We start from the raw sequence: 113,361 nt of genomic DNA, 5'->3' as shown, positions 1-113,361 counted from the left end.
TGGAAGGAGCACCGGGAGCTGCTCGCCCCGGACCACTGGGACCCCGACAGCGACCGGGTGATGCTGGCGCTGCAGACCTGGGTCGTGCGCAGTGCCGGCCGGACGGTTCTCGTCGACACCGGCGTCGGCAACGGGCGGGAGCGGCCCGGCTTCCCGCACTTCCACCGGCGGCAGGGAGACCTGCCGGGGCGGCTGGAGCGGGCCGGCGTGCGCCCGCAGGACGTCGACGTCGTGGTCAACACCCATATCCACGCGGACCACGTCGGCTGGAACACCCTCGACGTCGAGGGGGAGTGGGTGCCCACCTTCCCTCGCGCCTCCTACCTCCTCCCGGCCGCCGACGACGCCTACTTCGGTCCCGCGGGCGGCTACGGCGGCGGCGTGCGGGAGGACGACCGCCTGGTCTACGAGGACAGCGTCGCTCCCGTGCACCGGGCCGGGCAGGCGGTGCTCTGGGACGGGGAGCACCGCGTCGACGAGCACCTCACCCTGGAGTCGACCCCCGGCCACACCCCGGGCTCGGCCGTCCTGCGGGTCGCCTCGCGCGGCGAACGGGCCGTGTTCGTCGGGGACCTGCTGCACAACCCGGTGCAGGTGCTGCGGCCCGAGTGCAGCAGCTGCTTCTGCCTCGATCCCGCACTCGCGGCTGCTCAGCGTGCCCGGATCCTCGAACGCGCCTCAGAGGAGGGGGAGTTGGTGATACCCGCGCACTTCGCCGGGCCGGGTGCGGTGGAGGTGCGGCGGCTGGAAACGGGACGGTTCGCCGTGGGCAGGTGAGGGCGCCGGAGATCGTGGTAGTCATGGAGGCATGAGCAACGACGGGGATCCCGGCGGCGCCGAGAGCCGGACGGTGGGCGGGCGCTACCGGCTGCTGGAACGTATCGGCTCCGGCGGTATGGGCACCGTCTGGCGGGCCCGCGACGAGCTCATGGAACGCGAGGTGGCCGTCAAGCAGCCCCGGCTGCCCGGCGATCCCGAGGACGACTTCCACCGCCGGGCCGCCCACCGCCTGCACCGCGAGGCCAGGGCCGCCGCCCGGGTCGACCACCCCTCCGCCGTGGCCATCCACGACGTCGTGGTCGAGGAGGGTGGGGGAGTCGACCCGGAGGGCGGACTCCCCTGGATCGTCATGGAGTTGGTCCGCGGCGAATCCCTGCACGAGGTGCTGAAGCGCGGCCCCCTCGACCCGGCCGAGGCCGCCCGGATCGGCCTCGCCGTCCTCGGCGCCCTGCGTGCCGCGCACGCCGTCGGCATCGTCCACCGGGACGTGAAACCCGCCAACGTCCTGCTCGGCCCTCCCGCACTCTCGACTTCGGCCGAGCGGGAGCACCCCCATGGCCGGGTCGTTCTCACCGACTTCGGCATCGCCCACATCCAGGGCGAGGAATCCCTCACCGTCAGCGGCGAGTTCATCGGCTCGCTGGAGTTCGTCGCGCCCGAGCGGATGGCCGGACGGGGCGGCGGCCCCGCCTCCGACCTCTGGTCCCTGGGCGTCCTGCTGTACGCGGCCGTGGAGGGCTGGTCCCCGTTCCGCCGTACGACCGTGGAGTCCACGCTCGCCGCGGTCATCGCCGCGGACCCACCGGAGCCGAAACAGGCCGGCCCGCTCGGCCCGCTCGTCGTACGGCTCCTGGTGCGCGACCCGGTACGGCGGCCCGACCCGGCGGAGGTCGCCGAGATCCTCGCGGCGATCACGGAGGGCCGACCGGTCCCGGCCGGGGAGCGCGGGGAGCGCGGGGAGCGCGGGACAAGGGAGTCGGAGGAAGCGGAGAAGGCGGAGGAAGCGGAGAAGGCGGAGGAAGCGGAGAGGGAGAAGGCGGAGGGGGGCGCGCCTCAGGACATGCGGGCGTTGCGGGAGTTCGGTGAGGACGCGGGAACGGTGCGCGTGGGGGCGGCGCGGCCGGACCCGGCGCGGCCGAGCGCGCAGCCCGCGGCGAACGACCACCCCGGACCGCAGCCGCAGCCCGCCTCGGACACCGAGCCAGGGTCGGCCGGTGCGGGCCGCTTCCGCCGCCCGCTGACGCGTCGCTCGCTGACTCTGGCCGTGCTCGTCGGGCTGCTCGCCGGCGGGACCTGGTGGGGGAGCTCCTGGCTCGGCGGTGCCGACAGCGGGGCGGCCGAGCGGCCGGTGACCTACGCCGGTTCGGCGCCGACGGAACCGTCCGCCTCTGCCCCTGCCTCCGCATCCGCCCCTGCCTCCGCCGGCGCGGGCGCACGGTGGGTCGCTCACCGCGAGGCCGGGCTGGCCGCCGTCCTCTCCCTCCCGAGCCGGTACCGGCAGTCGGCCCGGCAGGCCGACGCGGATCGGCAGCCGCGGCTGGTGGTCTATTCGGCGGGCGCGGTCGACGTACGCCTCACCCTCTGGGACAAGGCGCCCGCCGCCCCGATGGCCAGGGCGGCCCAGGCGCACGAGACCTGGACCGGCCACGCCCCGGACGCGCGCACCCAGACCACCCGCACCAGCTTCCACGGCGCCCAGGCCGCCCTCGCCGACACCACCTACGGTCTGGACGCCACCCCGACCCGTGTCATGGAGCTGTTCGTCCTCACCGCCGACGCCCGCATGTACGAACTGCGCGTCGACATGCCCAAGGGGACGCCGGAGGAGAAGCAGGGCACGGCGGTGTTCAAGGAGGCGCGCGACCGGCTGGAGATCGGTAAACGACCGGGCATGACGTCCTGATCAGCAGGTTTGTTGCCAGTGAACGCTGGCGCCATGTGTGCGGTCGGTGAAACCGTATTACCGGCGGGTACCCAAAGTCTTCCCCACGTCATACTCTGCGCCTCATGACGGACTCGCAGGCCCCGGAAAAGACCGGCACCGAGATCAGTGGGACGACCACGACCGGTACCAACCCCCTCGCCCCCTCCCCCACCGGCGTCCGTACCGCCGCAGACGTGGTCACGCCGGAGCTGGTCGCCCAGCTCACGAAGGGGGTGACCGGCTCCGGCCGTACCGCCAACCACACGCCGTTCACCGGCGGGAAACTGGCCGACCTGCCCGAGTCCACACCCGACGACGTACTGAAGGCCTTCGAGGCGGCCCGCAAGGCGCAGGCGGTCTGGGAGCGGACGCCCGTGCGGGAACGCGCCGCCGTGCTGCTCCGCTTCCACGACCTGGTGCTGGAGCGCCAGGCCGAGGTGCTCGACCTCATCCAGCTGGAGACGGGCAAGGCCCGTCTGCACGCCCACGAGGAGGTGCAGGCGGTGGTCGTCGCCGCCCGGCACTACGGCCGCAAGGCTCCCGCCTACCTCCGCCCCAAGCGGCACGCGGGCGCCATGCCGACGCTGACGAAGGTGACCGAACTGCGCCACCCGCGCGGTGTCGTGGGCCAGATCGCCCCCTGGAACTACCCGCTGGAGCTGTCGGTCGGCGACGCCCTGCCGGCGTTCGTCGCGGGCAACGCGGTCGTGATGAAGCCGGACACCGAGACCTGCCTGACCGCCCTGTGGGCCCGTGACCTGCTCGTCGAGGCGGGTCTGCCCGCCGAGGTCTTCCAGGTCGTCCTCGGTGAGGGTCCCGTCGTCGGCCCGGAGGTCGTCCGGCACGCCGACTACGTCTCCTTCACCGGCTCCACCCGTACCGGCCGCGAGGTCGCCCAGGGCGCCGCCGCCCGTCTCGTCGGTGTCTCCCTCGAACTCGGCGGCAAGAACGCCATGCTGGTCCTCGATGACGCCGACATCGAGAAGGCCGCGGCCGGCGCCGTCCGCGCCTGCTTCTCCTCGGCGGGCCAGCTCTGCATCTCCATCGAGCGGCTGTACGTCCACGAGTCGATCGCGGACGCCTTCGTCGAGCGCTTCGCCACCCGCACCAAGGCCATGCGCCTGGGCACCTCCCTGGCCTACGGCGCCGACATGGGCTCCCTGGTGGGCGAGCGCCAGCTGGAGACGGTGACCCGGCACGTGGAGGAGGCCGTCGCCAAGGGCGCCAAGGTCGTCGCCGGCGGGGTCGCCCGCCCGGACATCGGCCCGTACTTCTTCGAGCCGACGATCCTCGACGGGGTGACGGAACCCATGTCCGTCTGCACCGAGGAGACCTTCGGCCCGGTCGTCTCGATCTACCGCTTCAAGACCGACGACGAGGCCGTCGAGCAGGCCAACTCCACGCCGTACGGGCTGAACTCGTCGGTCTGGACGAAGGACGGCCGCCGTGGCCGGGACGTCGCCTCCCGCCTGCGCACCGGCACGGTGAACGTCAACGAGGGCTACGCCCCGGCCTACGGCAGCGTCCAGTCCCCGATGGGCGGCATGAAGGACTCCGGTCTCGGCCGCCGCCACGGCTCCGAGGGCATCCTCAAGTACACCGAGGCCCAGACGGTGGCCCAGCAGCGCCTCCTTCCGATGGCCCCGGCACTGGGCATGAACGACGAGAAGTACGCGGAGTTCATGAGCCGGAGTCTGCGGCTGATGAAAGCGTTCCGCTTCCGCTAGGGCGCCCGCGCCGGCGCGCACCCCCTCACACCCGTTCTCAAAGAGGAGAGCATGTGTCCCAGGACACCTACGACTACGACGTCCTCGTCGTCGGATCCGGCTTCGGCGGCTCGGTGACCGCCCTGCGCCTGACGGAGAAGGGCTACCGAGTCGGTGTCCTGGAGGCGGGCCGCCGTTTCACCCGGGAGTCGCTGCCCAAGAACTCCTGGGATCTGAAGAACTACCTCTGGGCCCCCAGGCTCGGCATGTACGGCATCCAGCGGATCCATCTGCTGGGCAACGTCATGGTGCTGGCCGGCGCGGGCGTGGGCGGCGGCTCCCTCAACTACGCCAACACCCTCTACGTACCGCCGAAGCCCTTCTTCGACGATCCCCAGTGGCGTGACATCACCGACTGGCAGGAGGAGCTGAAGCCGTACTACGACCAGGCGCGGCGCATGCTGGGCGTACGGCTCAACCCGACGACGACCCCCTCCGACGTGCATCTGAAGGCGGCCGCGGAGCGGATGGGCGTCGGCGACACCTTCCACATGGCGCCCGTCGGTGTGTTCTTCGGCGACGGCGAGGACGCCGACGGGACGGCGAAGGCCGCGCCGGGGGAGCAGGTCGCCGACCCCTACTTCGGGGGCGTCGGCCCGGCCCGCAAGGCCTGCACCGAGTGCGGCGAGTGCATGACCGGCTGCCGGCACGGCGCGAAGAACACCCTGAACGAGAACTACCTCCACCTCGCCGAGAAGGCGGGCGCGGTCGTGCACCCCCTGACGACGGTCGTCTCGGTCACGGACGACTCGCAGGGCGGCTACGCGGTCGCCACACTCCCGACCGATGACCGCCGCAAGGCGAAGGGCAGGGTCTTCAAGGCCCGCCGCGTGGTGATCGCCGCGGGCACCTACGGCACCCAGACGCTGCTGCACCGCATGAAGGCGGGCGGTCAACTCCCTTACCTGTCAGAGCGGTTGGGTGAGCTGACCCGTACCAACTCGGAGGCGCTGGTCGGTGCGCAGACCGACGACCGCCGCTACCGCAAGGCGACGGGCGCGGCGAAGGTGGACTTCACCCGCGGAGTCGCCATCACCTCCTCCGTCCACCCGGACGACAGCACCCACATCGAGCCCGTCCGCTACGGCAAGGGCTCCAACTCGATGGGCGGCCTGTCGATCCTGCAAGTGCCGTATGCGGAGGGTTCGTCGAGGGTCGCCGGCTGGCTCGCCAACGCGGCCCGCCACCCGCTCCTCGTCCTGCGCTCGCTCTCCAACCGCCGCTGGTCGGAGCGGACCATCATCGGCCTGGTGATGCAGTCCCTGGACAACTCGCTGACGACGTATCTGAAGCCGACGGGTGTGGGCCGCGGCCTGCTGACGGCACGCCAGGGACATGGCGCACCCAACCCCAAGCAGATCAGGGCCGCTTCCGAGGCCGCCTCCGCGATCGCCGCCGACATCAACGGCTTCGCCGGCTCCAACGTGGGCGAGCTGATGGGCACCCCGCTCACCGCGCACTTCCTCGGCGGCTGCCCGATCGGCGACTCGCGCGAGACGGGTGTCATCGACCCGTACCACCGCCTCTACGGCCACCCCGGCATCTCGGTCGTCGACGGCGCCGCGGTCTCGGCGAACCTGGGCGTGAACCCGTCGCTCACCATCACCGCCCAGGCCGAGCGCGCGATGTCGTACTGGCCGAACAAGGGCGAGACGGACCCGCGTCCGGCGCAGGGTGCGGCCTACGAACGGCTGAAGCCGGTGGAGCCGGTCAGCCCGGCGGTACCGGCGGAGGCGTTCGGCGCGCTGCGCCTGCCGTTCCTGGGAATCCCGGCCGTCCCGCCCAAGCAGTAGCAGTAGCGGATCCGCCCGGACACACGGCGAAGGGACCTGCGCCCCCCTCCGAGCGCAGGTCCCTTCGCTGGTCTGTACGCGCGTTACGCGTGCGTGCCGGCCTTGCGGCGACGGACCGCGAACACCGCACCGGCGCCCGCCACCACGGCGACCCCGCCGACCAGTCCGATCATCGGCAGAGCGGAGTTCGAACCGGTCGAGGCGAGGCTGCCGCTGATCGGCTTGGCGCCGCCCTGGGGCTTGGCGCCGTCGGTGGGCTTGTCACCGTTCGGCTCGGCGTCGTCGACACCGTCCGCGGAGCTGCCGGCGGCGAGGATCTCGACGTCGTAGTAGTCACCGTTGCCGTAGCAGGTGGCGTTCTTGCCCGCGTAGACGGCCTCGCTCAGCGCGAACGAGGAGCCCGCCGGCGCGGACGCCTTGACCTTCACCCGCAGGTCGAGCGTGGCGGTCGAGCCCTGCTCCAGCGAGTCGAGCAGACCCACGAACGACCCGGTGACGTTGACCTTCTTGCCGTCCTCGTCCTCGTAGTAGTCCTGGAACCCGTCGGTCCACTTGCCGTCCTCCTTGACCTGGATGACGGCGAGGCCCTCGGACAGCCACGCGTCCGTGTCGTCGCCGTACTCCATGAAGGAGTCGATGTACACGTTCTTCAGGTCCTGGTCGGAGCCGTTCTTGACGACGAACTCGAAGTCGTGCCAGCCGGAACCGGCGACGATCTTGCTCGGCAGACCCTTGATCTGGGCGGTGAGCTTCTCGTCGAGTTCGAAGGACTTGCAGTCCGTGTACGGGTCGAACCCGTCCTCGCTCTCGCTCGCCGACGGGCTCGCGGAGGCCTTGCCCGAGCCGGACGGCGACGAGCTGCCGGACGGGGAGCTGGAGGCGCTGCCGCTCTGTGATCCGGACGCCGACGGGGACGAGGTGTCGGACTCGGAGGCGGAGGCGGACGGGCTCGACTCGCTCGAACCCGACGGCGAGGCGGAGGTGCCGTCGGACGCGCTCGCGGACGGCGAGCCGCTCTCCTCCGCGAAGGCGGCGGGCGCGGACAGCAGGGCGAGCGGCGCGATGACGGCCGTCGCGGCCATGGTGACGAGCGTACGGCGAAGCTTCATGAAGACCTCGGTCGATCCGGTGGGAGGCCTTCCGCATGGGGGTTCGGGATGTGGCCTTTGGTTCGGTAGGTGTGACAGGCCAAAGCTGTGAACAGTTGTACTGGGCTCACAGGATCTTTATATGGCGCGCGTCACACCTGCCCGGCGAGGCCTCCCGCTCAGCCCTTCCCTGTATCCGTCTCGGTGTCCGTCGGGAGGAGCTCTCCCACCTCGGTCCCGCACTCCTGCTCGATCCTGGCGACCGAGGCCTTGCGGGCGGTGTCGTCGACCGGCGCGGAGGTACCGGCACCGGCTTGCAGCGACCTCGCGTACTGACGCAGCGCCGAGGCGTCCTTCCCGGCCGGTCCGGCGAGGTCGGCGAGGTCGGTGAGGACGGAGGCCAGCTCGTCCGGCGTGTGACGGCTGTCCTCGGACACCGATAGCGGTGCGGCTACGGAGCAGAAGGTGTCGGCCGGCTCACTCGCTCCCGCGACCTTCTGGTGGCGGGCGGCCGGGTCGAGACCGAAGTACCGGGCGGCCGTGGCGTCGGGAGTCGCGCTCCGCAGGATCCCCTGGACACTGGTGGCAGGCTTCCCCACGGTCCGGAACGCCATCGGTTGCTCGTCGCCGGCGACCAGCCGCTCCTCCCACGTCGAGCGGTAGGCGTCGGCGGTGCCCGTCTCTCCCTGGAACTCCCCCTCGCCGATCCGGCCGTGGTCGTAGGGCGGTACACCGTTCGAGCCCAGCGGTGACCATGCTCCGTCGGAGAAGCGGGCGAACGTGATCACGTAGTCGTGGCCGACCTCGAACCGCGAGGAGTCGGGCGACCCCAGTTCCTTCTTCGTACCGTCCTTCAGCTGCCATCCGTCGGCGGTGACCGACACCGTCGGCGGCAGGGCGGGTGCGTCGGACCGGGCCCAGACGAGCTCCTCGACCCGGAGGTCGACCGTCCGCGACAGATAGTCCTCCTGGGTCCTTTGTTGCCTCTTCCGATAGAGGCCGCTCGGGCCGCGCATTTCTGGCGGGGGCATCTTGCCGGGACATGACGAAGGGCCCCGCGGGACGGATCCGCGAGGCCCTTCTTTATCGTCAGCACCGGCGTCAGGGCAGCGCCGGTGCCTGGGAGCGGCGCCGGGGGGTCGCGCCGCTGGCCTGGACCTGTGGCAGTGCGGGCAACACATGGAAGAGGGTTGCCCGGAGGGGGATTTGGGGCTGGTCGGGGCTTTCTACGCATCGTGCTGGATGCGCGCGGCGCCCGCAACCGTTTGACCCAGCCCTTGTGCATTTTTGCATTTTTCGCCGGTCGGCTCGGCCCCGGGCGTCCCCGAGGCCGGCCGTTCTCTTGGGTGACCGGGCTGCTGTCCCCTGCCGTCCGGTCACTTGTCCGGAGCGAGGTCCCACGGCGCACGGCACGATCCGTACGCCTCATCGCTCCAGCGAGCCACGCGTGGTTATTCCGGGCCCGCCCCTGGCTGGAACGGACACCGGGACCAACGAAGCCGTCCGGGAGGCGGTCACGCGCCCGTACGGGTGAGAAGGGGGCTGACGGGGCCGAACTGACGCCCGACCTCAGACCCGGCCACGGCACAGTTCGAGCAGCGTCATCGCCAGGGACGTGCCGGACTTGCCGAGGGCGTCCCTGTAGTGGCCGAGGATCTCCATCTCGCGGGAGAGGTTCACGCGCCGGCCGCCGGAGGTGATCCGGGCATCCTGGATGACGGCGGAGACGGCCATCCGTTCCTGGATCAGACCGATGATCCGGTCGTCGAGCGAGTCGATGCGCTCACGGGCGCCGGTGATCACGTCGGCCGCCTCGGGGGTGCGGGCGCCGGTCAGGTCGATGGTGGTCATGGGGGCTCCTGTGGTGGATACGGGTGCCCCGGAGCGGCAGGACCCGGGAGAAACGACAGGCGCCCCGGGCCTTGTCGGCCCGGGGCGCCTGGGAAGTCGCTCGTCAGTTGCTCAAGCAGCACGACCATGGCAGCCGGTGGGCCGGTTGCCATAGGTAAAGACGAAGGTCGGGTGCGTGAGCATGCGGCCAGTATGCAGGGTCGCCGGGTGAGGTCCAAGGCGGTTCACGAGGCGGTTCGCATCCTGAGACGCGGTGGTGGTTCCGATGCCGGGACCGGTCCCACGTCCACCTCGGTAGAATCGGGTTACACAGAGACCCCGCCCCACCGCCGGAAGGCCCCCGTGTCATCAGCGACTCCTACTGCCGCCGCCCCCGACACCGTCCTGGTCGTCGACTTCGGCGCGCAGTACGCCCAGCTCATCGCCCGTCGAGTCCGCGAGGCGCGGGTCTACAGCGAGATCGTGCCGAGCACCATGCCGGTCCAGGAGATGCTCGCCAAGAACCCGGCGGCGATCATCCTCTCCGGCGGCCCCTCGTCCGTGTACGAGGAGGGCGCCCCCCGCCTCGACCGCGAGATCTTCGAGGCCGGCGTTCCCGTCTTCGGCATGTGCTACGGCTTCCAGCTGATGGCGCAGACCCTCGGCGGCACGGTCGACAACACCGGCGCCCGGGAGTACGGCCGCACCGAACTGCACGTCTCCCGCTCGTCCTCCACCCTCTTCGAGGGCACCCCGGCCGAGCAGGCCGTGTGGATGTCGCACGGCGACGCCTGCTCCGCCGCCCCCGAGGGCTTCAGCGTCAGCGCGTCCACGGACGTCGTCCCCGTCGCCGCCTTCGAGAACGACGAGAAGAAGCTGTACGGCGTCCAGTACCACCCCGAGGTCATGCACTCCACGCACGGCCAGCAGGTGCTGGAGCACTTCCTCTACCGCGGCGCGGGCCTCACCCCGGACTGGACCACCGGCAACGTCATCGAGGAGCAGGTCGCGGCCATCCGTGAGCAGGTCGGCGACAAGCGCGCCATCTGCGGCCTCTCCGGCGGCGTGGACTCGGCGGTGGCCGCGGCCCTCGTCCAGAAGGCCATCGGCTCTCAGCTGACCTGCGTGTACGTCGACCACGGTCTGATGCGCAAGGGCGAGACCGAGCAGGTCGAGAAGGACTTCGTGGCCGCGACCGGCGTCCAGCTGAAGGTCGTGGACGCGGAGGAGCGCTTCCTCACCGCCCTCAAGGGCGTCTCGGACCCCGAGGAGAAGCGGAAGATCATCGGCCGCGAGTTCATCCGGGTCTTCGAGCAGGCCCAGGCGGAGATCATCGCGGACGCGGGTCCGGCGGTGGAGTTCCTGGTCCAGGGCACCCTGTACCCGGACGTCGTCGAGTCCGGCGGCGGCACCGGCACCGCGAACATCAAGTCCCACCACAATGTGGGCGGCCTGCCGGAGGACCTCGAGTTCCAGCTGATCGAGCCGCTGCGCAAGCTGTTCAAGGACGAGGTCCGCATGGTCGGCCAGGAGCTCGGCCTGCCGGAGGAGATCGTCCAGCGCCAGCCCTTCCCGGGCCCCGGCCTCGGTATCCGGATCGTCGGCGAGGTCACCAAGGACCGCCTGGATCTGCTCCGCGACGCCGACGCGATCGCCCGCGAGGAGCTGACGGCCGCCGGTCTCGACCGTGAGATCTGGCAGTGCCCGGTGGTCCTCCTCGCGGACGTCCGCAGCGTCGGCGTGCAGGGCGACGGCCGCACCTACGGCCACCCGATCGTCCTGCGCCCGGTCTCCTCCGAGGACGCGATGACCGCCGACTGGTCGCGCCTCCCGTACGACGTCCTGGCGAAGATCTCCACCCGGATCACCAACGAGGTGCGCGACGTCAACCGGGTCGTCGTCGACGTGACCTCGAAGCCGCCGGGCACCATCGAGTGGGAGTAGGTCCTTCCGAGGCTCCGAGGCTCCCCGAGTCCTCCGGGGCTCTCTGAGGCCTTGTGAGGTCAGGTCCGTTTGAGCGTGCGCACCGGCGCCCCGGGCTGCCAGACCTGGGCGACCAGATACGTGTCGTCCTCGACGTAGGTCCGTACGACCTCCGTCAGCTCGGTGCGGAAGAGGTGGAACGGCTGCGGCGGTTCCACCTCTTTCACGTACGCCGCCCTCGCCTCCCCGTCCGCCACCTCGACCGCCCGACCCGCGACCCGTACGTCGCCCCCGCCCATCCCGGTGCCCTCGCCGGGGTTGGCCTGGAGGCAGAAGCGTGCGTCACGGCGCAGGTCGAGGGCCTTGAGCGAGTCCGGCATCATGCCGAGCCACAGCTCACCGCCGAGGAAGCGGACCTCGATGCCGGTGGTGCGGGGGGAACCGTCCTTGCGGAGCGTCGCGAGAACGTGATGCGTGAAGGCTCCGAAGCGCTGCTCGGTGATCTTCGCGAGTGCGGGTTCGGCTGCGGCGAAGGCCGCCCAGTTCGCTGTCATACGGCGAGTGTGGCCCCCATACCCGACATCCGCTGTCGGGTATGGCCGGACTGTGGGCCGCAAGCGCTGCCGCGGGTCAGAAACCCTGCGGCACCGGCCGTACGTACCGCTCCAGCCCCGCCGCGTCCCGCACCGGCGTGCAGCCGGCCGCCATGAGCCGCTGCGCCAGCTTCGCGCGCCGGGTCGTGTTGACCTTGAGGGAGCCCAGCATGAACAGCGGCATCAGCACGGCGAGCGGGAGCAGGACGGCGTACTTGCCGGTCAGCACCGCCATCAGCAGGAACAGCACCGCCGAGCCCCAGCCGATGGCCAGCAGCTGCTTGCGGTTGGCGGCCGCGCCGAGGGCGTCGTGGCGGATGAGCGCCGTGATCACGTCGACCTCCGGCTGCACCTCGGGGACCGGGGTGAGCGAGCCCAGGTACATGCCAGGCACCGGGCGGCCGGGGCCAGGGTCGGGGAAGGCCGCCGAGTTCGCCGCGGCCCGCTGCCGCGCCCAGGGGCTGGAGTCGCGCACCAGCTGGACGTGCATGATGCGGTGTTTGCCGACCAGGCGCACGCTCTCGTACCGGAAGCCGTAGCACTCGGCGAGGTAGACCAGCGAGCCGAACGTCTCCAGCTCCGCGAAGGGGTGGACCAGCTCGATGTCGTTGCGCGTCGCGATCTGACGCATGAGGGCGGTGATGTGGCGGTCGGTGAGACTCACGGTGTGCTCCGAAGGTGACGGAAATCGTCATCTTTACATAACGGCTCTGCCCTTTTGCACTGACCGACGGTAACTTCCGCGTCGTAAAGCAACCAGTGCTGGAGGACCGATGCACGGGCCCACGCCGCCTGCCCCCCTGCCCACCGACCGGCTTCAGTTCGCGATGCCGCCGATGCACGACTCGGTGGAGGACGAGCGCCGCCACCGCAAGGAACGCCTGGCGGGCGCGGTACGCATCTTCGGGCGGCTCGGCTTCGAGGACGGGGTCTCGGGGCACATCACCGCCCGCGACCCGGAGTTCGACGACTGCTTCTGGGTCAACCCGTTCGGGATGCCCTTCAAGCACGTCACCGTCGGCGACCTGGTGCTGGCCAACGCCGACGGACAGGTCGTCGAGGGCCGCTACCACGTCAACCAGGCGGCCTTCACCGTGCACGCCCAGGTGCACGCCGCCCGCCCGGACGTCGTCGCGGTCGCCCACTGCCACTCGGTGCACGGCCGTGCCCTCGCCGCGCTCGGCGAACTGCTCGACCCCATCACCCAGGAGAGTTGCGCGTTCTACGAGGACCACGCGCTCTACGACGCCTACACCGGCGTGGCCGTCGACGCGGAGGAAGGACGGCGGATCGCGTCCGCGCTCGGCTCCCGCAAGGCGCTCGTGCTGCGCAACCACGGGCTGCTGACGGTCGGCGACTCGGTGGACGCGGCCGCCTGGTGGTTCCTGTCGATGGAACGCTCCAGCCAGGTCCAGCTGACCGCGCGGGCGGCGGGCCGGCCCGTCCTGATCGACCACCGGGCGGCGGTCGCGACCAGGGAACAGCTCGGCGGCGACCTCGTGGCGTGGATCAACTACCAGCCGCTGTGGCAGGACATCAGCCGGGGCGAGCCGGACCTGCTGAGCTGAGACCCGCCCCGGCGGTCGTGTCCGCAGCCCGTGTCCGCAGCCCGTGTCCGCATGCCGTGTGCCGGTGCGCGTTCTAGAAGCCGCGCAGGACGACCGCCTTCGTACGGGCGAACTCCTCGTCCGTGAGTACCCCGTCCCGGTGCAGCTCGCCCAACTCGCGCAGTCGGCGCAGCAGGACGTCGTGGTGGTCGGACGGGGGCGGGACGGACGCCGCGAGCCCGCGCCCGCGGGCCAGGTTTCCGTACTCGCGTACCTGCTCACGCTCCTGGTCGCTCTCGTGCTCCCGCTCCGTACCCGTGTGGGTGGAGGGGTGCGGCAGACGGGCGGTGACCGCGGTCGCGACCAGGGCCGTCAGCAGGTCGCGGCTCACGTTCCCCCACAGGTCCAGGGCGTACGGGTCCTTCTCCGACGGCAGTTTCGAGAACACCGTCTCGCGGGTCACGAACCGCAGGAAGCCGTCCTCCAGGCCGGAGTTGGGCAGCCACTCGACCCGCACGACATCGCCGACGTTGATCACGCGCGGGCCCGTCGCCCGCTTCACCCGGTCCGAGGTGTCCGCCCAGTCGACCCGCACCTGGGTGCCGTCGAAGGAGACCGTGCCGTCGGAGGAACGCACGGAGACCGGAACCGGGGGACCCGGCAGGAGGTAGGCCTTGGTCGGCTCGCCCGGGACCTGGTCGAGGAGCAGCGCGTGCCGGATCTCCTCGGCGAGGTACTCGGCGACCCCGGAACGGTCCACGTCCACGGTGAGCCGGTAGGGATCGGCACGGTCGGGGAGCCGGCCGCCGGTCGCGTGCAGCAGCGGATCCGCCCCTTCGCGCAGCCGCATCCGCAGCCGTCCGCGCTTGCGTTCTGGCTCGTAGACGATCCCGGCGACCGCCTCCAGGGGCACGGTGATCTCCCCGTACGTCTGCCGGAACAGCGGTACGGAGCGGTGGAGTCCCGGGGTGATCCTGACCGATGTGCCGTCGAAGGCCCAGGTCCCGTCACGCTGGATGATCTCGGCCATACGGAAATTCTCGCAGTCGGGTCAACACGGCCCTGCCCGCTTCACCCGCGCTGACCAGACCTGCCGGGAACAAGGGGTGTGCCGTAGGGCACAATTCGCTGTCATTGCGGGGGAGTTGTTCACAGTGCGGCGGCCGGGATCCGGGCAGGGTCCTGCGAGGGTCGCCATCCGATCGGGTCGTGGGGAAGGCGGGCGTCGGACATGGCGGTACAGGAGGCGAGACAGGGCACCGAGTCGAGCAGGGGGCCGGGCACGCACGACGGGGGCTGTACCTGCGGGGACTGCCCGCACGGGGCCCGCGCGGGACACCGGCGAGCGGTGGCGGAGTTCCTGGTCCAGCGGGACGGGTTCGCGGCCGGGCACGGCCTGCCGGCCGCCGTCGCCCACTCCGTCTCGGCCTCCCGCCAGTGGGTCTCCGAGGAGCTCACCCAGTCCGCGGAACTCGTCGCCGAACGCGGCCGCGCCGAGGGCGAGGCCTGGCTGTCACGCCTGTGGCTCCGCACGGCGGTCACCGTGTGGGTGTCGGTCGTGGCGCTGTTGCTGGGGCAGTCCCTGACCGCCATCGGCGCGGGCTGGACCGACGCCCGCACCGCCGGACTCGTCGCCGCGCTGGTCGTGGCCGGCGCGCTGACCGCCGCCTCCTGGTTCCACCGGGCGCGCGGCGGGGTCCTCGCCCCCGTGATCGGTGAGGACAACCGCCTCTCCACCTCCCGCGCGGTCGCCGTCGGCTGGGTGCTGCTCGTGTCCTACGCGGTGCTGGTCCTGGTGGGCCGGCTCGCCGCCGCCTCCGGCCATGCCGAACGGGACGCGCTGCTCGCCGGGCTCGATCTCTCCCGCGGCGCCGGCGTGGTGACCGTCCTCGCCGTTGTCTGCGGGATCGCCGTGCTGGTGCGCCGGGTGGTCGGCCTGCGGGTCCTCGGCCAGCGGCTGCAGAAGGTCCGCGCCCATCGCCCCCGGGCCGCCGACCTGCTGACCGACGACGCCGGCCGCGGTACCTTCGCCGACATCCAGTACGTCGTGATCTGCGCCGTCGCCCTGGCCTTCGCCGCGGTCCGGCTGGCCCGCCGCCCCGACCAACTGCCCGACCTCCCCTGGGGCCTGGCGGGCGTCGTCCTGGTCTCGGCCGCGACCTACCTCGCCGGCAAGTACGCGGAGGGCGGCCGCCCCGTCATCCTCTCCGTCGTCCGCTCCCGCGAGGCCGGCGACCTCGACGCCCCGATCCGCACCGGCGACGACATCGAGATCCGTGGTGCCGGATTCGTCCCGCCCGGTGCCCAGACCGCCGACCGGCTCTCCCGCATGGTCGTCCGTATCGGCCCGGTCCATGTGCATGTTCCCCTCGTGCCGGTCACCGGTGGCTTCAGCAACCCCACCGACGCCGTTCTCACCGTCCCCGTCCCGGCGGACGTGGAACCGGGCCGGGTGGACGTCCAGGTCGTCACGGCCGCGGGTGCGGAGACCAACCGGTACGCGATCGACGTCACGGACTGAACCGAACCGGATCGGACTGAACCGGACCGGACTGAACCGGACCGGACTGAACCGGACCGGACTGAACCGGACCGGACCGTGGGGTGGAGGGGACCCTTCGGGCTCGGGTGGGCCGACGGGCCGGAGTGAATCGGTCGGGCGAAGTGAACCAGTGGTGCCGAGAGCTCGTGCAAACAGTTGAGCGCACCCCCCATTTCGTACGTATGGTCTGTTGAGGGGTCCCACCCCCTCCGGGCGAGAGGCGGCTACGGGCGATGACTCATGGCATGCGGACGGATACCTACCCCCCCTATCTCGACGGCGGCGGCCGCGACTGGCGGGACACCGCCACCCGGTACGCCCTCCTTCCCTTGCGCATCTTCCTCGGCGTCACCTTCATCTACGCCGGCCTCGACAAACTCACCGACGGTGCCTTCCTCAAGGCCGGCGGCGCAGGCTCGATCGGCGACACCATGCGCGCCGTCCGTGATTCCTCGGCCATCCCGGCCCTGGTCGACATGGCCCTGAAGAGCCCCGTCGGCTTCGGCTACGCGATGGCCTTCGGTGAACTCGCCGTCGGTATCGGCACCCTGCTGGGCGTCCTCACCCGGCTCGCCGCGCTCGGCGGCGCCCTGATCTCGCTCAGCCTGTGGCTGACGGTGAGCTGGGCCTCGGACCCGTACTACTACGGCAACGACCTCGCCTACCTGATGGCCTGGCTGCCCCTGGTTCTCGCCGGTGCCCCCGTCCTCTCCCTCGACGCCGCCTGGCGCTCCAGGCGGCGCCAGCGAGCGGGAACCCGAGCCAGGTAGGGCCTGCGCCCGGACGGCCCACCGACGTGTGGATCGTGCGGCCGGCCGGTCTGCCCGTCTGCCCCTCTGCCCGTCTGTCCCTCCGCCGGTGGGCCGGTCAGCCCGTCTGCTCCTCGGCCGGTGGGCCGGTCCGTCGGTCAGGCGGCCGGGTCCGGGCCGGTCCCGGCCGGGGTGGTCCGGCGGGACGGGCTTCGTCGTCTGCGTATGCTCCTCGCCACGACGCCCGTCGCGCCCGCCAGACAGAGTCCGGCCGTGACCACCGGGATCACCACGAACCACGGCGTCTCCCAGAGGCCGCCCGCGTCACCTGCGTAGATGACGCCCGCGAGGGTGAAGAAGGCGCCGGCGACCAGCCTGCCGGGCCGGAACTCATGACGCAGCACGGGACACCTCCGCCTGTCCCACGCCGACCTGGAGGTCGAGGTCGATGGTCCCGGCGTCCTTGGCGCCCGAGACCGGCGACAGGGTCACCTCCTTGTGCTTGCCCGGCTGCACGTCCACATCCTTCTCGTCGTCGCCCGGCAGCTGGATGTCTCCCAGCCCCACGTCGATCCTCACCTTCACGGTCACGTCCGGCGGGACGATCACCCGCAGTCGGCCCGCCCCCACCTCGGCATTGGTGCTCACCGTCTGTCCCTTCGCGAGTTCCAGCCGGGACAGGTCCAGGGTGCCGTCCCCGGTGCCCAGGTCGTAGCCCGTCCGTACGTCCGCCACCGCGGCGGGCTGCCACACCGTGTCGATCCAGTGCGTCCCGATGTCCTTGGGCAGGACGGTCGTACCGGCCAGCAGACCCGCCGTGACGATCGCCAGGAACACCGACCCCGCTCCGGTCCGCCCCAGGAACGAGCTGACCGCGATCCCCACGCCGAGCACGATGAGCGCGGCCGCGAGCCCCGCCTGCAGGCTGGTGCCGAGCGGGTGGTCGTCCCAGGTGAGCCGGGTGACGAGGGCTGCCGCGAGCGCGGCGAGCAGGAAGAGCCAGCCACCGATCCAGCGCGGGCCGCGCGGTCCGGCGTACGGCCTGTGCAGGGTGCGTATGTCCTCGGGGCGGCGCTTGTGGCCGACGAGGTCGACGTCGATGGTCTCCGTGATGTCCCGGGCCCGAGCGTCCCACGGGCCCCACAGATAGCCCGTGCCGCCGTCGTGGGTGCCGTCCTTGACGATGGGGTCGCGCCACCAGGAGGGGTAGGCGGAGGGGGCGGGCGGTGCCTGGGCCTCCGGCGGGGCGTCGGCCACGGCCTGTGCGGCCAGCGGGTCGGGGTCCGAGGCGTCCCGGTGCCGTGACCAGTAGCCGGCGCCCGCGAGGAGGAAGGAGACGACGACGGCGAAGGTCAGCACGCTGCCGTTGTTCAGCATCGACAGAAACACCCCGCAGCCGACCAGCGCGAACAGCACGGCCGCGAGAGCCTGGCCGTCGACCCGGCCGGTCAGGAGCTTGCGCACCTCGTTCTGCTCGTCGTCGGAATAGGGGACGAAGAGCCAGGCGAAGCCGTAGAAGATGAGGCCGATGCCGCCGGTCGCGGAGAGCACGGCGAGCGTGATCCGGAAGATCACCGGATCCATGTCGCACTGCCGCCCGAGGCCCGCGCACACCCCGGCGAGCACCTTGTGCTCCCGGTCCCGCCGGAACCTGGGCGGAGGCCCGACCGCTTCGGCCGCTCGCGGTGCCCGGGGACCACCCGGTCCCTGGCTTCCCCCCGGGCCAGGGCCCGGGGCTTCTCCCGGCCCTCGGTCGCCGTCCGGCGAACCGTCGTCGGATTCCGTCCCGCCGTTGGTTGCCGCGCCGGTGCGGGCCGCCGCCGCGGCGGCGGTCGCGGCCTCGGTGGCCGCCTCGACCACTGTCCTGTCGTCGGCGTCCGTGCCCGCGCCCGTATGCGTGCCCGCGTCCGGGCCGGAGCCCTCCGACGGGCCGTGTCCTGCGCCTTCTCCCTGTTTCCCGTGCGCGCCCGCCCGCTCGTGCGCGCGAGGTTCCTCACCCGCGGCGCCCCGGGCGCCGGAGGACGGGGCGGCCGCGTCGGGCGCGGCGCCCCCGTCGGGCACGGCGTCCGCGGCGTGCTGGTGATCTGTCATGAGTCCATGGTGGCGGGCGAGCCGCTCCAGCGGCAGTCGGAACGACCCTGGTCGGACCCTGATATCGGCCCTGATCCGGGGCGGGGGAGGCGTTCGACGGGCGAGAACCCCGGAGATCAGGGGAGTCTCGGGGGCGAACCCTGATGCCCGGGACCGGCGACCGTGTGACCATCGTTGGCATGCCGGAAGCCGCAACAGTGCCACTCGTCGAACCGCGGCCGCCGCGCAAGCTCTACCGCAGCAGTGACGGACGCTGGCTCGGGGGCGTGGCGCGGGGGCTCGCCGGGCATCTCGGGCTGCCCGTGGTGTGGGTGCGGCTCGTCTTCGCCGGCCTGTTCATGGCGGACGGTCTCGGCGCCCTGCTCTACGCGGCCTTCTGGTTCTTCGTGCCGCTCGGGGTCGGCGGGGTCGGCGGGCAGAAGCCCCCGGCGCTCGTCGGCACCGAGACCGCGCCCGACGGCCGTCGCAGGCTCGTCGCCCGCAAACCGGACAAGGGGCAGATCGTCGCGCTGCTCCTCATGGTCGTCATCGCCATGGTCTTCGTGGGCAATGTGAATCTGGGCAGTGGCGCCAAGGCGTATCTGCTGCCCGCCGTACTCGTCGGCGCGGGCGTCGCCCTCGTCTGGCGCCAGGCGGACAACGCGCGCCGGGCCCGCTGGGTCGAGGTCGGCCGCAGACGCCGTACGCTCACGCTCCTGCGCGCGGGCGCCGGCGTCCTGCTCGTCACGGCCGGCGTCTCCGGCATCTTCGTCCTCCAGGGCTCCGCCGCCCACCTCGGCTCCGTGCTCCAGGCGGCCCTCGCCGTCCTCGTCGGCATCACGCTCCTCGCCGGTCCCTACCTGGTCCGTATGACCCAGGACCTCTCCGAGGAGCGCCTGATGCGCATCCGGGCCCAGGAGCGCGCGGAGGTCGCCGCACACGTCCACGACTCGGTGCTGCACACCCTGACCCTGATCCAGCGCAACGCGGAGAACGCCGGGGAGGTGCGCCGCCTCGCCCGCGCCCAGGAGCGCGACCTGCGCACCTGGCTCTACAAGCCCGAGGGCACGGGCAAGGAGGAGGCCGACGAGCCGACCACGGTCGCCGACGCGGTGCGGCGCAACGCCGCCGAGGTCGAGGACAAGCACGGCGTCCCCATCGAGGTCGTGGTCGTCGGCGACTGCCCGCTCGACGAACGGGTCGGGGCACAGATGCAGGCCGCGCGTGAGGCGATGGTGAACGCGGCCAAGTACGGTGGCGAGGGCGGCGCCGTGCAGGTCTACGCCGAAGTCGAGGGCAGGACGGTCTTCGTGTCCGTCCGCGACCGCGGACCCGGCTTCGACCTCGACTCGATACCCGCCGACCGCATGGGCGTCAGAGAATCGATCATCGGCCGCATGGAGCGCCACGGGGGCACGGCGCGACTGCGGGCCGTCCCGGACGGCGGCACGGAGGTCGAACTGGAGATGGAGAGGGCGGAGAAGACGTCATGAGCGACCCGACCGACACGAACAGCACAGGGGGAGCGGCGGAGGCGGCCGAGCCGGCGCAGTCCTTCGGCGGCACGGGCGGGCGCCATGTGCGCGTGGTCCTCGTCGACGACCACCGCATGTTCCGTACGGGAGTACAGGCCGAGATCGGCCAGACCGAACAGACCGGCGTCGAGGTCGTCGGCGAGGCGGCGGACGTCGACCAGGCCGTCACGGTGATCACCGCGACCCGGCCCGAGGTGGTCCTCCTCGACGTCCATCTGCCGGGCGGCGGCGGGGTCGAAGTGCTGCGCCGTTGCGCTCCGTTGATGGCCGACGCCGAGCGGCCAGTGCGCTTCCTCGCCCTGTCCGTCTCGGACGCCGCGGAGGACGTGATCGGGGTGATCAGGGGCGGCGCCCGCGGCTATGTCACCAAGACGATCACCGGCACCGACCTCGTGAACTCCATCTTCCGGGTGCAGGAGGGCGACGCCGTGTTCTCGCCGCGGCTCGCGGGGTTCGTGCTCGACGCCTTCGCCTCGACGGACGCTCCGCCGGTCGACGAGGACCTGGACCGTCTCACCCAGCGTGAGCGCGAGGTGCTGCGGCTCATCGCCCGGGGCTATGCCTACAAGGAGATCGCCAAGCAGCTCTTCATCTCCGTCAAGACGGTCGAGTCGCATGTCTCGGCGGTGCTGCGCAAGCTCCAGCTGTCCAACCGGCACGAGCTGACCCGCTGGGCGACGGCACGACGGCTGGTATGAGGGACGGCCTGCCTGACCGGGCGGACTCACACGACGCGCGTCGCGCCCGCGAACGGCATCTCGTCGATGGACGCCACGCGCACCGGAGCCGACGGGTTCGGTGCGTGGATCATCTGGCCGTTGCCGATGTAGAGGCCGACGTGGGTGATGCCGGAGTAGAAGAACACCATGTCGCCCGGGAGGAGTTCGGAGCGGGAGACGCGCTGTCCGGCGCCGATCTGGGCGTAGGTGGTGCGGGGCAGGGAGACGCCGGCGGAGCGGTACGCGGCGAGGACCAGGCCAGAGCAGTCGAAGGCGTTCGGCCCGGTCGCGCCCCACACGTAGGGGCTGCCGAGCTTGGAGTAGGCGTAGGAAACGGCATCCGCGGCACGGGAGTCGGGGGCTCGGTCGGTTGTTGTGCCGGGGGCCTGGAGGCCGTCGCGCCCGTCTGCCGAGGTGCGTGAGGCGCGGCCGCTCGCGGTGCCGCCGCTCGTTTCCTCGCCGATCCGGGACCGATCCGCCGCCGTCAGGCGGCCCAGCAGGCGGCGCGCCGCGTCGAGTTTGCCGGTGATCGTCTTCTTGTGGGTCTTCAGCTCGGCCTGGCGCGTCTGGAGCGAGGTCAGTTCGACACGCGCGGCGCCGCGCAGCTGCTCGATCTCCCGCAGCTGTCTGCGTACTCGGGTGACGGCGGCCGACTGGCGGTCCCCGGCCCGTTCGGCGAAGGCGGCGCCGTCGAGGTAGCGGTCGGGGTCGTCGGAGAGGGCCAGTTGCACGGCCGGGTCGAGCCCGGTGCTGCGGTACTGCGCCGCCGCCATCGAACCCAGCGTCTCCCGTGCCGTGTTGAGTTTCTCCTCCTTGCGCGCAGCCTCGTCCCGCAGGCTCTCCAGTCGCTGCTCGGCCGCCGTCGCCTTCTCCCGGGCGCCGTTGTACTTCTCGGTGGCTTCCTCCGCCTCCTGGTAGAGCTTCGCCACCTTCGCCTTGACCTGGACCGGAGTCAGGTTCGGTTCGGCCTGTCCGGTTCCGTCGAAGGCCGTCGCCGTCGCGGCGCCCGCGAGAGCGAGGGTGAACGCCGTGCGGGCCGTCTGGCCGCCGAGCGAGCGCTGTCGGGGCTTGCGGTGCGCTGCCACGTGGGACTGCACGTCCTTTCGTACGACCGCCTCATGCGTCCGTACAGCCGCCGGAGAGCCGTCGGGGGAGCGGACGGACGGCCCCGGAGGGCGGTTGACGCGTCCGGCGACGGCCCGCACAGGGGGAGCGGGACGCCGCCGGACCTTCTCGGCGGTGGTGGCCGACTGCCGCCCCTGGCCCGGGCGGCGGTGGGGAGCCGGCCACCTGGGGGAGGACGCTAGGCCCGGCTGTGACAGTCCGGTAACGCGAAGTGCGGAAGTGACACGAGTGGACCGCGTCATGATCAAAAATGCCCGGAACCCCGGACCCGGGCTGTCGGGTTCGCGCGGCGCGCTGACCGAAACGGCGATTTCGAGACACGCGAAAGGTGCTGGGTGCTATGGGACGCATATATGCGGCTTGAGGCATGGTGGAGAGCTGCTGCCGTGAGACCTCCACGGCGGAATAGCATCCGGCCTCATGGACTTACTCATTCATCTTTTCGTCGGCCTGCACATCATCGGAATCGCCGCACTCCTGGGGGGCTATCTCACGCAGTTGAAGGCAATGGGCGGCCAGGGCACGGCCCGCTTCGTCCCACTGATGCTCCGCGGCGCCGCGGCGATGCTGGGCACCGGTGTGGTCCTGGTCGGCCTCAACCGGGCGGACGACCAGAACGTCGACAACGCCAAGATCGGCGTGAAGCTGGCTCTGCTGATCGTGATCCTCGCCCTCGTCTACGTGAAACGGGACGAAGAGGTGGTGAAGAAACCCCTGTTCGCCCTGGTCGGGCTGCTTACCCTGGCGAACATCTTCATCGCGGTGCTCTGGACATGAGGGAAGCGCGGGCCGTGGCCAGGGCCGCCACGGCGACGGCCAGCCAGGCCGCCACCGCGATCCACAGCAGCACCTGCCCGGGCCCCCTCAGCGACGGCACGTCGACAGCGGCGGCGACGGACAAGGTCGCCGCCGCCGTCATGCCCATCGGGAACACGGTCGCCCAGCGGCACATGTCGTAGCGCGGACGCGGCCACCGCACCTCGGCGACCAGCAGGACGGCGTACCAGGCCAGGGCGAGCACCAGCAGCGCCACGGTCACCGTGCGCAGGACGCCGGTGTCGTCGGCGTTCCACAGATACAGGCCCCCGTCGTCGGCCGCGAGGAGACCCGCCCCCGCCAGCGCCGAGATGGCGAGCGCGCCGCCCGCCACCCACTGGTCCCCGGCGCCCTCGGCCACCTCCCGCAGGTCGAAGAGGGCCAGGGCGACGCCGTAGAGCACGAGCCCGAGCCAGAACAGCACGAGCGCGGTGTGTGCGAGCCAGGCCACCGCCTCCGCCTCGGCGAGGACCGCTCCCTGCACGGCGAGCCCCTGGGTGGCCACACAGCTCAGGAACACCACCCCCGTCATGCCCCGCCTCCACCGCCGTACGACGGTCACGAGCAGCACGGGCCACAGCACCGCCGCCACCGCCAGCAGCGCCTCGGCGAGGGTGTGCCGGCCGAGCGTGGAGACCCGCGTGCCGAGCACGGTCGTCGCCGCCACCGCGTTGAGCGCCCCGGGCGTGCCCGCCTCCGTCAGCCACCGCTCGCGCTTGCGCACCAGCCGCACGACGAAGTCCGCCGCCAGCGCCACCCACGCGACTCCCGCCATCGCCAGGGTGACGCGCGACAGGACGTCGTATCCCGTCAGGTGCAGTCCGATCGACAGGACGCCGGTCGCCATGACCGCGGCCCCCGCCGCCGGTGGCCGCCGCGCCCACCAGACGCGGAGCGGGGAGCCGGGGGAGGGGGCCGGCGACGGGAGGTCGGGGGAGCCTGGCATGCGGCCGATGCTAAGGAGCACGGCGCGCCGCGGAAGCGGGGCACGCGCGCGGGCGCGCAGAAATACGCGCGGCAGGGCGAGGGGTGTGCGCGCAGGGGCGGGAACGGGTGTGCCGGGGGTGTGCGCAGGCCCGGGGTGGGCGTGCCCTTCGTCCTCAGGCCGGGCGTACGACGCTGTGGATGCTCGACTCGCCGTCGTAGAAGACGGACTCCTCGCGGACGTACGCGCCCGGCTTCGGGGCGTGGATCATCATGCCGTTGCCGATGTAGACGCCGACGTGGCTGACGTCGTCGTAGAAGAAGATCAGGTCGCCGGGCCGGGCGTCGGCGAGAGAGACCGTGGTGCCCGCGTTCACCTGGTCGTAGGTGGTGCGCGGGAGGGTGACGCCGGCCGCCTTCCACACGGCCTGGGTGAGGCCCGAGCAGTCGTAGGAGTCGGGGCCCGTGGCACCCCAGACGTACGGCTTGCCGATCTGCGCGCGGGCGAAGGCGAGTGCCTTCTCGGCCTTGGTGGCGTACGAGGGGTCCTCGGAGCCGGCGGAGGGGGCGGTCGAGGACGACCCCGTGTCCGCCGACGCGCCGCCGCTCTCCTGCTGATCCGCGGCCTGCTCCGCCGCCTGCTGCCGGACGAGTTCCGCCGCCTTGCGCGCGGCCTCCTCCTGCCGCTGCTTCTCGATCGCCGCGAGGCGCGCCTTCTCCTGGGCCGTCAGCCGGGACAGCAGCTCGCGCGCCTCGCCGAGCTTCTTCTGGACGGCGGCCTTGGCGATCTTCAGGTCGTTCTGCGCGTCGGTGAGCGTCGCGAGGCTCTCGGTGGCCTCCCGGCGCTGCTTCATCGTCGCGGACTGCTCGGTGACGTAGTCGTCGACCGCACCCTTCTGGCGGCCGGTCAGCCGGCTCATCAGCTGGTTCTGGTCGAAGTAGTCCTGCGGGGTGTCCGCGAGCAGGAAGGCCGCCGTGTCGGGCGCGGAGGCGCCGGTGCGGTACTGGGCCGCCGCGTAGGAACCCAGCTCCTCCCGTGCCTCGTTGAGCTTCTGGGTGCGCTGGGCGACGTCGTCCATGAGGCCGTCGGTGCGCTTGCGCTGCTTGGTCGTCTTCTCCTTGGCGGCGTTGTACTTCTCGGTCGCCGACTCCGCCTGGCGGTAGAGGTCGTCGACCTTCTTCTCGACCTCCTCCAGGCTCGGCTTGCCGTCGTCCGACGGAGCGGCGTTCGCCGTCTGGGAGAGCAGGGCCACGGACGTGAGGGCGGCGGTGGCGAGGGCGGGGGTGCGTATCCCCGCCACGCGCGCGCCCGCGGAGCGCGGCTTGCGGTGCTGCGACGCCAAGGGGGGCGACTCCTTCCAGTGCTCCGCCTGCCGGGTCAGCGGTGGGGTCTCTCCCAGGCCGGTAGGGCACTGGGGGAGGGTTCGGGCAGGTATGTCGGAAGGGTTGCCCTACGGCCCGCCCCGGAAGGGCGTTGGGCCGATTCACCCCGAGGTCTCGGTGACTCCCCGGTTCCGTCGGCGTGAGCGGACGCGTCGGACTCGGCGGAGGCCGTGCGGTCCGGCGGGGTTCGCCGGTGGGGGTCGTACGGCCTTTCGGCACGGTAGCCAACTCGTGTGGTCCGTGTGAAGGTTGGTGGGCGATATGCCCGATACATTTTCGTGACCTTCGGCCGGAAGTTCGCGTCGCGGTCGTGCGGGTCGCGGATCGTGACAGGAGTGTCCCGGAGGGTGAGGGCGGGAGATGTTCCCGGGACGGCGCCGGGTTGTCAGTGGCGCCCCCTAGACTCGGAGAGCGATGAGCAGCCTCTTTGACGACAGCTTCCTGGCGAACCTCCAGGGCCCCCGCGCCCATGAGGAGGAACCCCCGCCACCGCCCGAGGACGATCACGGACCGGAGTCGGTTCCGGACGATCTGTTCGGCGGGAAGTTCGACGTGCCCCCGGACCGGGACACCCACTACCGCGACGGCGCCCCGCGCCCCGTCCTGGACGCGGCCGCGCTCCTGGAGGGGCTGAACGAGAACCAGCGCGCGGCCGTCACCCACGCGGGCTCGCCGCTGCTCATCGTGGCAGGCGCCGGCTCCGGCAAGACGCGCGTGCTCACCCACCGCATCGCCCACCTCCTGGCCGAGCGGCATGTGCACCCGGGGCAGATCCTCGCGATCACCTTCACCAACAAGGCCGCGGGCGAGATGAAGGAGCGCGTCGAAGCGCTCGTCGGCCCGCGCGCGCACGCGATGTGGGTGATGACCTTCCACAGCTCGTGCGTGCGCATCCTGCGCCGCGAGAGCAAGCGGCTCGGCTTCACGTCGTCGTTCTCGATCTACGACGCCGCCGACTCCAAGCGTCTGATGGCCCTGGTCTGCCGCGACCTGGACCTCGATCCCAAGCGCTACCCGCCCAAGTCCTTCAGCGCCAAGATCAGCAACCTGAAGAACGAGCTGATCGACGAGGAGGACTTCGCCGCCCAGGCCGCCGACGGGTTCGAGAAGACCCTCGCCCAGGCCTACGCCATGTACCAGTCCCGGCTGCGCGAGGCGAACGCCCTCGACTTCGACGACCTGATCATGACGACGGTCAATCTGCTGCGCGCCTTCCCGGACGTCGCCGAGCACTACCGCCGCCGGTTCCGTCACGTCCTGGTCGACGAGTACCAGGACACCAACCACGCCCAGTACGCCCTCGTGCGCGAACTGGTCGGCACCTCCGAGCACCCCGTCGACGTACCCCCGGGCGAGTACGACGTACCACCGGCCGAGCTCTGCGTCGTCGGTGACGCCGACCAGTCGATCTACGCATTCCGCGGCGCGACGATCCGCAACATCCTCCAGTTCGAGGAGGACTACCCGGACGCGACGACGATCCTGCTGGAGCAGAACTACCGCTCCACGCAGACGATCCTGTCCGCCGCCAACGCCGTCATCGAGCGCAACGAGTCCCGCCGCCCCAAGAACCTGTGGACCAACGCGGGCGCGGGCGCGCGCATCACCGGCTATGTCGCCGACACCGAGCACGACGAGGCGCAGTTCGTCGCCGACGAGATAGACCGACTGACGGACGCGGGCGACGCGAAGGCGGGCGATGTCGCCGTCTTCTACCGCACCAACGCCCAGTCCCGTGTCTTCGAGGAGATCTTCATCCGCGTCGGCCTGCCCTACAAGGTCGTCGGCGGGGTCCGCTTCTACGAGCGCAAGGAGGTCCGGGACGTCCTGGCCTACCTGCGCGTGCTGGCCAATCCGGAGGACTCGGTGCCGCTGCGCCGGATCCTCAACGTGCCGAAGCGGGGCATCGGCGACCGCGCCGAGGCGATGATCGACGCCCTCTCCCAGCGCGAGAAGATCAGCTTCCCGCAGGCCCTGAAGCGGGTCGACGAGGCGTACGGCATGGCCTCGCGGTCGACGAACGCCGTGAAGCGGTTCAACGCGCTGATGGAGGAGCTGCGCACGATCGTCGAGTCGGGCGCCGGTCCTGCGACGGTCCTGGAGGCCGTGCTCGAACGCACCGGCTACCTCGCCGAGTTGCAGGCCTCCACCGACCCGCAGGACGAGACCCGGATCGAGAACCTCCAGGAACTCGCCGCCGTCGCGCTGGAGTTCGAGCAGGAGACCGGCGAGGCGGAGGGCGAAGGCACGACACCGGCCGGGCTCTCCGCATTCCTGGAGCGGGTCGCCCTGGTCGCCGACTCCGACCAGATCCCCGACGAGGACGACGGCTCGGGCGTCATCACCCTGATGACCCTGCACACCGCCAAGGGCCTCGAGTTCCCGGTCGTCTTCCTCACCGGCATGGAGGACGGCGTCTTCCCGCACATGCGCGCCCTCGGCCAGACCAAGGAGCTCGAGGAGGAGCGCCGCCTGGCGTACGTCGGTATCACCCGCGCGCGGGAGCGGCTCTACCTGACGCGGTCCGCGCTGCGCAGCGCGTGGGGGCAGCCGTCGTACAACCCGCCCTCCCGGTTCCTGGAGGAGATCCCGCCGACGCATGTGGACTGGAAGCGGACGGGGGCGACCGCGCCCGTGTCCTCCGGTCCCGTCTCCGGTGTGGCGGCCTCGCTGTCCTCGTCCCGCTCGCGTTCCTCGGCCGCGGGCGCGTCCGGCTTCGCGACGCGCCGGTCCGCCGCGGACAAGCCTGTGGTCACGCTGGCCGTCGGCGACCGCGTCACCCACGACCAGTTCGGTCTCGGCACGGTCGTCGGCGTGAAGGGCACGGGCGCGAACGCGGAGGCGACGGTCGACTTCGGCGACGTCAAGCCGAAGCGTCTGCTGCTGCGGTACGCGCCGGTGGAGAAGCTGTAGCGGCCGGGGTCGCGCCCGTGCTTGTGGCTGTGCGCGTGAGTTGAGCCCCCGCTTCGGGGGCGGGGGCTCAACTCACGCGCTTACGGCGAGCGGTCGCAGTCACGCTCGGGTGCACCTCGGGTCGAGCGCCTACGTCGGGTCGAGCGCCTACGTCGGGTTGAGATCGTGGCTGCGCAGCCACGGCAGCGGGTCGATCGCGGAGCCTCCCGCGGGCCGGACCTCGAAGTGCAGGTGCGGGCCGGTGGAGTTGCCGGAGTTGCCGGAGTACGCGATCGGGTCGCCGGCCTTGACCGTCGTACCGGAGGAGACGCGGTAGCTGGAGAGGTGGCAGTACCAGGTCTCCGTGCCGTCCTTCGCCGTCACGATCATCATGTTGCCGTAGGCGCTGTTCCACTGCGTCCGCACGGTGCCGTCGGTCGCCGCCATCACGGTGGTGCCGTAGGAGACGGGGAAGTCGATACCGGTGTGCTGGGACATCCAGTTGATGCCGGCCTGGCCGAAGTAGGCGCTGAGTCCGTGCTGCGCGACCGGGAGGGCGTACTTGGGGCGCAGCCGCTCCTTGCGGGCCGCCTCGGCCGCCGCCTTCTTCTTCTCGGCTTCCTGCTGCGTCTTGAGGTCGATACGTTCCTGCGTCCGGCTGGCCCGGTCGGCGAAGTCGTCGGCCCCGGCGCTGAGGGTCTCGAGCTGGGCGTCCAGCTTGTTGTTGGCTGCGGACGGTTTCACCGGCTGCGCGTCCGAGGCGGAGGCCGTGGTGTCCTTGTCGTCGCCGCCGGTCAGCGTGCCGACCGAGGCCGCGGCGATCCCGGCGACCCCCATCACGCAGGCCGAGGGCACGGCCACGGTCAGCAGCGCGGAGCGCTTCGCGGGCATCCGGCGCCGGGAACGGTTCGCGTTGCGGGCTGCCGCCCGCCCGCCCGGCGCGGGGGCCGGGGCCGCCTCCTCCTGGTCGTCGAGGAGGAGCAGCGGGGTGTCGCCCTCGGACAACTCGCCTTCGGTCAGGGCGTGTTCGTCGAGCCCCACCTGTTCGAATGTGGCGGTGGCCTGCTGGTCGAACGGGACCTCGGCCTGCTGCTCGTGCTCGTCGGAGGCCTGCTGGGCGCCCTCGCCGCCGTCGGAGTTCCACTGCGTGGCGTCGTAGGCGCCGGTGTCGAAGGCCTGCGTGCCCCATTCCCACTGCTGGGTCCGGTCGGCGGGGCTGACGGACTGGTCGGGCTGGAGCCAGGTGCTCGCGTCCCACTGTCCGCTGACGTCCGGTGCCGTTCCCTGCTGCGGAACGGCGTTCAGCTGTTGGTGGTGATCCGTGGACCAGGCGTTGGCGTCGTACGCGCCCGTGTCGTAGGCGGCGTGGTGCTGGGCCGCGTACCCGTCGTAGTTCAGGGTCTGGTGACTGCCCGTGTCCGGGACGTGGTGGCCGCCGGTGCCCCACTGGGTGTTGTCGTACGTGCCGGTCGCGGGGGCCGTGCCGTCGCCCGGAAGCTCACCGAAGAGCGGATCGGCCGGCGTGAAGTGGCCGGTGGCGTGGGCGCCGGCGTCGAAGGCGCCGGTCTCGTAACCGTGGTACGTGGTGAAGCCGTCGTGCTGGGCTTCCTGGGTGCCGTACGACGCGTAGTGCGCCGAAGCGGCGTCGGAAGCCGGGGTCGGGGTGGTCATGATCCCCGACGGGTGACGGTCGTTCACCAACTTCTCTTTCGCCGACAACAGGGGCTGCCAGAGCAGTGCGGCGACTGTACCCGGCAGTACGCGGGCACGACAATCTTCCGCAGGTTTCATGCCTGCGGGAAAGGGGCATTCGGCCGTGTTTCGGGGGACGGCGGGCGCGGGTTTGGCCCTACGTTCGAATAACGTTCGATATCGGACGGCGGGCGGACGGCGGCCGGGGTGACAGTCGGAGGGCGCTCGGAGGGCGGTCGAAGGGCGCTTGAAGGGCAGTGAAGGGGGTTCGGCGGAGGTCGGACGGTCGTGAGGGGTGCCGGCGCAGGTGCCGGCGGGGCCGCTGTCAGGCCACGGTGAGGCCGCCGGCCTGGGCGTCTGCGCGGCTGCCGGCGGACGCTCCCGTGGGTGCCGTGTCGAGGGCCTGCCGTATGCCGGTGGCGACAGCCGGGTGGACAGGCAGGGCGAGGTGGCCGATCCCGGTCACCCGGACGTTCTGCACCAGCAGGTCGGGATGCTCGACGCAGGCGGACTCCAGCGGGTCCATGAGGTGGTCGAGGTCGCTCCAGAAGCTGACGAACTGCGTACGGCAGCCCGGCGCCGGCCGGGAGAGCTCCTCGATCAGCTCGGAGCCCGGGCGCATCTGGCGCACGATCGGGTGCGCGTTCGCCAGCGGAGCCACCCGGGTGCCGGAGTGCGGGGTGCCCAGCGTGACCAGCGTCCTGACCCGGCCGTCACCGCCCAGTCGCTGCACGTAGTAGCGGGCGATGAGGCCGCCCAGGCTGTGTCCGACCACGTCGACCTGCGAGCTGCCGGTGCGCTCGCAGATCTCCTCTATGTGCCGGCCGAGCAGCTCGGCGGCCGTGCGGATGTCGCAGGTCAGGGGGGAGTAGTTGAGCGACTCCACCCGGTGCCTGCCGTGCTGGGCGAGGCTGCGGCGCAGCAGGACGAAGACCGAACGGTTGTCGATGAACCCGTGCAGCAGGACGACCGGGAGCGGGGCCTTGGTCGGCAGCTGTGCCGGGTCCTCGACGCCGGCCGCCCTGGGCAGCGCGGGGCAGGTCGTGGCGCGGCGCTCCTGGGCGATGCCGGAGGGGTAGAGGAGCAGGTGGCCCGCGAGGATCGCGAGATCCAGAGCGGTCGCCTTGAGGAGCGTCAGGGACAGCCCTGCCAGTCTGCTGGGCAGGCCTGGCAGGCCGGGGAATCCTGGGAGGTTCGGCAGGCTCGGGAGGCTTGAGAGGTGCAGGATGCCCGGAAGGGTCCGCATGTCCGGCAGCAGACGCTGGCACAGCGGAAGAAAGGGCTGAAGTGCCCGGGTGACCTTCATGGCCGACCTCCTGTCGGCACGCTGAGGACTTCTCTGTCCCCCGTGTGCCCTCGTGGAAGTCGCGGTGGAGGAGGTCGATCGGGCACGGCAGGGAGTGGGGCGGGTGCGGCCTGGCGTGCGGGGCGTGTACGGCTTGTGTGACACCCGTTACACCGATGACGACAAGGAACCCTGCCGGTCTGGCGACGAGGCTCCCCGCTGTCGTGCCTTACCTGTCCTACCTGCCCATCGTGCCTTCCGATGCGCCGTACCGCCACGCCAGCGGCCTGTGGCGTGACGGTACGGCGACCTCTTTGCGGCTCCCGGTGCGACTGGTCCCCCGTGGCGCGGGGGATCGGTGCGCGGTGAAAGTGTCCCTTCGTGTGATTTCCCCCTCGGTCCACACCGTGAAACTGCCGGTTGCGGGATGCTGGCGATAACGTTCGTTCACTTCCCCGGGCGGTCTGGCACGGGGTGTCCGTGCCGTTGAGGATGGACGTAGTCGCTTCATGGAGGCAGTGATGGGTGTGGCAGCCGGTCCGATCCGCGTGGTGGTGGCCAAGCCGGGGCTCGACGGCCACGATCGCGGGGCCAAGGTGATCGCGCGGGCGCTGCGTGACGCCGGTATGGAGGTCATCTACACCGGGCTCCACCAGACGCCCGAGCAGATCGTCGGCACGGCGATCCAGGAGGACGCCGACGCGATCGGTCTGTCCATCCTGTCCGGGGCCCACAACACGCTCTTCGCCGCGGTGATCGAGCTGCTGAAGGAGCGGGACGCGGCGGACATCCTGGTGTTCGGCGGGGGCATCATCCCGGAGGCGGACATCGCGCCGTTGAAGGAGAAGGGGGTCGCGGAGATCTTCACGCCGGGGGCGACCACCGCTTCGATCGTCGACTGGGTCCGGGCGAACGTGCGGCAGCCTGCCGGCGCCTGAGCGGGTTGTTGTACGGGTGGCTTTGTACGGGTGGCTTTGTACGGGCCTTCCCCGGGGGCGCTGCCCCCAGACCCCCGGTCGGCCCTGAACGGGCCTCGTCCTCAATCGCCGGACGGGCTGGATTGCCCGGGGTGCCGCTTCCAGGGGTTGAGTTCCGCCGCCATCACCGCCCGCAGGCGCAGTGTCCTGCCCAGTCGTTGGAATGCCTCCGCCCAGTAGCCGCCGGCGCCCGGGGAGGCGTCCTCCGGTTCGTCCGGTACTGCCAGGAGGGCGTCCAGGCGGGTTGCCTCCTCGGGGTCGAGGCAGCGTTCGGCCAGGCCCATGACGCCGCTGAAGCTCCAGGGGTAACTGCCGGCGTCCCGTGCGATGTTGAGCGCGTCCACGACGGCGCGGCCGAGCGGCGTGGCCCACGGCACGGGGCACACGCCGAGCAGTTGGAACGCCTCCGAGAGGCCGTGGGCGGCGATGAAACCGGCGACCCACTCGGCCCGTTCGGCCGCCGGGAGCGTGCCCAGCAGCTTGGCCCGTTCGGCGAGGGAGACCGCGCCCGGCCCGCCCGCGCCCGGCGCCGACGGCACCCCGAGCAGCGCCCGCGACCAGTCGGCGTCGCGCTGCCGGACGGCGGCCCGGCACCATGCCGCGTGCAGTTCGCCCAGCCAGTCGTCGGCCACCGGCAACGCCACGATCTGCTCCGGCGTACGGCCGCCCAGGCGCGCCGGCCAGGTGGCGAGCGGGGCCGCCTCCACGAGTTGGCCGAACCACCAGGACCGCTCACCCCGGCCGGGCGGCGCCTTCGCCGACACACCGTCGCGTTCCATCGCCGCGTCGCACTCGTGCGGGGCCTCGACGAGGAGCGTCGGGGCGTCCAGGGTGTGGTCGACGGCCACGCACGCGCCGGCCCGGACCGCCATCCGCGCGGCGAGCGCCGAACCCGGCAGCGCCGAGAGCAGTTCCGCGGCGGTGGCCCGCACGTTGCGGCTCCGGTCCGTCAGGGCCTGTTCCAGGAAGGGCTCGTCCCGGGTGCCGAGGCCGGTGCGCAGTGAGTCGAGGAACATCAGCCGGTCCTCGGCACGCTCCGTCGACCAGGACGCGGCCAGCAGTTCGCGCGCCGCGTCGGGGTCGCGGAAGCGGATCGACGCCAGGAGGGCGACCCGCTCGGCGAACAGGCCTTCCTGCCACAGCTTTTCGGCGCGTTCGGTCTCCGTGGGTCCCGGCAGCGAGGTGCCGCCGCCCGGTGTCGCGCGCAGTGCGAACCGCCAGTCGGGGTTCAGCCGGGCCAGCCACAGGGCACGTGGTCCGGCGAACTCCAGCGCCGCCGGGCGCAGGTCCGTACGTCCGCGCGCCGCGTCGAGCAATGCGGGCAGGGACTCGGCGGGGGCTGCGAACCCCCGGGCGTTCACCGCCGTCAGCCACTGGGGCAGCAGCTCCATGAGATCCGGTGCGGTGCCTCTGCGGCCACCGGGGCCGGTGCCGGGGCGGTCGGCCAGCAGGAAGGCGAGCCGGCGCGCCGCCGCGACGGGCAGTGCCGGACGGGGATCCTCGGCGGCCGGCGCGGGCCGAGGGGCCGCCCGGCCCGGGCGCAGGCCGGCCCGTCGGCGTACGGTCTCCGCGGCCGCCGCGTCCAGGAGCGCGGCCGGCGCGGTCCGGCCGGGGGGCGCACCCGGGGGCGTACGGCGATTCGTGCCGAGCAGGGCGGCGGTGACCAGGTCCTCCCAGACGGTCTGTGGGGGGAGGGGCGGGGTGGCGTTCATGCGACTCCCTTCTGCTGCCGTCGTCGTGGTGGTTGTTGCGCCTGAGGTGCCTGGGGTGCCTGGTACGGCTGTCGTTGCTGATGCGGGGCGTTGGTTCAGCACAGGCGTACCGCCTCCCCCGGGGTCGTCGGCCAGGCCGTCAGCGGAGTGAAGCCACGATGGCCGCACTCACCGAAGACCTTGACGGGGGCGCCGCCCGAGAGGGCGACCAGGCGCCACAGGCCGGGGCGCGAGACCGCCGCGGAGGTGAGCGGCAGTGCCGTGTCGCCGTCGGCGTCCGCCAGTTGCCAGGAGTCGCCGTCCGGGGCCGGTATGACGTTGTCCAGCGTCACCGGGACGGAGTCCTGCCAGGGGTCGTGGCGCAGGGTCTCGCCGTAGCGGGCGGTCGCCTCGGCCGTCGTCATGCCGGGGGGACGGGTTCCGGTGAGGACGGGTGGGGCGAACTGCTCGCCGAGGGAGACCCGTTCTCCCGCACCCGGGTGCGCCGACACTTCGGCGTCCAGGGCGAGGCCGACGGGCAGCGTGAGCTCCGGTGCGCGGCCCGCGGCGCCGTAGGAGAGGAGGAGAGCCGTGCGGCCCGAGGCGGTGCCGTACAGCCAGATACGGCGGGTCGTCAGTTTCGGGTCCGGCGTGTCGTACTGGGCGAGCACCAGCCAGTGGTCGCGGACGGGCGGGCCCGTCGGGGGGGTCGGCAGACCCACGCGGGCGCGGACCGTCGCCGCCAGGGCCTCCGGCAGTCGCGCCCGGTGCAGCCAGCCCTGGTCGAGGAGATGGAGCAGCGCGCACTCCTCCAGCAACCGCGCCGGCCAGCCGGGCCCGGACCCCGGAACCGCCCCCAACTCCCTTGCACGGGAGGCAAGTCCGGGTGCCTGCGCGTCGACCATGCGGGCCGCCGTCTCCTCCCACAGCGTGTACCCCGACTGCTCGGCGGTGGCCAGGCCCGAGCGCAGGAGATCGGCGAGCCGCTCCTCCAGTTCCGTCGCCCCCGAGGTGATCCGCTCGGCGCGTCGCTCGGCCCTGCGGCGCGCCCCCTCCGGATCGGCGGGGCCGGATCCGGAACCCGTGGGGTCGGCCTCCCGTTTCTCCTGTGTACGCCTGCGTCCCGCGATCCACTGCTCGGCCCAGTCCGGTGCCCGCCCCGCCGGCGTCGCCCCCTCGCCGCCCGACCAGAGCAGCAGCAGCCCGAGCGCGTGCTTGCACGGGAACTTACGGCTCGGACAGCTGCACCTGTACGCCGGACCGGTCCCGTCCGCGGTGTCGACGACCGTCCGGTACGGCGTGCCCCCGCCTCCCTCGCACAAGCCCCATACCGCCCCCTCCCGCGAACTGCCCGTGCCCGACCACGGATCGGCCGTGCCGAGTTTGCTTCCCGCTTTGCGTGACGTGGAGTCAGGCGCCAGTGCCAGCACCTGGTCCGCCGTCCAGCGCACCCCCTGCTGAGTCATGTCATCGAAGGTAGATCCCCCCACTGACAATCGGTCCGGCGAGCGTCCGCCGACCGTCGGCAGGCCGTCCGTCGCGGGTGGCCGGGAGGACGTTTTCGCAGGTCGGATCGCATTGTCAGTGGCGTGGTGCACGGTGGACACCAGATGCCGAACCGGCCGAGCTGGAGGGGGCCTCAGCCATGTCCGTGTCCGTAGATCCCACGACAGATCCGACGTCCGTGGAACCGAGTGGGAACGAGCCGGCGGAAGCATTGCGTCCGCACGCCGAGGACGCCTTCGCCGACGAACTCACCGCGCTGGCCGCGCAGGACGACCGCCCGCGCCCGGCCCGCTGGAAGCTGTCGCCGTGGGCCGTCGCCACCTATCTCCTCGGCGGCGTCCTGCCGGACGGCACGGTGATCTCGCCGAAGTACGTGGGCCCGCGCCGCCTCGTCGAGGTCGCCGTGTCCACCCTCGCCACCGACCGCGCCCTGCTGCTGCTCGGCGTCCCGGGCACCGCCAAGACCTGGGTCTCCGAACACCTGGCGGCGGCGGTCAGCGGTGACTCGACACTGCTGGTGCAGGGCACCGCGGGCACGCCGGAGGAAGCGATCCGCTACGGCTGGAACTACGCGCAGCTGCTCGCGCACGGGCCCAGCCGGGACGCGCTGGTGCCCAGTCCCGTCATGCGGGCCATGGCGGAGGGGGCGACGGTGCGGGTGGAGGAACTGACCCGGATCCCGGCCGATGTACAGGACACCCTCATCACCATCCTGTCCGAGAAGACACTGCCGATACCGGAGTTGGGGCAGGAGGTGCAGGCGGTCCGCGGCTTCAGCCTCATCGCCACGGCCAACGACCGCGACCGCGGGGTCAACGAGCTGTCCAGCGCCCTGCGCCGCCGCTTCAACACGGTGGTGCTGCCGTTGCCCGAGAGCGTCGAGGCGGAGGTGGACATCGTCGCCCGGCGTGTCGACCAGATCGGCCGCTCCCTCGATCTGCCGGCCGCTCCCGACGGCATCGACGAGATCCGCCGGGTGGTGACGGTCTTCCGGGAACTGCGCGCGGGCGTCACCTCCGACGGGCGCACGAAGGTGAAGTCGCCGAGCGGCACGCTGTCCACCGCCGAGGCCATCTCCGTCGTCACCGGCGGTCTCGCGCTGGCCGCGCACTTCGGCGACGGCGTGCTGCGGGCGGGGGACGTGGCCGCGGGCGTCCTCGGCGCCGTCGTCCGCGATCCGGCGGCCGACCGGGTCGTCTGGCAGGAGTACCTGGAGGCGGTCGTCCGGGAACGGGCCGGCTGGACGGACTTCTACCGGGCCTGCCGGGAGGTGAGCGCGTGAACGGGAGCGACGCAAGCAACGGAAACGAGGAGATTCGGGCGTGGGCCCGCGGAGCGTGGAGGGCGGCTGTGAACGACGACACGAGGTGGCCCCGCAGGTGTGAGGGCAGGGGATGACGGGGGTCGCGGAGGGCAGTGGCCAGGGCCCGGAGGCGGGCCGGCCGTTGCTGCTCGGGGTGCGCCACCACGGGCCGGGGTCGGCGCGGGCGGTACGGGCGGCGCTGGACGCCGCCCGGCCCCGGACCGTACTGGTCGAGGGGCCGCCCGAGGCCGACGCGTTGATCCCGCTCGCCGCCGACGAGGACATGCGGCCGCCGGTCGCGCTGCTCGCCCACGCCGTCGACGAACCCGGCCGTTCGGTCTTCTGGCCGCTGGCCGAGTTCTCCCCGGAATGGGTCGCCCTCCGCTGGGCCCTGGAGCACGGCGTCCCCGCCCGCTTCATCGACCTCCCGGCCACCCACACCCTGGCCTGGGAGAAGGAGGGGCATGGGCATGACGAGGGACCGGAGAGGGGGCCGCGACCAGAGGGACAGCATCAGGGCGAGGGCGAGGGCGAGAACGGGAACGGCGACGAAAACGGGGGTGCGAGCGGGGGTGCCGACGCGCCCGGTGTCTGGGAGGGGGTGCGAGGGGACCCGCTCGGGCGGCTCGCCGCGGTCGCCGGATACGACGATCCCGAGCGGTGGTGGGAGGACGTCGTCGAGCACCGGTCGACGGGGGCGAAGGACCCGTTCGCGCCGTTCGCCGCGATCGAGGAGGCCATGGGGGCGCTGAGGGAGGCGTGCGCAACCGCAGCAGGGGAGCACGGCGGCGGCCGGGATCTCGTGCGGGAGGCGTACATGCGCATCCAGGTGCGGGCGGCACAGAGGGAGTTCGGGCCGGACGGAGTGGCGGTGGTGTGCGGGGCGTGGCACGTGCCCGCGTTGCGGCGGAAGGTCGCCGTCGCCGCCGACCGGGCGCTGGTCAAGGGGTTGCCCAAGGTCAAGGCCGACCTCACCTGGGTGCCGTGGACCCACCGCAGACTGGCCCGGGCCGGGGGGTACGGGGCGGGTATCGACTCGCCGGGCTGGTACGCCCACCTGTTCGGTGCGCCGGACCGGCCGGTCGAGCGCTGGCTGACGAAGGTGGCGGTCCTGCTCCGTGCGGAGGACCGGATGGTGTCCTCGGCGCATGTCATCGAGGCGGTCCGGCTGGCCGAGACGCTCGCCGCCCTGCGCGGCCGGCCGCTGCCCGGCCTGAGCGAGACGTCCGACGCCGTGCGCGCGGTGCTGTGCGAGGGCTCGGACGTGCCATTGGCGCTGGTGCGCGACCGGCTGGTGGTCGGGGACGTCCTGGGGGAGGTGCCGGCCGGTGCGCCCGCCGTGCCGTTGCAGCGCGACCTCGACCGGCTTCAGCGCCGGCTGCGGCTCAAACCGGAGGCGGACGCACGCGAGTTGGCGCTCGACCTGCGCAAGGACAACGACGCCGAGCGCAGCAGGCTCCTGCACCGGCTGCGGCTGCTGCGCATCGACTGGGGCGATCCGACCGCCTCGCCCGGCAGTACGGGAACCTTCCGTGAGGCGTGGCGGCTGCGGTGGGAGCCGGAGCTGTCGGTGCGGACCGCCGAGGCCGGGGTGTGGGGGACGACCGTGCTCGCCGCGGCGACCGCCAAGGCGGAAGCGGACGCCGTCGCCGCGCGGGGCCTCGCCGAGGTGACCGGGCTCGCCGAGCGCTGCCTCCTGGCCGGGTTGCCGGAGGCGCTCCCTACGGTGATGCGGGTCCTCGCCGACCGGGCGGCACTCGACACGGACGTCGGCCATCTGGCCCAGGCCCTGCCCGCGCTGGTGCGTTCGCTGCGCTACGGCGACGTACGGGGCACCGACACCCGAGCACTGGCGGAGGTGGCCGCCGGCCTCGCCGAACGGGTCTTCGTCGGCCTCCCCCCGGCCTGTGCCTCGCTGGACGCGGACGCGGCGGACGAGATGCGGCGCCATGTGGACGCGGTGCACGCAGCGGTGGGGATGCTGGAGGAGACGTCGACGACCCCGGGACGGGCCGACGCACCGACCGGGACGGCGGCCGAGTCAGCGGGGGGTCGCTCCCGAGCGGTGGAGACGGACGGGGACGGGGGGCCGCCGGGTGCATCGAGGGGAGACGACCGGGATCTCGGCGGTGAGTCCCGGGCGGCTCGCGGTGGTCTGCGGGAGCGCTGGCGGGGGGTGCTGCGGGTGCTGTCCGGGAGGGACACCGTGCCCGGGGTGATCCGGGGGCGGACCGTGCGGCTGCTTCTGGACGAGGGGGAGTTGGACCAGAACGAGGCCGCGCGGCTGATGGGGCTCGCCCTGTCACCGGGGACACCGCCGTCGGACGCGGCCGCCTGGATCGAGGGCTTCGTCGGAGGCGGCTCCGGGGGCGGACTGCTCCTCATGCACGACGAACGGCTGCTCGGCCTGGTCGACGGATGGCTCACGGCGGTACCGGCGGACGCGTTCACGGACGTACTGCCGTTGCTGCGGCGGACGTTCTCGGCGTACGAACCGGGGGTGCGCAGAACGCTCGGCGAACTGGTCCGGCGCGGCCCGGGGCAGCGGGGCAGCGGGCCGGGCACGGGCTCCGGGACACCCGGATTCGCGGCCGGGCTGGACGAGGGACGCGCGGACGCCGTCCTGCCGGTGGTGCGGCTGCTGCTGGGGCCGGCACCGGGACCAGGGCCGGGACCGGATCCCGGCCCGGCCGACGACGACGAGCTTGCGGGGGTGGGCACATGACGACGGCCGACGCGGCGACGACCGAGGCCGGACAGGAGCGGCTGCGGCGCTGGCGGCTGGTGCTCGGGGGCGACACGGCGGACGGCACCGGCCACGGGCTCTCCGGGCGGGACGCCGAGATGGACGGGGCGCTCACCGCGCTCTACGGAAAGGAGAACGAAGCGCGGACGGGGCGGGACCGCTCGGCGGGGCTCGGGGCCTCGGCGCCGTCGGTGGCCCGCTGGCTCGGGGACATCCGCACGTACTTCCCCTCCTCCGTCGTACAGGTCATGCAGCGCGACGCCATCGACCGGCTGGGGCTGTCCGCGCTGCTGCTCGAACCGGAGATGCTGGAGGCGGTGGAGGCCGACGTGCACCTCGTGGGCACGCTGCTGTCACTGAACAAGGCGATGCCGGAGACGACGAAGGAGACGGCCCGGGCCGTGGTCCGCAAGGTCGTCGACGACCTGGAGAAGCGGCTCGCCACCCGCACCCGGGCCGCGCTCACCGGCGCCCTCGACCGCGGCACGCGCGTCCACCGCCCGCGCCATCACGACATCGACTGGAACCGCACGATCGCCGTCAACCTCAAGCACTACCTGCCCGAGTACGGGACGGTCGTGCCGGAGCGGCTCGTCGGGTACGGGCGGGCGTCGCGGTCCGTGAAGAAGGAGGTGATCCTCTGCATCGACCAGTCGGGTTCGATGGCGTCGTCGGTCGTGTACGCGTCGGTCTTCGGGGCGGTACTGGCGTCGATGCGGTCGATCAGCACCCGGCTCGTCGTCTTCGACACCGCGGTCGCCGATCTCACCGACCTGCTCGACGACCCGGTGGACGTCCTGTTCGGCACCCGGCTCGGCGGCGGTACGGACATCAACCGGGCGCTCGCGTACTGCCAGGCGCAGATCACCCGGCCCGCCGAGACGGTGGTGGTGCTCATCAGCGACCTGTACGAGGGAGGCATCCGGGACGAGATGCTCAAGCGCGTCGCGGCGATGAAGGCGTCCGGCGTGCAGTTCGTCGCGCTGCTCGCGCTGTCCGACGAAGGGACGCCCGCGTACGACCGGGAGCACGCGGCGGCACTCGCGGCGCTGGGCGCACCGGCGTTCGCCTGCACGCCCGATCTGTTCCCGGACGTCATGGCGGCGGCGATCGAGAAGCGCCCGCTGCCCGTGCCGGACACCGCCTGACGCGACGCGGGGGGCACATGCAAGGATCGGGGGCACGTAGTCGCCGCACGGGAGGAACTTCCCCCCTTGACCTGGCTCACCACCCCGCCCGGTGCCGCTCTGCGGATCCTGCGCGTCCTGCGCGGTGCGGCCGGTCGGCGCGTGGTGCAACTGGCGCTCCTGGTGGGCGGGTTGTTCGCGCTCGGGTTTCTCTGCGGGGAACAGGCACACGCGGCGGAGGGCCTGACCGCACCGGCACTGTCGGCACCGGCCCTGCCGGCACCTGCACGGTCCGCACCGGCCCTCTCGGCTCCCGGCCTGTCGCCGGTCCTGTCCGTGCCGGCCGCGGTGACCGACCAGGTCGAGGGCCCGAGTTCGGTTCCGGCGGTCGGCGATGTCGTGGTGGCGGCCGTGGGTGAACAGCGTGAACGGCTCTCGGTGCAGGTGTCGCCGCCGTCCGTCTCGTCGTCGCCGAGGCAGCCGATCGAGCAGACCCTTTCCGAGGTCCCTGACCTTCCCGCGCTCCCCAAGCTCCCCAAGCTCGCCGCCCTCGCCACCCTTCCCGAGCTTCCCGAGCTTGCGGATCTTCCCGAGCTCCCCGAGGTCTCCGGCCCGACCGACCTCCCGAGACTTCCCGCCCTCCCAGCCCTGCCCGCCCTCCCCGACCTGCCGGCCCTTCCGGCTCTCCCCGTATTCCCCGCTCTCCCGGCCCTTCCGGCCCTTCCGGATCCTCCGTCGGCTCCGGTGAGCGCGAAGGTGACGGTGGCGGACACGGCGGTGGATGCGGATACGGCGTCGTACGGCCCGGTGAGCACCGGCGTCGGCGGTTGGGTCGACGTCGGTCACCGCGTCGAGTCGCTCCGCACCGGCCAAGCTTCCGTCAACGCTCCTGCTCACGCTCCCGGGCCGGTGCGCCGCGGGCCCGCCGGTGACCGGGACGGCGTGCTGGGCGGCGGTGTGTCGGTGTTCGACGGCGGCGCGTCCCGGCACGGCGACACCTACGCCGTCACGCCGCGGCACCGGATCCCGCTTCGGCTGGTGCCCGGCGGTGTCGCGCGCTCCGAGGCGGCCGACACGCGGGACGGGCACCGGAACATCCCGGTCTTCCCCGGCTAGGGACAGGCGCCACTCCTTCCCCGAGCCCCCGAGCCCCGAGCATTCGGAGCCTCCGGCGCTCGGGGCTCCGCGCAGATCGCGCGAACCACGATCCACGGCAGCGCGTCACGCGTCTGACCGATTGACTCCGTGAGGCGGCAGGCCCCCGGACGGCCGAAAGCCACCGGTTCGTCCGACCGAAACCTCACGGGTGGGGTCGAGTGTTCCTCATTGGGGTGAGGATCGACCGACCTGAGCCCTCAAAGGGCTGTTCAGGGGGCCTCACCGGGTCAACCCCAACCCGGTGAGGCCCTTCCCGTCTCCTCCCGATCTCCTCACACCCGGCACCGGGTGCCAGTGATCCCGGCATCATGTGACAGGTATCACCGCTCAGGTGTGACCCTCGATTTAGGGGCCTCCTGCAAGCAGCGATAACCTGCGAGACGGACATGCCGCGCGCTCGGACACCGTGTGCGCCTCCCTTGTGACTGACAGACGGCGGACGTCACGTTGCCCTCGCGGCACGCCCACGCAGACAACGAACCGCGAGATCACTGATAGGGACGGAAGCGCGTGGACCTGTTCGAGTACCAGGCGAGGGACCTCTTCGCCAAGCACGATGTACCGGTGCTGGCCGGTGAAGTCATCGACACGCCTGAGGCGGCCCGCGCAGCCACCGAGCGTCTCGGTGGCAAGTCCGTCGTCAAGGCCCAGGTGAAGGTCGGCGGGCGTGGCAAGGCCGGCGGCGTGAAGCTGGCCGCGACCGCCGACGAGGCGGTCGAGCACGCGACCAACATCCTCGGCATGGACATCAAGGGCCACACGGTCCACAAGGTGATGATCGCCGAGACGGCCCCGGAGATCCTGGAGGAGTACTACGTCTCCTTCCTCCTGGACCGTGCCAACCGCACCTTCCTCTCCATCGCGTCCGTCGAGGGCGGCATGGAGATCGAGGAGGTGGCGGAGACCCGCCCCGAGGCCGTCGCCAAGACGCCGATCGACGCCAACGTGGGTGTGACCCCCGAGGTCGCGCGCCAGATCGTCGAGGCCGCGAACTTCCCGGCCGAGGTCGCCGACAAGGTCGCCAACGTCCTCGTGACGCTGTGGAAGACCTTCATCGAGGAGGACGCCCTCCTCGTCGAGGTCAACCCGCTGGCGAAGGTCGCCTCCGGCGACGTCATCGCCCTCGACGGCAAGGTCTCGCTGGACGAGAACGCCGAGTTCCGTCAGCCGGGCCACGAGGAGTTCGTCGACCACGCGTCGGCCAACCCGCTCGAGGCCGCCGCGAAGGCGAAGAACCTCAACTACGTCAAGCTCGACGGCGAGGTCGGCATCATCGGCAACGGCGCGGGTCTCGTCATGAGCACCCTGGACGTCGTCGCGTACGCCGGTGAGGCGCACGGTGGGGTCAAGCCCGCCAACTTCCTCGACATCGGTGGTGGCGCCTCCGCCGCCGTCATGGCGAACGGCCTGGAGATCATCCTCGGCGACCCGGACGTCAAGTCCGTCTTCGTCAACGTCTTCGGTGGCATCACCGCCTGTGACGAGGTCGCCAACGGCATCGTCCAGGCGCTTCAGCTGCTCGCGGACAGGGGTGAGGAAGTCACCAAGCCGCTGGTCGTGCGTCTCGACGGCAACAACGCCGAGCTGGGTCGCAAGATCCTCTCCGACGCCAACCACCCGCTGGTGCAGCGTGTGGACACCATGGACGGCGCGGCCGACAAGGCCGCCGAGCTCGCGGCTGCGAAGTAAGGGAAGAGGGACAGAACAGCCATGGCTATCTTCCTGAACAAGGACAGCAAGGTCATCGTCCAGGGCATGACCGGTGCCACGGGCATGAAGCACACCAAGCTCATGCTGGCGGACGGCACCAACATCGTCGGTGGCGTGAACCCCCGCAAGGCGGGCACGTCCGTCGACATCGACGGTACCGAGATCCCGGTCTTCGGCACGGTCGCCGAGGCGATCGAGAAGACGGGCGCCAACGTGTCCGTCCTCTTCGTGCCGCCGGCCTTCGCGAAGGCCGCCGTCGTCGAGGCGATCGACGCGGAGATCCCGCTGGCCGTCGTCATCACCGAGGGCATCGCCGTCCACGACTCGGCCGCGTTCTACGCGTACGCCGTGTCGCAGGGCAACAAGACTCGGATCATCGGCCCGAACTGCCCCGGTCTCATCTCCCCGGGCCAGTCGAACGCCGGCATCATCCCGGGCGACATCACGAAGCCGGGCCGTATCGGTCTGGTCTCGAAGTCCGGCACGCTGACCTACCAGATGATGTACGAGCTGCGTGACATCGGCTTCTCGTCCGCCGTCGGCATCGGTGGCGACCCGATCATCGGTACGACGCACATCGACGCGCTCGCCGCGTTCGAGGCGGACCCCGACACCGACCTGATCGTCATGATCGGTGAGATCGGCGGCGACGCCGAGGAGCGGGCCGCGGCCTTCATCAAGGACAACGTGAAGAAGCCGGTCGTCGGTTACGTGGCGGGCTTCACCGCGCCGGAGGGCAAGACCATGGGCCACGCCGGCGCCATCGTCTCCGGTTCCTCCGGCACCGCCCAGGCGAAGCAGGAGGCCCTCGAGGCCGCCGGCGTCAAGGTCGGCAAGACGCCGACCGAGACGGCGAAGCTGGCCCGCGAGATCCTCGCGGCCGGCTGAGTTCCAGGCCGGTACCGGTGGGCCCGTTCCCTTTGTGGGGAGCGGGCCCACCGGCGTTTCCGGGGCGTGGGCGCCGGGCCTGGCGGTCCGGGCGGGCCGGGTTCATTCGGCCAGCGGGATCAGCCGTTGCGGGCCGTGCTGGATCCCGGACCTCAGCTTGGCGCGCAGGTCCATTTCCGCGTCCGAGAGTGTGCCGGGGGCGGATCGCGGGGGGACGCCCTGCACCGTCTCACCGGGGGGTACCGCGGGCTCGTAGCGGGTGGGGGCCGTCCGTACGGTCAGTGCGGTCGCGCCGATGATCGCGACCGTGAACGCGATCGCCGCCCTGGTCCAGAAGCGGGCTCGCTGTTCGCTGCCCGCACGCACGGTGGTCGGCTCGGCCGCGCGCAGCCGTTCGGCGGACGCCACCTCCGCCAGCCGCCGGTGCAGTGCCGAGGGGCTCGCCAGTTCGGGCAGCCGCGCGGCCACCGCCTCACGGGCGTGCAGCAGCCGGTTCGCCGCCGCGGGGGTGCTCGCCTCCGTCTCCGCCGCCGTCTCGGGGAGGTCGAGGCCGACACCGTCGTAGAGGAGGAGCGTGCGGCGGTAGGGCGTGGGGAGGGTCAGCAGGACGTCCAGCAGGGCGCGGTCGGCGGCGTCGGAGGGGGGCGGCTCCGGGTGGCGGTAGCGGGGGCGGAACCGGTGCCAGGGCGAGAGCGCGTACTCGTAAGCCGTCGCCCGCACCCAACCGGCCGGGTCCCGGTCCACGGCCACCTCGGGCCAGCGCTCCCAGGCCACTTGGAACGCCCGCTCGACCGATTCGCGTGCGAGCTCGCGGCGGCCGGAGAGCAGGTATGCCTGCCGTACGAGGGCGGGGGCGCAGAAGGCGTAGAGGGCGTCGAAGGCCTGAGCGGGCGTCAGAGTGGTCCCGGTGGGCCGGCCTCCAGGAGCTCCGGGGACTTCTGGCACTTCTGGAACTTCTGGAACTGTCGAGACTTCTGGGGCTTCTGGGACTTCCAGGGTTTCGGGGTGGTGAGGGTCGTTGTCCAGGTACACCGTCACCTGGGGCGGGCGCGCTGTCTCCTGGGTGTTCGTCACCATGGCCGCCTCGGTCAGCGATGCCAGCAGTTTCGCGTACGCCTCCCGCCTGCGGCCGCGCGGCGTCGTGCGGCCGGACTCCCACGCGCGCACCGTCTCCCGGGCGACGCCCACCCGCTCGGCGACCTGATCATGTGTCAGCGAGGCCGCCTCGCGCAGGTGTCGGCGCAGCTTGGGCGGGGGGAGCGGGGCAGGGCTCTGTGTCACAGGGGAACCCTTCGCACGAAAATGTACATAAACGTATATTGAGCGACACAACGGGACTTCGCCTGTTACGACGGGAAAGCGCGTGTCGTTGGGAGCATGACGGGCGTGACCCAGATGACCGCTCGCCGACTGTCGTTGTCGCCCCTGCTCAGCCGGATGCGTGACCGATCCTCCGGGCTGGCCGCCGGCCTCCTGGGCGGTGCGCTCGCGGCCGGGCTCGGGCTCGGTTCGTTCGCCGTCCTCGTGATGGTGCTGTGGATCAGCTCGCCGTATCCCGACAGCGGGCCGGACGGCGCGCTGCATGTCGCCGCCGCGCTGTGGCTGCTGGCCCATGGCGCGGAGCTGGTACGCGTCGACACGCTGTCCGGGGTCCCGGCGCCGGTCGGCGTCACCCCGCTGCTGCTGCTCGCGTTGCCGGTGTGGCTGGTGCGGCGCGCCGCACGGGACGCGGTGGACGGCGGCGGTGACGACGAGGGCGCGGTGCTCGGGAGTGCCCGTACGGCGTGGGCGGGTGTCGTGCTCGGCTATCTCGCCGTCGGGACGGGCGCCGCCTGCTACGCCGCCACCGGTGGCGCGCTGCGGCCCTCGTGGGCGTGGACGGCCGTGTGCGTGCCGGCGGTCGCGGTGCTGGCCGCCGGGGCGGGGGTGTGGTCGGCCCACGGCTGTCCCCGCGGGCCCGTCGACAGCGCGCTGCTGCTACTGCCCCGCGGTGTGCGGCGGCTGCTGCTCGAGCCGGACGGGCGGGAGCGGCTGGCGGTCGCCGGGCGGGCGGCGGGGGCCGGGGCGGCGGTGCTCTTCGGGGGCGGGGCGGCGCTGGTGGCGGTGTCCTCGGTGTGGCACCTGGGTGCGGCCCGTGAGGCGTTTCTCCAGCTGACGGAGGGCTGGTCGGGGCGGTTCGCGGTGCTGTTGCTGTGCGTGGCGCTGGTTCCGAACGCGGCGGTGTGGGGGGCGGCGTACGCCCTCGGGCCGGGGTACGTCCTCGGTGCCGGACATGTGGTGGCGCCGTTGTCCTCCGACCCGGCGCCCCTGCTGCCCCAGTTTCCGCTGCTGGCGGCGGTGCCGGACGCGGGCGGCGGGACGCCGTGGAACTGGGCGGTCGGAGCGGTGCCGGTGATCGCCGGAGTGACGGTGGGGGTGTTCGTGGCTCGGGGGGCGGGGGCCGGAGGCGCCTGGTCGCGCGGGCGGACCGCGGGCGGTGTGGTGCTGGCGGGCGTGTTGTGCGGGCTGTTGATGGGAGGACTCGCGGGGTTGGCCGGTGGGCCGTTGGGGGTTTCCGCGTTGGCTCGGTTCGGGCCGGTGTGGTGGCAGGTGGGGGGTGCGGTGCTGATGTGGACCGTGGGGGTGGGGGTGCCGGTGGCCTTGGTGGTGCGGGGGTGGCGGCGCTGGGGGGCCGCGAGGGTGGGGAAGGAGGGGGCTGGGGGCTCCGCGGGTTCGGTGGGGTCTGCTGCCGCCGGCTCGGGGCTGGGGGCAGCGCTGTATGACTTCACGTCGGTGGGGCGCGGTGGTGCGGGTCCTCAGGCGCACGACGGTGCGGTGACGTATGACGACCTTGTCGAGACTGTCGCGCCCGGGTCGCCTGTGCCGCCTGTGCCGACCGGGCAGGTCGTGCCGCCTGTGCCTGGTGTTGCGCCCGCGCCTGTCGAGCTGGTGGACCCCATCGGCCCGCTGGGCGTGCACCGCCGAGACCCCCTGCACCCCCGGGACCCGATGCACCCCCTGGACCTCTTCGACCCCCTGGAGCCCAGCGACCCCAGGGACCCCGTGGGTTACGTGGAGCCGGTGTGGCATGGGGATGTGGCTCGGGAGGCTCGGTGGGCGGCGTTGCGGGAGGCGGGGGAGGACGAGGGAGTGGACGGTCCGGCGGGGAGCGAGGGCGGTGGGGTGGGGCGGTGACCGCCCAGGGGTTTTTCGCCCCCGCCGCCCCTTCTCTTCCCGTCCCCGGGGGCTGCCGCCCCCGGACCTCCGCTTCGGCCCCTGAAGGGCCTCGTCCTCAAGCGCCGGACGGGCTGAATGCACGCCAGGTCGGGCTGAATGCACGCCGGGACGGGCCGAGAGTCACGCGTTGGCGCCCAGGATGTTTTTCAGTTCCTTGGGGAGCAGGTCGTCGCAGGACTGTTTGGCCTCGTTGGTGAGGGCGTCGTTCGTGCAGGTGTAGTAGTCGCTGTAGACCAGCTGCGCGGTGAAGCTCGCGGCGACCAGCGCCAGGGCCAGGGACGCGGTGACCAGGCCGCTGACGGCGGCGGTCTTCTGGGGGCGGCCGGTGGGCTCCGGGGCGGGCGGGGCATCGGGGTCGGGGGTGCGGGGCTTGGCGCGCAGGGCGCTGATTCCCCAGTTCAAGGCCAGCGCGCCGAGCAGCAGGGCCACGTACGGCCAGCCGAAGAGCGCGAAGAAGAAGGCCCACATCCCGCAGAGCAGGGCATAGCGCGCGTGGCGCTGGGCGGGGTCGGTGGGGTCCCAGCGCTTGGCGGGGTCGGTGCCGGGTCCGCCGCCCTCGGGGGCGCCGCCGGGGCGCTCGCCGAAGCCGCCGGGGGAGCGGCCGGGCTGCTGGTCGCTCCACTGGCCGCCCCAGGGGGTGCGCCCGCCCTCGGGGGCGCCGCCCGCCGGGCGCCGGGGCTGCCAGGGACGGTCCGGGGTGCCCTCGGGGGGCGGGGCGAAGGGGTTGTCGTCCTCGGGGGGCGGGTTGTCGCCCGAACTGTCGCCCGAGGGGGCGTCGGGGGGAGAGGTTGGGCGCTCTCGCAGCAGCACGGCGCCGCGCTCCCCTCCCTGCCGTGACTGCGGAGGGAGCGTGAGGAGTCGCAGACTGCGGTCCGGCATCAAGTGGGCGTCTTCCCCTAGTGATCGGCCAGTGATCGGCTTTGGCTGATAATGAACGGTTTTGGGCTGGTACTGCCTGGCTGGGCCGTCACTTGCAGAACGCACCGCGTCGCCACCGCGTTCCCGAGCCCGCTCGCCCCAGACGCTACCTTCCGGCCACGCCCCCGTCCCGTGGGGGCCGCCCGGTGTGCCGGTATCGTTGCTGACGGTCGGCCGCTTCGTAGACTTCCCCGTATCCCGGGGCGCGAAGCATTCGTACGAATGTATAAACCGGCCGTGCAAACGCTTCCCCGAGAAAGGGCCCCCATCGTGGCCGCCAAGCCCGTGGCCAAGCGCCTCGTCGTGCTGGTCTCCGGATCCGGTACGAACCTCCAGGCTCTCCTCGACGCCATCGCGGCCACCGGCGCCGATGCCTACGGCGCCGAGATCGTCGCCGTCGGAGCCGACCGGGAGGGCGTCGAGGGGCTCGCCCGCGCCGAGCGCGCCGGGATTCCCACCTTCGTGCGCAAGGTCAAGGACTTCGGGAGCCGCGAGGAGTGGGACGCCGCGCTCGCCGAGGCGGTGGCCGCCCACGAGCCGGATCTCGTCGTCTCCGCCGGGTTCATGAAGATCGTGGGGAAGGAATTCCTGGCGAGGTTCGGGGGGCGGTTCGTCAACACGCACCCGGCCCTGCTGCCCAGTTTTCCCGGGGCCCACGGTGTGCGGGACGCGCTCGCGTACGGCGCCAGGGTCACCGGCTGCACCGTCCACTTCGTCGACGACGGCGTCGACACCGGACCGATCATCGCCCAGGGCGTGGTCGAGGTCCGGGACGAGGACGACGAGAGCGCTCTGCACGAGCGCATCAAGGAAGTCGAGCGAAGGCTGCTCGTCGAGGTCGTGGGGCGGCTCGCCCGCAACGGCTATCGCATTGAGGGACGAAAGGTAGTTATCCAGTGACCGCCGACAGCACTGTCACGGCAGAGAGCAGCAAGCGGGGCATCCGTCGCGCGCTCGTCAGCGTCTACGACAAGACCGGTCTGGAAGAGCTCGCGCGCGGGCTGCACGAGAACGGCGTCGAGCTCGTCTCCACCGGGTCCACCGCCTCCCGTATCGCCGCCGCCGGCGTCCCCGTCACCAAGGTCGAGGAGCTCACCGGCTTCCCCGAGTGCCTGGACGGCCGGGTCAAGACCCTGCACCCCAAGGTGCACGCCGGCATCCTCGCCGACCTGCGACTCGACAGCCACCGGCAGCAGCTGGACGAGCTGGGCGTCGCGCCGTTCGACCTCGTCGTGGTGAACCTCTACCCCTTCCGGGAGACCGTCGCCTCGGGCGCCTCCGAGGACGAGTGCGTCGAGCAGATCGACATCGGCGGGCCGTCCATGGTGCGCGCCGCCGCCAAGAACCACCCGTCGGTGGCCGTGGTCACCAGCCCGGCGCGGTACGCCGACGTTCTCTCGGCCGTGCAGTCCGGCGGCTTCGACCTGGCCGCCCGCAAGCGGCTCGCCGCCGAGGCCTTCCAGCACACCGCCGCCTACGACGTTGCGGTCGCCTCCTGGTTCGCGTCGTCCTACGCGCCCGTGGACGAGTCGCGGTTCCCCGACTTCCTCGGCGCCACCTGGGAGCGCAAGAGCACCCTGCGCTACGGCGAGAACCCGCACCAGCCCGCCGCGCTCTACGTGGACGGCAGCGGTGGCGGCCTCGCCGAGGCCGAGCAGCTGCACGGCAAGGAGATGTCGTACAACAACTACACGGACACGGACGCCGCGCACCGTGCCGCGTACGACCACGCCGAGCCGGCCGTCGCGATCATCAAGCACGCCAACCCGTGCGGCATCGCCGTCGGCGCGGACGTCGCGGAGGCGCACCGCAAGGCGCACGCCTGCGACCCGCTGTCGGCCTTCGGTGGCGTCATCGCCGTCAACCGGCCGGTCAGCAAGGAGCTGGCGGAGCAGGTCGCCGAGATCTTCACCGAGGTCATCGTCGCGCCCGACTACGAGGAGGGGGCGCTCGAGGCCCTCACCAAGAAGAAGAACATCCGGGTGCTCAGGGCGCCGCAGGGCCCCGCGGGCGCCGTCGAGCTCAAGCCCGTCGGCGGCGGCGCGCTGCTCCAGGTCACCGACCGGCTCCAGGCCGACGGCGACGACCCGGCGAACTGGACCCTGGCGACCGGCGAGGCGCTCGGCGCGTCCGAGCTGGCCGAGCTGGCGTTCGCCTGGCGGGCCTGCCGGGCCGTCAAGTCCAACGCCATCCTGCTCGCCAAGGACGGCGCCTCGGTCGGCGTCGGCATGGGGCAGGTCAACCGGGTCGACTCGGCGAAGCTGGCCGTCGAGCGGGCCGGTGAGGAGCGGGCGCGCGGTTCGTACGCCGCCTCCGACGCGTTCTTCCCCTTCCCCGACGGGCTGGAGGTGCTGGTCGAGGCGGGCGTCAAGGCCGTGGTGCAGCCCGGTGGTTCGGTCCGTGACGAGCTGGTCGTCGAGGCCGCGAAGAAGGCGGGCGTGACGATGTACTTCACGGGGACGCGTCACTTCTTCCACTGATCTTCCCCGATCGACGCGGCGGCCCCGGTCGTCTCTCCTGGAACCAGGAGGGGGACCGGGGCCGATGTGCGTTCATCCGCGGCGCAACGCGTGCGTCAGGGCGTGTGTCAGGTCGTGCGTGCGTCAGTGCGTGCGGATCACGATCGAGCTGCACACCTTGTCGGCGAACGTCTGCTTCTTGGCGTCCCAGGCCGGCCACAGCCAGCCCAGGTAGCACGCCAGGCTGTCCAGGAAGTGGGCCAGGCGGCGGACGAACGCCATGCCGACCCCGAGCGGCTGCCCGTCGATCTCCCGCACCAGGCGGATGCCCAGTGCCTTCTTGCCGACCGTCTGGCCGGTGCGGCCTTCCTGGATCAGCTGCCAGATCGCGAGGCCGAGCAGGGCGACGGCGCCGAGGGCCATCAGTGCCGGAGTGTCCTTGCCGATGATGACGAGGGCGTAGGGCACCGCGAACACCAGCATGTCGACCAGGGTGCCCAGGAACCGCTGGCCCCAGTTCGCGTACGGCGGCTGACCGCCGTAGCCGGGCTGCTGCGGGTAGCCGTAACCCTGCTGCGGATAACCGGGCTGCTGCGGGTAGCCGGGCTGCTGGGGGTAGCCGGGCTGCTGCGGCTGGCCGTACCCCTGCGGGGGGACGCCCTGCGGCGCCTGCTGGCCGTAACCGGGCTGGCCCTGCTGGGGGTAGCCGTAACCGGGCTGCCCCGGCTGGGGGTTCTGCGGCTGACCGTAGGGGTCGTTGGGCGGGCCGAAGCTCATGGCGATTTTCCTCCGTTGCACAAGCGGGGACGACGCGGAGTGCGCGGAGGAACATCTTCAGATGAGCGGTTTGCCCCCCAACACCGACCGCATACTGCGGAGACCCATCGTTCTTGGACAGGTGTGCTCCTGTCCAGCCGCATTCCGCAGGCTTTGTGCAAGTGCAACCTTCCCGATCATGGCCGAAACGGCACCGGGCGGACCCGTCGAGGGGGGTGGCCGGAGCCGGGTTCGCCGGTGCACGGGTTCATCCGGATTGGAACCGGGGGCCCGTCATCCGGGAGGATGGGTCCATGACCGCCCAGATTCTCGATGGCAAGGCCACCGCAGCCGCGATCAAGTCCGATCTGACCGCCCGGGTGGCGGCGCTCAGGGAGAAGGGCGTGACGCCCGGACTCGGCACGATCCTCGTCGGCACCGACCCCGGCAGCCAGAAGTACGTCGCCGGCAAGCACCGTGACTGCGCCGAGGTCGGCATCGCCTCCATCCAGCGCGAGCTGCCCGGCACGGCCACCCAGGAGGAGATCGAGGCGGTCGTCCGCGAGCTGAACGACGACCCCGCCTGCACCGGTTACATCGTCCAGCTCCCGCTGCCCAAGGGCATCGACGAGAACCGGATCCTGGAACTCATGGACCCGGCCAAGGACGCCGACGGCCTGCACCCGATGAACCTCGGCCGGCTGGTCCTCAACGAGCCCGCCCCGCTGCCCTGCACCCCCAACGGCGTGCTCACGCTGCTGCGCCGGTACGGCGTCGAGATCAAGGGCGCCGAGGTCGTGGTCGTCGGCCGCGGTGTCACCATCGGCCGCTCGATGCCGCTGTTGCTGACGCGGCGCAGCGAGAACGCGACGGTGACCCAGTGCCACACCGGCACCCGGGATCTCTCGGCGCACCTGAAGGGGGCCGACATCATCGTCGCCGCGGCCGGTTCCGCGCACCTGATCCGGGCCGAGGACGTCAAGCCGGGCGCGGCCGTGCTGGACGTCGGTGTCTCCCGCAACGCGGAGGGCAAGATCGTGGGCGACGTCCACCCGGACGTCCGTGAGGTGGCCGGCTGGGTCTCCCCGAACCCCGGTGGCGTGGGCCCGATGACCCGCGCTCAGCTGCTGGTCAACGTGGTGGAGGCGGCGGAGCGCAGTGTCGGCTGACGGAACGACCGGCAAGGCCGGGAACATCGACGAGAGCGACAGCGCCGACGGTGGCGGCACCACCGACACCGTCGGCACCACCAGCGCCGACGTCACCGAGGGCGTCGACGGCATCGAGGTGCGGGACCCGGTCAGCGCGCCCGACGCCGACGGGGTGCCGCGTCGCACCACCCGCCGCTTCCCGCTGTTCACCCGGGACACCGCACGCCCCGAGGGCGGCGGCCGGGCAGCGCCCGGTGACGCGCTGGCCGCCCGGCAGTGGCCGATCATCGTCGTCCTGGGCATCGTCGCGCTCGGTCTGCTGGTGACCGCACTCGACGTGTTCCGGATCGGCACGATCCTGATCGGCGTCGGGCTGCTGGTCGGCGCGGCGCTGCGCTGGCTGCTGCCCGGCGTCGGCATGCTCGCCGTACGCTCCCGCTTCACCGACATCGTGACGTACACCGTGCTGGGCACGGCGATCGTCCTGCTGTCGCTGATGGCGCAGCCCGAGCCGTGGCTCCAGATCCCCTTCCTGAAGGACACCCTGCACTTCACGGTCAGCAGCTGAGCCGGGCTCGGCCAGGCCGAACCGAGCGCAGCGCAACGCGTCGGCGGCCCGTCCCCATCCCCCGAGGAGGACGGGCCGTCGACGCGTTCCACGTTCCACCCTCCTGAACTGCCTGTTCAACAGTCGGCCGGTCGCTGTGGCACGGAAGTGACCGTTCCGCCACGGTGTGCGCGCCCCGCCACAGCCGCCCCCGCTCCGGGAACCGTCCGGCCGTCCCGCGTCGTCCCCCCAACGGATCGAAGGAAAGGTGGGCGGGATGGGCGCCTGGCAGCCGCTGCCGGACGGGCTGCCGTCCGAGGTACGGCACTTCGTGGAGCAGATGCGGCAGCTCAAGGACGGTACGGGTCTCAGCCTGGCCTCGCTCGGCGCGCGCACCGCGTACAGCAAGTCCTCCTGGCAGCGCTATCTCAACGCCGTCCAGCCGCCGCCCCGGCAGGCCGTCGCCGCGCTGTGCCGGGTGGCGGGTCTGGCCGGCGCGGACGCCGAACGGCACGTCGTGCGCTGGGAGCTGGCCGTCGAGGTCTGGCCGCGGCCGGTCTCGGCGAACCCGGCCGAGGAGTACCGGGACGACCCGACGATCCCCTGGTGGGACCGCCTGGAGGAGCCCGCTCCGCAGGCCCCGCCCCGGCCCGCCGGACGCCTGCTGCTGTATGCGGCCCTGCTTCTGCTGGCCCTGCTGTGCACCGCCGTCGGGGGAGCGGTCGTCTTCGGCTGATGTGCGTTCGTCGTGCGGATGTGCGTTCGTCGTGTCGATACGTTGACAGTTCGGGTATGTGTCCCGAATCGTCTCGTCATCGGGTCTAACGTGGCCAATGGGGGACTTGGCGGAGGGAGGGGGTTCGATGGCTCGCTGGAGGGCATTGCCCGGTGAACTCGACCCGCAGGTAAGGGAGTTCGCCGAGCAGTTGCGGCGGGTCGTGGACCGCACGGGACTGAGTGTCGCGGCGGTGGCCGACCGTACGGGCTACAGCAAGACGTCCTGGGAGCGGTATCTCAACGGCCGGCTGCTCGCCCCCAAGGGCGCGATCGTCGCGCTGGCCGAGGTCACCGGCACGCCCCCCATCCATCTCACCACCATGTGGGAACTGGCCGAGCGGGCCTGGAGCCGCTCGGAGGCGCGGCACGACCGGACCATGGAGGCCGTCCGGATCTCCCAGGCGCGGGCCGCGCCGGGGGAGTTCGGGCCGGCGCCCGATGTGCGCGAGTTCGACGCGGGCCGGATGGCGTTGACCCCGGGCGTCGCGGGACCGGCGGGCGTGTCACCGACCATGCCGGTGTCGCGGGAGACGCGCAGTTCGGCGGGGGGTGCCCCGGGCGGTTCCGGCCCGCGGCGCACGACACTGTTCCTCGCGGGGGTCGTGGGGGTGGTGACGATCGCCGTCGGCGCGTTCCTGCTGACCGACGGAGGGGACCCGCAGCAGGCGGTGGGCACCACCGGGTCGCCGTCGCCCGCCTCGGCCGCGCCGAGCACCGCCCTGCCCTCCGGGGTGCTGTGCGCCGGCGCCGACTGCACGGGCCGGGACGCGGAGGAGATGGGGTGCAGCGGCGACCTCGTGACGACGGCGAAGAGCGCGACGGTCGGGACGACCCTGGTCGAGGTCCGCTACAGCAGGACCTGCGGGGCGGCCTGGGGCCGGATCACCGGGGCCGCGCAGGGCGACGAGGTGCGGGTGACCGTGGGTCCGGTACGGCAGACCGGCGCCGTCAAGGTCGTCGGCGACGCGATCGCGTACACCCCGATGGTGGCGGTGAGGAGCGCTGCGGAGGCGACGGCGTGCGCGGTGCTGGCGTCGGGGCAGCAGGGGTGCACGCCCTGAGACGGCCGGACGCCGGGCCCGGTGCTGGGCCGAACGGGTGAGGGGAGCGGTGTCCGTGGGACCTGGCGCAAAAAAGTCGGAGCGGGCAGGAATACCGGCCCTCCGCCCCGGGCACGCGAACCGTACCCCCACGGGAGTCCGGCGCGACCCGGTACCCCCTCCACGGCGGCCGCTCGGTTCCACCTCTCCCGGACCGGCGGCCGCCGCCTTCCGTCCGGCCGGGGCCGCTCCGGCCGGGCAGCCGGGACCACTCTGTGGGACGGGCCACACAACCCCGGCCGCCCGGGATCCCGGCGGCGCGATAGCCTGACCGCTGGTTGGATCTCTTGATACCAAGAGATCGATCATTTGTACGTCCCACCAGGGGCAGGGACGCCCCACCGACAGCTGTCATACGGAGAACGCCATGACCCGCACTCCCGTGAACGTCACCGTCACCGGCGCGGCCGGCCAGATCGGTTACGCCCTGCTCTTCCGCATCGCCTCCGGCCAGCTGCTCGGCGCGGACGTGCCGGTCAAGCTGCGCCTGCTGGAGATCACCCCCGCGCTGAAGGCCGCCGAGGGCACCGCCATGGAGCTCGACGACTGCGCGTTCCCGCTGCTCCAGGGCATCGACATCAGCGACGACCCGAACGTCGCCTTCGACGGCGCCAACGTCGCCCTCCTCGTCGGCGCCCGCCCGCGCACCAAGGGCATGGAGCGCGGTGACCTCCTCGAGGCCAACGGCGGCATCTTCAAGCCGCAGGGCAAGGCCATCAACGACCACGCCGCGGACGACATCAAGGTCCTGGTCGTCGGCAACCCGGCCAACACCAACGCCCTGATCGCCCAGGCCGCCGCCCCGGACGTACCGGCCGAGCGCTTCACCGCGATGACCCGCCTCGACCACAACCGCGCGCTGACCCAGCTCGCGAAGAAGACGGGCTCGACGGTCGCGGACATCAAGCGGCTGACCATCTGGGGCAACCACTCCGCGACCCAGTACCCGGACATCTTCCACGCCACGATCGCCGGCAAGAACGCGGCCGAGACCGTGAACGACGAGAAGTGGCTTGCCGAGGACTTCATCCCGACCGTCGCCAAGCGCGGCGCGGCCATCATCGAGGCGCGTGGCGCGTCCTCCGCCGCCTCCGCCGCCAACGCGGCCATCGACCACGTGTACACCTGGGTCAACGGCACGGCGGACGGCGACTGGGCCTCCATGGGCATCCCGTCGGACGGCTCCTACGGCGTCCCGGAGGGCCTCATCTCCTCCTTCCCGGTCACCACCAAGGACGGCTCGTACGAGATCGTCCAGGGCCTGGACATCAACGAGTTCTCCCGGGCCCGTATCGACGCGTCGGTGCAGGAGCTGGCGGAGGAGCGCGAGGCGGTCCGCGCGCTCGGCCTCATCTGAGTCCTGCCGGCCGGTCCCTGACCGCTGCCGACTGTTTCTGATCCCCGGGTGGCTTCGGCTGCCCGGGGATCAGTGCGTTCCGGGGTCCGTGACGAGTTCCGCCAGCTTCAGGTACGCCCGGGTGGTCGCCGGGCGCAGCCGGCCGAGGCCGTCGAAGCCGGAGTAGCGCAGCGCCGGGTCGAACGGGATGCGGACTACCCGTTCGGCGTCCACGCCCAGGCGTTGCGGGAAGTCGGCGGGCAGCTGGCGGCCGGTGTTCCCCGGGCCGCCGACCACCACGACGGCGTTCCTCAACAGGACCCGTGACCGGTCCTCGGGCAACCGACGGAGCAGGTGTCTCGCGTCGCCGAGGGACGCTTCGGACGCGGTGCAGCACACGATCAGCTGGTCCGTCGGATCCAGGACCGCTTCGGCGGGCCGGTCCGAGCGCGACGGCAGGCAGTTGGTGAGCACGAACGCGTAGTAGGGATCGGCCAGGGTCAGCACCCGGGCGTACTCCTGCGCGTGTGCGGGATTGAGGTCGGCCCTGGCGCCGTACCCGGCGATCTCCAGACCGGAGTCCAGGCGCGTGGTCAGGGCCCGGATCCCCGCGTACGGGGTGTCGGGCGGCAGCAGCGCGATGTCCCGCGTCGTGGCCGTCACCGGGCCCCTCACGTAGATGTCCAGGGCCCGTTCGGTGGGCGGTCCGTCGAGGGCGAGGACGGGCTCGCCGCGCACGGTGGCCAGCAGGGAGCCGAGCACCACCGTCGTGACGGTCCGCCCGGTGCCCGCGTGGGTGCCGAGCACGGTCAGCCGCCGGCCCTGGTCCAGCGGGACGCGCAGCCGCTCCAGCAGCGCTTCGCTGTCCCGGCGGGCGGCGCCGAAGCGGGGCAGCCGCAGCGGGCTCACGGTCTCGGCCCGCACGGGCTCGGCGGGCGGCGGGCGCAGCGGCACCCGGGGGGCGAGGCGGATCGGCACCCGTGCCGGCGAGGAGTCCCGCACCGCGCGCGCCAGGCTGATGTACCGGGCGAGGACGTCCGCGATCTCCCCCGCCGCCGGGCGCACGGCGGGGAGCGGGTCGAGGCAGCGCAGGACCAGCAGGCGCAGGCTCTCCCAGCCGTCGCCCTGCCACAGGTGCATGCCGTCCGGCAGGCCCGGGGTGTTCACCCCGACCCGGCTGCTGATCAACTGGAGCAGCTCGCCCAGCGAGCGCATGTTGTCCTTGACGGTGGGGGCCGAGCCGGTGCCCTCGTAGCGGCCGTCCACCACGCAGTCCGACAGGTTGCCGAGCACCACCGTGCGCCGCAGTACGAACACCCCGTCGGCGCTCAGGTCGGAGAGCACGAGGCCGTTGAGATGGCACACGCTCAGCGCGCTCGACAGATGCCAGCCGACGAGGAGTCCGGTCAGCAGGTCGAAGGGGGCGCTGCCGTCCTCGGCGGCCACGGTCAGCAGTTCGGCGAGGCGCGGCGGCTGCTGCCGGAGGGAGCCCTCGTCGGCGATCGGGGCCATCGCCAGCCACGGCGGGCTGTCGTCGAGACCGGTGCCGAGCAGCTTGGGCGCGTACTGGCCGCCCAGCCGTTCGAGGACCCGGGCCTCCACCTCGATCAACCGCGCGTTGGCGGCCGGCAGATCGGGTCGCGGGGTACGCACCACGGCCGGTGTCCGGCGCTCGTCGACGCCCCAGTACGCCACCGTGCGGCGGCCGCGCCGCCGCCCCAGCAGCTCGTACGGGCCGATGCGCCGGGGGTCGGTGTCCGTGAGCTGCCCCCAGTCGTCGCTCAGGTCGGACGGCTGCGCGGGACGGGACGGTCCCGCCCCGCGGTCACGCCGTACGGTCGACACCCCGAGCCGGCTCAGCAGCCGCCGCTCCACCGAGGTGAACGGCCGATGCGAGCCCGGGAGTTCGGCCGAGCCGTCCGGATGCGCCAGCCAGGCGGGGAAGTCCGGCGAGTTTCCCGCCAGTTGCTCGAGGCGCCGTCCGATGCTGCGGCTGGTGCCGAGGAGTTCGGCCTGCGGAACGGCGTCCAGCAGCACCGCCTTGGACTCCTCGGTGAAGTCGAAGACCAGGTGCTTGGCGGGCAGCGGACCGGGCACGGGGGCCGGCGCGGGCCGGACCAGCCCGCCCAGGAACACCTCCGCCAGGTGTGACGTCGTCGCCGGCCACGGCACCGCCGACTGCACCAGACGCATCACCGGCACCGACAGCGGCGAGACCGCCGCCAGATGCGCCGCCAGCCGATACGCCTCCGGAGTGGCCGCGTCCCGGAAGTGCTGGGCGCTCTGCAGGTCACGGGCGGCGGTCACGGCCGCGTGCCGGGTCGGCCGGGACAGCAACGGCAGCTCCACGGTGGTGCCGGGCGAGGCGAGCAGCCGCGCCCAGTCGCCGAGCGCCCGGGCCGAGGGCTCCAGGACCGGTACCGGTACGTCGGCGAAGCGGGCCAGATCGGGTGGCAGCACCGGATCGGTGATCCGCCAGGACGTGTTGGCGCCGCCGATGCGCCGGGTCGTCGCCTGCCAGCGCTCGGCGTGGATGCCGGACGCCTCCCACATCTCCTGCGGCAGGGTGTGCAGCAGCGCCACCGGGCCGCGGGCCGCCCACGAGTGCAGCAGCGCGTACAGGGCCCCGTGCCGCCAGGCCCGGCCCATGCCGTCACTGACCACGAGCACCAGGGTGCGGCCCGTCGGGTCGTTGACGGTGGTCGTGGGCACGGGCGTGCTGTCCGGCTGGAAGGGGCGGACGTGCAGCCGGGGTTCGCCCGCGGAGCGGGTGTCCAGGCCGAGGACGCGGGTGGTGGCGAAGGCGCCCAGACGCTCCAGGAGGACGCGCAGTTCGGCGCCGAGCCGGTGCCACAGCAGCATCGACAGGCCGTCGTCGACGAGCAGGACCAGATGCAGCCAGCGTTCCTGCACCGGCCGCAGCACCACGTCCGGCAGCCGGGTCTCGGCGAGTTCCACGGCCGTGCGCTCCTCGTCGATCTCGCGCCGCCGACGGCTGGCCTGTCTGCGCCGCAACGGCCTGAGCGCACGGCCCAGTCCGAGCTCGTCGGTGAGCGCCTTGCCCTCCGGTACCCGCACCGGCATCGCCGACCGCGGCTCGGCCTGCCGGGCGGGCCGCAGTTCGGGCAGGGCGGGGGCCGGCGGACGGCGGGCCGACGCGTACAAGGAGGACGAGGTGAGGTCGGGCAGGTCCTCGCCCCGCGGTGGCGGCGCCGACCGCGGCGGGGTCTCGCCACCCGCCGGGGCGCTCGGCGGCGGGAGCGGCGGCTCCTCGGCCGGACGCAGCCCCCGGCTCAGCGGCGCGTCGGGGCCGGCCGGCAGCCGGCGGGCGAGCCAGAGCACGTCGAGGACCTGTTCCGCGTCCAGGTCGTGGCCGCAGGCCCGCAGGACCCGCAGCGCCTCGGCGAGCCCGCTGCCCCCGGACATCTCACATCGACCCGGTGAGCTGGTGCAGCACGGCGTCGAGCAGGCCCTCCGCGTCGAGGTCGACCCCGCCCGCGCGCAGGAAGACGGCGTTGAGCAGCTGGTCGGTGGCCAGCTCACCCGGCACGCGCCGCCGCAGGAACGCCTCCAGCAGGTCGTCGGCCGCCCGCAGCGCGTCCTGCCCGAGATGCGCGGCGACGATCCTGCGCAGCCGCTCCTCGTCGGGCACCGGCAGGTCCAGGCGGATGCAGCGGCGCAGGAAGGCGGGCGGGAAGTCGCGCTCGCCGTTGCTGGTGATGACGACGACGGGGAACTCGGCGCACTGGACGCGGCCTTGGTGCACCGGGACCGTGCCGCGGTGGTCGGCGGTCTGCACCTCGATGTCGGTGACGTCCTCGGGGAGCCGGGTCAGCTCGGGGATCTCGAAGACCCCCTCCTCGAAGACGGTGAGCAGATCGTTGGGCAGGTCGACGTCGCCCTTGTCCATCTCGTCGATGAGCAGGGCGCGCGGCACCTGGGACGGCACCAGGGCGGTACCGAGCGGGCCGAGCCGGACGAACGTGCCGATGGACGGCTCGCGTTCGCCGCGGTCGCGACTGAGGGTGGTCTCGCGCAGCCGTCCGATCGCGTCGTACTGGTACAGCGCCTCCTTCACGGTGGATCGGCTGTTGATGGGCCAGCGCAGCAGCTCGCCCAGCCGCAGCTCGTGCGCGACGGCCCGGGCCAGGGAGGACTTGCCGGTGCCGGCGGGTCCGGTGACCAGCAGGGGGCGGCGCAGGTGCAGCGCGGCGTTGACGACGTCCGCGTGCTTCGGCTCGATGAGGTACGGCAGTTCCTGGCGCCCGGCCCCGGTGGGCCCGAAACGGCGCCACGGCGGGGCCGTGGGCAGGGCGACGGCACGGGGCACGCCGTCGCCGCGGAACAGGTGCCAGTCCGCTTCGGCGGCGGAAGTCATGTGCTCTCCTGGGGGTCGGTCAGGTGCAGCCGGGGTACGGTGCGGTCGGCGTCGGCCCAGGCCAGGACGGGCCGGCCGGGATACTCCAGCGGGCGGGCCAGAGTGTTGGCGCGGTAGGAGCGCACCCCGTCGGGCAGCTCACGGGTGGCCACCTCCGCCAGGCGCTCCACCACATGGCCGTCGGCGTCCCGGTCGCGGTCCCACACGACGACCGGGACGCCCACCGCGAGGCAGATCTGCACGACGCGGTCCCGGAGGGCCGGGTCGGCGGCGACGGAGACACGGACCGTGTCGAGACGGCCCATCAGTTCGTAGTAGATCTTGTTCGGATCGAGCGTGGCGTCCGAGACGACCAGCGTCGTGCCGGAATCGAGCCGGCTCCAGCGGCGCCGCCAGTCGGGGAGAAAACGCTCGTGCCGGCGCAGAAGTTCCGGACAGTGCACGACCAGCGGGAACTCGACGCCGAGGACGCCGGGCACGATCTGGTCCGGGGTGTGTCCCTCCCACTCGTCGATGGGCAGGTTGAGGCCGGTCCGGTCCACCAGCACCTCCACCAGGGGGCGTTGCCCGTCCACGGCCGACGGTCCCAGGGTCTCCAGGACCCGCAGCAGCTCGCGGGCCGCCCCGGACGCCGAGTACGACACGGACGTGTCCGTGGAGACCTGGCGCGGCCCCGCCCCCTCGTCGCACCAGATCCGCAGCCGGTGACGGCCCGGCTCGGCCCGGCCCACCTGAACCAGGACACGGGTGCGCAGGGAGCGGCCGCGCAGCACCCGGCCCCACTCCTGGGCGTCCGAGCGCCGCTCGCCCATCGCCGAGCGCGGGATGCCGAGCCGGGCGGCCACCCCGTCCGACCACAGGCGCACGCCCGCCCGCTGCGTCCCGCACAGCTCGCCGAAGTACTCCACCGCGCGCAGCAGCGCCGGGACCCGGGGCTCGCCGTCCTCCGCGCGACCGTCGCCGGGCAGGGTCTCCAGGTGGTCGATCAGCGCGTCCAGCGTCCCGCCGCCCGGAAACGCGGCCGCCAGGGGCAGCGCGGCCCGCACCGCCTCGGCGAACCGGCCCACCACCTCGTGGTCGAGGCGGCGCAGCAACTCGTGCAGCCCGTGCAGCTCCCGCGTGGAGAGCAGCCGCGGCACGCCCGAGAGCCGGCCCGCCGCCTGGATGCGGTCGACGGCCTCGGGGTCGCGCCGGTCGCGGCGCAGCAGCCCGATCAGGGCGGGCAACGCCCGGGGCCGGCTCAGGAGGAAGGACACGAACTCCTCGACCGTGGGCGGGGTGACCTCGCTGCCGGGCGGGACACCGCACTCCCAGGCCAGCCGGCGGGCGATGCCGCCGCGCTCGCTCGCCGTGGGCACGGCGCTGTCGATCTCCTGCATGAGCACCACGAACGCCGGATCGTCGAGGCCGACGGGCGCCGGCTCCGTGCTCTCCAGGGCTCCCACGGCACGCAGTTCGGCCTGGACGGTCTGCCAGGAGAAGCCCCAGCTGCGGCGGATCAGGTCCTGGGGGTTGAACGGGCGGGGCTGCCCGGCGGTGTCGACGGGCGGGACGAAGTAGTGGGCGACGAGCAGGCCGACGACCGCCTCGTCGTGCAGCGACCACAGCGGTCCGCCGCTGAAGCCGCGGCTGACCGCCATGCCGGTGGCCTCACCGTCGAAGTAGGCGACCGGCCCACGGTCGGTCTTGACCTTCAGGTCGGCGAAGGTGTCCTCGCGGCCGCTGCAATGCCAGGCGCGCACCGCCTGCCCGGCCCGCAGTACGGCCCGGCGGGGTGGCGCGGGGGCGCGGCCGGACGGGGCGTCGATCCGCAGTACGGCGAGGTCGCCGAACCACACGTCGGTGCTCTCGGACACCGGGCCGCCGTCCCGGTCACGCGGCGCGATCCAGTGCGCGACCCGGGCGGGGCAGTGCTCGGCGGAGTCCCACTCCCCCCGGAGGACGACGCGCAGTGCCACGGGGCCCGGTGGCCGGGTCTCCAACAGGGACCTGCCGAGGGCGTCGTTCACGACATGGGCGCAGGTGAGCACCAGGTCGTCGCCGAGCAGGAGACCCGCCCCCGACCAGTCGCCGGTGTCCGCCCCGCCGACGGACACCGGGGCCGGTTCCGCACCGTTCCCGTGCCCTTGCGTCCCCCCGAACCAGCCCATGGCTCACTCCGCGCCGGGTGCCGGTTTCCAGGAGGCGGTGACGGTCAGATGCGCCTGCCCGTTCCCGCCCACGATCCCGAGCTTCAGGTCCTGCCCGATCTGGACACCGAACGTGACGCTCAGCTCGGCGGGCGGGTCCGGCACGGCCGAGACGACGTCGTGCACCTCCTGCAGCAGCGGCCCGAGCGGCTTGAGCGCGGCCTTCAGCGCCCCCGCCGCGAAACTGGCGACGGCGGCGCCACCGGTGGCCACGGGGACGGCCCGGCCCATGCCTTCGGGGAGGCCGTCACCGCCCGCCGGGACGGGCGCGGCCCTGGGCGTGAGGAGGAATCTGACGGGCGTCCCGTCGTCCAACTCTGCCTCTGCGCTTATCGGTTCGGCCACGCCGACATTGTGATCGACGAGACGAAAACGGACCAGACCGCCGCATCGAACAGGAGCGCTCCGCGCTCCGGGGCCTTGCTGTCCCGCACGGGGACGAGGGCGGGGACGCCTTCGGCGACTTCGAGGCAGTTGCCGCCGTCCGGGTTGCTGTAGCTGGACTTGCGCCACGTGGCGGTGCTCAGGTCGATGGCTCGCACGGCACTTCCTCCAACATCCGCAGGATGAACTTCCGCGACTCGACCGGGGAAAGAGCCAGGTCGCGCATCAAATCGTACGCACGTTGTAGCCGCTCAACCGATACGTTTTCCTCGATCAGTTCGCCACGGTGAGCGGTCTCGACGTAGGCGACGGTAGTGCCGTCCAACAGCCGCAGGAACATCGTGTCGGTGTTCACCAGTCCGTACAAACCCGAGCTCTGGGGTAGCACTTGGAGCGTGACGTTGGTGCGCTCAGACACTTCGAGCAGGTACTCCAGTTGATCCCGCCACCCCTGGGTGTCACGCATCGGCGTGCGCAGTACCGCCTCGGACAGGATGGCCCGGAAAGGTGGTGCGTCCTCTCCTTCAAGTAACTTCTGTCGACCCGTGCGGGCTTCGATCTGCTGATTGAGATCCTTGCCCTTGAGGCCGCCCAGAGCGAGCACCTCCCGTGCGTATCCGGGCCTCTGGAGGAGACCTGGCGTGACGCTCACGGAGAACTGCCACAAACTCACCGCCTCCGCCTCCAGCACCATGTACCGCCGGTACTGCTCCCGGAACTGGCTCGGATCCGCCAGCGCCAGTTCCCACAGCGTCAGCAGCAACCCCGGCGTGCCGTAGTGCTGGTCCAGCGCCTCGACGATCTCGGGGCTGCCCAGCGACTCCCCGCTCTCCATCTTGCCGAACGTGGACGGGTCCCAGCCCAGCCGCTCGCCGACCTGCCGCAGGCTCTCCCCGCGCGCACCGCGCAGCAGCCGCAGCTCCTCGGCGAACCGGCGGCGCGGTTCCTGGCTCCGTCCGGTGACCACTCGTCGCGATGGCATCGCACGCTCCTCGGTGTAACCCCTGGAACACGCAGAGTAATTCAACGCCGTTCCTGGATCAGGTGGTTCGCCGGTACTGCCTGGTCGGCGGCCGTCCCCCGGTCGCGCAGGCCGGTCACGACCACGGCGGTCGCGGCCAGGACGATCACGGCGACCTTGCGCAGGGCCGGGCCCATGCCGCCGGTGAAGCCGGTATGGCCGGCCAGGACGGTGCCGGTGACCGCGACGCCCAGGGCCGCGCCGATCTCCCGGGCCGAGGTGCCGAGGCCGGAGCCGAGGCCCGCCTGGTGGTGGGGGAGGGAGGCGACGACCCCCAGGGTGAGGGCGGGCGTCGACAGGCCCGTGCCCGCCGAGATGACCAGCAGCCAGCAGCCAGCAGCCAGCAGGCGTACAGCGCGTAGGGCGTGCCGGCGCCCGCGGTGGACGCGCCGGTCCGGCCCTCTACGCCCGCATCGCCGCCGAGGCGCCCGGTATCCGGCTCCGCTTCCTGAGCGAGAGTCACATCGACGCGCCGTTCGTGCGCGAGGGCACCGCCGATCTGGAGGTGGGCGTCCTCGACACGGCCGCCCCCGAGGTGCACCGCGAACAGCTCCACGAGGACCGCATGATGGGGGTCGCCCGCGCCGGACACCCCTTGCTGGAGGGCGAGTTGACGCACGGGCGGGACGCGCGGGAGGCCGACCACATCCTGGTGTCCCGGCGCGGCAAGCTGCACGGGCCCGTCGACGCCGCGCTCGCCGAACTCGGCCTGGAGCGGCGGGTGGTGGGAACCGTCGGTTCCCTGCCCTCCTCCCTGTTCGTCATCCGCGACACCGATCTGGTGGGCCTCAACACCGCCTGGGGGCTGCCGCTGCCCCTGCCCCCGCTCCGGCTGGGCATGGCCTGGCACCCGCGCCACGACGCCGACCCGGCCCACGCCTGGCTGCGCGGCGCGGTGCGGGGCCTGCTCGCCCGGTAGTCAGCGCAGCGGTTCCGACGGCGTGAGCCGCTTCTCGAACCAGTGGTCGGCGTAGACGTGGTCGACGTACGCCGGGATCTCGCGGTACCCGCACGCCCGGTACATCGCCCGTGCCTCGGTGAGTGACGCGTTCGTGTCCAGGCGCAGCAGGTTCAGGCCGCGCTCGGCCGCCGCGCGCTCCAGTTGTTCGAGGAGTCGCCGGGCCAGGCCGAGGCGGCGGGCGTCCGGGTGCACCCAGACGTGCTTCAGCTCGCCGACGCCGGGTTCCAGGGTGCGCAGCCCGCCGCAGCCCACCGCCCGTCCCTCCTCGTACGCCACGAAGAAGGCGCCGGTCGCGCCGGAGACCTCCTCCGGGCCGACCAGGTCGGACGCGGTGAAGCTGCCGAAACGGGCGGTGAGGTCGGCGGCGTAGGCCTCCAGGCAGGCGCGGGCGTCCGGCGCGGCGCCGTCGACCCGCTCGACGGTGATGGCGGCCAGGCGCAGCAGGCGGCGCGCGGTGGCCATCGCCTCGGTCAGGTCCGTGCGCTGTCGCGCGTCGAGTCCGGTCAGCAGGTCCGCCGTGCGCACGTCGGCGCGGCGGTTCTGTTCCTTGAGCTCGACGTGTCCGGCCGGGGTCAGTTCGACCATCCGCAGCCGGTTGTCCTCGGGGTGCACGCTGATCCGGACCATGCCCTGTGCCTCCAGGGCCTTCGCCATCCGGCTCAGATACCCGGCGTCCAGGCCGAGCCGGGCGCGCAGCGTGCGCAGTGACACGCCGGTCTCGGCGTCGGCGACCTCGAACAGCAGCCGGGCCTCGCCCAGCGGGCGGCCCTGGCCGAGGTAGTGGTCGTCCAGGGCGCCGATCCGGCGCGTGAAGTAGCGGTTGAAGCGGCGGAAGGCCGCCACCTGCTCTGCCCGCACCTGCTCTGCCCGCACTTGCTCTGCCCGCACTTGCTCGGCCTGTACTTGCTCGGCCGGCACCGGCTCCGTCTGCACTGGCTCCATAGTTCTTTGACTTTAGTCAAAGGTTCTGGCCGCGTCCATGGTCCGTCCAGGCCGGCCGGTCACGATCAGGCGTACGGTTTGTCGCTTTATGTCCAGAACTTCAGTGATGCAGCGCACTTTCGGCCAAACATTGCGCATGCAATGAGAGGTTGGGGGCATGTGGACGCCGTCGCCGAGACAGACCCATAGGTGACGCAGGGGGACTGAACAGGAACGGAAGGCGACAGCGATCATGGCCGACAGGACGGAACAGCCGGAACAGCGCGACCACCGGACGATCCACGCGGGCGGAGAGTGGCTGGAAGCCGTCTCCGGCGCGACCCGCGAGATTCTCGACCCCGCGGACGGCCGCCCCTTCGCGGTGGTCGCGGAGGGCGACGAGAAGGACACCGACCTCGCGGTCGCGGCCGCCCGCACCGCTTTCGACGAGGGCGACTGGCCGCACACCCCCGTCGCCGAACGCGCCGCCCTGCTGTACCGCGTCGCCGATCTTCTCGTGCGCGATCGCGAACGGCTCGGCCTGCTGGAGAGCCGGGACGCCGGCAAGACCGTCGAGGAGGGGCGCGTCGACATCGACTGCGTCGCCGACGCCTTCCGCTACTTCGCCGCCCTCGTCGCCGCCGAGTCCCCGGGCCGGGTGGTGGACGCGGGCTCGCCCGACATCCACAGCGTCGTCGTCCACGAGCCGGTCGGCGTGTGCGCACTCATCACCCCGTGGAACTACCCGCTGCTGCAGGCGAGTTGGAAGATCGCTCCGGCGCTCGCCGCGGGCAACACGTTCGTCGTCAAGCCGAGCGAGATCACCCCGATGACGACCATCGCGCTCATCGACCTGCTCATCGAGGCCGGGCTGCCCGCCGGGGTCGCCGGCATCGTCACCGGACCCGGGCACACGGTCGGCGCGCGGCTCGCCGAGCACCCCGACGTCGACCTCGTCTCCTTCACCGGCGGCCTGGTCAGCGGCACGAAGGTCGCGCAGGCGGCCGCCCCGACCGTCAAGAAGGTCGCCCTCGAACTCGGCGGCAAGAACCCCAACGTGGTCTTCGCCGACGCCTGCGCCACCGACGAGGCCTTCGACACCGCCGTCGACCAGGCCCTCAACGCCGCCTTCATCCACAGCGGCCAGGTCTGCTCGGCGGGCTCCCGGCTCATCGTCGAGGAGTCGGTCCGGGACCGCTTCGTCGCCGAACTCGCCCGCAGGGCCGAGCGGATCCGGCTCGGCCGCGGCACCGAGGACGGCGTCGAGTGCGGTCCGCTCGTCTCCGAGCAGCAGCGCGCCAAGACCGAGGCGTACGTCGCCTCCGCCCTCGCGGAGGGAGCTGTCCTGCGGTCCGGCGGCCGGCGCCCGGAACCCGCCCCGCAGCGACCGGAGTCCGGCTACTTCTACGAGCCCACCGTCCTCGACCGCTGCCACCGCGAGATGCGGGTCGTGCGGGAGGAGGTCTTCGGACCGGTCCTCACCGTCGAGACCTTCCGCACCGAGGACGAGGCCGTCGCGCTCGCCAACGACACCGAGTACGGCCTCGCGGGCGCCGTCTGGACCGCCGACGCGGGCCGGGCCCGCCGGGTCGCCGGGCGGCTGCGGCACGGCACCGTCTGGATCAACGACTTCCACCCCTATCTGCCGCAGGCGGAGTGGGGAGGCTTCGGGAAGAGCGGAGTGGGCCGCGAACTCGGCCCCGCCGGGCTCGCCGAGTACCGCGAGTCCAAGCACATCTACCAGAACCTCGCGCCGCGCCCCGTCCGCTGGTTCGCCGGCTGACCCCCCGCCCGACCCGAGCCTGCTCGAAGACTTCGCACGCCCCTGGAGTACCCCCCATGCCAGAGAACGCACATGTCTACGACTACGTCGTCATCGGAGGCGGAACCGCCGGTTCCGTCATCGCCTCCCGGCTGACCGAGAACCCCGACATCACCGTCGCCGTCATCGAGGGCGGCCCCAGCGACGTCGGCCGCGACGACGTCCTCACCCTGCGCCGCTGGATGGGCCTGCTCGGTGGCGAACTCGACTACGACTACCCGACCACCGAGCAGCCGCGCGGCAACTCCCACATCCGGCACAGTCGCGCCCGCGTCCTCGGCGGATGCTCCTCGCACAACACCCTCATCGCCTTCAAGCCGCTGCCGTCCGACTTCGACGAGTGGGAGGCGGCCGGCGCCCGCGGGTGGGGCGCGGTCCCGATGGAGGCGTACTACGCGCGCCTGCTGAACAACATCGTCCCGGTCGACGAGAAGGACCGCAACGCCATCGCCCGCGACTTCGTCGAGGCCGCTCAGCAGGCCACCGGAGTGCCGCGGATCGAGGGCTTCAACAGCGAGCCCTTCGACGACGGCGTCGGCTTCTTCGACCTCGCCTACCACCCGGAGACCAACAAGCGGTCGAGCGCCTCGGTGGCCTATCTGCACCCGGTGATGGACGAGCGGCCCAACCTGACGATCCTGCTGGAGAGCTGGGCCCACCGGCTGGAGCTCGACGGCACCCGCGCCGAAGGCGTGCACGTCCGCACGAAGGAAGGCGAGGAGATCCTCGTACGGGCCCGGCGCGAGGTCGTGCTGTGCGCGGGCGCCGTCGACTCGCCGCGCCTGCTCCTGCACTCCGGCATCGGCCCGAAGGCCGACCTGGACGCGCTCGGCATACCCGTCGTGCTCGACCTGCCCGGCGTCGGCGAGAACCTCCTCGACCACCCCGAGTCGGTGATCGTCTGGGAGACCCACGGGCCGCTCCCGGAGAACTCCGCGATGGACTCCGACGCCGGTCTCTTCGTGCGCCGCGACCCCGCCCACCAGGGCCCCGACCTGATGTTCCACTTCTACCAGGTCCCCTTCACGGACAACCCGGAACGCCTGGGCTACGAACGCCCGCCGTACGGCGTCTCGATGACCCCCAACATCCCCAAGCCGAAGTCCCGCGGCCGGCTCTACCTGGAGAGCGCGGACCCGGCCGTGAAGCCCGCTCTCGACTTCCGCTACTTCACCGACGAGGACGATCACGACGGCCGCACCCTCGTCGACGGGATCAGGATCGCCCGCGAGATCGCGAAGACCGAGCCGCTGGCCGGCTGGCTCAAGCGCGAGGTGGCGCCGGGCCCGGACATCACGGGCGACGAGGAACTGAGCGAGTACGCCCGCAAGGTCGCGCACACCGTCTACCACCCCGCGGGCACCTGCCGCATGGGCGCCGAGGACGACGAACTGGCCGTGGTGGACCCACGGTTGCGGATCCGAGGCCTGGAGGGCATCCGCGTCGCGGACGCCTCCGTGTTCCCCACCATGACCGCCGTGAACCCCATGATCGGGGTGCTCATGGTCGGCGAGAAAGCCGTCGACCTGATCGGAGACGATGCGCGATGACGATCATGCCCGCCACCCGTAAGCCGCCCACCGCGGACACCGAAGCCCCCGTCTTCTCGGTGGACGGCCTCTGGAAGGTCTTCGGACCCAAGTCCGATAGCATCCCGGCCGACCCCGAGCTCGCCGCGCTCCCGCCCGCCGAACTTTGCGCCCGCACCGGCTGCACCGCCGCCGTCCGCAACGTCTCCTTCGACGTGCGCAAGGGCGAGGTCTTCGTCGTCATGGGCCTGTCCGGCTCCGGCAAGTCCACCCTGGTCCGCTGTCTGACCCGGCTGATCGAGCCGACGGCCGGCACCATCGTCGTCGACGGCGAGGACGTCCGCGCGATGGACCGCACCCGGCTGCGCGAACTGCGCCGGCACCGCGCCGCGATGGTCTTCCAGCACTTCGGCCTGCTCCCGCACCGGACGGTCCTCGACAACGTGGCCTACGGCCTGGAGATCCAGGGCATGGGCCGCGCCGAGCGACGCGCCCGCGCCAAGGAGGTCGTCGACAAGGTCGGCCTGGACGGCATGGAACAGCGCAGGCCCGCCCAGCTCTCCGGCGGCCAGCGGCAACGCGTCGGCCTGGCCCGCGCGTTGGCCGTCGATCCGGAGGTGCTCCTCTTCGACGAGCCCTTCAGCGCCCTCGACCCGCTCATCCGGCGCGACATGCAGGAGGAGGTCGTCCGGCTGCACCGCGAGGAGGGCCGCACGATGGTCTTCATCACCCACGACCTCAGCGAGGCGCTGAAGCTGGGCGACCGGATCGCCCTGATGCGCGACGGCGAGGTCGTGCAGCTGGGCACGCCCGAGGAGATCGTGGGCTCCCCGGCCGACGACTACGTCCGCGAGTTCGTCCGTGACGTACCGCGCGAGCAGGTCCTGACGGTGCGTACGGCCATGCGGCCCGCGTCCCTGGAGGAGGCGGGCACCGGTCCGGCCGTGTCCCCGGACGCCACGGTGTCCCAGGCCATCGAGGCGGTCGCCCGGGCGGGCGTCCCGGTACGGGTCATGGACTCGGCCCGCTGCCTGGGCGTCGTCGACCACGAGGGACTGCTCGGCGTGGTGGCCGGCACGGGCCCCGCAGCCGTCCCGGCCGGACGGGGGCCCGGATCCGTCGCCGTCGGAACGGAGCCCCGTAAGGAGGCGGTCTGATGGCCACGCTGACCACACCCGCCCCCCGGGTCGCCCTCCCGGGCTTCCTCAAACACCAGGCCGTCCGCAAGCTCCTGATGCTCGCGCTCGCGGCCGCGATCCTCGTCCCCCTGGCCCACGCCCGGTGGTCCAGCGGCACCTGGCCGCACGCGCTCACCGTCGACCTCACCACGCCGCTCACCGGTGCCAGCGACTGGATCGTCGACAACCGCGACAGCAACCCCCTGTTCCTCTACTTCTTCGGCTACCTCAGCAACGGCGTGGTCCTCTCGGTGCGCGCCGTGTACCTGGTGCTGCTCGGCGCGGGCTGGGCCGGGGTCACCGCGGCGGCCGCGCTGGTCGCCTGGCGGGTGGCCGGGGTGCGGCTCGCGCTCGGCACGGCGGCCGCCTTCCTGGCCTGCGGCCTGCTCGGCATGTGGGTGCCGACCATGCAGACACTGGCCCTGATGATCGTCGCCGTCCTCGTGTCGGTCGTCGTGGGCGTGGTGCTCGGCCTGGCCGGAGGTCTCTCCGAGCGCCTGGACCGCGGTCTGCGCCCGATCCTCGACACCATGCAGGTACTGCCCGCCTTCGCCTACCTGCTCCCGGTCGTGCTCGTCTTCGGCATCGGCGTCCCGGCGGCCGTCCTGGCCACCGTCGTCTACGCCGCCCCGCCCATGGCCCGGCTCACCGCACTCGGACTGCGCGGCGCCGACAAGGAGGTCCTGGAAGCGGTGGAGTCGCTGGGCGCGACCGCCCGGCAACGCCTGCTGACCGCCCGGATCCCGCTGGCCCGCAAGGAACTCCTCCTCGGCCTCAACCAGACGATCATGATGGCGCTGGGCATGGCGGTCATCGCCTCGGTGATCGGCGCGGGCGGCCTCGGTGACCGCGTCTACCAGGCACTGGCCTCGGTCGACGTGGGCGCCGCCCTCGCCGCCGGCATTCCGATCGTGCTCCTCGCGGTCGTCCTGGACCGTGTCACGGCCGCCGCAGGCCGCGCCGGTGACGGCGAACCGGGCAGCCACCGGGCCGGCTGGCTCTACGCCGCCGGTGCCGCCGTGGCCGTCGCCCTCGTCGGGCGCGTGGTCGGCCGGCTCGACTGGCCCGACGCCTGGACGGTGAGCATCGCCGCCCCGGTCAACGACGCCGTCGACTGGATGACCGACCACCTCTACTCCGGGGTGCCCGTGATCGGCGGCACCGCCGACTGGGCCGGCCACTTCACCACCTGGGTCCTCGACCCCCTCAGGGCCGGCCTCCAGGGCCTGCCCTGGTGGGCCGTGCTGCTGCTGGTCGCCGCGATCGCCTGGCCGATCGGCACCTGGCGCACCGCGCTGACCGCGGTCCTCGCGCTGGCCGCGACCGGCGTGCTCGGCGTGTGGGAACCGTCCCTGGACACCCTCTCCCAGGTGCTGGCCGCCGTCGCCGTCACCCTCGTCCTCGGCTTCGCGACCGGTATCGCCGCCGCCCGCAGCGACCGCGTCGAACAGGTGCTGCGCCCGGTCCTGGACGTGTTCCAGACGATGCCGCAGTTCGTGTACCTGATCCCGGTCGTCGCCCTGTTCGGCGTCGGCCGCGCCCCCGCCGTCGCGGCGGCCGTCGTCTACGCGCTGCCCGCCGTCGTCCGCATCACCACCCAGGGCCTGCGCCAGGTCGACCCGGCGGCGATGGAGTCCGCCCGGTCCCTCGGCGCGACCGGCGCGCAGCAACTGCGCCAGGTCCAGCTCCCGCTCGCCCGGCCCGCGCTGCTGCTCGCCGTGAACCAGGGCGTGGTCCTCGTCCTCGCCGTCGTCATCATCGGCGGTCTGGTCGGCGGCGGCGCGCTCGGCTACGACGCCGTGTTCGGGCTCGCCCAGGGCGACCTCGCGACCGGTCTGGTGGCCGGTGCCGCGATCGTCTGCCTCGGCCTGATGCTCGACCGGGTGACCCAGCCGGCCGACCGCCGCGTGAAGAAGGGAGCGTGACATGCGACTTCGCGACCTGCGGCTTCGTACGACTGCCATGACCGCCGGGGCGTCCGCGCTCCTGCTGCTGACCGGCTGCGGCGCCGCCGACATGACCAAGCAGGCGTCGCCCTTCGCCAACGCGCAGGGCGCCAAGACCGTGACCCTCTCGGTCCAGTCCTGGGTGGGCGCGCAGGCCAACGTGGCCGTCGCCCAGTACCTCCTGGAGCACAAGCTCGGCTACCGCGTCGACACCGTCCAGGTCGACGAGGTGCCCGCCTGGGACGCGCTCAGCCAGGGCCGGGTCGACGCGATCCTGGAGGACTGGGGCCACCCCGACCAGGAGCAGCGCTACGTCGACGACAAGAAGACGATCGCGCGCGGCGGCGACCTCGGCGTCACCGGGCACATCGGCTGGTTCGTCCCGACGTACTTCGCCAAGCAGCACCCGGACGTCACGAACTGGAAGAACCTCAACAAGTACGCGTCGCAGTTCCGCACCGCCGAGAGCGGCGGCAAGGGCCAGCTCATGGACGGCTCCCCGTCCTACGTCACCAACGACAAGGCCCTGGTGCAGAACCTGAAGCTCGACTACCAGGTCGTCTTCGCCGGTTCCGAGGCCGCCCAGATCACCCAGATGCGGCAGTTCGCCAAGGAGAAGAAGCCCTTCCTCACCTACTGGTACTCCCCGCAGTGGCTCTTCGAGAAGGTCCCGATGACCGAGGTGAAGCTGCCCGCCTACAAGGAGGGCTGCGACGCGGAGCCGGACAAGGTGGCCTGCGCCTACCCGCACACCCCGCTCCAGAAGTACCTCAACGCGGACTTCTCGAAGGACGGCGGCAAGGCGGCCGCCTTCCTGAAGAAGTTCAAGTGGACGACGGAGGACCAGAACGAGGTGTCCCTGATGATCGCGGACCAGAAACTCACTCCGGAGGCGGCCGCCAAGAAGTGGGTGGACAGCCACGCGTCGACGTGGAAGGCGTGGCTGTCCTGACGGTCACGGTCTCAGCTCGGTGACGAGATCCCGCAGAAGGACCGTCGCCCGCTGCTGGAGTCCTGGTCCGAACGTGACGCGGGTGGCCCCGAGTTCACCGAGTGCGGTGGGCGAGGGGCCCGCGCCGACCTGTGCGAACACGTTCAGCGGCCCCTGCGTCCCGGACCGCAGCAACGGCAGGACGGCCGCCGGTGCACCGATCGGATAGACGCAGTCGGCGCCCGCCGCCACGTACACCGCCGCCCGGCCGATGGCGTCGTCCGGATCCCCGTCGCCGTACGCGAAGGTGTCGACGCGCGCGTTGACGAAGAGCCGGTCGCCCGCCGCCTGCCGGACCTCGGCGAGCCACTCGGCGTGTTCGTGCGGGTCCTTGAGGACACCGTCTGCCGAGTCCTCCAGGTTGCAGCCGACGGCGCCCGTCTCCAGCAGCCGTTCGACCAGTTCCTTCGGGGGCAGCCCGTACCCGCCCTCCACGTCCGCCGACACCGGCACGTCCACCGCCCGGGCGATCCGGGCGACCGCCGCGAACATCTCGTCGGCCGGGGTCCGTCCGTCCGCGTACCCGAGCGAGGCGGCGACGCCCGCGCTGGGCGTGGCGAGCGCCGGGAACCCGGCCTCGGCGAACACCCGGGCGCCGGCCGCGTCCCAGGGGCCGGGCAGCACGAGAGGGTCGTCCGGCAGCCGGCCGTGGTGCAGCCGACGGAAGACGTCCACCTTGCCCTTGGCGTCCACCTCGCTCATGGTGTGTAACCCCCGGGCGGGATACGGCGGGCGACCATCACCCGGTTCCAGCTGTTGATGGCGGTGATCAGCGCGACGAGGTGGGCGAGCCGCGGGGCGTCGAAGTGCCTGGCCGCCCGCTCGTACACCGCGTCGGGCACGAAGCCTCCCCCAGAGCCAGAGGCCTGGGAGGTGCCCCCAGTCAGCAGGGTCACCGCCTCGGTGAGGGCGAGCGCGGCCCGCTCCCGCTCGTCGTAGACGTCCCCCGCCTCCTCCCACGCGCTCAGCAGATCGAGCTGCTTCTCGCGCACCCCGTGCTCGCGGGCGATGGTGAGGTGCATGTCGAGGCAGAACGCGCAGTGGTTGAGCTGCGAGGCGCGGATCACCACGAGCTCGGCGAGCGCGGGGTCGCCGAGACCCTGCTTCGCGGCCGCGCTGAGCGTGGACATGGCCCGGCCGACCTCGCGGTCGAGGAGGTTCGTACGGCTCATGCGTGCTGCCCCGGCCGGTAGTGGCCCGGCACCAGGCGGCAGGTCACGCCGAACCGGTTCCACGCGTTGATCACCGTGATCGCGGCGATCAGCTGCGCCAGCTCGGCCTCCTCGAAGTGCGCGGCGGCCCGCTCGTACACCGCGTCGGGCACGAAGCCCTCCGTCAGCACGGTCACCGCCTCCGTGAGGGCCAGCGCCGCGAGCTCCTTCTCGGTGTAGAAGTGCGCCGACTCCTCCCACGCGCTGAGCTGGATGATCCGCTCGACGCTCTCGCCCGCCGCGAGCGCGTCCTTGCTGTGCATGTCGACGCAGAGCGCGCAGCGGTTGATCTGCGAGGCGCGGACCTTCACCAGTTCGACCAGCTTCGGGTCGAGGCCCTTACGGGCGGCGGCGTCGAGCCGGAGCATCGCCTTGAGCACCTCGGGGGCGTGCGCGGACCAGTTCAGCCGGGGAGTGTGCTCGGGGGCGTGGGGAATCTGTTCGTCGGTGGTCGTGGGGTCTGCGTGCGTCGTCATGCCCTCGACCCTAGGAGCGGGGCAGCCCAGGAGTATGGTCCATTTCCATGGCGAGATCATGGGCCACTTTCGGTGTCGACCTGCATCTGGAACCGACCGGACCGCACCTGCGCCGGGGCCTGACCGACGCCCTGCGCGAGGCCGTCCGCAGCGGCCGGCTCCCCGCCGGCACCAGGCTCCCCTCCTCACGCTCGCTCGCCGCCGACCTGGGCATCGCCCGCAACACGGTCGCCGACGCCTACGCCGACCTCGTCGCCGAGGGCTGGCTCACCGCCCGCCAGGGCTCGGGCACGCGGGTGGCCGAGGGGAGGACCGCCCCGACCGCGGGCGCGGTACCCCCTCGCCCCGAGCGCCGCCGGCCCGCCTACGACCTGCGCCCCGGCACCCCCGACCTCGGGTCCTTCCCGCGCGCCGAGTGGCTCAGGGCGGCCCGCCGCGCCCTCACCGCCGCCCCCTCCGACGCCCTCGGCTACGGCGATCCCCGCGGCCGGGTCGAACTGCGCACCGCCCTCGCCGGCTACCTCGCCCGCGCCCGCGGCGTGCGCGCCGACCCCGAACGCATCGTGGTGTGCGCCGGATTCGCGCACGGCCTGAGACTGCTCACCACCGTCCTGCGGGCGCGCGGGGTGCGCACGATCGCCGTCGACTCGTACGGCCTGGACGAGCACTGGAGGCTGCTGGCGGCGGCCGGGCTGGCCATGACCGCGCTGCCCGTCGACGAACGCGGCACGGACACGCGGCTGTTGACGGACCCAGGGCTGTCGCAGGGCGCGGGCGCGGTCCTGCTCACCCCCGCCCACCAGTTCCCGATGGGCGTGCCGCTGCACCACGACCGGCGGGCGGCCGTCGTGGACTGGGCGCGGCACACCGGCGGGCTGGTCCTGGAGGACGACTACGACGGCGAGTTCCGCTACGACCGCCAGCCCGTCGGCGCGCTCCAGGGCCTGGACCCCGGCCAGGTGGTGTACCTGGGCACCGCGAGCAAGTCACTGGCTCCCGGCCTGCGCCTGGGCTGGATGGCGCTGCCACCGGACGTCACGGAGGAGGTGCTGGCGGCCAAGGGCGGAGTGGACACCTCGGGGGTCCTGGACCAGTTGACGCTGGCGGAGTTCATCACGTCGGGCGCGTACGACCGTCATGTCCGGGCGGCGCGCATCCGCTACCGCCGGCGCCGTGACGCTCTGGTCGCGGCCCTGGCCGCGCACGCCCCCGCGATCCGCGTCACCGGAATCGCGGCGGGCCTGCACGCCGTGCTGCGGCTGCCGCCCGGTACGGAGGAGGCGGTGGTACGGGCGGCGGCCTACCAGGGCCTGGCGGTCGACGGCCTCACCCCCCGCCACCGTCACCCCGACGCGGTCACCGAGCCCCTCGACGCCCTGGTCGTCGGCTACGGGACCCCGCCGGACCATGCCTGGTCCGGCGCGCTGGACGCGTTGTGCGCGGCGCTTCCTTTCGGTGAGAACGGCTCCGGAATTCCTTTTCCCGGATAGATTTCCCGGATACAGTCTTCCCATGACGAACAGCAATTCCGTGTCCCGCGTGGCCCTCAAGAAGATAACCCCCGATGTTTCCGCCGCGATGGGATCCCTGCACGGCGCCGCCGTTTCCGCCGCCCAGGACGCCAAGGTCGAACCCGAGATCCTGGAACTGGTCAGGATCCGCGCCTCACAGCTCAACGGCTGCGCGTTCTGCCTCGACATGCACACCAAGGACGCCCGCGCCCAGGGCGAGGCCGAGCAGCGGATCTACGCGTTGAACGCCTGGCGGGAGACCCCCTTCTTCAGCGCCCGGGAGCGCGCCGCACTGGCGTTGACCGAGGCGGTGACCCTCGTGCACGACGGGCAGGTGCCGGACGCGGTGTACGCCGAGGCCGCCGAGGTCTTCGACGAGGCCCAGGTGGCGGCGCTGATCTGGACGGCCACGGTCATCAACGCGTACAACCGGATCGCCATTGCGACGCGCATGGCGCCGGGGGCCTATCGACCGGCCGAGAAGTAATTCCGGGCATAATCCCAGGAAAAGCAGTTCCGGGCCATGTGGAATCGGGGCATCGGCGGTATTCGCCGATGCCCGTCCTCTGCTCTTCCTTTTCGTTTCCTTGCCCCGTTCCCTATTGATCCGGAAGCGGCTCCGGCAATCCCTCCAGCCATTCCCGCCATTCCGGCGCCCGTACCGCGGGCCCCGCTGTCATCGGCTCGCCGATCCAGCTCGTCACCGGTCGCAGTCCGTGCAGCGCGTTCACCGTCCACACCTCCCGGCCGTCCAGCTCGGCGAGGGTCCGCTCCCGGTGGGCGACGGTGATCCCGGACCGTGCGGCCCGCTCCCGGACGAGTGCCACGGTCACGCCGGGCAGGACGGGCAGCCGGGGCGGCGGCAGGCACAGGGTGTCGCCCTCCCACCACAGCACGCTCGCGGTGGCCGACTCCAGCACCACCCCGCACGGACCGACCAGCACCCCTTCCTGCGCCCCTTCGTCGACCGCCCGCCCCCGCACCCGGGCCAGGACGTCCAGGTCCGGGCCCTTGCGGCGGGGCGCGGTCCGCCGGTCCGGCTGGCCGACTGACCACAGGCGCACCTCCGTGCCGAGCGGCGGGGCGGGCCGCAGCCGCAGTCTCAACTCCCGTGAACCGGCTGAACCGGCCGTGAGTTCCACCCGGGGGAACCAGTCGCCGGTGCGCGGCAGCGCCGCCGTCACGTCCTGCCAGAACTCGACGAGCCGACGGGGCCCCGGGCCGCCGCACTCCGCGCAGGCCCGCAGAAACCGCTCCCGGTGCCGGCCGTACCCCCGCACCCGGCCCCCGCGGACCAGCCACGAGTCCGCGACCAGCAGCGGCCCGTCCGCCACGGACTCCGCGGCGACGGTCAGCCCACGGCCTGGCGTCCACGTCGACAGCTCCTCGCCGACGGTCGGTCGTGCACCCACTCGGTCCTCCTCAGTACTTCCCGCCCGCCACCGCCGGCGCCCCGCCCCGGGGTCCGTACGGCGCGTGCTCCAGCCATGAGCCGCACGAGGGCAGCACGGGCGCGAGGGCCGCCGCCGCGCGCTGTCTGAGCCGCAGGATCCGACGCCGTGGCCGCAGATGCTCCAGGGCCAGTCCGGCGGCCTCGCTGTTGAACAGCCCCGCGGCCCGCCGTACGTCCGCGAACGCGGCCACCGCCTCCGGCGTCCCGGCGGCCACGGCCCGCGCGGCCGCCGCCGCGTCGGCGATCCCGCTGTTCATGCCGCGCGCGCCGAACGGCGGGAACAGATGCGCTGCCTCGCCGACGAGCAGCACCCGCCCGTGCGGGTCGGTGAAGGAGGCCGCGACCTTGCGCAGGAAGCGGTAGGTCGACACCCACAGGATCCGGTCGGCGTACCCGTCGCCCACCACCCCGGGCAGCCACTCCCGCACGGCGTCCTCGGTGCCGAAGGCTTCCTCCGGGTCGTCGTCGCGGCACTGGAGGTCCACCTGGAAGCCGCCGGTGAACGGCACCCGCATCACACTGCGGCCCCCGACGCCCGGATGCTCGTAATGGAAGACCCGCTCCAGCGGCAGCTCGGCGTCCGGCACGTCCGCCACGTCGACGACGACATGGAAGCCCTCGCCGCGCACGCCCTCCAGGGCAATGCCCAGCCCGCCCCGGACGGCCGAGCGGGCCCCGTCGGCGGCGACGACATACCCGGCGCTCCACTCCCGTCCGCCCTCGCCGACGAGCGTCACAGCCGACCCGGAGCTGCGGACACCCTCGATCCGCGCGTCCCAGACGAAGTCCACCCCGGACCGCTCGCACGCGGCGCGCAGGAAGCGCTCGGTGTCGAGCTGGCGCAGGCTCGTGAAGGGCGGCGGCCCGGACGGGGGCGGGAAGGTCCGCGCGTACACCTCGCGGCCCCGGTAGAGGGTGCGCCGGGTGTGCCAGGTCCGGCCGTACGCCGTGATCTCGGCGGCCAGGCCCGGGGACATCCCGTCGAGCAGCCGCAGGGTCTCCCGGTGCACGAACAGGGCCCGGCTGCCCGGCCGTTCACGGCCGGCGGGGTCCGCCTCCAGGAGTGCGACCGGCAGCCCGTGCGCGCGCAGGGCCAGCGCGGCCGACAGGCCGACCGGACCCGCGCCCACCACGATCACGGGATTCACGCGCGCACGCCCGCCCGGGTCTGTGCCGGCTGCGTCAGCATCCGGGTGATCTCCACCCGCTTCACCTTCCAGGTCGCCGTCATCGGCAGCTCCTCGAACCGCCACTGGCGCGGCTCGGCCATCGCGGGCAGATCGGCGGTCGCCTCCCGCCAGCGCTCCGGGTCGAGCGGCTGTTCGCCCCGCACGCACACCACCGGCACCGGCTCACGGTCCGCGCCGGCCACGATCACGACCTCGCGGAGCTCCTCCAGCCGCTCCATCAGCGCGTCCTCGACCGCCAGATTGCTGTGCACGGCGTCGAGCCGGTCGACCTCCCGGTCGATCAGATGCAGCGCGCCCAGGCGGCTCATGTATCCCAGGTCGCCCATCTGCCACCAGTCGCCGTCGAGTTGACGCTCGTACTGCGCCCGCGCGCCGAGGTAGGTGAGGATGCGCCCCCTGGTGCGGGCCTCGATCCGCCCGGGAGTGCCGGGCGGAACCGGCCTGCCGTCGGGGTCCGCCACCCGGAGCCGGGTGAAGCCGGGGATCCCGATCCCCACCCGCCGCCCGTCCGCCCGCTCCGCGCTGCGCCGGGTGAACCACTGGAACGCGACGGGCCCGGTCTCGCTCTGTCCGTACAGCTGGATCAGCCACGGCGCACGCCGACGCGAGGCGCCCAGCAGCCGCCGTACGGTGCGCGGATGGATCGCGTCGAAGGTGGAGCCGTACGACTTCACCCGGGACAGCGGAGCGCCGGGCGCGTCGGCCAACTCCTCCCACAGCACGAAGGTGTTGGGGTGGGTCTCGACGATGCCGGGGCGGTGGCGGGTCAGCAGCGGACCCACGCTCGCCGGCTCCGGGTCGGTGATCAGCACCAGCGGGCTGCCGAAGTGCAGCAGGACGCTGAGCAGGTGGTGGAAGCGCGAGTGCACGAACGACATGTGCAGCGCGGCGGTCTCGCCCCGGGTGGGCCAGCCCATCGCCTTCTGCGGCACCAGCCGGTTCCACATGGTGTTCGGGCAGTGCACGGCCAGCTTGGGGACGCCGGTCGTGCCCGAGCTGTGGGTGATCAGGGCGGGCTCACGCGGGTGCAGCCGTACGGGAGCGGGCGGCTCGGCGCCGGCGTACTTCGCCAGCGGCTCGGCGCCGGGCGCGTCGTCGACGGAGAGGGTCCGGCGCACCTGAGACGCGATGCCGGCGTCCTTCAGCGTCCCCTCCAGCTTGGCCCGGTCGGTGATCAGCCAGGGCTGCCGCAGGCGTTCGAGCAGCTGCCCGACGACCGGGCCGGCCAGACCGGGGGAGAGGAGCACGGGGACCGCGCCGATACGGGAGACCGCGCAGGCCAGCAGCACGATGTCGACGTTGTCCGTCTTGTGTACGACCACCTGTTCCGAGGGCCGTACCCCGGCCGTCCACAGCCGGCCCGACAACTCCTCGACCACGTCGGCCAGTTTCCGGTAGTCGAGGTCGACCCCGAGGTCGGGGTGGGTGTCCAGCGGCCGGTCCAGCGTGACGAAGACGGCTCCGTGCCGGTCGGCAGCCCGCCGGAACAACGGACCCAGATAGAACCCGCGGTCGGCGAGCAGGGGTTGCTGCGACATGTGGCTGTTCCTCTCGGACACGGACGGGGACACGGACGGGGAGGCGCTCACCACGCCCCCTGGCGCACCAGGTGCCGACGGAGCTTGCCGGTGGGAGTACGGGGCAGCGACGCGACGAAGCTGACGCCCCGCGGCACCTTGAACGCGGCCAGCCGCTCCCGCGCGAGTGCGACGAGCTCGGCCTCCAGCCGGGGCAGACCGGCGGCGGAGGCGGCTGTGGTCGGGACGACGAAGGCGCGCAGGCGGGTGCGGCCCTGCCCGTCCGGGACGGCGGCGACCGCGACCTCGCGGACCGCCGGATGGGTGCGCAGGACTGCCTCCACCTCCAGCGGGGAGACGGTGATCCCGCCGACCATCTCCATGTCGTCGGTGCGGCCCAGATGCCGGTAGGTGCCGTCCGGTTCGCGGCGCGCCCGGTCGTGGGTGGCCAGCCAGCCGCCGACCAGCGTGCGCCGCGTCTCCACGGGTCGGTTCAGGTACCCGGGTGTCACCGTCGGCCCGCGCACCCACAGCTCCCCTTCCGTCCCGTCCGGCACCGGCCGACCGGCGCGGTCACGCAGCTCCACCTCGAACCCCGGCACGGGACGCCCGACGGTGCCCGGACGGTCGTGGCCGAGACTGTTGGCGCAGAAGGCGTGACCGGCCTCGGTCGACCCGATCTGCTCCAGCACGGGTGCGCCGAGCAACTCGGTGATCCGTCCGCCGAGCCCGTCCGGCAGGCCCTCGCCGGCCGACACCGCGGCACGCACCGAGGCGAAACAGGCCGCGTGACCGCTACCCCGGTCGGCGACCAGTGCCGCGTACGCCGACGGCACGGAGTAGAGCAGGCTCACCCGGTGCCGGGCCACGAGTTCGTCGACGGCGGCGGATGTCGGACGCCGGTCCACCAGGACGGCGCTGGAGCCGGAGAAGAGCGGGAAGACGAAGGCGTTGCCGAAGCCGTACGCGAAGTACAGCTTCGACACCGACAACGTGACGTCCTCCTCGGTGATCCCGAGCAGCCGTCGGCCGATGAGGTCGTGGTAGGCCCACGGGTCGCCGTGCGTGTGCACGACCCCCTTCGGGCGGCCCGTGGTGCCGGAGGTGTACTGCACGTACAGCGGCGTCCGCGCGTCCACCGGGTGGGCGGCGGCCGGCTCGGCGGCGGGGGCGAGCGCGAGGAACCGGTCGGCGCCGAGGCATGCCCGGTCCGGGAAACGGTCCTCGAGACCCGGCCCGGTCACACACAGCACGGCGTCGACGTCCGCGGCCATGAACGCGTGCTCGGGCGCGGGCAGTTCGGGATTGACCAGGACGGCCACGGCCCCGAGACGGGCGACGCCGAGAAAGGCCGCGACCCACGCGATCCCGTCGGGCAGCGCCAGCAGCACCCGGTCCCCGGCCCGCACCCCGAGCTCCGTGAGCACCCCGGCCGCCCGCGCCCCCAGCTCGTGCACCTCACCGTGGGTCCACACCCGGTGCCCCTGATGAAACGCGGCCCGTCCACCCCACCCGCTCCGCTCGGCGAGCGCGGCGAGCTCCGCGGCGAGATTCCCGGCCCCGACGCCCACCCCCTGCTCACGGGAGCCACCGGAGCCTCTGGAGCTACCGGACGACCGGGTCGCGGGCTGTGACGTCGTCGTCGACCGCGGGGGCGTCATCGGGTGGCCCCCTTCGCGCCGGCCGGGCCGGGGCCGGGGGTGGTGCCCCGGGAGCGGCCCGCGCCCGCCCGTGCCTCGGCCGGCTCCGGCTCCCGCTCCCGCTCCCCGGGCGCCCGGGCGAGCGCCGCGCCGTGCTCCCGCAGGGCCCGCATCTGCGCGGCCGTCTTCAACAGCATCTCGTCGTACTCCGCGGCCGGATCGGAGTCCAGGACGATCGCGCCCCCGGCCCCCATCCGCATCAGGCCGTCGGCCAGGACGGCCGTGCGGATGACGATGTTGAGGTCCGCGCCGCCGCTGCACCCCAGATAGCCGAGGGCACCCGCGTACACACCGCGCGCCTCGGTCTCGAGACCGTCGATGATCTCCAGGGTGCGCTGCTTCGGCGCTCCGGTCATCGAACCGCCGGGGAAGCAGGCGCGCACGCAGTCCACCGCGTCGGTTCCCTCGCGCAGCCGGCCTTCGACGGTGGAGACGAGCTGGTGCACGGTGGCGTACGTCTCGGTGGCCATGAGCCGGGAGACCCGCACGGTCCCGGTCCGGCTGACCCGCCCCAGGTCGTTGCGGAGCAGGTCGACGATCATCAGGTTCTCGGCGCGGGTCTTGGCGTCCGCCGCCAGCGCGTCCCTGAGCCGGGCGTCCTCCAGCGGACCGGCACCGCGCGGCGCGGTCCCCTTGATGGGCTTGGCCTCGGCGACACCGTCCCGGGTGATCCGCAGGAACCGTTCGGGCGAGGAGCCCACCACGTCGAGGTCGCCGAATCTCAGGAAGGCCGCGTACGGCGCGGGATCGACCCGGCGCAGCACCCGGTAGAGGCCGTACGCGTCGTCCGGAGCGGGTAGGACCGCGGCGTCGGTCAGGCAGATCTCGTAACTGGTGCCCGCCGCGAGCTCGCGCCGGCAGGCCGCGATGTCCGCGAGATAGGTCGCCCGGTCCCGCACCAGCCACGGCTCGACGTCCCCGACCTCGTGATCCCCGACCCCGAGTCCGCTTCCGGCCGTCCCGGGTCCGGTCCCGCCGCCTTCACGTGCGGCCGCACCCCGTGTCGTCCTCGTCCCGTCCGTCCTGCCCGTCCCGTGCGTCCCGTGCGTCCTGCCCGTCCTGGGCGGTGTCAGGCGGGGCCGGTCCGGCTCGGCGGGGAGGGAGGTGAGCCGGACCAGCATGGTCTCGAGCCATTCGGTGGCCTCGCCGGTGGCCTGGGGGGTGTCCTCCGCCAGACAGACCGCGTAGGTGAAGCCCTTCTCGTGGTCCACCGCGATCAGCCGGTCGGCGAACAGCCAGCAGGCGTCCGGGGTGGTGGCGCGATGCCGGTTGGGGGAGCCGCAGTCGGCCTTGGTCTCGTAGCCGAAGTAGCCGACATAGCCGCCGGTGAAGTCGAAGGGAAGCCCGGTGGCGTCGACCCGACGGCTCGCCAGCTGCCGCTTGAGATAGTCGAAGACGCTCGCCCGGACCTTGCGCGTCGGCCGTCCCGCCCGCTCGATCTCGCAGAGGCCGGCCTCGACGTCGTACCGGACGAACTCGGCGAGCGGACCACTGTCGTCGCCGAAGAACGAGAAGCGGGAGAGTCCCCGCTCGACCCGGGAACTGTCCAGCCAGAACGCCCGCGGCGAGTCGGCGTACAGCCGCGTGAAGGCGGCCTCCGCGTCGATCGCCTCGGCGATGCGGCGGGTGTGCAGCCGAAGGGCGGGCCGGTCGGGCCGACGCGGGCGGGGGACGGTCACCCTGCGGCTCGGCATAGCCGCCGCGGCCGGGGTGACCGCGGTGTTCTTCGTGCGTGGCCTGCGGGCCCGCTCGGCCGTCAGGTTCCGGAAGTTGACGAGGATCCGGTGGCCGTATTCGGTGAGCACCGACTCCGGGTGGAACTGCACGCCCCACAGGGGCCGTTCGCGGTGCCGCAGCCCCATCAGGACGCCGTCCTCCGCCCAGGCGGTCGGCTCCAGGGAGTCGGGCAGCGGCTCCCGTACGGACAGCGAGTGGTAGCGGACCGCGGTGAAGTTCTGCGGCAGCCCCTGGAACAGGTCCCGTCCGTCGTGGCGGACGGCCGACAGATGCCCGTGCCGCGGTTCCGGGGCGGACACCACCCGGCCGCCCTCCCCGTGCGCGATGCCCTGGTGGCCGAGGCAGACCCCGAGCACCGGCACCGGGGACTCGGCGAGCACGGCGGCGCTGATGCCGAAGTCACGCGTCTTCGACGGATGCCCGGGGCCCGGCGACACCACCACGTTGTCGAAGGCGGAGATATCGGGAACGGCGTCCGCGGGGGCGTCATTGAGGATCACCACCGGCTCCTCGCCGTTGACCTCGGCGATCAGCTGGAACAGGTTGTACGTGTACGAGTCGTAATTGTCGATGAGCAGGGTCTTCACCCGCCCACCTCCTTGGGGTCGTTCTCTGGCGCTATGCGGTCCGTCGTTTATGCCGTCCGCGAAGCGCCTGGAGCGGTGGATACAGCCATTTCTTGAAGAAACGCTGAAGGCGAGGCATGAGAATCCAGGTGACCAGGGCCGTCACGCACAGACAGAGCAGCAGCGTGCGGATGAACGGGTTGAGGTCACCGAGATAGGGAAGCGCGATCAGATTGAAGAGGAGCACCGGTGGGAAAACCGCGCTCATATTCACGAACCATAACTTCCATTTCGACGGCGGGGCCGGCGCCTTCGGTGCGGGGGTCTGGGCGTCGAACCAGGCCTTGGAGCCGCGCACGCTCCTGCGGTCCGTCTGCCGGGCGATGCCCAGCGCCCGGCCGTCCCACTCGACCCTGGCGGCCGAGTCCTCCCAGGCCCGGGCCGTGCCTTCGGTCGCGAAGCGATAGACCACATGCCACTCCGCCTCTCCATCGACAAGTACACCGCCCCCCAGGAAGCCGGGTTGCCGTGCGCTCGCGCCCAGCATGGCCCACCCCCAGGAGTGGAAGTCGGCCTCGCGGCCCGGCACCACGCGATATGCGGCGGTGACGGTGACGGGATTACTGGTCACGCCGTCGAGTACGCGGGAGAGAGCGCTTGCGTTCACAGGTTCTTCAAACTTCTACAACTGTCGCCGACTGCCCGGAACGCGGCTTTTGATCTCCTTTTCGGTGGTCTTTACTCTTTCTGTCGGGCGGTACTTCCGGTAACTTCTCCGGGATTCCTGGAAGTGCTTGCCGGTACGTCGGGAGAAGTGCACGATCGAGCTCCCCCGTCGAACGAGAGCCACGTCCAGGTGTGATCGGAATCCGACCCATGAGGGAATCGAAAGGGCTCGTTCGGCAATAGAACCGGTCCGAAAGGAAGTGGCCGTTCATCCGATCTACCAGCGGATAAGCAGCCGGGAACACATGTGGTCTTCATGGCGCACCAGGTGTTCGCGGTACGGGATTTCATGTCCCTGTTCGGCCACCCTCGCGCCGGAGGCGAGGACCCGCCTGTGGGACGGCATCACGGAGGCGATGGCGTGACCGGCGGCTCCGGTGCCGGCTCCGCCACGGGCGCCGCTTCGGGTGCCTCCCCGAACCGGGCCAGGGCCAGCGCTCCCGCCACGGCGACGGCGAAGCCGAGCACGGCCAGCCAGCCGAGCCCCTCACGGGTCCGGTCGCCCAGCCATACCACGCCCACCAGCGCCGGACCGATCGTCTCGCCGATCACCATCCCGGCCGTGGCGGTCGTCACCGACCCCCGCTGGAGAGCCGTCGTCAGCAGCAGGAACGCGGCACCGCCACCCAGCAGCAGCGCGTACAGTGCCGGGTCGGTGAGCAGTTCCGACGGGGCGAGCGAGTCGATCAGCCGCACCGCCACCTCCACCACCCCGAACCCGAAACCGGCCCCGAGGCCCAGCACCAGCGCCCGTGCGCGCCCGGTCAGCCGCCGTCCGGCCAGTCCCAGCAGCAGCACCCCGCCCGCCGCGCCGAGCATCACCCACGGCAGCGCCTGCGGTCCGCTCTCCTCGCCCTCCGTCCCCGCCGCCAGACCCAGCATCGCAAGGCCAGCGCACACCACCCCCACCGCCGCCCACTCGGTCCGGCTCAGCCGTACCCGCAGCAGCCGCGCCGCGACCACCGCCGTCACGGCCAGGCTCGACGCGAGTGCCGCCCCCACGGCGTAGATCGGCACCGAGCGCAACGCGGCGATCTGGAACAGGAACCCCAGCCCGTCCAGCGCGAGCCCCGCCAGATACCGCCACTCCCGCACCGCCCGCAGCAGCAGCGCCGCGTCCCCGCCGCTCCCGCCGACGGCCGCCCGCGCCGCCATCGCCTGCAACACCGTCGCCGTACCGAAGCAGACCGCCGCGCCGAGGGCACACACCATTCCAAAGAGCACGAAAGGACTGTAGGGGAGCGGCTGGTGGGCGGGCCGCCTTCGGTCGCTCGCGGCACGGTGTCTAGGCTGACGGCCGGAAATCGTCGTAGCGGCGATGCGGAAACGGGGAGACGGAACATGGCGGACGCGCGTCGCAGACTTCGCTCGGGCACGGTCGTACTCGGTGGCATGGGAGTGCTCGCGGCGGCCCTGTCCGCCTGCTCCTCCGACCCCGACAAGCGGTGCGTCGACCGCGACAGCTACAACCTCACCAAGGGTTACAAGGTCGTCGCCGACAAGAACTGCAAGTCCACGTCCGGCAAGTCCGGCTCGGCCGGCAAGGTCGGCAAGTCCGCCACGGCCTCCACCGACGCCGCCTGGTACTACGGCGGCGAAAAGAAGGGCTCCTGGGTCGACGGCGGCTCCTTCACCAAGCCGGGCAAGGGGTCCAGCGGCTCGACCGGTTCGAGCAGCAGTGGCGGCAGCAGCAGCGGCGGCAGCGGCAGCAGTGGTGGCGGCAGCGGAGTCGACCGGAACGGGTTCGGCGGCGACAGCGACAGCGGCAGCGGTGTCGGCAAGGGCAGCTCGGGCGGCTGAGCGCCCGAGACGCTGAACAGGACACCGGCACCGTGCGACGTCACAGCATCGAACCCCGCCCCGACTGGCAGCGGACCGTCGAGGACCAGGGTCTCGTCTACCCCCTCACCCGTCACCCCGACGGCCGACTGCGCCCCTACTGGGACGAGAGCGCGTACTACGTCTTCACCCTCGACGAGGTCGAGGCGCTGGAGGAGACCGTCGAGGAACTGCACACCATGTGCCTGGCGGCCGCCGCCCACCTCGTCGAGACCGACCGCCTCGCCGACCTCGGCATCACCGACCCGCGACTCGCGGCGGCGGTCGCCGAGGCCTGGCACCGGCGTGCCGAACTCCCTTCCGTCTACGGCCGTTTCGACCTCCACTACGACGGCACCGGCCCGGCGAAACTCCTGGAGTACAACGCCGACACCCCGACCTCGCTCGTGGAGGCGGCCTCCCCCCAGTGGTTCTGGATGGAGGAACGATTCCCCGGCGCCGACCAGTGGAACTCCCTCCACGAACGCCTGGTCGCCGCCTGGAAGAAGCAGGCCCCCCTGCTCCCGCCCGGCGGCCCGCTCCACTTCGCGCACTCCTCGGCGGACGAGCTGGGCGAGGACCTGATGACGGTCGCCTACCTCAAGGAGACCGCCGAGCAGGCCGGCCTGGACACCGCCTGGATCTCCATGGAGGAGATCGGCTGGGACCCGCTGTCCGGACGTTTCGTCGACCGTCAACTCCGCTTCATCCGCAGCTGCTTCAAGCTCTATCCCTGGGAGTGGCTGACCACCGACCGCTTCGCGGGCCATGTCCTCGACACCCTCGACAACGGCGGCGGCACCGGCACGACCCTGTGGATCGAACCGGCCTGGAAGATGCTCCTCAGCAACAAGGCCCTGCTGGCCGTCCTGTGGGAGCTGTACCCCGGACACCCCAACCTCCTCCCCGCCTATCTCGACGGGCCCCGCGAACTGGCGGCCACCACCGGCTATGTCGCCAAGCCGCTGCTGGGCCGCGAGGGCGCCGGCGTCACCCTGCACGCACCGGGCGGCGATCCCGCCCCGCGCACCGACGAGGCCTGCTGCTACCAGCAGTTGGCGCCCCTGCCCACGTTCGACGGCAACCACGTCGTCCTCGGCGCGTGGACGGTGGAGGACGAGTCGGCCGGCCTCGGCATCCGCGAGTCCTCCGGCCTGATCACGGACGAGTACGCCCGCTTCCTGCCCCACGTGATCCTCTAGGGCCCGCAATCCCGGTCCGAGGCTGCTCCGGGGCGACCGGAGGTGTGCTCCTGCGCGGGTCCGACGTCGCTCGCATGGTGGACGCCGGACCTTGGGCTTCGGGCGTGGCCGGTAGGCTGGCGAGCGGGCCGTGACTGGCGCGCTGGGATGGGACGGACCATCGGGGAGCGGCCTGTGAGCGACAAGAGTGCCGTGCGCCTGGGCCAGACCGAGAACCGTGACCGCACGCCACGCCCCCGGAGGCCGACGACATGTCCGAGCAGCAGTCCCTCTCCACCGAGTCCATCGCCTTCCGTGCCGCACTCGACGTGATCCGCGCCGTCGAGCCGCGCGTCGCCGACGCCATCGGCCAGGAGGTCCACGACCAGCGCGAGATGCTCAAGCTGATCGCCTCGGAGAACTACGCCTCCCCGGCCACCCTCCTCGCGATGGGCAACTGGTTCAGCGACAAGTACGCCGAGGGCACCATCGGCCGCCGCTTCTACGCCGGCTGCCGCAACGTGGACACCGTCGAGGCGCTGGCCGCCGAGCACGCCCGCGAGCTCTTCGGCGCCCGCCACGCGTACGTCCAGCCGCACTCCGGCATCGACGCCAACCTCGTCGCCTTCTGGTCGATCCTCGCCGACCGCGTGGAGGTCCCGGCCCTCGCGAAGGCGGGCGTCCGCCAGGTCAACGACCTCTCCGAGGCCGACTGGGCCGAACTGCGCCGGGCCTTCGGCAACCAGCGGATGCTCGGCATGTCCCTGGACGCCGGCGGCCACCTCACCCACGGCTTCCGCCCCAACATCTCCGGCAAGATGTTCGACCAGCGTTCCTACGGCACGGACCCGGCCACCGGCCTGATCGACTACGAGGCCCTGCGTGCCTCGGCCCGCGACTTCAAGCCGCTGATCATCGTCGCCGGCTACTCCGCGTACCCCCGGCTGGTGAACTTCCGGATCATGCGCGAGATCGCCGACGAGGTCGGCGCGACCCTCATGGTCGACATGGCGCACTTCGCCGGCCTGGTCGCGGGCAAGGTCCTGACCGGCGACTTCGACCCGGTCCCGCACGCCCAGATCGTGACGACCACCACCCACAAGTCCCTGCGCGGCCCGCGCGGCGGCATGGTCCTGTGCGACGACTCCCTCAAGGACCAGGTCGACCGCGGCTGCCCGATGGTCCTCGGCGGCCCGCTCCCGCACGTCATGGCCGCCAAGGCCGTCGCCCTGGCGGAGGCCCGGCAGCCGTCCTTCCAGGACTACGCCCGGCGCATCGTCGACAACTCCCGCGCCCTCGCCGAGGGCCTGACGCGGCGCGGCGCGGCCCTGGTCACCGGCGGCACGGACAACCACCTGAACCTGATCGACGTGGCCTCCTCCTACGGGCTCACCGGCCGCCAGGCCGAGACGGCGCTGCTCGACTCGGGCATCGTCACCAACCGCAACGCCATCCCCGCCGACCCGAACGGCGCCTGGTACACCTCCGGCATCCGCATCGGCACCCCGGCGCTGACGACCCGGGGCCTGGGCACGGCCGAGATGGACGAGGTCGCCGGCCTGATCGACCGGGTCCTGACCACGACGGAGCCGGGCACGACGAAGTCGGGCGCCCCCTCGAAGGCCGCCCACGTCCTGGACGCGAAGGTCGCGGACGAGATCTCCCGGCGGGCGACCGACCTGGTGGCGGGCTTCCCGCTGTACCCGGAGATCGACCTCGGCTGACCCGGCGGCACCCCGGGCGGCCCCCGTGGCCGCCCGGGACCCGTTCCGGGCGGTCTCCGCGCTCTGAGACAATGATGGACATGGCCTCAGACCGACCCCGCGTGCTCTCCGGAATCCAGCCCACCGCAGGCTCGTTCCACCTCGGCAACTACCTCGGCGCCGTCCGCCAGTGGGTGGCGCTCCAGGAGACCCACGACGCGTTCTACATGGTCGTCGACCTGCACGCGATCACGGTCCCGCAGGACCCGAAGGAGCTCAGCGCGAACACGCGGCTGGCCGCCGCCCAGCTCCTCGCGGCCGGTCTCGACCCGGACCGCTGCACGCTCTTCGTCCAGAGCCACGTCCCCGAGCACGCCCAGCTCGCCTGGGTCATGAACTGCCTCACCGGCATGGGCGAGGCCGGCCGGATGACCCAGTTCAAGGACAAGTCCGCCAGGCAGGGCGCCGACCGCGCCTCCGTGGGCCTGTTCACGTACCCGATCCTCCAGGTCGCGGACATCCTGCTGTACCAGGCCGACGAGGTGCCGGTCGGTGAGGACCAGCGCCAGCACATCGAGCTGACCCGCGACCTCGCGGAGCGTTTCAACGGCCGCTTCGGCGAGACCTTCACGATCCCGAAGCCGCACATCCTGAAGGAGACCGGGAAGATCTACGACCTCCAGGACCCGTCGATCAAGATGAGCAAGTCGGCGTCCACGCCGAAGGGCCTCATCAACCTGCTCGACGAGCCGAAGGCGACGGCGAAGAAGGTCAAGAGCGCGGTCACGGACACCGACACGGTCGTCCGCTACGACGCCGAGAACAAGCCCGGCGTCAGCAACCTGCTCGGCATCTACTCGACGCTGACCGGCACCGGCATCCCCGAGCTGGAGCAGCGGTACGAGGGCAAGCTCTACGGCGCGCTCAAGACGGACCTCGCCGAGGTCGTCGTCGACTTCGTGACGCCGTTCCGGGACCGCACCCAGCAGTACCTGGACGACCCCGAGACGCTCGACTCGATCCTGGCCAAGGGCGCGGAGAAGGCCCGCGCCGTCGCCGCGGAGACCCTCTCCCGGACGTACGAGCGGGTGGGTTTCCTGCCCGCGAAGCACTGAGCGGCGCTCGGAAGCACGCGGAAGCACTCGGGGCGCACCGCACACCTGTTCCTCTGGGCAGAGCGCTGCACATCACTTTCCCTGCGCCTGCCCAGAGCACAGCTGTGGCCGTACAGTCGATAGCCGTACGACTGAGTACGAACCCGGCATCACCCCGACATGACGGCTTGACGACATGACGACAGGAGAAGACGTGGGGACCGTAACGATCGGTGTGTCGATCGCGGTCCCGGAGCCTCACGGCAGCCTGCTCCAGGAGCGGCGCCTGGGCTTCGGCGACGCCGCGGCTCACGGCATCCCCACGCACGTCACGCTGCTGCCGCCGACCGAGGTCGGGACGAGCGCGCTGCCCGCCGTCGAAGCGCACCTCGGCGAGGTCGCCGCGGCCGGCCGTCCCTTCCCGATGAGGCTGTCCGGCACCGGCACCTTCCGGCCCATGTCGCCGGTGGTCTACGTGCGGGTCGTCCAGGGCACCGAGACCTGCGCCTGGCTCCAGCAGCGGATCCGGTCCGCCTCCGGGCCGCTGACCCGCGAGCTCCAGTTCCCCTACCACCCGCACGTCACCGTCGCGCACGGCATCGACGAGGCGGCGATGGACCGGGCCTTCGACGAGCTCGCCCAGTACGAGGCCGAGTGGTCCTGCACCGGCTTCGCCCTCGCCGAGCAGGGCGCCGACGGCGTCTGGCGCAAGCTGCGCGACTACGCCTTCGGGGGCGCGGTCGTGCCCCCGCAGGCGGCCCACGTCGACCGCGGCACGCTGCCGACGCGCTAGATCGGCAGCCTGCGGAACAGCCCGCGGGGCGCGTGGCGCAGCGCCGACATCACCACGCGCAGCACGCCCGGCACCCACACCGTCTCCGAGCGGCGCCGCAGCCCCAGCTCGACGGCCGCGGCGACCGCCTCCGGGGTGGTCGCCAGCGGCGCCTCGGGCAGCCCGGCGGTCATCTTCGTCCGGACGAACCCGGGGCGTACGACCATGACGTGTACGCCGGTGCCGTGCAGCGCGTCGCCCAGCCCCTGGGCGAAGGCGTCGAGGCCCGCCTTGCTGGAGCCGTAGATGAAGTTCGAGCGGCGGGCCCGCTCGCCGGCGACGGAGGAGAGGACGACCAGGGAGCCGTGGCCCTGGGTCTGCAGGGCGCGCGCGGCGACCAGCCCCGCCGAGACCGCCCCCGTGTAGTTGGTCTGCGCGACGCGCACCGCGGCCGCCGGGTCGCGCTCGTCGTTCGCCTGGTCGCCGAGGACGCCGAAGGCGAGCAGCACCGCGTCGACGTCGCCCTCGGCGAAGACCTTGCCGAGGACCGTCTCGTGGGACTCGGGGTCGAGCGCGTCGAAGGGCACGGTGTGGACGTCCGCCCCCAGGGTGCGCAGCTCGGCGGCGGCCGACTCCAGGGCGGGTGACGGGCGCCCGGCCAGCCACACCGTGCGGGTGCGGCGGACGATCAGCCGGCGGGCGGTGGCCAGCGCGATGCCGGACGTGCCGCCGAGGACGAGAAGGGACTGGGGGAGGCCGAAGGCGTCCTTCATGGTGACTCCTGGAAGTTGAGCCGGCGGGCGAGGTCCGACACGAAGACCCCGCGCGGGTCCAGCTCCGCGCGCAGCGCGCGGAAGTCGTCGAGGCGCGGGTACATCGCGGTGAGCAGTTCGGGGCGCAGCCGGGAGTCCTTGGCGAGGTAGACGCGGCCGCCCGCGGCGGCCACCTCCTCGTCCAGCTCGTCGAGGAAGGCGCCGAGGCCGGGCAGTCCGGCCGGGATGTCCAGGGCGAGGGTCCAGCCCGGACGCGGGAAGGACAGCCAGCCGGGGTCGGCGTCCCCGAACCGCTTGAGGACGGCCAGGAAGGACGGGCAGCGGCGGGCGGAGAGGCGCCCCACGATCCGGCGCAGGGTGTCCTCCCGGCCGTACCCGACGACGAACTGGTACTGCACGAAGCCGTCGCGGCCGTAGACACGGTTCCAGTGCGGGACGCCGTCGAGGGGGTGGAAGAAGGCGGACAGACTCTGGAGTTCGCCGGTACGCGCGCGGGGCGCTCTGCGGTACCAGAGCTCGTTGAACGCTCCGACGGTCGTCCGGGTGAGCAGGCCGCTCGGCAGGAACGCGGGAGCGGCCGGGAGCCGGGACGGCCGGAACGCGAGCGGGGCCCTGCGCGCGCGGGCGGGCAGCGCGTCCAGGGGCGCGTGCTCGCCGCGGGTCAGGACCGCGCGTCCGGTGGCCGCGCCGCGCGCGAGGAGGTCGATCCACGCGACCGAGTAGCGGTAGCGGTGGTCGCCGGCCGTCAGCCGGGCCATCAGGTCGTCGAGGTCGGCGGCCCGCTCGGTGTCGACCGACATCAGCGACGTCCCGACCGGCTGGAGCCGGATCCTGGCCGTCAGGACGACGCCGGTCAGGCCCATGCCGCCGGCGGTCGCGTCGAACAGGTCGGTGCCCTGCTCCACCGTGCGGATCGTGCCGTCCGCCGTGAGCAGCTCGAAGGACAGCACATGCCGGGCGAAGGACCCGGACACATGGTGGTTCTTGCCGTGGATGTCGGCGCCGATCGCGCCGCCCACGGTCACGTACCGGGTGCCGGGGGTCACGGGCACGAACCAGCCGAGCGGCAGCAGGACCTCCATGAGCCGGTGCAGGGAGACCCCCGCGTCGCACAGGACGCTCCCGTCGTCGGCGTCGATGACGTGGATCCGGTCCAGCCCGGTCAGGTCGATCACCGCTCCGCCGGCGTTCTGTGCCGCGTCTCCGTAGGCGCGCCCCAGACCCCTGGGGATGCCTCCGCGTGGCCCGCACTCCCGGACCGCCGTCACGGCCTCCGCGTAGGTCCGGGGTCGGACCAGGCGTGCGGTGGTGGGGGCGGTGCGGCCCCATCCCGTGACGGAGACGTTCTCGGCGGTGGTCTCGGCAGGCATGCTGGTGACCGTATCGCCTCTATATGAGCGATTAATTTTGAAACATGCATTACTCCCCGAAATGGGTGATTAATGGGATGTCGCTCAATATTGCCGGAGTTCCGAGGACGCAGGCGTGAACAGTGAGTCCACATGGACGAACTCGACGACCTGGACCACCGGATCCTCTCGGCGCTCCACGCCCGGGGCGCGGACCCACGCGTCGCCCGCGTCGCGCGCGCCCTCTCCTGGGCGGGCGAGCACGCCGCCCTGTGGCTCGCGGCGGGCGTCGCGGGAGCCGCCGTCGACGGCTCCCGGCGCGGCGCCTGGCTGCGCGCCACCGCGCTCACCGCGGGCGCGCACGCCGCCAGCATGGGGGTGAAACGTATCGTCCGACGCCCGCGCCCCGCCCACCTCGAACCCCTCGTGCGCACCGCGGGACGGCACTCCTTCCCCAGCTCGCACGCGACCTCCGCCGCGGCCGCCGCCGTCGCCTACGGCTCGCTCGGGGCGTACGCCACCGCGCCGCTCGCCGCCGCGATGTGCCTCTCCCGTCTGGTCGCCGGCGTCCACCACCCCTCCGACGTGGCCGCGGGCGCGGCCCTGGGGGCGGTCACCGCGCGGCTGGGGGCGCGCTGGATGAGAGAGGGGCACCATGGCTGAGGCACTGCTCCACCAACAGCGCACGCACCGCCCGCCGGCCCCCCGGCCCCCGAGCGACCGCCCCGGCACCCTCCTCGGCGGCCTCCTGCGGACCACCCGCCCCAAGCAGTGGGTCAAGAACATCCTGGTCGTCGCCGCCCCCGCGGCGGCCGGCCGGCTCTTCTCCCTGCACGCGGTCACCCGACTCGCCCTCGTCTTCGCCCTGTTCACCGCCTGCGCCGCCGCCGTCTACCTGGTCAACGACGCCCGTGACGCCGAGGCGGACCGCGCCCACCCCACCAAACGGCACCGCCCGATCGCCGCCGGACAGGTTCCGGTGCCCGTCGCGTACGGAGTCGCGGTCGCCCTCGCGGTCCTCGCGCCGGCCGCCGCGGCCCGGCTGACGACACCCGCCGTCGCGCTGCTCCTCACCGCCTACCTGGGCATGCAACTGGCGTACTGCGTCAGCCTGAAGCACGTCCTGGTCCTTGACCTCGTCGTCGTCACGACCGGTTTCCTGATGCGGGCCATGGCGGGCGGACTCGCCCTGGGCATCCCGCTCTCCCGCTGGTTCCTGATCACCACCGGGTTCGGGGCGCTGTTCATGGTCGCCGCCAAGCGCTACTCCGAGGCCGTGCAGCTGGCCGGCACGGTGGGCGCCACGCGCGTGCTGCTCACCGAGTACACCACCGGCTACCTGCGTTTCGTCTGGCAGCTGGCGGCCGGTGTTGCGGTGCTCGGCTACTGTCTGTGGGCCCTGGAGGAGGGCGGCGTCCCGCACCCGGGCGTACTGCCCTGGCGCCAGCTGTCCGTGGTCGCGTTCATCCTGGCCGTCCTGCGGTACGCCGTCTTCGCCGACCGGGGCACCGCGGGCGAGCCCGAGGAGGTCGTCCTGGGCGACCGCGCTCTCGCCCTCATCGGCCTGGCCTGGCTGGCCATGTACGCGCTGGCCGTGGCCGGTTGGTGAGCCACGCGCGCGTGCCGCGACCAGGTGGCCCGGCACCGGCCACCGTCCCGCCGTTCCGGGGTACCCGAATTCCGGTGTTCCGCGATATCCGCATCGGCGATATCCGCGTCTTTCCTCCGGACAGGGGCAGAGTCGGATCATGGACTGGCTGAAGAAGCTCCCCGGCATCGGGCCGTGGGTCGCGCGCCTCATGGCCACGCACGCGTGGCGGTCGTACGAGCGACTGGACCGGGTGAAGTGGACGCGGCTGGCCGCCGCCATGACCTTCGTCAGCTTCGTCGCGCTCTTCCCGCTGCTGACCGTGGCCGCCGCCGTCGCCGCCGCCACGGTGAGCGAGTCCCAGCAGCAGGAGCTGCAGGACAAGATCGCCGATCAGGTCCCCGGCATCTCCGACCAGCTGGACATCAACGGCCTGGTCCAGAACGCGGGCGCCATCGGTCTCATCGCCGGCGCGTTGCTGCTGCTCACCGGCATCGGCTGGGTCGGCCAGATGCGGGACTGCCTGCGCGCCGTCTGGGAGCGGCCGGACGACGACGAGAACCCCGTCCTGCGCAAGGTCAAGGACACGGGCGTCCTCGTCGGCTTCGGCGGCGCCGTCCTGCTCACCCTCGCCATCTCCACCGTCGCCTCGGCGCTGGTCGGCTGGATCATCGAGCAGTCCGGCATCGACAAGGAGGGCTGGGGCAGCGTGCTGCTGCGCGTCGCCGCGTTCTCCGTCGCCGTCCTCGCCGACTTCCTGCTCCTGCTCTACGTCCTCACCCTGCTGCCCGGCGTCGAACCCCCGCGCCGCCGCCTCGTCGTCGCCGCGCTCATCGGCGCCGTCGGCTTCGAACTGCTGAAGCTGCTGCTGAGCGGCTATATGCAGGGCGTGGCCGCCAAGAGCATGTACGGCGCGTTCGGCGTGCCCATCGCCCTGCTGCTGTGGATCAACTTCACCTCGAAGCTGGTCCTGTACTGCGCGGCCTGGACGGCGACGGGCAGCGTCCCCGACAACCCGCGGGACATCGACGTCAGCGACGACGTCGTACCAGGTCCGGCAGCGGCCAGCGGCGGTTGACGAGGTACCCGCCGCCCGCGAGCAGCGCCAGCAGTCCGCCGGTGATCGCCAGCGCGATCCACATGCCGCCCGAGCCGTTCTCGGTCACCGCGCCCGCCACCGGCTTCGCCGACACGTCCCCGGCGCCGCCCGCCTGCCCGGACCCCTCGGAGGCCGACGGGTTGGCGCCGGGCTGCGCGCCGGCCTGCGCGGTGCCCTTCGGCGCGACCAGCTCACCGACCGGCGTCACCTTGCCGGCCGCCTGGAAGCCCCAGTCCAGCAGGGCGGCGGTCTCCTTGTAGACCTCGTTGTGGTCGGTCTTCTCCGGGTTCATGACCGTGACGAGCAGCACCTTGCCGTTGCGCTCGGCCACGCCGGTGAAGGTGGCGCCCGCGTTGGTGGTGTTGCCGTTCTTGACACCCGCGATGCCCGGGTACTGGGAGATGTCGTAGTCGCCGCTGAGCAGCCGGTTGGTGTTCTGGATCTCGAAGGTCCCGCGGCTGGTCTTGCCCTTCTTCTTCGTCGTCTCGCCGGGGAACTTGGCCGTGACGGTCGAGCAGTACTCCCGGAAGTCCTGCTTCTGGAGTCCCGAGCGGGCGAACAGCGTCAGGTCGTACGCGGAGGAGACCTGGTGCGGGGCGTCGTAGCCGTCCGGGGAGACGACGTTCGTGTCGAGGGCCTGGAGCTCCTCGGCGTGCTCGTTCATGTCCTTGACGGTCTCGCCGATGCCGCCGTTCATCTGCGACAGGACGTGCACCGCGTCGTTGCCGGAGCGCAGGAAGACGCCGAGCCACAGGTCGTGGACCGTATACGTCTCGCCCTCCTTTATCCCGACGAGGCTGGAACCGGCCCCCATGCCGGCCAGGTCCTTCGCCTCGACCTTGTGCACGGTGCTCTTGGGGAACCTCGGCAGCACGGTGTCGGCGAAGAGCATCTTCATCGTGCTCGCCGGGGGCAGCCGCCAGTGCGCGTTGTGCGCGGCGAGCACGTCCCCCGACTCGGCGTCGGCGACGATCCACGACCGCGCGGTGAGGTCCTTCGGCAGCACCGGCGCGCCACCCGCGATCGCCACCTGCGTCCCGGCCTGCCCGAGCCGCGTACCGCCCACGGACGACATGTCCGCCGGGGGAGTGACCGACGGCGAGGCGGACGCTGAGGTGGACGGCGATCCGGACGGCGGGACCGACGCGGACGGCGATCCGGACGCCGCCGGGGACGGTGACGGGCTCGGCACCGCGAGCGAGGCGGGCGCGGTGAGCGCGAGGGACGCGAGGGTCGCGGAGGTGACCAGCAGGGTTCGCCTGACGGTCTGCTTCATGGGTGCGGGCACGACGGAGAACGTACCCGGCACGCGACGGGAAGTCCCGTCACCCTCCCCACCCCGGTCACGGAACCGGACAACCGCCGGTGATACTGAACCCATGAAGCTCAGCCGCCCCGTCTCCTGGTTCCTGCTCGCCTTCGGGGTGTGGAGCTGGGTCATCTGGGTCACCTTCGTCAAGAACCTGATCAAGGACAGCAGCGGGCTCGCCTTCGACGACGGCGATCCCACGGCGTACTTCTGGGTGCACCTGACGCTCGCTGTCGTCTCCTTCGTATTGGGGACGGTCGTCGGGGCCATCGGGTTGCGCGGTCTGCGCGCACTGCGGCAGGCGTCATAGCCATGGTGATCGTCTTCGCCCTGCTCGCCCTGGCCGTGCTGGCCGTGCTGGTCACGGCCAACTGGTACCTGTGGCGGCGGCTGTTCCGCGACACCACCCGCGGTCCCGGCCGGGCGCGCCGCGGTGGCGCGGCGCTGGTCGCGGGCGGCTGGGCGTTGGCGATCGGCGCCCTGGTCGCCGAACGCGCCGACGCCCCCTTCTGGCTCCAGCGCGCACTGGCCTGGCCCGGCTTCCTGTGGCTGGCCCTGTCGGTCTACCTGCTGCTGGCCGTGATCGTCGGCGAGGCCGTACGGCCGCTGCTGCGCCGCTTCCTGGAGAAGCGGGCGCCCGCCGAGACCTCCGCGGCCCAGCCCGAGCCGAAGCCGGTCCCGATCGGAGCGCCGGCCTCCCGGACACGGGACGCCGAGCGACCGCAACGCGCCGAGCCGGCGTCCGAGGGCCCGGAGTCCGAAGGCCCGGAGTCCGAGCGGCCGGAGTCCGAGCGGCCGGGGGCCGGCAAGTCGGCGCCCGAGGGCCCGGCGTCCGAGCGCCCGGCGTCCGAGCGCCCGGAGCCCGCGAGTCCGGAGCGGTCCCCCTCGGCCCCCTCCCGCCGGCTCTTCGTGTCCCGGGTCGTGGCCGGTGCGGCGGCCGCGGCCGCCGTCGGCACGGTCGGCTACGGCACCTACGGCGTGCTGCGCGGCCCCGGGGTCAAGCGGGTGACGGTGCCCCTGGCCAAGCTCCCGCGCGGCGCCCACGGCTACCGGATCGCGGTCGTCAGTGACATCCATCTGGGCCCGGTCCTCGGCCGGGGCTTCGCGCAGAAGGTCGTCGACACGATCAACGCGACGCAGCCCGACCTGATCGCGGTCGTCGGCGACCTGGTCGACGGCAGCGTGAAGGACCTGGGCCCGGCGGCGGCCCCGCTCGCGCGGCTGAAGGCCCGGCAGGGCAGCTTCTTCGTCACCGGCAATCACGAGTACTTCTCCGGCGCCGAACAGTGGGTCGAGGAGGTGCGGCGGCTCGGCCTGAACCCGCTGGAGAACGCCCGTACGGAGCTGCCCTGGTTCGACCTGGCCGGCGTCAACGACATCGCGGGCGAGAGCGAGGGCCAGGGGCCCGACTTCGCCGGCGCGCTCGGCGACCGTGACACCACGCGCGCGTGCGTGCTCCTCGCCCACCAGCCCGTCCAGATCCACGACGCCGTACGCCATGGCGTCGACCTCCAGCTCTCCGGCCACACGCACGGCGGCCAGCTGTGGCCCGGCAACTTCCTCGCGGCCGCCGCGAATCCGACCGTGGCGGGGCTGGAGCGCTACGGCGACACCCAGCTGTACGTGTCCCGGGGCGCGGGCGCCTGGGGCCCGCCCACCCGGGTCGGGGCACCCTCCGACATCACCGTCGTCGAACTGGCCTCGACGCACGCCTGACGGCCGGTCAGAACCCTGTGGAGAGGCTGTGAAACCCGGTCGAAACAAGGCGTCGGTAAGTTCTTTCCCATCTCGCCAGAATCCTCTTCCCCCTGGCGAAACACGTGTGATTAGGTGAGCCCGCCGCCAAGGGGAGCGGCACTTTTTTCTGTGGACTGGGCCCGTCTGGCGGCCTGGGGAGGCAGGGCATCACCATGCGATCTGTTCGCATGCGGATACTCCTGACGCTGCTGGTTCTCGCGGTCGTCGGAGTGGGTGGCTGGCAGTTGCTGCCGTCGCAGGACAGCGGTGGCGCGACCATCACGGTCGGCACCACGGACACCGTCACCTCGCTCGACCCGGCGGGCGCCTACGACGCCGGATCCTGGGCGCTGTTCAGCAACGTCTTCCAGTCGCTGCTGACCTACGAGCCCGGCGGCGTCTCGCCCGTGCCGGACGCGGCCGAGAGCTGTGCCTTCGACAAGGGCAGCCTCGTCACGTACACCTGTGAGCTGCGTGACGACCTCACCTTCGACAGCGGCTCCGAGGTGACCGCCGAGGACGTGAAGTACTCCTTCGACCGGGTCAAGAAGATCAACTCGGATGTCGGCCCGGCATCCCTGTTCTCGACCCTGAAGTCGGTGGACGCCAAAGGCCTGAAGGTCACCTTCCACCTGTCGTCGCCGGACGCCACCTTCCCGTTCAAGGTGGCCACCGGAGCCGGCTCGATCGTCGACCACACCCGCTACCCGGCGGACGGTCTGCGCGTCGGCAGCAGCGTCGACGGCACCGGACCGTACCGGCTGACCGGGTACACGAAGGGCAAGAAGGTCCTGCTGTCGCCCAACTCGCGCTACAAGGGCGCCGTGTCGACCGGCTCCCCGATCGAGTTGCGCTACTACGCGGACCCCCAGGCCCTGGAGAAGGCCTGGAAGGCCAAGCAGGTCAAGGCCGCCACCCGTCAGCTGCCGCCCGCGGTGCTGGCCGCCCTCGACACCAGCGACCCCGACCAGCGCGTCTACGAGGCCGACGGCTCCGAGACCCGCAACCTGTACTTCGACACCCGCTCGGGCTCGCCGCTGCACGAGAGGGACGTCCGCAAGGCGCTGGCCTGGCTGATCGACCGCGAGCAGCTGGCGGCGAGCGTGTACGACGGGACCGTCGACCCGCTGTACTCGCTCATCCCGACCGGCATCACCGGACACACCACCTCCTTCTTCGACAGCTATCCGGACCGGAGCGCCGAGAAGGCCCGCAAGCTGCTGAAATCGGCCGGCGTGAGCATCCCGGTGGAGTTCACCTACGGCTACGGGCTGGGCAGCGGCGCCGCGGCGGCCGAGGCCCAGGAGCTCAAGCGGCAGCTGGAGGCGAGCGGTCTGTTCAAGGTGGACGTCAAGGGTTACGAGTGGACCGACTTCCAGAAGAGGTGGGCCACCGGCAAACTCGACGCGTACGCGGTCGGCTGGGTCGCCGACTACCCCGACCCGGACACCTTCGCGGGCCCGCTCGTCGGCACCGACTCCACCATGAACACCGGATACAGCAGCAAGGCCGTCGACAAGTACATCGCCGGAAGCCGGCAGTTCGCCGACCGCAGCCGGGCCGCCGGCGACTTCCGCGACCTCCAGCAGGTCATCGCCCAGGACGTGCCGGTCGTCCCGCTGTGGCAGCGCAAGGAGTACATCGTCACCAGCGCGGACATCGGCGGCGGACAGTTCCTCGCGGACGGCAACGGCGTGTTCCGCCTCTGGAAGCTCGACTGGATCTGAGCCGAAGTACCCACCCGGCTCGCACACTTGATCCCGTGAGCCGGGCATGCGCCCCCGTCGCACCGGGCAGGCACCCCAAGCGGCACCATGTGACGGAGGTGTGTACGGGGTGAGGAGCAGACGTGCTGAGACGCAACTCCTTCCGGCTGCCCCGGCATCCGGCGTCCGTCGGTCTCGCCCGGCGCCGGGTACGGGACCATCTCGCGGACTGGGGGCACGGCCCCGACGACCCGGCGCTGGCCGACGCCGTCCTCGTCGTGTCCGAGCTGGCCACCAACGTCGTACGCCACGGCCCCCTCCTCGAGCGGGAGTTCGAGGTGGCCGTCACCGCCCTCGGTGACGGTTCCTGCCTCATAGAGGTCTCCGACGAGGGCCGGCTCGAACCCCGGCCGCGACCGGTCGGGGAGGCGGAGGAACACGGCCGCGGGCTGCATCTGGTCGAGCACCTCGCCGCCGCGTGGGGCGTGTGGAGCAGAGGCCGGCACGGCAAGACGGTATGGGCCCTGGTCACGGCCCCCACCTAGACGATCACTCCGGGGCTGCCCCGCCGTGGCACGCGCTCAGCCGCAGGCCTTCGGACGGGCCGGCAGCGTCACCGTGACGGCCAGCCCCTCGCCCGGTGCCGTCCGGACGCTCACCTCGCCGCCGTGTGCCTGGACGACCCCCTGCACGATCGCCAGACCGAGGCCGCTGCCCGCGCCGCCCCCGGCCCGGAAGAAACGGTCGAAGACCCGCGCCGCGTCCTCAGGTCCCAGCCCGGGCCCCTTGTCCTCGACCGACAGCCGTACGACCCCGTCCACCCGCTCCACACCGAGCCGCACCGGCACCTCGGCCGAGGTGTGCGTGCGCACGTTGGCGACCAGGTTGCCCAGCACCTGACGCAGCCCCGACTCGTCGGCCCGCACCAGTACCGCGCCCTCGGCCTCGACCGTCACCGGCCGCCCGGGCTGCTGCGCGCGCAGGTCCTGCGCCGAGTCCCGCACCAGACGGCTCACGTCGACGCCCCGCAGCCGCAGTTCGGGCCGCTGGTCGAGGCGGGCCAGGGTGAGCAGCTCGTCGACGAGCCGGCCCATCCGGTCCACCTCGCCGTTCATCCGGTCCCAGGCCCGCCGGCGCTCCTCCTGCTCGACCAGCATGCCCTGGTCGTACAGCTGGAGGTAGCCGCGGATCGCGGAGAGCGGGGTGCGCAGTTCGTGCGAGGCGTCGGCCACGAAGCGGCGCAGCTGGGCCGCGCTGTGCTCGCGCGTGCGGTACGCCGTCTCCACCTGGTGGAGCATGGAGTTCAGGGCGAGCCGCAGCTGTTCGACCTCCTGGGTGGGGTGGTGGCTGGACGGCACGCGCCGGGTCAGGTCCCCCTCGGCGATCGCCGACGACGTCTCCACCATGTCCTCCAGCGGCCGCATCCGCTGCCGCACGCTGAACAGGGTCAGACAGGCGAGCAGGGCCAGCAGCAGCGTGCCGACGGCCAGGTCGAGCTTCAGGGCTTTCGCTATGCCCTGGTGCAGGGCTTCGGTGGAGGTGGCCAGCAGGATGTACGTGCCGTCGGGCAGCCGGGTCGCGGTCGCGCGGTAGGTGTCGCCGTGCACGGTGACGTCGTGCGGGTCGGCGTCGGTGCTGAGGGCGAGCGGATCGGACACCGCGTCCGCGAGGCCGCGCTGGGATTCGGTGGGCCGGACGTCGAAGACGGCGAGGGCGGTGCCCCGGCCGTCGACGGCGGTGAAGATCGAGTCCGGAGCCGGCCGGGTGTCCGTGCCCTGCGGGTCCGTGTTCTGCGTGTCCGTGTTGTGGGGTACGAGCCGGTCGCTGACCACGCTCAGCACGGACAGCGAGTCGATCTGGCGCAGGGTGAGCTGCGAACTGCCCAGCGAGTCACGCATCTTGGTCAGCTCGGCGTCCACCTGGTCGAGCAGGTAGTGCCGCATCCCCATCAGGCTGACGGCGGTCGCGACGACGATGCCGAGCGCGAGCAGCCCCACGTTCGCCGCCGTCAGCTTGGCACGCAGCGAGTGGATGCCGTGCCGGTGGATCCGCCTCACGCCAGCCCGTATCCGACGCCGCGCCGGGTGGTGATCACCGGCGGTCCCAGGACGTCCAGTTTGCGCCGCAGATAGCTGATGTAGGTCTCGACGACCGTCGACTCCGGCGGGGTGTGCTCGTACTGCCAGACATGGCGCAGGAGTTGCTCCTTGGGCACGATCCGGCCGCCGTTGCGCACCAGGAACCGCAGCAGCGCGTACTCGGTGGGGGTGAGCTCGACCGAGCGGCCCGCGCGGCGCACGCTGTACGTCGTCTCGTCGAGCTCCAGGTCTCCGTACCGCAGCGGCGGCCGCTGCGGAAGGACGTCGGCCGGCCGGGTACGGCGCAGCACGGCGGTGATCCGGGCGACGACCACGTCGATGTCGAACGGTTTGGTGATGTAGTCGTCGCCGAAGCCGAGGGCGCCGACGATCTCGGTCGGCGCGTCCCGCGCGGTGAGGAACACCAGCGCCAGGTCCGGCCTGCGCGACCGCAGTTCACGCCCCAGGGCCCGGCCGTCGCCGTCCGGCAGCATCACGTCCAGCAGGGCCACGTCGGGCCGGGTGCGGTCGGCGAGGGCGAGGGCCTCGCGGACGGTGCCCGCCGTCATGACCTCGAAACGGTGGTAGCGCAGGGCGATGGCCAGGACGTCCGCGATGCTCGGTTCGTCCTCCACGACCAGCACGGTGCCGCAAGCCGTCGTCATGCCCCCAGTATCGGCGGACCCACCGACGATCGCGCCGGTTCACGCTTTGGAGTTCCTTGAGAGTCATGGTCATCACATGTCCACGCACGCGTGGCGCCACCGATCCTGTTGCCCAGGACCTGGGGGACCGACCGACGATCTGGTGAAGGAGATTGAGCGTGGCGGCATTGGCACGCTGGTGCTATCGGCACCGGCTGGTGGTCCTGTTGCTCTGGGTGGGGGCGTTGTTCGGCCTGGGATTCTCGGCCTCGACGGCGGGTACGGACTACGCGAACGTCTTCTCCCTCCCCGACACGGACTCCAAGAAGGCGTACGACCTGATGGAGAAGGCGTTCCCGGCGAGCGCCGGCGACACCGACACGGTCGTGTGGAAGGTCGACGAGGGCTCGGTACGGGACCAGGACGTACGGTCCCGGATCCAGCCCGCGCTCGACGAGATCGCGGGCATGAAGGGCGTCGGCGGGGTCACCGGCCCCTACGCGGCGGACGCGGCGGGCGCGGCGCAGATCAGCGGTGACGGGCGGATCGCCTACGCCCAGATCACCTTCACCGAGCAGGCGAACGCCGTACCGAAGGAACTCGTCCAGGACGTCGTCGACACCGCGCGCGGTGCCGGACAGGACGGCCTGGAGGTCGAGGTGGGCGGCCAGGCCGTCCAGCGGGTGCAGGAACCGCCCACCGGCCTCGCCGAGATGGTCGGCCTCGCGGCGGCGGCGGTGGTCCTGTTCCTGGCCTTCGGCTCGCTGTACGCGATGCTGCTGCCGCTCGCCGTGGCGGTCTTCGGCGTCGGCATGGGCCTGTTCTCGACCCAGCTGCTCAGTCATGTCACCGACATCCCGGACCTGGCCCCGCTGCTGTCCTCGCTGATCGGCCTCGGCGTCGGCATCGACTACGCCCTGTTCATCGTCACCCGGCACCGCAAGGGCGTCCTGCGCGGCCTGGACCCGGAGGAGTCGACGGTCGTCGCCCTCAACACGTCCGGCCGGGCGGTGCTGTTCGCGGGCGGCACGGTGTGCATCGCCCTCGCCGGCATGCTGGTGACGAACCTGCGCTTCCTGGACGGCGTCGTCATCGGCACCTCCCTGACGGTGGTGCTGAGCGTCCTCGCCGCGACGACCCTGCTGCCCGCGCTGCTCGGCTTCCTCGGCGCGCGGGTGCTGAGCCGCAAGCAGCGGCGCGTGCTGGCCGCGACCGGCCCGGAGCCGGAGAAGTCGAGTGGTCCCGCGGCCCGCTGGTCCGTGGGCGTGCAGCGCCGGCCGCGGACGATCGCCGCGCTCGCGCTGGTCGTCATGGCCGTCCTCGCGCTCCCCGTGCTGTCGCTCCGCCTCGGCGCCACCGACCAGGGCAACGACGACGCCTCGACCACCACCCGGAAGGCCTACGACCTGCTCGCCGAGGGCTTCGGGCCGGGCTTCAACGGCCCCCTCCAGGTGGTCGTGGACGGCGGCGACGCCACCGCCCTGACCGCGGGCATCAAGGACACGCCCGGTGTTGCCCAGGTGGCCGCCCTGCCGCCGGCGAGCGGGGTCACGGTCATCCAGGTGGTGCCCTCGACCTCCCCGCAGTCCGCGGAGACGGACACCCTGATCGACCGGCTGCGGGACGACGTCATCCCGGAGGCCGGGGCCCAGGCGCACGTGGGTGGCGTCACGGCGGTGTCGAAGGACTTCGCCACGGTCACCGGCGACCGTCTGCCGCTCTTCATCGCCACCATCATCGGCCTGGGCTTCCTGCTGCTGCTGGTCGCCTTCCGCTCCCTGGTGGTGCCGCTGACGGCCGCCGTGATGAACCTGGTCGCGGCCGCGGCCTCCTTCGGTGTCCTCGTCGCGGTCTTCCAGTGGGGCTGGGGCCTCGATCTGCTCGGCCTCGGCAAGGAGGGGCCGATCAACGCCTTCCTGCCCGTCATCATGCTGTCCCTGCTCTTCGGCCTGTCGATGGACTACCAGGTCTTCCTGGTCAGCCGGATGCACGAGGAGTGGGTGCACACCAGGGACAACGCGCGAGCGGTCCGGGTGGGCCTCGCGGAGACCAGCCGGGTCATCAACTCCGCCGCCCTGATCATGGTCTGCGTCTTCCTCGCCTTCGTGCTCAGCGGCGACTCGGGCGCGGCGATGGCGGGCGTCGGCCTCGCGGCCGCGGTCGCGCTGGACGCGTTCATCCTGCGTACGGCACTGGTCCCGGCCGCGATGCACCTGCTCGGCGACTCCAACTGGTGGCTGCCCGGGTGGCTGGAGAAGCGGCTGCCGCATCTCGCGGTCGAGCCCAAGGAGGAGGCGGCGCCGGCGACGGCCGCGGCGGGCGAAGGGCCGGCCTCGGTCGTGCACGGCTTCGTCCGGAACACGGCCGGTGAACCGGTCGAGGACGCGACGCTCACCCTGATGTCGCAGGGCGGACGGGAACTGGACCGCGTGACCTCCCTCGCCGACGGCTCGTACATCCTCTCCGTCCCGGCGCCGGGCACGTATCTGCTGGCGACGACGGCCGCGCCGCCCCTGCTGAAGCGTGCCCGGCGGCTGACGGTCGCGGGGGAACCCCTGGTCCACGACGTGGAGCTGGAGGAGGCCGCGGAGGTCAGCTGACTCCATCCGGAGAAGAGCCCGCAGAGCCCTCGGGGCCCGCAGAGCTTTCGGAGCCCAGAGAGCCTTCGGAGCCCGCCCGGCCCGGCGGGCTCTTCTTCGTGGGGTCCGGCAGGGCGTTGGTCATGCCGGGCAGGAAGTCCGTGAACAGGTCGTGGACCTCGAGGACGAGCGGCCGCAGCACCCGGAACCGGGCCAGCGCCACGCCCCGCGCGGTGAGGCGCGCGCCCCGGCCGGCCAGCCGGTAGCTGCGCTCGCGCCCCGGGGTACGGTCGTAGATCCAGTACATGACGAGGCCCATCTGGGAGAGCCACATCAGCTCGGGCAGCACCTCGCGCAGCTCCTCGGGAACCTTCGCCTTCGACCCCGCGAGCACCTCCTTGTGGACGGCGATGGCCTCCACGCGCGCGTGCTCCGACTCGGCGGAGAAGGGGCTGAGCGGGCTGTCCGGGTCGGCGGCGTTCTTGAAGAACTGGACCGCGAACTCGTGGTACGGCTCGGCCACCTCCAGCCAGACCCGCAGCACCCCCGCCAGCCGGGCCTCCAGGCTGCTCTCCCGCGCCAGGACGTCCCGGACGGCCTCCCGGTGCTCGGCGGCGAGCCGGTCGTAGAAGCCCTGGATCAGGTGCTCCTTGCCGGCGAAGTAGTAGTAGGCGTTGCCGACCGAGACGCCGGCCTCCTGGGCGATGGCCCGCATCGTCGTCTTGTCGTAGCCGCGCTCCTGGAACAGCCGCATCGCCGTCTCCAGGATCAGAGCGCGGGTCTGCTCGGACTTGGACGTGGGGGCGGCCTCACGACGTTCGGTCGCGGGAGCGGCCTCATGGGGCTCGGACGGGGAAGCGGCCTCGGCGGGACCGTCGTTGTTCGCGGGCACATGCACGAGCCTAGCCAGTGGAACAGGTGCCGTCGGCACAGGTGGGCGGGTGGTAGCTCCAGCCCAGCTGCGGGTCGTACGACCAGCCGTCGCCACGGCGGTAGACGCCCCCGCCCCAGCCCACGGACCGCCCCTGCCCGTCGCGCCACTTGGCGGCGGCGAGAACGGCGCCCCGCGCCAGTTTCGCCCCGGCGGGGGTGCTCAGCCGGTGGGACAGCGGGCGGTACTCGCGCAGCGCCCACAGGGTGACGATCCAGGCGGCGGTGCCGCGGTAGACCTGGCCGGAGTCGCCGACGACGGTGATCTCGTCGAGGGTCGCGCGATGGTCGAGGCCGGGGAAGCGGGCGGTGGCCTCCGCGGACCCGGCCGGGACGAACTCCAGCGGCACCAGTTGCGGCTGCCGGCCCAGCCAGTCGCGCAGGAAGCGGCACAGGGAGCATTCGGCGTCGTGGAGCACGGTGAGCCGGCGGACCGGGACGCGCCGGGCGTCCCGGTCGGCGGCGTCCCGGTCGGCGGCCATCGTGCTCACGCCCCGGCGGTGGGCGCCGAGGGGGCGGCCCAGGCCTGCGGGGCGACGGGCGGGACCTGCTCCCGCTCCATGACCCCGCGCCGCCGGATCCGGTTGAGGACGTACACGTTGGCCAGGTGCATCGCGCCGAGCACCAGCAGCACCACACCCACCTTGGTCGACAGGGCCTCGAAGATGCCGCGGGTGTCCTCGATGGTGTCGTCGCCGCTCAGGTAGAGGGCGACGAAGCCGAGGTTGACGAGGTAGAAGCCGACCACCAGGAGGTGGTTGACGGCGTCGGCGAGCTTCTCGTTGCCCTGGAGCACGTCGGCGAGGAAGATCCGTCCGTTGCTGCTGAGGGTCCTGGCCACCCAGACGGTCAGTCCGATGCTGACGACCAGGTAGACGACGTAGGCGATGACCGTGCGGTCCATGTTCCCCACCCTTTCTGAACGCGTTCAAAACGCTGTCGTGGACGACTGTAGCGCTTGTTTTGAACACGTTCAACTGAAGGGGTGGGGGTCGGGTGCCGCCGCCTCGGCCGCTCTAACGCCTCGCCAGCTCGGGCCGCTTGAGGTAGTCCGTGAACCCGAGGACGTTCCCCCACGGGTCGGCGATCTCGACGGTCCAGCCGGTGGAGGTGGAGAACGGCGGATCCAGGGGGGTGATGCCCGCCTCGGCCAGCCGCCGCGCCGCCGCCCGCGCGTCCGGCACCTCCAGCCAGACCCGTGGGGACGGCCAGGGCGGCGGCCGGTGCCCCAGGGCCTCCTCGTGCCGGAGGAGGACCCCCGGTGTCTCGCCCCCGACCTTCAGCAGCGCGATCCCGGCCTCGTCGAACCGCAGCCCCACCGTGAACCCGGCCCGCCCGTAGAAGTCGACCGCCTCGCCGAGGTCCCCGACGGGCAGCAGCAGGTTGTCGAATCCGAGCAGCTCGTACGAATGGTCATCTGACATGCCGTCAGATTAGGTGCGGAGGGCCCGAAAACCGGTCAAGAGCACCCCGGTCTCCGCGTGGCGGGTTTTCTGCTGCAAGATGTTCTGCACTCATCCGCACTCGTCTCATCTGCGGATGATCCGATCACCAGACCTCGGGGGAACTCACCTTGTCCGAAACGCCACAGCAGCCCCAAGAGCCTCAGCAGCCCCAGGGGCCCCAGCAGCCTCCGCAGCCCCAGGGGCCCCAGCAGCCTCCGCAGCCGCCCCCGCCCGGCTACGGGTACCCCGTCGGCGGTCCCGGGGGTCCGGGCGGCCCGCAGGACGCGGTTCCCGGACAGCCGGGCCCCGGCCCCTACGGCTATCCCCAGCCCGGCCAGCCGTACCCGGGCTACGCCCACCCCGGGTACCCGGGCCCCGGCTATCCCGCCGGCGGCTACATACCTCCCGGCACCTTCACCGGCGACCCCCAGGCCCCCTACGGGTACGACCTCATGGGCCGCCCCTACTCCGAGAAGTCGAAGATCGTCGCGGGCGTGCTCCAGCTCACCCTGGGCAGCTTCGGTGTCGGCCGGTTCTACATGGGTGACGTCGGCATCGGCCTCGCCCAGCTCTTCACCTGCGGCGGCCTCGGCATCTGGGCGCTGATCGACGGCATCATCCTGCTGGTCAGCGACGACAAGACCGACTCCAACGGGCGGATCCTGCGTGGCTGACGCGGAGCGCCTCTCCGCGAGGTGTTCGGCCGCGCTGCGGCACCCGGCGGCGGCTCCCCTCGTGGTGCTCGCCGCCGGCGCGGCCGGCTCCGCGTATCTCTACGTCACCGACCCGCACCAGCCCGGCCACTGGCTCCCGCGATGCCCGTTCCGGCTCGTCACCGGGCAGCTCTGCCCCGCCTGCGGCGGCACCCGCATGGTGTACGACCTGATGCACGGTCACTTCACGCAGGCCTGGCTCGACAACCGTGTCCTGCTGCTCGCCTCGCCGTACGCGCTCGCGCTGCTGGTCCGCTGGATGTGGGCGGGCCTCCACGGCCGCACCTGGCATCCGCGCCTGGGGCCAAGGGCTTTGACGCTCGTCCTCGGTGTCGCGGTGGCGTGGACGGTGCTCCGGAACGTAGTTGACTGATTTTGATCACGGATCAGGAACGATGGATCATTTGTACTCCCTTTTTACCCTCTGTTTTCTCTAGGCTCACCAGTCACAGGGGGGACGTCCTGGCATGGCGGAGCCGTGCGAGGGCGTGGGTCGAGATCGGTCGACGTCGGTCGACGCGTGTGGTTGTCGCGTCGCGTGCCTCCTGGACTCCCCATTTCGGAGCAGGCCGCACCGGCCTCCCGCAGGCATTTCAGGAGCAGTTCTCATGACCGTCCCCACCCCGCAGGCCCCCTACGGGGTCGACCCGCTTGGTCGTCCGTACTCCGACAAGTCCAAGATCGTCGCCGGTATCCTCCAGCTCTTCCTGGGCACCCTCGGCATCGGACGCTTCTACGTCGGCTCCGTCGGCGTGGGCGTCGCCCAGCTCTTCACCTGCGGCGGCCTCGGCATCTGGGCGCTGGTCGACGGCATCCTGTTCCTCACGAGCAACGACCGCACCGACAAGCAGGGTCGCGTCCTGCGCGGCTGACACCGGCGCGGCAACACGGCGAGGGCCCCGCTCCTTCAAGGAGCGGGGCCCTCGCCGTGTGCGGAAAGCCGGCGAGCCGGAAGGCTCAGAAGCGGCGCGTGATCAGCGCTCGCTTCACCTCCTGGATCGCCTTCGTGACCTCGATACCGCGCGGGCAGGCGTCCGTGCAGTTGAACGTCGTACGGCAGCGCCAGACGCCGTCCTTGTCGTTCAGGATCTCCAGGCGCTGCTCACCCGCCTCGTCGCGCGAGTCGAAGATGAAGCGGTGGGCGTTCACGATCGCGGCCGGACCGAAGTACTGGCCGTCGTTCCAGAACACCGGGCAGGACGACGTGCACGCCGCGCAGAGGATGCACTTCGTCGTGTCGTCGAACCGCTCGCGGTCCTCGGCGGTCTGGAAGCGCTCACGCGTGGGCTCGTTCGTGTCCTTCGTGATGAGGAAGGGCATGACGTCCCGGTACGCCTGGAAGAACGGCTCCATGTCGACGACCAGGTCCTTCAGGACCGTCAGGCCCTTTATGGGCTCGACCGTGATCGGCTTCTCGGGGTTGATGTCCTTGATCAGCGTCTTGCACGCGAGGCGGTTCTTGCCGTTGATCCGCATCGCGTCCGAACCGCAGATGCCGTGGGCGCAGGAGCGCCGGAAGGTCAGCGTGCCGTCGACGTCCCACTTGATCTTGTGGAGACCGTCGAGGACGCGCTCCTTCGGGTCGATCTCCAGCGTGAAGTCCTGCCAGACGGCTTCCGCCGAGACCTCCGGGTTGAACCGGCGGACCCGGAAGGTGACCGTGATGTACGGAGAGGCCGCGGACTCCGCCTCGACCTTGTCCAGAACGGGAGTTGCCATCAGTACTTACGCTCCATCGGCTGGTAGCGGGTCTGGACGACCGGCTTGTAGTCGAGACGGATGGACTCGGTGCCGTCGTCGCCGACCTCGCGGTACGCCATGGTGTGGCGCATGAAGTTGACGTCGTCGCGGTTCGGGTAGTCCTCGCGGTAGTGACCGCCGCGGGACTCCTTGCGGGCCAGCGCCGACACCGCCATGACCTCGGCCAGGTCGAGCAGGTTGCCCAGCTCGATGGCCTCCAGCAGGTCCGTGTTGAACCGTCGGCCCTTGTCCTGGATCGAGATGTTCCGGTAGCGCTCGCGCAGCTCGGCGAGCTTCTCCACCGCCGTCTTGATCGTCTGCTCGGTGCGGAACACCATGACGTTCGCGTCCATGGTCTCCTGGAGCTCGCGGCGCAGCTCCGCCACCCGCTCGGTGCCGGTGGACGAGCGCAGGTGCTCCACCTGGTCGATCACCTGCTGCGCGGGGTTCTCCGGCAGCTCGACGTACTCCGCCTTCTGCGAGTACTCGGCGGCGGCGATGCCCGCCCGCTTGCCGAACACGTTGATGTCCAGCAGCGAGTTGGTGCCCAGACGGTTCGCGCCGTGCACCGACACACAGGCGACCTCGCCGGCCGCGTACAGGCCCGGGACGACCGTGGTGTTGTCGCTGAGGACCTCGCCCTGGACGTTCGTCGGGATGCCGCCCATGGCGTAGTGCGCGGTGGGCTGGATCGGGATCGGGTCCGTGTACGGCTCGATGCCGAGGTACGTGCGCGCGAACTCCGTGATGTCCGGGAGCTTCGCGTCGAGCTGCTCCGGCGGGAGGTGGGTGAGGTCCAGGTAGACGTGGTCGCCCTCGGGGCCGCAGCCGCGGCCTTCCCGGATCTCCGTGTAGATCGAGCGGGACACGACGTCACGCGACGCCAGGTCCTTCATGACCGGCGCGTACTTCTCCATGAAGCGCTCGCCGTCCTTGTTGCGGAGGATGCCGCCCTCACCGCGGGCGCCCTCCGTCAGCAGGATGCCCATGCGCCAGATGCCGGTCGGGTGGAACTGGAAGAACTCCATGTCCTCCAGCGGCAGCCCGCGCCGGTACACGGCCGCCTGGCCGTCACCCGTCAGCGTGTGCGCGTTCGAGGTCACCTTGAAGAACTTGCCGGTGCCGCCGGAGGCGTAGATGACGGCCTTCGCCTGGAAGACGTGGATCTCGCCGGTCGCCAGCTCGTACGCGACCACACCCGCGGACCGCTTCACACCGTCGACCTCGGTGATCAGCTGGTCGAGGACGTAGAACTCGTTGTAGAACTCCACGCCCTCCTTCACGCAGTTCTGGTACAGCGTCTGGAGGATCATGTGACCGGTGCGGTCGGCCGCGTAGCAGGACCGGCGGACCG

The 113,361-nt window shown here is 72.1% G+C and carries 98 protein-coding genes, 1 pseudogene and 1 riboswitch (2 of these 100 only partly in view); of the genes and pseudogenes, 52 read left to right on the top strand and 47 right to left on the bottom strand.

Features of this window, described 5'->3' with window-relative positions; all coding sequences use genetic code 11:
* The 4 genes from OHU34_RS16850 to OHU34_RS16835 all read left to right on the top strand — a co-directional run.
* Window positions 1-777: the 3' portion of an MBL fold metallo-hydrolase gene (locus tag OHU34_RS16850; protein WP_142265780.1), read on the top strand. 120 nt of this gene lie to the left of the window's left edge; 777 of the gene's 897 nt are visible here — the last part of the coding sequence; its start codon lies beyond the left edge, outside the window; it ends in the stop codon at window positions 775-777.
* A 31-nt stretch (window positions 778-808) separates the two neighbouring features.
* Window positions 809-2,683, top strand: a complete 1,875-nt coding sequence (locus OHU34_RS16845; RefSeq protein ID WP_405767024.1) for a serine/threonine-protein kinase — start codon at window positions 809-811, stop codon at window positions 2,681-2,683.
* Between the two features lie 104 nt (window positions 2,684-2,787).
* Window positions 2,788-4,431, top strand: coding sequence for a succinic semialdehyde dehydrogenase (locus OHU34_RS16840; RefSeq protein ID WP_405767021.1), 1,644 nt, complete (start codon window positions 2,788-2,790; stop codon window positions 4,429-4,431).
* Window positions 4,432-4,484: 53 nt separating this feature from the next.
* On the top strand, window positions 4,485-6,263 hold the full coding sequence (locus tag OHU34_RS16835) for a GMC family oxidoreductase N-terminal domain-containing protein (RefSeq protein ID WP_405767018.1): 1,779 nt from the start codon (window positions 4,485-4,487) through the stop codon (window positions 6,261-6,263).
* 83 nt (window positions 6,264-6,346) lie between these two features.
* On the opposite strand, the gene OHU34_RS16830 is transcribed toward OHU34_RS16835, so the two are convergent.
* The 3 genes from OHU34_RS16830 to OHU34_RS16820 all read right to left on the bottom strand — a co-directional run bounded on the left by OHU34_RS16830 (window position 6,347) and on the right by OHU34_RS16820 (window position 9,202).
* Window positions 6,347-7,372: an LPXTG cell wall anchor domain-containing protein gene (locus OHU34_RS16830; RefSeq protein WP_142265784.1), complete on the bottom strand. Its 1,026-nt coding sequence runs from the start codon at window positions 7,370-7,372 to the stop codon at window positions 6,347-6,349.
* Between the two features lie 158 nt (window positions 7,373-7,530).
* On the bottom strand, window positions 7,531-8,367 hold the full coding sequence (locus OHU34_RS16825) for a hypothetical protein (protein WP_405767016.1): 837 nt from the start codon (window positions 8,365-8,367) through the stop codon (window positions 7,531-7,533).
* A gap of 553 nt (window positions 8,368-8,920) precedes the next feature.
* Window positions 8,921-9,202, bottom strand: coding sequence for a chorismate mutase (locus OHU34_RS16820; RefSeq protein ID WP_405767014.1), 282 nt, complete (start codon window positions 9,200-9,202; stop codon window positions 8,921-8,923).
* Window positions 9,203-9,544: 342 nt separating this feature from the next.
* Between OHU34_RS16820 and guaA the strand changes: the two genes are divergently transcribed.
* A complete protein-coding gene (gene guaA, locus OHU34_RS16815; protein ID WP_054242398.1) occupies window positions 9,545-11,125 on the top strand; it encodes a glutamine-hydrolyzing GMP synthase in 1,581 nt (526 codons plus the stop codon).
* Window positions 11,126-11,184: 59 nt separating this feature from the next.
* On the opposite strand, the gene OHU34_RS16810 is transcribed toward guaA, so the two are convergent.
* Both OHU34_RS16810 and OHU34_RS16805 read right to left on the bottom strand, forming a co-directional pair.
* Window positions 11,185-11,658 (bottom strand): pyridoxamine 5'-phosphate oxidase family protein, encoded by a 474-nt coding sequence (locus OHU34_RS16810; RefSeq protein ID WP_054242399.1) that lies wholly within the window; start codon window positions 11,656-11,658, stop codon window positions 11,185-11,187.
* A 76-nt stretch (window positions 11,659-11,734) separates the two neighbouring features.
* On the bottom strand, window positions 11,735-12,361 hold the full coding sequence (locus OHU34_RS16805) for a hypothetical protein (protein ID WP_142265786.1): 627 nt from the start codon (window positions 12,359-12,361) through the stop codon (window positions 11,735-11,737).
* Window positions 12,362-12,470: 109 nt separating this feature from the next.
* On the opposite strand from OHU34_RS16805, the gene OHU34_RS16800 reads away from it, so the two are divergent.
* Window positions 12,471-13,265, top strand: a complete 795-nt coding sequence (locus tag OHU34_RS16800) for a class II aldolase/adducin family protein (RefSeq protein ID WP_020132127.1) — start codon at window positions 12,471-12,473, stop codon at window positions 13,263-13,265.
* A 73-nt stretch (window positions 13,266-13,338) separates the two neighbouring features.
* Here OHU34_RS16800 and OHU34_RS16795 read toward each other — a convergent pair whose 3' ends face one another.
* Window positions 13,339-14,274 carry a DUF4429 domain-containing protein gene (locus tag OHU34_RS16795; protein ID WP_142265788.1) on the bottom strand — a complete coding sequence of 312 codons (936 nt, stop codon included), beginning with the start codon at window positions 14,272-14,274 and terminating at the stop codon, window positions 13,339-13,341.
* Window positions 14,275-14,475: 201 nt separating this feature from the next.
* Between OHU34_RS16795 and OHU34_RS16790 the strand changes: the two genes are divergently transcribed.
* Window positions 14,476-15,765, top strand: coding sequence for a hypothetical protein (locus OHU34_RS16790; RefSeq protein WP_405767011.1), 1,290 nt, complete (start codon window positions 14,476-14,478; stop codon window positions 15,763-15,765).
* A 266-nt stretch (window positions 15,766-16,031) separates the two neighbouring features.
* The gene (locus OHU34_RS16785) at window positions 16,032-16,556 is read left to right on the top strand and encodes a DoxX family protein (protein WP_020132124.1); all 525 of its coding nucleotides are present in this window, start codon (window positions 16,032-16,034) and stop codon (window positions 16,554-16,556) included.
* 137 nt (window positions 16,557-16,693) lie between these two features.
* Here OHU34_RS16785 and OHU34_RS16780 read toward each other — a convergent pair whose 3' ends face one another.
* Together OHU34_RS16780 and OHU34_RS16775 are read right to left on the bottom strand one after the other, a co-directional pair.
* Window positions 16,694-16,939, bottom strand: a complete 246-nt coding sequence (locus tag OHU34_RS16780; RefSeq protein WP_405767009.1) for a hypothetical protein — start codon at window positions 16,937-16,939, stop codon at window positions 16,694-16,696.
* Window positions 16,926-18,626 (bottom strand): PspC domain-containing protein, encoded by a 1,701-nt coding sequence (locus tag OHU34_RS16775; protein WP_405767007.1) that lies wholly within the window; start codon window positions 18,624-18,626, stop codon window positions 16,926-16,928. The genes OHU34_RS16780 and OHU34_RS16775 overlap by 14 nt, the downstream gene beginning before the upstream one ends.
* A 143-nt stretch (window positions 18,627-18,769) precedes the next feature.
* Here OHU34_RS16775 and OHU34_RS16770 point away from each other — a divergent pair, with 143 nt between their 5' ends.
* Together OHU34_RS16770 and OHU34_RS16765 are read left to right on the top strand one after the other, a co-directional pair.
* Window positions 18,770-20,098, top strand: coding sequence for a PspC domain-containing protein (locus OHU34_RS16770; protein WP_372481708.1), 1,329 nt, complete (start codon window positions 18,770-18,772; stop codon window positions 20,096-20,098).
* Window positions 20,095-20,838 (top strand): response regulator transcription factor, encoded by a 744-nt coding sequence (locus OHU34_RS16765; protein WP_142265792.1) that lies wholly within the window; start codon window positions 20,095-20,097, stop codon window positions 20,836-20,838. Before OHU34_RS16770 ends, OHU34_RS16765 begins: the two co-directional genes overlap by 4 nt.
* A gap of 26 nt (window positions 20,839-20,864) precedes the next feature.
* Here OHU34_RS16765 and OHU34_RS16760 read toward each other — a convergent pair whose 3' ends face one another.
* A complete protein-coding gene (locus OHU34_RS16760; protein ID WP_230194873.1) occupies window positions 20,865-21,944 on the bottom strand; it encodes a C40 family peptidase in 1,080 nt (359 codons plus the stop codon).
* 460 nt (window positions 21,945-22,404) lie between these two features.
* On the opposite strand from OHU34_RS16760, the gene OHU34_RS16755 reads away from it, so the two are divergent.
* Window positions 22,405-22,761 carry a hypothetical protein gene (locus OHU34_RS16755; RefSeq protein WP_142265794.1) on the top strand — a complete coding sequence of 119 codons (357 nt, stop codon included), beginning with the start codon at window positions 22,405-22,407 and terminating at the stop codon, window positions 22,759-22,761.
* Here the strand turns inward: OHU34_RS16755 and OHU34_RS16750 are convergent.
* Window positions 22,739-23,746: a tellurite resistance/C4-dicarboxylate transporter family protein gene (locus tag OHU34_RS16750; RefSeq protein ID WP_142265795.1), complete on the bottom strand. Its 1,008-nt coding sequence runs from the start codon at window positions 23,744-23,746 to the stop codon at window positions 22,739-22,741. The two genes, OHU34_RS16755 and OHU34_RS16750, sit on opposite strands and share 23 nt — an antisense overlap.
* A 154-nt stretch (window positions 23,747-23,900) precedes the next feature.
* A complete protein-coding gene (locus OHU34_RS16745) occupies window positions 23,901-25,067 on the bottom strand; it encodes an NlpC/P60 family protein (protein ID WP_405767004.1) in 1,167 nt (388 codons plus the stop codon).
* Between the two features lie 454 nt (window positions 25,068-25,521).
* Between OHU34_RS16745 and pcrA the strand changes: the two genes are divergently transcribed.
* Entirely contained in the window at window positions 25,522-28,020 is a 2,499-nt protein-coding gene (gene pcrA, locus OHU34_RS16740) for a DNA helicase PcrA (RefSeq protein ID WP_020132115.1), read from the top strand.
* Between the two features lie 147 nt (window positions 28,021-28,167).
* Here the strand turns inward: pcrA and OHU34_RS16735 are convergent, their stop codons facing one another.
* Both OHU34_RS16735 and OHU34_RS16730 read right to left on the bottom strand, forming a co-directional pair.
* Window positions 28,168-29,697: a M23 family metallopeptidase gene (locus tag OHU34_RS16735; protein WP_142265797.1), complete on the bottom strand. Its 1,530-nt coding sequence runs from the start codon at window positions 29,695-29,697 to the stop codon at window positions 28,168-28,170.
* A 319-nt stretch (window positions 29,698-30,016) separates the two neighbouring features.
* Entirely contained in the window at window positions 30,017-30,997 is a 981-nt protein-coding gene (locus OHU34_RS16730) for a triacylglycerol lipase (RefSeq protein WP_142265798.1), read from the bottom strand.
* A gap of 500 nt (window positions 30,998-31,497) precedes the next feature.
* Between OHU34_RS16730 and OHU34_RS16725 the strand changes: the two genes are divergently transcribed.
* The gene (locus tag OHU34_RS16725) at window positions 31,498-31,914 is read left to right on the top strand and encodes a cobalamin B12-binding domain-containing protein (protein WP_020132112.1); all 417 of its coding nucleotides are present in this window, start codon (window positions 31,498-31,500) and stop codon (window positions 31,912-31,914) included.
* Window positions 31,915-32,015: 101 nt separating this feature from the next.
* Here the strand turns inward: OHU34_RS16725 and OHU34_RS16720 are convergent, their stop codons facing one another.
* Entirely contained in the window at window positions 32,016-33,665 is a 1,650-nt protein-coding gene (locus tag OHU34_RS16720) for a DUF5691 domain-containing protein (protein ID WP_142265799.1), read from the bottom strand.
* A gap of 95 nt (window positions 33,666-33,760) precedes the next feature.
* Window positions 33,761-35,110: an SWIM zinc finger family protein gene (locus OHU34_RS16715; RefSeq protein WP_405767002.1), complete on the bottom strand. Its 1,350-nt coding sequence runs from the start codon at window positions 35,108-35,110 to the stop codon at window positions 33,761-33,763.
* Window positions 35,111-35,289: 179 nt separating this feature from the next.
* On the opposite strand from OHU34_RS16715, the gene OHU34_RS16710 reads away from it, so the two are divergent.
* The 6 genes from OHU34_RS16710 (at window position 35,290) to sucD (ending at window position 44,082) form a co-directional block, all read left to right on the top strand.
* Window positions 35,290-36,432, top strand: a complete 1,143-nt coding sequence (locus tag OHU34_RS16710; RefSeq protein WP_142265801.1) for an AAA family ATPase — start codon at window positions 35,290-35,292, stop codon at window positions 36,430-36,432.
* A gap of 112 nt (window positions 36,433-36,544) precedes the next feature.
* Entirely contained in the window at window positions 36,545-39,178 is a 2,634-nt protein-coding gene (locus OHU34_RS16705) for a DUF5682 family protein (protein ID WP_142265802.1), read from the top strand.
* On the top strand, window positions 39,175-40,347 hold the full coding sequence (locus OHU34_RS16700; RefSeq protein ID WP_142265803.1) for a VWA domain-containing protein: 1,173 nt from the start codon (window positions 39,175-39,177) through the stop codon (window positions 40,345-40,347). Before OHU34_RS16705 ends, OHU34_RS16700 begins: the two co-directional genes overlap by 4 nt.
* A 66-nt stretch (window positions 40,348-40,413) precedes the next feature.
* Window positions 40,414-41,442 carry a hypothetical protein gene (locus tag OHU34_RS16695; protein WP_405766999.1) on the top strand — a complete coding sequence of 343 codons (1,029 nt, stop codon included), beginning with the start codon at window positions 40,414-40,416 and terminating at the stop codon, window positions 41,440-41,442.
* Window positions 41,443-41,994: 552 nt separating this feature from the next.
* Complete coding sequence (gene sucC, locus OHU34_RS16690) at window positions 41,995-43,173, top strand: ADP-forming succinate--CoA ligase subunit beta (RefSeq protein ID WP_142265805.1); 1,179 nt, start codon at window positions 41,995-41,997, stop codon at window positions 43,171-43,173.
* Between the two features lie 21 nt (window positions 43,174-43,194).
* Window positions 43,195-44,082: a succinate--CoA ligase subunit alpha gene (sucD, locus tag OHU34_RS16685; protein ID WP_142265806.1), complete on the top strand. Its 888-nt coding sequence runs from the start codon at window positions 43,195-43,197 to the stop codon at window positions 44,080-44,082.
* Between the two features lie 102 nt (window positions 44,083-44,184).
* Here sucD and OHU34_RS16680 read toward each other — a convergent pair whose 3' ends face one another.
* On the bottom strand, window positions 44,185-45,363 hold the full coding sequence (locus OHU34_RS16680; RefSeq protein ID WP_405766996.1) for a helix-turn-helix domain-containing protein: 1,179 nt from the start codon (window positions 45,361-45,363) through the stop codon (window positions 44,185-44,187).
* A 96-nt stretch (window positions 45,364-45,459) separates the two neighbouring features.
* Here OHU34_RS16680 and OHU34_RS16675 point away from each other — a divergent pair, with 96 nt between their 5' ends.
* Window positions 45,460-47,256: a DUF6350 family protein gene (locus OHU34_RS16675; protein WP_405766994.1), complete on the top strand. Its 1,797-nt coding sequence runs from the start codon at window positions 45,460-45,462 to the stop codon at window positions 47,254-47,256.
* 162 nt (window positions 47,257-47,418) lie between these two features.
* Here the strand turns inward: OHU34_RS16675 and OHU34_RS16670 are convergent, their stop codons facing one another.
* A complete protein-coding gene (locus tag OHU34_RS16670; protein WP_230194863.1) occupies window positions 47,419-48,177 on the bottom strand; it encodes a hypothetical protein in 759 nt (252 codons plus the stop codon).
* 309 nt (window positions 48,178-48,486) lie between these two features.
* On the opposite strand from OHU34_RS16670, the gene purN reads away from it, so the two are divergent.
* A complete protein-coding gene (purN, locus tag OHU34_RS16665) occupies window positions 48,487-49,116 on the top strand; it encodes a phosphoribosylglycinamide formyltransferase (protein WP_142265809.1) in 630 nt (209 codons plus the stop codon).
* A complete protein-coding gene (purH, locus tag OHU34_RS16660) occupies window positions 49,113-50,696 on the top strand; it encodes a bifunctional phosphoribosylaminoimidazolecarboxamide formyltransferase/IMP cyclohydrolase (RefSeq protein WP_142265810.1) in 1,584 nt (527 codons plus the stop codon). The genes purN and purH overlap by 4 nt, the downstream gene beginning before the upstream one ends.
* Before the next feature lie 123 nt (window positions 50,697-50,819).
* Here the strand turns inward: purH and OHU34_RS16655 are convergent, their stop codons facing one another.
* A complete protein-coding gene (locus OHU34_RS16655) occupies window positions 50,820-51,452 on the bottom strand; it encodes an RDD family protein (protein ID WP_142265811.1) in 633 nt (210 codons plus the stop codon).
* A 293-nt stretch (window positions 51,453-51,745) separates the two neighbouring features.
* Between OHU34_RS16655 and OHU34_RS16650 the strand changes: the two genes are divergently transcribed.
* The 5 genes from OHU34_RS16650 (at window position 51,746) to OHU34_RS16630 (ending at window position 56,363) form a co-directional block, all read left to right on the top strand.
* Window positions 51,746-52,600: a bifunctional methylenetetrahydrofolate dehydrogenase/methenyltetrahydrofolate cyclohydrolase gene (locus OHU34_RS16650; protein WP_142265812.1), complete on the top strand. Its 855-nt coding sequence runs from the start codon at window positions 51,746-51,748 to the stop codon at window positions 52,598-52,600.
* Window positions 52,590-53,150, top strand: coding sequence for a DUF3017 domain-containing protein (locus tag OHU34_RS16645; RefSeq protein WP_405766989.1), 561 nt, complete (start codon window positions 52,590-52,592; stop codon window positions 53,148-53,150). The genes OHU34_RS16650 and OHU34_RS16645 overlap by 11 nt, the downstream gene beginning before the upstream one ends.
* 256 nt (window positions 53,151-53,406) lie before the next feature.
* Window positions 53,407-53,865 (top strand): helix-turn-helix transcriptional regulator, encoded by a 459-nt coding sequence (locus OHU34_RS16640; protein ID WP_142265813.1) that lies wholly within the window; start codon window positions 53,407-53,409, stop codon window positions 53,863-53,865.
* Window positions 53,866-54,010: 145 nt separating this feature from the next.
* A complete protein-coding gene (locus OHU34_RS16635; protein WP_142268013.1) occupies window positions 54,011-54,967 on the top strand; it encodes an XRE family transcriptional regulator in 957 nt (318 codons plus the stop codon).
* A gap of 406 nt (window positions 54,968-55,373) precedes the next feature.
* Window positions 55,374-56,363 carry a malate dehydrogenase gene (locus OHU34_RS16630; RefSeq protein WP_020131101.1) on the top strand — a complete coding sequence of 330 codons (990 nt, stop codon included), beginning with the start codon at window positions 55,374-55,376 and terminating at the stop codon, window positions 56,361-56,363.
* Between the two features lie 69 nt (window positions 56,364-56,432).
* On the opposite strand, the gene OHU34_RS16625 is transcribed toward OHU34_RS16630, so the two are convergent.
* From OHU34_RS16625 to OHU34_RS16595, 7 genes are read right to left on the bottom strand one after another with little or no spacing between them, the layout of a single operon-like run.
* Window positions 56,433-59,768 carry an SAV_2336 N-terminal domain-related protein gene (locus tag OHU34_RS16625; protein ID WP_405766986.1) on the bottom strand — a complete coding sequence of 1,112 codons (3,336 nt, stop codon included), beginning with the start codon at window positions 59,766-59,768 and terminating at the stop codon, window positions 56,433-56,435.
* Between the two features lies 1 nt (window position 59,769).
* Window positions 59,770-60,720 carry a MoxR family ATPase gene (locus OHU34_RS16620; protein ID WP_142265815.1) on the bottom strand — a complete coding sequence of 317 codons (951 nt, stop codon included), beginning with the start codon at window positions 60,718-60,720 and terminating at the stop codon, window positions 59,770-59,772.
* Window positions 60,717-62,870, bottom strand: coding sequence for a trypsin-like peptidase domain-containing protein (locus OHU34_RS16615; RefSeq protein ID WP_230194856.1), 2,154 nt, complete (start codon window positions 62,868-62,870; stop codon window positions 60,717-60,719). Before OHU34_RS16615 ends, OHU34_RS16620 begins: the two co-directional genes overlap by 4 nt.
* A 3-nt stretch (window positions 62,871-62,873) precedes the next feature.
* Window positions 62,874-63,254, bottom strand: coding sequence for a CU044_2847 family protein (locus tag OHU34_RS16610; RefSeq protein WP_230194855.1), 381 nt, complete (start codon window positions 63,252-63,254; stop codon window positions 62,874-62,876).
* Complete coding sequence (locus OHU34_RS16605) at window positions 63,239-63,451, bottom strand: DUF397 domain-containing protein (protein WP_142265817.1); 213 nt, start codon at window positions 63,449-63,451, stop codon at window positions 63,239-63,241. Before OHU34_RS16605 ends, OHU34_RS16610 begins: the two co-directional genes overlap by 16 nt.
* Window positions 63,433-64,275, bottom strand: a complete 843-nt coding sequence (locus OHU34_RS16600; protein WP_142265818.1) for a helix-turn-helix transcriptional regulator — start codon at window positions 64,273-64,275, stop codon at window positions 63,433-63,435. The genes OHU34_RS16605 and OHU34_RS16600 overlap by 19 nt, the downstream gene beginning before the upstream one ends.
* A 41-nt stretch (window positions 64,276-64,316) precedes the next feature.
* On the bottom strand, window positions 64,317-64,451 hold the full coding sequence (locus OHU34_RS16595; protein WP_268267473.1) for a hypothetical protein: 135 nt from the start codon (window positions 64,449-64,451) through the stop codon (window positions 64,317-64,319).
* Between the two features lie 18 nt (window positions 64,452-64,469).
* Here OHU34_RS16595 and OHU34_RS16590 point away from each other — a divergent pair, with 18 nt between their 5' ends.
* Window positions 64,470-64,676, top strand: coding sequence for a hypothetical protein (locus tag OHU34_RS16590; protein ID WP_405766982.1), 207 nt, complete (start codon window positions 64,470-64,472; stop codon window positions 64,674-64,676).
* Window positions 64,677-64,705: 29 nt separating this feature from the next.
* Window positions 64,706-65,288: pseudogene (locus OHU34_RS16585) on the top strand (LysR substrate-binding domain-containing protein); the annotation flags it as partial.
* Here OHU34_RS16585 and OHU34_RS16580 read toward each other — a convergent pair.
* Window positions 65,234-66,217: a GNAT family N-acetyltransferase gene (locus tag OHU34_RS16580; RefSeq protein ID WP_405766980.1), complete on the bottom strand. Its 984-nt coding sequence runs from the start codon at window positions 66,215-66,217 to the stop codon at window positions 65,234-65,236. The pseudogene OHU34_RS16585 and the gene OHU34_RS16580 sit on opposite strands and share 55 nt — an antisense overlap.
* 232 nt (window positions 66,218-66,449) lie before the next feature.
* Here OHU34_RS16580 and OHU34_RS16575 point away from each other — a divergent pair, with 232 nt between their 5' ends.
* Genes OHU34_RS16575 through OHU34_RS16555 form a run of 5 tightly spaced genes read left to right on the top strand, consistent with a single transcriptional unit; the run spans window position 66,450 to window position 73,623 of the window.
* Window positions 66,450-67,979, top strand: coding sequence for an aldehyde dehydrogenase family protein (locus OHU34_RS16575; protein WP_142265819.1), 1,530 nt, complete (start codon window positions 66,450-66,452; stop codon window positions 67,977-67,979).
* A gap of 56 nt (window positions 67,980-68,035) precedes the next feature.
* A complete protein-coding gene (locus OHU34_RS16570; RefSeq protein ID WP_405766978.1) occupies window positions 68,036-69,568 on the top strand; it encodes a GMC family oxidoreductase in 1,533 nt (510 codons plus the stop codon).
* A gap of 5 nt (window positions 69,569-69,573) precedes the next feature.
* Window positions 69,574-70,704 carry a glycine betaine/L-proline ABC transporter ATP-binding protein gene (locus OHU34_RS16565; protein WP_405772277.1) on the top strand — a complete coding sequence of 377 codons (1,131 nt, stop codon included), beginning with the start codon at window positions 69,574-69,576 and terminating at the stop codon, window positions 70,702-70,704.
* A complete protein-coding gene (locus tag OHU34_RS16560) occupies window positions 70,704-72,650 on the top strand; it encodes a proline/glycine betaine ABC transporter permease (RefSeq protein WP_142265822.1) in 1,947 nt (648 codons plus the stop codon). The genes OHU34_RS16565 and OHU34_RS16560 overlap by 1 nt, the downstream gene beginning before the upstream one ends.
* A gap of 1 nt (window position 72,651) precedes the next feature.
* Window positions 72,652-73,623, top strand: a complete 972-nt coding sequence (locus OHU34_RS16555; RefSeq protein WP_200839779.1) for an ABC transporter substrate-binding protein — start codon at window positions 72,652-72,654, stop codon at window positions 73,621-73,623.
* 3 nt (window positions 73,624-73,626) lie between these two features.
* On the opposite strand, the gene OHU34_RS16550 is transcribed toward OHU34_RS16555, so the two are convergent.
* From OHU34_RS16550 to OHU34_RS16540, 3 genes are read right to left on the bottom strand one after another with little or no spacing between them, the layout of a single operon-like run.
* Window positions 73,627-74,364 carry an isocitrate lyase/phosphoenolpyruvate mutase family protein gene (locus OHU34_RS16550; protein ID WP_142265823.1) on the bottom strand — a complete coding sequence of 246 codons (738 nt, stop codon included), beginning with the start codon at window positions 74,362-74,364 and terminating at the stop codon, window positions 73,627-73,629.
* Window positions 74,361-74,834 carry a carboxymuconolactone decarboxylase family protein gene (locus OHU34_RS16545; RefSeq protein ID WP_142265824.1) on the bottom strand — a complete coding sequence of 158 codons (474 nt, stop codon included), beginning with the start codon at window positions 74,832-74,834 and terminating at the stop codon, window positions 74,361-74,363. Before OHU34_RS16545 ends, OHU34_RS16550 begins: the two co-directional genes overlap by 4 nt.
* The gene (locus OHU34_RS16540) at window positions 74,831-75,349 is read right to left on the bottom strand and encodes a carboxymuconolactone decarboxylase family protein (RefSeq protein WP_142265825.1); all 519 of its coding nucleotides are present in this window, start codon (window positions 75,347-75,349) and stop codon (window positions 74,831-74,833) included. The genes OHU34_RS16545 and OHU34_RS16540 overlap by 4 nt, the downstream gene beginning before the upstream one ends.
* Window positions 75,350-75,396: 47 nt before the next feature.
* Here OHU34_RS16540 and OHU34_RS16535 point away from each other — a divergent pair, with 47 nt between their 5' ends.
* The gene (locus OHU34_RS16535; RefSeq protein WP_142265826.1) at window positions 75,397-76,839 is read left to right on the top strand and encodes a PLP-dependent aminotransferase family protein; all 1,443 of its coding nucleotides are present in this window, start codon (window positions 75,397-75,399) and stop codon (window positions 76,837-76,839) included.
* A gap of 22 nt (window positions 76,840-76,861) precedes the next feature.
* Complete coding sequence (locus OHU34_RS16530) at window positions 76,862-77,347, top strand: carboxymuconolactone decarboxylase family protein (RefSeq protein WP_405766974.1); 486 nt, start codon at window positions 76,862-76,864, stop codon at window positions 77,345-77,347.
* 112 nt (window positions 77,348-77,459) lie between these two features.
* Here the strand turns inward: OHU34_RS16530 and OHU34_RS16525 are convergent, their stop codons facing one another.
* From OHU34_RS16525 to OHU34_RS16495, 7 genes are all read right to left on the bottom strand, one after another.
* Complete coding sequence (locus tag OHU34_RS16525; RefSeq protein ID WP_405766972.1) at window positions 77,460-78,272, bottom strand: aminotransferase class IV; 813 nt, start codon at window positions 78,270-78,272, stop codon at window positions 77,460-77,462.
* A gap of 10 nt (window positions 78,273-78,282) precedes the next feature.
* A complete protein-coding gene (locus OHU34_RS16520; protein WP_405766971.1) occupies window positions 78,283-79,461 on the bottom strand; it encodes an FAD-dependent oxidoreductase in 1,179 nt (392 codons plus the stop codon).
* Window positions 79,458-81,041, bottom strand: coding sequence for a class I adenylate-forming enzyme family protein (locus OHU34_RS16515; RefSeq protein ID WP_405766969.1), 1,584 nt, complete (start codon window positions 81,039-81,041; stop codon window positions 79,458-79,460). The genes OHU34_RS16520 and OHU34_RS16515 overlap by 4 nt, the downstream gene beginning before the upstream one ends.
* Before the next feature lie 47 nt (window positions 81,042-81,088).
* Complete coding sequence (locus OHU34_RS16510) at window positions 81,089-82,681, bottom strand: AMP-binding protein (RefSeq protein ID WP_235034552.1); 1,593 nt, start codon at window positions 82,679-82,681, stop codon at window positions 81,089-81,091.
* Entirely contained in the window at window positions 82,678-85,044 is a 2,367-nt protein-coding gene (locus OHU34_RS16505; protein ID WP_230194846.1) for a chorismate-binding protein, read from the bottom strand. Before OHU34_RS16505 ends, OHU34_RS16510 begins: the two co-directional genes overlap by 4 nt.
* Before the next feature lie 31 nt (window positions 85,045-85,075).
* A complete protein-coding gene (locus OHU34_RS16500; protein ID WP_230194845.1) occupies window positions 85,076-85,654 on the bottom strand; it encodes an antibiotic biosynthesis monooxygenase in 579 nt (192 codons plus the stop codon).
* Window positions 85,655-86,094: 440 nt separating this feature from the next.
* Window positions 86,095-86,961 carry a hypothetical protein gene (locus tag OHU34_RS16495; protein ID WP_142268018.1) on the bottom strand — a complete coding sequence of 289 codons (867 nt, stop codon included), beginning with the start codon at window positions 86,959-86,961 and terminating at the stop codon, window positions 86,095-86,097.
* A 129-nt stretch (window positions 86,962-87,090) separates the two neighbouring features.
* Here OHU34_RS16495 and OHU34_RS16490 point away from each other — a divergent pair, with 129 nt between their 5' ends.
* The 5 genes from OHU34_RS16490 to OHU34_RS16470 all read left to right on the top strand — a co-directional run bounded on the left by OHU34_RS16490 (window position 87,091) and on the right by OHU34_RS16470 (window position 92,338).
* Window positions 87,091-87,549 (top strand): hypothetical protein, encoded by a 459-nt coding sequence (locus OHU34_RS16490; protein WP_405766966.1) that lies wholly within the window; start codon window positions 87,091-87,093, stop codon window positions 87,547-87,549.
* Window positions 87,550-87,581: 32 nt separating this feature from the next.
* A complete protein-coding gene (locus OHU34_RS16485; protein WP_142265834.1) occupies window positions 87,582-88,769 on the top strand; it encodes a glutathionylspermidine synthase family protein in 1,188 nt (395 codons plus the stop codon).
* A gap of 120 nt (window positions 88,770-88,889) precedes the next feature.
* Window positions 88,890-88,980, top strand: a riboswitch (ZMP/ZTP riboswitch).
* A gap of 40 nt (window positions 88,981-89,020) precedes the next feature.
* A complete protein-coding gene (locus OHU34_RS16480) occupies window positions 89,021-90,472 on the top strand; it encodes a glycine hydroxymethyltransferase (protein WP_230194842.1) in 1,452 nt (483 codons plus the stop codon).
* Between the two features lie 80 nt (window positions 90,473-90,552).
* The gene (gene trpS / locus OHU34_RS16475) at window positions 90,553-91,566 is read left to right on the top strand and encodes a tryptophan--tRNA ligase (protein WP_142265836.1); all 1,014 of its coding nucleotides are present in this window, start codon (window positions 90,553-90,555) and stop codon (window positions 91,564-91,566) included.
* Between the two features lie 193 nt (window positions 91,567-91,759).
* Window positions 91,760-92,338, top strand: a complete 579-nt coding sequence (locus OHU34_RS16470) for a 2'-5' RNA ligase family protein (protein WP_142265837.1) — start codon at window positions 91,760-91,762, stop codon at window positions 92,336-92,338.
* Here the strand turns inward: OHU34_RS16470 and OHU34_RS16465 are convergent.
* Together OHU34_RS16465 and OHU34_RS16460 are read right to left on the bottom strand one after the other, a co-directional pair.
* Complete coding sequence (locus tag OHU34_RS16465) at window positions 92,335-93,090, bottom strand: decaprenylphospho-beta-D-erythro-pentofuranosid-2-ulose 2-reductase (protein ID WP_142265838.1); 756 nt, start codon at window positions 93,088-93,090, stop codon at window positions 92,335-92,337. The genes OHU34_RS16470 and OHU34_RS16465 overlap by 4 nt on opposite strands.
* Window positions 93,087-94,460 (bottom strand): FAD-binding protein, encoded by a 1,374-nt coding sequence (locus OHU34_RS16460; RefSeq protein WP_142265839.1) that lies wholly within the window; start codon window positions 94,458-94,460, stop codon window positions 93,087-93,089. Before OHU34_RS16460 ends, OHU34_RS16465 begins: the two co-directional genes overlap by 4 nt.
* Before the next feature lie 132 nt (window positions 94,461-94,592).
* Here OHU34_RS16460 and OHU34_RS16455 point away from each other — a divergent pair, with 132 nt between their 5' ends.
* The 3 genes from OHU34_RS16455 to OHU34_RS16445 all read left to right on the top strand — a co-directional run bounded on the left by OHU34_RS16455 (window position 94,593) and on the right by OHU34_RS16445 (window position 97,105).
* Complete coding sequence (locus OHU34_RS16455) at window positions 94,593-95,102, top strand: phosphatase PAP2 family protein (RefSeq protein WP_142265840.1); 510 nt, start codon at window positions 94,593-94,595, stop codon at window positions 95,100-95,102.
* Window positions 95,095-96,048, top strand: coding sequence for a decaprenyl-phosphate phosphoribosyltransferase (locus OHU34_RS16450; RefSeq protein WP_405766961.1), 954 nt, complete (start codon window positions 95,095-95,097; stop codon window positions 96,046-96,048). Before OHU34_RS16455 ends, OHU34_RS16450 begins: the two co-directional genes overlap by 8 nt.
* A 139-nt stretch (window positions 96,049-96,187) precedes the next feature.
* Window positions 96,188-97,105, top strand: a complete 918-nt coding sequence (locus OHU34_RS16445; protein ID WP_054242460.1) for a YihY/virulence factor BrkB family protein — start codon at window positions 96,188-96,190, stop codon at window positions 97,103-97,105.
* Here OHU34_RS16445 and OHU34_RS16440 read toward each other — a convergent pair.
* A complete protein-coding gene (locus tag OHU34_RS16440) occupies window positions 97,059-98,414 on the bottom strand; it encodes a D-alanyl-D-alanine carboxypeptidase (RefSeq protein WP_327485906.1) in 1,356 nt (451 codons plus the stop codon). The genes OHU34_RS16445 and OHU34_RS16440 overlap by 47 nt on opposite strands.
* A gap of 91 nt (window positions 98,415-98,505) precedes the next feature.
* Here OHU34_RS16440 and OHU34_RS16435 point away from each other — a divergent pair, with 91 nt between their 5' ends.
* From OHU34_RS16435 to OHU34_RS16420, 4 genes are all read left to right on the top strand, one after another.
* Window positions 98,506-98,745 (top strand): SCO4848 family membrane protein, encoded by a 240-nt coding sequence (locus tag OHU34_RS16435; protein ID WP_142265844.1) that lies wholly within the window; start codon window positions 98,506-98,508, stop codon window positions 98,743-98,745.
* 2 nt (window positions 98,746-98,747) lie between these two features.
* Entirely contained in the window at window positions 98,748-100,151 is a 1,404-nt protein-coding gene (locus tag OHU34_RS16430; RefSeq protein ID WP_405766958.1) for a metallophosphoesterase, read from the top strand.
* Window positions 100,152-100,360: 209 nt separating this feature from the next.
* Window positions 100,361-101,899: an ABC transporter substrate-binding protein gene (locus OHU34_RS16425; protein WP_405766954.1), complete on the top strand. Its 1,539-nt coding sequence runs from the start codon at window positions 100,361-100,363 to the stop codon at window positions 101,897-101,899.
* 122 nt (window positions 101,900-102,021) lie between these two features.
* Window positions 102,022-102,423 carry an ATP-binding protein gene (locus tag OHU34_RS16420; protein ID WP_230194838.1) on the top strand — a complete coding sequence of 134 codons (402 nt, stop codon included), beginning with the start codon at window positions 102,022-102,024 and terminating at the stop codon, window positions 102,421-102,423.
* Between the two features lie 36 nt (window positions 102,424-102,459).
* On the opposite strand, the gene OHU34_RS16415 is transcribed toward OHU34_RS16420, so the two are convergent.
* Both OHU34_RS16415 and OHU34_RS16410 read right to left on the bottom strand, forming a co-directional pair.
* Window positions 102,460-103,935, bottom strand: coding sequence for a HAMP domain-containing sensor histidine kinase (locus OHU34_RS16415; RefSeq protein ID WP_142265848.1), 1,476 nt, complete (start codon window positions 103,933-103,935; stop codon window positions 102,460-102,462).
* Window positions 103,932-104,621 (bottom strand): response regulator transcription factor, encoded by a 690-nt coding sequence (locus OHU34_RS16410; protein WP_020131058.1) that lies wholly within the window; start codon window positions 104,619-104,621, stop codon window positions 103,932-103,934. Before OHU34_RS16410 ends, OHU34_RS16415 begins: the two co-directional genes overlap by 4 nt.
* Window positions 104,622-104,788: 167 nt before the next feature.
* On the opposite strand from OHU34_RS16410, the gene OHU34_RS16405 reads away from it, so the two are divergent.
* Complete coding sequence (locus OHU34_RS16405) at window positions 104,789-107,200, top strand: MMPL family transporter (RefSeq protein WP_230194860.1); 2,412 nt, start codon at window positions 104,789-104,791, stop codon at window positions 107,198-107,200.
* Here OHU34_RS16405 and OHU34_RS16400 read toward each other — a convergent pair.
* The 4 genes from OHU34_RS16400 to OHU34_RS16385 all read right to left on the bottom strand — a co-directional run bounded on the left by OHU34_RS16400 (window position 107,193) and on the right by OHU34_RS16385 (window position 109,533).
* Window positions 107,193-108,071 carry a TetR family transcriptional regulator gene (locus OHU34_RS16400; protein ID WP_405766949.1) on the bottom strand — a complete coding sequence of 293 codons (879 nt, stop codon included), beginning with the start codon at window positions 108,069-108,071 and terminating at the stop codon, window positions 107,193-107,195. The two genes, OHU34_RS16405 and OHU34_RS16400, sit on opposite strands and share 8 nt — an antisense overlap.
* Before the next feature lie 10 nt (window positions 108,072-108,081).
* Complete coding sequence (locus OHU34_RS16395; RefSeq protein WP_142268020.1) at window positions 108,082-108,591, bottom strand: thiol-disulfide oxidoreductase DCC family protein; 510 nt, start codon at window positions 108,589-108,591, stop codon at window positions 108,082-108,084.
* 5 nt (window positions 108,592-108,596) lie between these two features.
* Complete coding sequence (locus OHU34_RS16390) at window positions 108,597-109,013, bottom strand: hypothetical protein (RefSeq protein ID WP_020131054.1); 417 nt, start codon at window positions 109,011-109,013, stop codon at window positions 108,597-108,599.
* Between the two features lie 112 nt (window positions 109,014-109,125).
* Entirely contained in the window at window positions 109,126-109,533 is a 408-nt protein-coding gene (locus tag OHU34_RS16385) for a VOC family protein (RefSeq protein WP_142265850.1), read from the bottom strand.
* A 149-nt stretch (window positions 109,534-109,682) separates the two neighbouring features.
* Between OHU34_RS16385 and OHU34_RS16380 the strand changes: the two genes are divergently transcribed.
* The 3 genes from OHU34_RS16380 (at window position 109,683) to OHU34_RS16370 (ending at window position 111,139) form a co-directional block, all read left to right on the top strand.
* Window positions 109,683-110,228 (top strand): TM2 domain-containing protein, encoded by a 546-nt coding sequence (locus tag OHU34_RS16380; RefSeq protein WP_142265852.1) that lies wholly within the window; start codon window positions 109,683-109,685, stop codon window positions 110,226-110,228.
* Window positions 110,221-110,640, top strand: coding sequence for a DUF2752 domain-containing protein (locus OHU34_RS16375; protein ID WP_142265853.1), 420 nt, complete (start codon window positions 110,221-110,223; stop codon window positions 110,638-110,640). The genes OHU34_RS16380 and OHU34_RS16375 overlap by 8 nt, the downstream gene beginning before the upstream one ends.
* A 235-nt stretch (window positions 110,641-110,875) precedes the next feature.
* Window positions 110,876-111,139, top strand: a complete 264-nt coding sequence (locus tag OHU34_RS16370; protein WP_142265854.1) for a TM2 domain-containing protein — start codon at window positions 110,876-110,878, stop codon at window positions 111,137-111,139.
* Window positions 111,140-111,224: 85 nt separating this feature from the next.
* On the opposite strand, the gene OHU34_RS16365 is transcribed toward OHU34_RS16370, so the two are convergent.
* Complete coding sequence (locus tag OHU34_RS16365) at window positions 111,225-111,986, bottom strand: succinate dehydrogenase iron-sulfur subunit (RefSeq protein ID WP_020131049.1); 762 nt, start codon at window positions 111,984-111,986, stop codon at window positions 111,225-111,227.
* Window positions 111,986-113,361 carry the 3' portion of a succinate dehydrogenase flavoprotein subunit gene (sdhA, locus tag OHU34_RS16360; RefSeq protein WP_142265855.1) on the bottom strand. The gene runs 379 nt beyond the window's last position, so 1,376 of the gene's 1,755 nt are visible here — the last part of the coding sequence; the start codon falls outside the window, past its right edge — the gene reads right to left on this strand; its stop codon occupies window positions 111,986-111,988. Before sdhA ends, OHU34_RS16365 begins: the two co-directional genes overlap by 1 nt.

It is taken from the genome of Streptomyces sp. NBC_00080 (assembly GCF_045041255.1).
In the GTDB taxonomy this organism is placed as follows: domain Bacteria; phylum Actinomycetota; class Actinomycetes; order Streptomycetales; family Streptomycetaceae; genus Streptomyces; species Streptomyces coriariae.
This window is presented reverse-complemented; position numbering and strand designations above follow the sequence as displayed.

What these genes read in the sequence shown, in the direction of transcription:
- OHU34_RS16845 (WP_405767024.1), top strand. Translation starts at nt 809, where the DNA reads ATGAGCAACGACGGGGATCCCGGCGGCGCCGAGAGCCGGACGGTGGGC.
- OHU34_RS16840 (WP_405767021.1), top strand. Translation starts at nt 2,788, where the DNA reads ATGACGGACTCGCAGGCCCCGGAAAAGACCGGCACCGAGATCAGTGGG.
- OHU34_RS16830 (WP_142265784.1), bottom strand. Translation starts at nt 7,372, where the DNA reads ATGAAGCTTCGCCGTACGCTCGTCACCATGGCCGCGACGGCCGTCATC.
- OHU34_RS16825 (WP_405767016.1), bottom strand. Translation starts at nt 8,367, where the DNA reads ATGCGCGGCCCGAGCGGCCTCTATCGGAAGAGGCAACAAAGGACCCAG.
- OHU34_RS16820 (WP_405767014.1), bottom strand. Translation starts at nt 9,202, where the DNA reads ATGACCACCATCGACCTGACCGGCGCCCGCACCCCCGAGGCGGCCGAC.
- OHU34_RS16810 (WP_054242399.1), bottom strand. Translation starts at nt 11,658, where the DNA reads ATGACAGCGAACTGGGCGGCCTTCGCCGCAGCCGAACCCGCACTCGCG.
- OHU34_RS16800 (WP_020132127.1), top strand. Translation starts at nt 12,471, where the DNA reads ATGCACGGGCCCACGCCGCCTGCCCCCCTGCCCACCGACCGGCTTCAG.
- OHU34_RS16795 (WP_142265788.1), bottom strand. Translation starts at nt 14,274, where the DNA reads ATGGCCGAGATCATCCAGCGTGACGGGACCTGGGCCTTCGACGGCACA.
- OHU34_RS16790 (WP_405767011.1), top strand. Translation starts at nt 14,476, where the DNA reads ATGGCGGTACAGGAGGCGAGACAGGGCACCGAGTCGAGCAGGGGGCCG.
- OHU34_RS16785 (WP_020132124.1), top strand. Translation starts at nt 16,032, where the DNA reads ATGCGGACGGATACCTACCCCCCCTATCTCGACGGCGGCGGCCGCGAC.
- OHU34_RS16775 (WP_405767007.1), bottom strand. Translation starts at nt 18,626, where the DNA reads ATGACAGATCACCAGCACGCCGCGGACGCCGTGCCCGACGGGGGCGCC.
- OHU34_RS16770 (WP_372481708.1), top strand. Translation starts at nt 18,770, where the DNA reads ATGCCCGGGACCGGCGACCGTGTGACCATCGTTGGCATGCCGGAAGCC.
- OHU34_RS16765 (WP_142265792.1), top strand. Translation starts at nt 20,095, where the DNA reads ATGAGCGACCCGACCGACACGAACAGCACAGGGGGAGCGGCGGAGGCG.
- OHU34_RS16755 (WP_142265794.1), top strand. Translation starts at nt 22,405, where the DNA reads ATGGACTTACTCATTCATCTTTTCGTCGGCCTGCACATCATCGGAATC.
- OHU34_RS16750 (WP_142265795.1), bottom strand. Translation starts at nt 23,746, where the DNA reads ATGCCAGGCTCCCCCGACCTCCCGTCGCCGGCCCCCTCCCCCGGCTCC.
- pcrA (WP_020132115.1), top strand. Translation starts at nt 25,522, where the DNA reads ATGAGCAGCCTCTTTGACGACAGCTTCCTGGCGAACCTCCAGGGCCCC.
- OHU34_RS16730 (WP_142265798.1), bottom strand. Translation starts at nt 30,997, where the DNA reads ATGAAGGTCACCCGGGCACTTCAGCCCTTTCTTCCGCTGTGCCAGCGT.
- OHU34_RS16725 (WP_020132112.1), top strand. Translation starts at nt 31,498, where the DNA reads ATGGGTGTGGCAGCCGGTCCGATCCGCGTGGTGGTGGCCAAGCCGGGG.
- OHU34_RS16720 (WP_142265799.1), bottom strand. Translation starts at nt 33,665, where the DNA reads ATGAACGCCACCCCGCCCCTCCCCCCACAGACCGTCTGGGAGGACCTG.
- OHU34_RS16715 (WP_405767002.1), bottom strand. Translation starts at nt 35,110, where the DNA reads ATGACTCAGCAGGGGGTGCGCTGGACGGCGGACCAGGTGCTGGCACTG.
- OHU34_RS16710 (WP_142265801.1), top strand. Translation starts at nt 35,290, where the DNA reads ATGTCCGTGTCCGTAGATCCCACGACAGATCCGACGTCCGTGGAACCG.
- OHU34_RS16705 (WP_142265802.1), top strand. Translation starts at nt 36,545, where the DNA reads ATGACGGGGGTCGCGGAGGGCAGTGGCCAGGGCCCGGAGGCGGGCCGG.
- OHU34_RS16700 (WP_142265803.1), top strand. Translation starts at nt 39,175, where the DNA reads ATGACGACGGCCGACGCGGCGACGACCGAGGCCGGACAGGAGCGGCTG.
- sucD (WP_142265806.1), top strand. Translation starts at nt 43,195, where the DNA reads ATGGCTATCTTCCTGAACAAGGACAGCAAGGTCATCGTCCAGGGCATG.
- OHU34_RS16675 (WP_405766994.1), top strand. Translation starts at nt 45,460, where the DNA reads ATGACGGGCGTGACCCAGATGACCGCTCGCCGACTGTCGTTGTCGCCC.
- OHU34_RS16670 (WP_230194863.1), bottom strand. Translation starts at nt 48,177, where the DNA reads ATGCCGGACCGCAGTCTGCGACTCCTCACGCTCCCTCCGCAGTCACGG.
- OHU34_RS16655 (WP_142265811.1), bottom strand. Translation starts at nt 51,452, where the DNA reads ATGAGCTTCGGCCCGCCCAACGACCCCTACGGTCAGCCGCAGAACCCC.
- OHU34_RS16650 (WP_142265812.1), top strand. Translation starts at nt 51,746, where the DNA reads ATGACCGCCCAGATTCTCGATGGCAAGGCCACCGCAGCCGCGATCAAG.
- OHU34_RS16640 (WP_142265813.1), top strand. Translation starts at nt 53,407, where the DNA reads ATGGGCGCCTGGCAGCCGCTGCCGGACGGGCTGCCGTCCGAGGTACGG.
- OHU34_RS16630 (WP_020131101.1), top strand. Translation starts at nt 55,374, where the DNA reads ATGACCCGCACTCCCGTGAACGTCACCGTCACCGGCGCGGCCGGCCAG.
- OHU34_RS16625 (WP_405766986.1), bottom strand. Translation starts at nt 59,768, where the DNA reads ATGTCCGGGGGCAGCGGGCTCGCCGAGGCGCTGCGGGTCCTGCGGGCC.
- OHU34_RS16620 (WP_142265815.1), bottom strand. Translation starts at nt 60,720, where the DNA reads ATGACTTCCGCCGCCGAAGCGGACTGGCACCTGTTCCGCGGCGACGGC.
- OHU34_RS16615 (WP_230194856.1), bottom strand. Translation starts at nt 62,870, where the DNA reads ATGGGCTGGTTCGGGGGGACGCAAGGGCACGGGAACGGTGCGGAACCG.
- OHU34_RS16600 (WP_142265818.1), bottom strand. Translation starts at nt 64,275, where the DNA reads ATGCCATCGCGACGAGTGGTCACCGGACGGAGCCAGGAACCGCGCCGC.
- OHU34_RS16595 (WP_268267473.1), bottom strand. Translation starts at nt 64,451, where the DNA reads ATGGGCCCGGCCCTGCGCAAGGTCGCCGTGATCGTCCTGGCCGCGACC.
- OHU34_RS16590 (WP_405766982.1), top strand. Translation starts at nt 64,470, where the DNA reads ATGGCCGGCCAGGACGGTGCCGGTGACCGCGACGCCCAGGGCCGCGCC.
- OHU34_RS16580 (WP_405766980.1), bottom strand. Translation starts at nt 66,217, where the DNA reads ATGGAGCCAGTGCAGACGGAGCCGGTGCCGGCCGAGCAAGTACAGGCC.
- OHU34_RS16575 (WP_142265819.1), top strand. Translation starts at nt 66,450, where the DNA reads ATGGCCGACAGGACGGAACAGCCGGAACAGCGCGACCACCGGACGATC.
- OHU34_RS16570 (WP_405766978.1), top strand. Translation starts at nt 68,036, where the DNA reads ATGCCAGAGAACGCACATGTCTACGACTACGTCGTCATCGGAGGCGGA.
- OHU34_RS16565 (WP_405772277.1), top strand. Translation starts at nt 69,574, where the DNA reads ATGCCCGCCACCCGTAAGCCGCCCACCGCGGACACCGAAGCCCCCGTC.
- OHU34_RS16560 (WP_142265822.1), top strand. Translation starts at nt 70,704, where the DNA reads ATGGCCACGCTGACCACACCCGCCCCCCGGGTCGCCCTCCCGGGCTTC.
- OHU34_RS16555 (WP_200839779.1), top strand. Translation starts at nt 72,652, where the DNA reads ATGCGACTTCGCGACCTGCGGCTTCGTACGACTGCCATGACCGCCGGG.
- OHU34_RS16550 (WP_142265823.1), bottom strand. Translation starts at nt 74,364, where the DNA reads ATGAGCGAGGTGGACGCCAAGGGCAAGGTGGACGTCTTCCGTCGGCTG.
- OHU34_RS16545 (WP_142265824.1), bottom strand. Translation starts at nt 74,834, where the DNA reads ATGAGCCGTACGAACCTCCTCGACCGCGAGGTCGGCCGGGCCATGTCC.
- OHU34_RS16540 (WP_142265825.1), bottom strand. Translation starts at nt 75,349, where the DNA reads ATGACGACGCACGCAGACCCCACGACCACCGACGAACAGATTCCCCAC.
- OHU34_RS16535 (WP_142265826.1), top strand. Translation starts at nt 75,397, where the DNA reads ATGGCGAGATCATGGGCCACTTTCGGTGTCGACCTGCATCTGGAACCG.
- OHU34_RS16530 (WP_405766974.1), top strand. Translation starts at nt 76,862, where the DNA reads ATGACGAACAGCAATTCCGTGTCCCGCGTGGCCCTCAAGAAGATAACC.
- OHU34_RS16515 (WP_405766969.1), bottom strand. Translation starts at nt 81,041, where the DNA reads ATGTCGCAGCAACCCCTGCTCGCCGACCGCGGGTTCTATCTGGGTCCG.
- OHU34_RS16510 (WP_235034552.1), bottom strand. Translation starts at nt 82,681, where the DNA reads ATGACGCCCCCGCGGTCGACGACGACGTCACAGCCCGCGACCCGGTCG.
- OHU34_RS16495 (WP_142268018.1), bottom strand. Translation starts at nt 86,961, where the DNA reads ATGGTGTGTGCCCTCGGCGCGGCGGTCTGCTTCGGTACGGCGACGGTG.
- OHU34_RS16490 (WP_405766966.1), top strand. Translation starts at nt 87,091, where the DNA reads ATGGCGGACGCGCGTCGCAGACTTCGCTCGGGCACGGTCGTACTCGGT.
- OHU34_RS16480 (WP_230194842.1), top strand. Translation starts at nt 89,021, where the DNA reads ATGTCCGAGCAGCAGTCCCTCTCCACCGAGTCCATCGCCTTCCGTGCC.
- trpS (WP_142265836.1), top strand. Translation starts at nt 90,553, where the DNA reads ATGGCCTCAGACCGACCCCGCGTGCTCTCCGGAATCCAGCCCACCGCA.
- OHU34_RS16465 (WP_142265838.1), bottom strand. Translation starts at nt 93,090, where the DNA reads ATGAAGGACGCCTTCGGCCTCCCCCAGTCCCTTCTCGTCCTCGGCGGC.
- OHU34_RS16460 (WP_142265839.1), bottom strand. Translation starts at nt 94,460, where the DNA reads ATGCCTGCCGAGACCACCGCCGAGAACGTCTCCGTCACGGGATGGGGC.
- OHU34_RS16455 (WP_142265840.1), top strand. Translation starts at nt 94,593, where the DNA reads ATGGACGAACTCGACGACCTGGACCACCGGATCCTCTCGGCGCTCCAC.
- OHU34_RS16450 (WP_405766961.1), top strand. Translation starts at nt 95,095, where the DNA reads ATGGCTGAGGCACTGCTCCACCAACAGCGCACGCACCGCCCGCCGGCC.
- OHU34_RS16445 (WP_054242460.1), top strand. Translation starts at nt 96,188, where the DNA reads ATGGACTGGCTGAAGAAGCTCCCCGGCATCGGGCCGTGGGTCGCGCGC.
- OHU34_RS16435 (WP_142265844.1), top strand. Translation starts at nt 98,506, where the DNA reads ATGAAGCTCAGCCGCCCCGTCTCCTGGTTCCTGCTCGCCTTCGGGGTG.
- OHU34_RS16430 (WP_405766958.1), top strand. Translation starts at nt 98,748, where the DNA reads ATGGTGATCGTCTTCGCCCTGCTCGCCCTGGCCGTGCTGGCCGTGCTG.
- OHU34_RS16425 (WP_405766954.1), top strand. Translation starts at nt 100,361, where the DNA reads ATGCGGATACTCCTGACGCTGCTGGTTCTCGCGGTCGTCGGAGTGGGT.
- OHU34_RS16410 (WP_020131058.1), bottom strand. Translation starts at nt 104,621, where the DNA reads ATGACGACGGCTTGCGGCACCGTGCTGGTCGTGGAGGACGAACCGAGC.
- OHU34_RS16395 (WP_142268020.1), bottom strand. Translation starts at nt 108,591, where the DNA reads ATGGCCGCCGACCGGGACGCCGCCGACCGGGACGCCCGGCGCGTCCCG.
- OHU34_RS16390 (WP_020131054.1), bottom strand. Translation starts at nt 109,013, where the DNA reads ATGGACCGCACGGTCATCGCCTACGTCGTCTACCTGGTCGTCAGCATC.
- OHU34_RS16385 (WP_142265850.1), bottom strand. Translation starts at nt 109,533, where the DNA reads ATGTCAGATGACCATTCGTACGAGCTGCTCGGATTCGACAACCTGCTG.
- OHU34_RS16370 (WP_142265854.1), top strand. Translation starts at nt 110,876, where the DNA reads ATGACCGTCCCCACCCCGCAGGCCCCCTACGGGGTCGACCCGCTTGGT.
- OHU34_RS16365 (WP_020131049.1), bottom strand. Translation starts at nt 111,986, where the DNA reads ATGGCAACTCCCGTTCTGGACAAGGTCGAGGCGGAGTCCGCGGCCTCT.